Here is a 110,865-nt window from a genome sequence, read left to right as displayed (position 1 = left end):
CTTCATCGAGAACCTCCCCGACGGCTACGAGACCGAAGTCGGCGAGCGCGGTGTGAAACTCTCCGGTGGGCAGCGCCAGCGCATCGCCATCGCCCGGGCCATCCTCAAAGACCCCGAGATTCTCGTGCTGGACGAGGCAACCAGCGACGTGGACACGGAGACGGAGATGCTGATCCAGCGCTCGCTTGATAATCTCAGCGAGAACCGGACCACCTTCGCCATCGCCCACCGACTCTCGACGATCAAAGACGCGGATCAGATTCTCGTCCTCGAAGATGGACAGATCGTCGAGCGCGGCAATCACGAGGATCTGCTGAGCCAGGACGGACTGTACGCTCATCTCTGGGGCGTGCAGGCCGGCGAAATCGACCAGTTGCCCGAGGACTTCATCGAACGCGCCTCGCGACGGCAGGCCCGAACGCAGATCGACACTGACTGATCGTCCTCCTTATGTCGGCGGTGGCCGTACCGCTCGGCCATGCTCGTTGCTGTTTCCGATACACACCGACGTGACGACCCTAGCCTGCCCGCAGCAATCCGCTCCGCGATTACGGAGGCAGACCAACTCCTCCACACCGGTGACTTCACGTCCGAATCGGTACTGGATGCGTTCGAGAACGTCCCGACACCGCTCACCGCCGTCTCTGGAAACCGCGACACACAGGCTGTGCTGGACCGCGTCCCGAAGACGACTACGACCGAATGGGCGGGACAGCGGTTCCTGCTCGCACACGGCCACGAACACGACCAGACTTCGCTCTCACTTCTGGCCCGGCAAGAGGAGGCCGACGTGATCGTTACCGGCCACACCCACCGGCCGGTGATCGATACGATCGGCGAGTACCCGCACGTCAATCCCGGAAGCTACGCCGATCCGCGGCGCTACCGGCCTGCTTACGCGACCTTCGAGGAGACAGCCGAAGGAATCCGGGTCAGTCTTCGTGATCCGGACGGCGAGGCCTTCGAGACGGAGGTGCTGTGATAATCCGGCACTCCATTCAACTCACTGCTCATGCTTTCAGTTGGATCAACCGAGATCAAGAACACCGGTAGCCCTGTCTCCAGACAGTGGTGAAAATCACCGATACTCAGCAATTTTGATCGACCGCGTCGCAGTTGTCGACCCGCTCTCCAGACTCACCCTAGTTTCCGCTCGATGAGGGCACCCGCCAAGATACCAACGAGGATGACACCGTAGAGTATCCAGTGGACCGGGCTATCGGGTGACATCGTCGCGCTGATGATGAGCATCAGCAGGACGAACGCGACACAGCCTCCGATAGCGAAGTTCGTCAGTCGGAACCGCGTTAGTTTCAGCACTGTGATGCCGACAGCAGCAGAGACACAGAGTAGCATTACTAGCAGAGCTCCGTCACCTTGGAATCTGGCTGGGAGGACAGCCCACCACTGCAGTGACGGATTTCCAACCGGCCAGAGGGCATAGAACGTCGCCGTAACAACAACGAGGCTCAGGACGATTTCTCTTATCCTGCTATTCATGTTTCATTTCCTCTATACGAGGATACGAATAACCCCCGACCCCAACTGATTTTCCGGTGGTGTGAGAAGCACTCGCCCGACTGCGAAAAATAGGAAGAAACTTAACAGCGGGAGGGCAAACACAAACTGCGAGCGCGGGTGGTCTAGTCTGGCATGACAAGGGCCTTCCAAGCCCTTAACCCGGATTCAAATTCCGGTCCGCGCACTCCACTTCTCCAAGCTACTACGAGCGAGCGACTGCTTTCTCGACTCGCTTCTGTACCGTCCCGACCAGCGAGTCGACGCTCTCGCTTTCCGCGTAGATCCGGATGTACGGCTCCGTCCCGCTCGGTCTGACGAGCGTCCACGCGCCTGCGGACAGATCTAATCGGACACCGTGGTCGGTGTTCACCGCCGCGTCGGGGAACGCCTCCGGCAGCGTCTCTCCGAGTCGGTCCATCACCGCCGATTTGTCCTCGTCGGGACAGTCGATGCTTACCTTGCGATACGGCCGCTCGCTCACTGGCTCGCGTAACGAGGCCAATCCTTCATCAGCGACTAACCGACTGAACACCGCCGCCGAAGCGACGGCGTCGATCCAGCCGCCGAAGTCCGGGTGAACGTGTTTCCACGGCTCAGCCGCGAAGACGACATTCGTCTCTTCCGTGCCGTCCTCGCGCGTATTCGCGATCCCTTCGTGGAGCGCCCCGAGGCGGACTCGCTCGACGCGCCCGCCGACAGCCTCGACGCGTTCGTCGATCCGTCCGGAGGCGTTCGGTGTCGTGACGACGACCGGATCGCCGGCGTCGCTGGCGCTGACGTAGTACTCGGCCAGAATCGCGAGCACGGTGTCCTCGTGGACCACCTCGCCGTCCCCGTCGAGAATGACGATCCGGTCGGCGTCGCCGTCGTGGCCGATGCCCAACTCTGCCGGCCCGTCGGCGACGTATCGACGGAGGTCGGTCAGCGTCTCGGCGGTCGGCTTGCTCTCCCGTGCGGGGAACTGCCCGTCGACGTTGGCGTTCAGCGCCCGAACGTCGCCGCCGAGCCCCGTCAAGATCTGCGGCGTTGCCAATCCAGCCATCCCAGTCCCGCAGTCGACAGCGATCCGCAAGCCATCGAGCGGTGTGCCGAACTTCTCGGCGTAGGCCGCCACGTGCTCACGATACGTCCCCAGCGGCTCGATCCGCTCGCTGGTTCCCCACTCGTCGTGCGGGGCCTGTGGTGGCCCGTCCTCGACGAGGCGTTCGATCTCCTGCTCGGCCGCCCGGTCGTACTCGGTGCCGTCGGCGAACAGTTTGATGCCGTTGTCTGTCGGCGGGTTGTGGCTGGCCGTGAGCATGATCCCGTACCGGCCCTGTGAGGCGAAGGCCAGCGCCGGAGTCGGTAGCTGTCCGGCCCGTTTCACATCGAGTCCGCCGCTTGTTACCCCTGCTTCGACGGCACTCGCGAGCGCTGCCCCTGTCTCGCGGCCGTCGCGTGCGATTACCACTGGTCCGTCCGTCGGATCGAGTCGTGCTGCCACCGCGCGCCCGACCGTCAGCGCGAGCGCTGGCGTCACCTCCGTGACCGGCCCGCGAATCCCTGCTGTCCCAAATAAGTCCATATGCGAGTTACCGGGGCCTGCCATATTATGCCGTCGGGTCGTTATACGCCCCAGAACAGCAGCAGGCCAGCCGTCGTCACGACCGCCAGCAACAGTTGTAGTGGCGCGCCGACCCGGAAGAAGTCAGTGAACTTGTAGCCGCCGGGGGCGTAGACCATCAGATTCGTCTGGTAGCCGATGGGCGTGAGCATCGCCGTCGACGCGCCGAAGGTCACTGCGAGGACGAACGTGAAGGGATCGGCTCCGATCTCCGTCGCTGCTTCGACTGCGACTGGGATCATCAAGACGACACTCGCGTTGTTGCTGATGACGTTCGTGATCAGCGCGGTAAAGAGATAGAACACTCCGAGTACGACCGCTGGCGAGAGGCCGGCCGCGACGACGAGGATACTGGCCGCCAGCCACTCCGCCGCGCCGGTCCGCTCCATCGCGACGCCGAGGGGAATCAGTCCCGCCAGCAGAAAGATCACACTCCAATCGACGGAGGCGTACACTTCCTCGGGCTTGACACAGCCCGTCGCGACCATCGCGACGATTCCACCCAGCGAACTGACCAGAATCGGGAGAATCTCAAGCGCCGCCAGTCCGACGACCGCCGCGATGATTCCGAGGGCAACGGGGATGCGCTCGTACCGAAAATCCGGCAGTGTGAGTTCCTGTGCGACGATGAAATCGCGGTCGTTGGCGAGCCGTTTGACAGTAGCTTCGGAGGCCTGAACGAGCAGTGTATCTCCACCGCGGAGTTTGCGCTCGTCCATCCGCGTGTGGATCACCTCGCCGCCGCGGCGCAACGCCAGCACCGTCGCGTCGTACCGATCCCTGAAACTCAGCGATTCGAGCGTGCCGCCGAGGATCGATGCTCCCGGCGAGACGACAATCTCGACGAGTTGCTGTTCGGAACTGGGTTCCATTCCCGACTTCTCCCCTTCGAGGGTCTCGTCGGTGACTGGAGCATCCGGTGCGAGATCCAGCCCTTCGGTCTCGATGAAGGTGAGAAGGCTGTCCTGGTCTGTCCGAAGCACGAGAATATCCCCGGGTCGGATCTCCTTGCGAGCCAGCGGTTCGGTGAATACCTGTTCACCGCGGATCAACTGGACGACGTCCGCGTCGACGTCCAGATCGGTAAAACACTGGTTGACCGTGCTCCCGACGAGATGTGAGTCTTCGGCGACGACGACTTCGGTGAGATACTCCGTCATCCCGAATCCCTCGATCAGTTCGTCGCCCATCTTGATCCGCTCGGGAATGAGCAGTCGACCGACGGTCGCGAGGTAGACGACGCCAGTCACGAGAACGAGCGCGCCGAGTTGTGTGAACTCGAACATCGAGAACGGCTGGTCGATCAGCCGCGCCGACACGTCGGAGGCGAGGATGTTCGTCGAGGTGCCGATCAGCGTCAACATGCCGCCGAGCATCGCCGTATACGAGACTGGAATGAGTAGCTTCGAGGGTGAGATTCCGGTCCGCTCGGAGAGCGTATTTACCATCGGGATCATCACCGCGACGACCGGGGTGTTGTTGATGAACCCAGCTGTCCCGCCCGAGAGCCCGAGGACGGCAAGTAACTGCTTGTACTGGCTCGATCCGTACCGTTCGGCGATTTCGTTGCCGACGATGTTGATCAGCCCGGTCCGTCGGATCCCCTCGCTGATGACGAACATCGCCAACACGGTCAGCGTCGCCGAACTCGCGAAACCGCTGACGCCCGTCTCGGGATCGACGCCGGTCCACGGCTCCAGCACGATCAGGCTGACCAGCACCCCGATGGCCACGATATCGATCGGGACCGGTTCGAGGATAAACAGGACGAGCGCCGCCGCGACGATAGCGAACACGAGCAGTATGTCGACCGTGAGCGGCGGAACGGCCCCTGTCTGTGCGAGCACGACCAGTCCCATCTATTTGCCCGAACTCACAGCATGGTGAAAAACAACGTGGTTACTCAGACTCTGCTTCGGACAGCACCGACCGCGATCCGTACCGGAAGGAGCCAATCTCCTCAGCTCGATCCGTCGACTCGCGCTCGACGGCCGTCTCGCCGCCACCGACGGTGTGGACGTACTCGACGGTTCGTCCGACTCGTCGCTGGTCGTCGGCTCGATATGCGTCGATAATGTCCCGGAGATGCGCTTGGACTGTGACTCCCCGTTCGTCCGCCTCCGACCGTAACGCGGCCGTTGTCTCCTCTGGGAGGCGAAGCGTGATCTCGTTCATATGTCCCCTTTCTCCTGCAGCTACAAGAAGCTACGTCAGCCGACCGTCAGACAATCAGATCTCGATTTCGCCGAGTTCGTAGTCGTCGATGTCGACGCCTTCTTCGGTCACTTCGGCGACGTAAATTCCGTTGCCGGAGCCGGTGTCTCGCTCTGCAGCAGCCTCGATGGCGGCGGCGGCCGTCGACCGCGCTTCGTCGATGGAGAGATCCGGCTCGTAGCGGTCCTCAAGTGTCCCGTAAGCGACGGTCAGCCCGGAGCCAGTTACGGTGTAATCGTCTTTCATCACACCGCCGGCAGGGTCGATGCTGTAGACGTGACTGCCCTCGTCGTCGACGCCGCCGAGGATCGGGTTGATCGCGAGGAAGGGTCCGCCACGAGCGAAGTTACCCGCAAGCGTCGCCAGCCCCTGCATGCTGATCTGCTTGCCGCGGCGGGCCTCGTAGAGATTTGCCTCTGCCCGGAGCGTCCGGATGAACGATTGTGCGCCGCCGACCGACCCGACCAGCGTCAGCGCTGCAGTCGGGTGGATCTGTTCGACCTTCTGGACGTTCTTGTTCGAGACGAAGCGACCGCCGAGACTCGCTCGCATATCCGTCGCGACGACGACACCGCTGTCGGTGGCGATGCCAATTGTCGTCGTCCCCGTCTTGTTGACCGCCTCTTCGTCGCGGTCACCGGAGGGCAGCGAACCCAGTTCCGGCTCTGTCGGATCGATGTCGAATCGGTCGGTATGCTGTCCGATCGAAAACTGTGAGTCGCCGGTGTGTTCCATTACCTACTGCTACCGGACACGGACGTAAGAAACTATTCGTTCCGCAAAGTTAGTTGGCTGTCGTCTGTTCGTAGCGCTGTTTCAGCCCCGTGACGGCGCGGTCGATCGGCAGGCGAATCCCGAACCGTTCGGTCAGCAGCGCGACCGGCAACAGCAGGATGCCGGCCATCAGGGTGAGCTGGTACGTGACGAGCAGCGCGAATTGGTGGAGTCGTTCCATCTTCCTCACTCTCACCTCGGCGGAGACACACGTATAAACCTTCGGGCCACTAAAGACGGGATGAATCGACTGCAGTCTTGCGGTTTTCTCGATCTATCATGATCGATAATACATAATTCTGCGAACGGCCGGAGTGTTGTGTAATCGAGAGAAATGACTGCTGCGACATGGCCATAACTTATGGAGATAATTCGAGTTCGGTGCGCTGTGATACTGGCGGGAGGAAATCAAAAAAGACGAGTAGGGGCAGCGTCACAGTACGAATATGAACTACCGTGTCTGGTTGGAAGCCGCTTGGTTGGTACACGACGTGGATAATGTCGATGATGCAATCGGTGTGGCAGTGAGCGAAGCCGGGAAACGCCTCAACGAAGAGGACATGGATTACGTCGAAGTGGAGGTCGGACTGACCGACTGTCCGGCCTGTGGGGAGCCCTTCGACTCCGCCTTTATCGCCGCAGATACCTCGCTGGTGGGTCTCCAGCTCGAAATGAAGGTGTTCAACGCAGAGAGCGTCGAGCACGCAAAACGCATCGCGAAAAGCGACATCGGGGGAGCGCTTCGGGACGTCCCGCTGAAAATCGTCGCGACCGAAGAGTTCGAAGACGACCGCGACGACGCCGAGTAACGACACCGACGGTCCCGGTGCTTTTTTGTATTACTTCAAGTTATTGTGGGGTATGGACTTACCGACACCGGAGGATCTCCGGGAACGGCGGAACGAACTGGGGTTGACCCAGAGCGACCTCGCCGAGCGGGCGGACGTGTCACAGCCGTTGATCGCCCGGATCGAGGGTGGTGACGTGGATCCTCGGCTTTCGACGCTCCGTCGGATCGTCAATGCGTTGCAGGAGGCCGAGGGCGGCCTGCTGCACGCCAGAGAGCTCATGCACTCGCCGGTCGTCAGCGTCGAACCCGACGAGAGTGTCCGGGAGACGACCGAGTTGATGGACACGAAAGGCTACTCGCAACTGCCGGTCATCCGGGACGGCGCGCCGTTGGGACTGATCAGTATGTCCAGCATCCGCCAGCAGTCCGACGAGAACGTCGGTGAACTGCCCGTCGCCGACGTGATGAACGAGTCGACCACGACCGTCGAACCGGAGATGACTATCGCCGATATCGAGAGTTCCCTCGATCACAACGACGCTGTCCTCGTCAAGGAAAACAGCGAAATTGTCGGAATCATCACCGAAGCGGATATCGCACGGAAGAAATCCGAAGCCGATCCCGACGAAGCCTGATCACTCCGTCGCCGGCAGCGAGAACTCGTGTTCCTGAACGCTGTCGTCAGCGTTGCGACCGAGCGCGACGATGCGGTCCGGCGTCTCGACGATGACGGCCTCGCCGCCGTCTCTGCGCCGGTTGTTTCTGATGACGTTCTCACAGACCACGTTCCCGCGACGGATCGGGCTGTCCTGTCTGGTGTGGCCGACGACCTGTGGCGGAGCGTCGTCTGGCATGAACTCGAAATCCAGCCACGCGACCCCCGCGCCAGCCCCGCGGCCGGTTTCGCCGTCGACGCCGTACACTGCGGGATAGTCGAGGACGAGTTGTTCCTGTCGGTCACGGTCGTCGGCCCCGCCGATCCCCTCGGCGAGAAACCGTGCCCCGGCGAGTAGTTCGTCGTTGAGTCCGGCCGCCTCGTACGGTTCGATTCGACCTGCGTGTGCGTAGGTCACGTTGTACCCTTCGTAGGCAGCGACGACGTGACCGCCTTCGATTGCCCGGGTAAACTCGCGGCGCTGCTCGTCCGTCCGGGTCGTCGAGTACCACTCGCCCCAGTCGAAGAAATCCGGCGTCAACACTCCCATCTCGTGGTTGCCGAAGGTGACCCGGACGTGCCCCGGCGGTGCCTGTTCTGCCAGTCGTTCGGCCATCTCCACGACTTTCTCGCTGTGTGCTCCCCGGTCGATCAGGTCACCGTTGAGGACCAGGACGTACTCCTCGCCGCCGACCCAATCGAGCGAGCGGAGTCGTCCCGTCTCGACGATCGGATCGTAGTCGGGATGATCACGCAAGGTCAGCAGTGCACTCCGGCCCTCGCGGATGAATCCGTGAATGTCGCTCACGCTGACGATTGTCGGATCGTCTGCTGGTAACGCCGAAACGCTGTCCCGGATCGACCCCTCGACCGGCTGTAACTCCTGTCCGTCTAGCACGGGTGCCAACCTGTTCTTCTTTCGATTTGGCTTGCCCCTACATAAGTTCGGCTATCGATTTCGATACTGGTCCAGATCTGTTGTAACATGGCTCAATACTCCGGTTCGTCGCTGTTTTGCTCGTCGCTCTTTTCGCCAGTATCAGCGTTTTCGCCGGAGGAGGGCGTCGAATCGTCGCCCGGTTGCGGTTCGTCTGCCGTCGTGTCCGTGTCGGAACCTGACTCGTCGTCGGTGTCGGCGTCTGCCGTCGCGTCCGTGTCAGGGCCTGTCTCGTCGTCAATGTCGGCGTCTGCCTCGTCGGTGCTGTCGGCATTGCCTTCCGTCTCGGCGTTCTCGTCGGTCGATTCGTCGTCAGTTTCCTCCACGGGTGTCGCAGCATCCTCGTCGGCTGACTCGCCCGGTGGGACTCCCCAGTTGCTCGCGTCCTCGTCGTCCGGTTCGCTCTCCTCCGTGTCGTCCGACGCTCCCGCAGCCTCGGCTACTTTCTCCGTCGCTTCGGAATCGTCGACATCGTCGTCCGTCTCGCCGTCGGAATCATCTGAGTCGTCCGGTTCGTCCTCGCTCGCGTCGCCTTTCTTCTCGGTCTCGTCGGCCTCGCTCTCGGCCTCACCCACCTTTGTCGTCTCGTCTGATTCGGGACCCGCTACCGGTTCGGCGTCGTCATTCTGGTCGAGTTCTTCGTCTGTGCTGTCCTCTTCGTCCTCGTGTTCGCCGGACTCGTCGCGGCCGAACGCCTCGATGCGCGGGGCCTGTTCGATGCCCGCGAGGACGACGAGTACATCGAGCGAACTCGCACTATCCGAGGGGATGTCTCCGCTTCGGAGTTGTTCGATGCCGGCCCGGTCGGCCAACCACTCCCGGCCTTTCGAGATGGCGTCGCCCCGCAGCCACTCCGGTGGGCCGCGGAAGGCGACCAGCCCGTGGGTGGCCGCTCCGCGGGGACATTCGAAGGTCATCGTCCCGCGGGTCGCCCACCCGAGCGTCCGCTGGAGTGCCCGCCCGCGCTCGTACTCGTCGGTGTCGTCGCCGAGCACTCGCCGCTTCAGTCCGTCGAGTAGCGAGGAACTCGCGCCGCGCCACGCGGCAATCGGCCGGCTGGCATAGCCGACCGAGACGAGATTCCCACCCGCGAGCGTCCCGATCAGATCTCGGGTATCGACGACTTGTTCGCCGACTGCTCCCCCGCTCTCCTCTCCGAGTGTGAACAACTCCCTGAGCCGCCCGGTCAGTTCTCCGTTGATCCGGTCGCTGTGGCCCTCCAACGACCGGCTGCCCCACAGCCACGCCTCGTTGTCGAAGACGATCTGTGCCGTTGCGCTGTCTTCGAGCCCGGACAACGCCGCTGCGGTGTTCGACCGTTCCCGTTCGTCGGTTTCTGCGTCCGCAGGGAGAACCGAGACGGCATAGACGGGCTGCTCGTAGACTTTCGCCAGCCCGGCGGCAAGTGACGGCGTCACCGCCGATCCGGTGCCACCTGCCAGCCCCGCCGCCACGACGATTGCGTCCACAGTCGTCGGGATGCCGTCTTCGACCGCCCGACGGATCTCCATTCGCTCGTCCTCAATGATCTCCGCCGCCTGCTCGCGGTCGCCGTCGGTCCCCTTGCCGCCGGTCTCGAACTGTCCGATCGCGTGTCGAGCGTCGGTCGGAACCGACCCGAGCGCGTCTAGACTTGCCGTGTCGGTATCGATGGCGTGGACGGTTTCGAGCGGCGATCCGGCACCGGTTCCCAGTTCCCGGGCCAGTCGGTCGACAATTCGCCCGCCTGCACCGCCGACTCCGATGACCGCGATATCCATACCCGTCGTTCACGACCGGGACATAAAAAGCGCTACCCGTCGAGTTAGGAAAGCGACAGACCGCGGATCTCGACGCCCTCACCCTCGGAGACGTGGCCGATTACTCGTCCGTCAGTCTCCGCGGCGAGTTCCTCGGCATCGTCTTCCGGCAGTGCGGCGACGAAGCCGGTACCCATGTTGAACGTTCGGTGCATCTCCTCGTCGTCGACGTTGCCCTCAGACTGGACGAACTCGAAGATTAGCTGTGGGTCGTAGGGATCGGTGATCTCGTAGCGGTGCTCGCCAAGGCGGGTGAGGTTCGTCCACCCGCCGCCGGTGACGTGGGCCGCGCCGTGCACGCCGGCCTCTCGGAGCGGATCGAGCAGGTGGGTGTACAACGCCGTCGGTTCGAGCAGTTCCTCGCCGATGGAGCGGTCGGGATTCGGCGGGAAGGGATCGCTGTATTCGTGGTCGCGGGTGACGGCCTCCCGGGCCAGAGTGAGGCCGTTGGAATGGATCCCACTCGACGGCCAGCCAACCAGCGCGTCGCCTGGCTCGGCTTCTCCCTCGAAGATGCCGTCTTTCGGGGCCAGTCCAGCGCACGCGCCGGCGATGTCGAAGCCTTTGATCACATCGGGCAAGACGGCGGTTTCGCCGCCGACCAGCGCGACGCCGGCCTCCTCGGCACCGCGGCGAAGTCCCTCGCCGATGGCTTCGGCCATCTCGTCGTCCGGTTCTTCGACGGCCAGATAGTCGACGAACGCGACGGGTTCGACGCCCTGTGCGACCAGATCGTTGACGTTCATCGCCAGGCAGTCGATGCCGATGGTCGAGTAGTCGTCGATGGCTTCGGCGACGAGTAGTTTCGTCCCGACGCCGTCGGTCGCCAGCGCGAGATACTGCTCGCCCAGATCGACCAGTCCCGCGTAGTCGCCCTCGAACTCGCCGGCGGCGTTGACGAGTGCGGCGGTCGCGGCCTCGCTGGCGTCGAGATCGACGCCCGCCTCGGCGTACGTGAGTCCCTCTTCGGAGTCCTCGCTCATACTTCGGCGGGCGCAGCGAACGGGCAAAAGCCCGTCGTTGTCCTGTTGACTGGATACACCTGGGACCAACCGTTTTGCCGCTGGCTCCCGACCAGTCGGTATGCCCTCAGTCTCGGATACCTACATCGAGAACCGCCAGCGCGTCCAGCCGACGCACACCAACAACTACCACGCTGCCCACGGAGGAAACATCGTCAAGTGGATGGACGAAGTCGGCGCGATGTCGGCGATGCGCCACGCCGGCGAGACCTGCGTGACCGCTCGGATCAACCAACTCGACTTCGAGCGCCCCGTTCCGCAGGGCGACACCTGTATCGTCGACTCGTACGCCTACGCCGCCGGCAAGACCAGCGTCAAGGTTCGACTGCGGGCCTTTCGCGAGTCACCACGGAGTGGCGAGCGCGAGCAAACCACCGACTCTTATTTCGTCTTCGTCGCCGTCGACGAGGATAACAACCCGACAGCGGTGCCCGAACTCACGGCCGAGTCGGACCGATGTCGAGAGCTCCGCCAGTCCGCGCTCGAACGCGATCAGGAGGAGTAATCAGTCGTCGCCTGCCGCCATCGCCGGTTCGCCGTGGCTCACCTCGTCGCCGAGCAGGTTGATGAACTCCGCCAGCCACTCGGGGTGATCCGGCCAGGCCTGTCCGGTGACGAGATTGCCGTCACGAGTCACCTCGTCGACCCACGAACAACCAGCGGCTTCAACCTCCGCGCGGACCGCGGGATAGGCGGTCATCTCGTAGCCGTCGAGTACGTCTGCGGCCGCGAGGATCTGTGGGCCGTGACACAGCGACGCGACGGGTTTGTTCTCCTCGAAGAAGTGCCGGACAGCGTCGAGTACCTCGTCGTATGTGCGGAGATACTCCGGCGCTCGTCCCCCCGGTACGCACAAAGCGTCGTACTCTTCTGGCTCGATTTCGGCCATCGTCGCCGTCAACTCGAAGTTGTGTCCCCGCTCTTCGAGGTAGGTCTGATCCCCCCGGAAGTCGTGAATTGCTGTCTTGACCGATTCCCCCTCCTCTTTGTCGGGACAGACGGCGTCGACGTTGTGGCCGACCATCTGCAGCGCCTGAAACGGCACCATGATCTCGTAATCTTCGCCGAAATCCCCGACGATCATCAGAATGTCTTTGCTCATGACTTTCACCACGGGTAATGGTACTCGGTCTGCTATGTTAAAGATTACCGCGACCGGGGGTCAACTGCTCACAGCCCGAATCCAAACCCGAACAGGAAGGCGATGAGCGCGGCGGCGGAGACGCCCAGCACCACGGCGAAGACGCCGGTATCCCACTGTCTGACGGTTTTGCCGTCGAGCGGACCGAACGGGATCATATTGAACGCGGCCAGGAAGAGGTTGACCAGCACGCCCAGTCGGGCCACCTCGCCGACGAACCCGCCGACCAGCAGGAACGGGACGACAAACAGCACGGCTAACACGAGATTCGTCACCGGGCCGGCGACGGCGACGAGGCCGTTCTGTCGGGTAGTGATCCGGCCGCGGTGATAGACCGCGCCCGGTGCGGCGAAGAAAATGCCCGCGAGCGCGCCCGCGACCGCAATCGCGAGCATCCCGTAATCCGCTCGGAAGGCCGCGACCTGCCCGAACTGGACCGCGACGACCTTGTGTGCGAGTTCGTGCAGCAGAAAGCCCACGCCGACAGTGAGCATGCTCAGCAGGAAGGTGCGGCCGAACGCGCCTGCGCCGTTGAGCATCCGCTGCAGTGTCGCGGGTTCGAGAAACAGCGCGAACGCCAATCCGAGTGCCAGCCACGCAGCAGCTAGATCGCGCAGTTCCTCGCGGTAGAACGTGATGCCGTTGAGTCGGATCATGTGAGGAGGTTCCAGATCAGTTCGGCACTGTTTCGCGCCCCCTCGACCATCTGCTGGCCGAGGCCCGTCACGCCGCCGATGTCCGCCGCGAACTGGGGCAACAGGACGGTGGCGAACAGCACCGAGGCGATGAAACTGCCGATGTTGGTCATCGCGACGACGAGGATCAGCCGGAATGTCGGGACATCCCGCATCTTTCCGAGCAGTTCCCACAGCGACAGCGTCGGATCAGCCAGCAGGTCGTTGAGCCGACCGATGTCGGCCGGGTTGATGTTCGTGTAGCGCAGTTCGACGTAGCCGGCGAACCACCCCGGCGCGAGCAGGGGATTGACGCTGGTCAGCCACGCCACCGCTCCGCCGGCACCCGCGCTCGTCCAGTGCGCGCCCGCCAGTTTCGCCAGCCCTGCAGCGATGATCCCGTTGATCAGGAACCACGCGACGAAGATGTTGATCAGCAGGTCGCCCTGCACGCCCGCCATCGCCAGCAAGATGAAAAAGAACAGAAAGCCCAGTGTGAACGCGTAGCCGACGGCCTTGTACAGCACGCTGCGCCAGCGACTGGACGAGGCCTCACCGACGAGCGTGTCGGGATCCGGCAGCGTCTCGGGGTTGGCGAGGTAGTTTTCGATCCCCGCGCGGTGGCCCGCGCCGACGACCGCGACGACGTGATAGCCCTGCTGGCGTAGCGCGACCAGTCGATGGGCGATGTAGGCGTCGCGTTCGTCGATCAACGCCTGCGCGCCGCCCGGCGAGAATCGGCGGAACTCCTCGATCATCGCCGTCACGACATCTGCATCCGTCAGTTCCGACATGTCGAACTCCTCGGGGTCGACATCACCCGTCGAGCGGGCCAGCAGCGCGCCGATCGGTAGGCCGATTGCCAGCGAGACGCCGACGATGACGAGCATCGTATCGAGCGTTCCGCCGAGCGAGCCGACGATACTCCCGATGATCGGAATTCCGAGACCGTCGCCGAGGCCGGCGGGGACGATGTATGGCCCGCCGACGGCGCTGGCGATGAGTCCGCCCATCAGGCCGAAAAAGAACCCGATGGACCAGCCGGCGGTCCACGGTCCCATCGTCTCGACTAACAGCGCCGCGACGATGGCTACCTTCTCGCGTATCCCCATCCCGGACCAGAGTCGCTGGACGGTCATCTGGATGTCCCGGTCGACCAGCGCGACGGCACTCCCTCGCTTCTCGGCGGCCTCGACGGCAGCCATCATATCCGCGCCGGGTTCGATGTCGAACTCGTCACCGAGTCGAGCCTGGACGTACGAGAGCAGCCAGTAGGCCAGAAACTGGTACATCGTCCGCCCGGAGATGAGGTCTTTGCCGTCGATGTCGTCGGGCTCTTCGCCTTTGAGCCGCTCGTACCGGGTCTTGTCGAGTTCGACCGCCACCACGTCGGGCTCTTCGCGCTCGATGGTCTCCTCGACTTCCCTGACGCTGTCTTCGGAGACGTGTGCGGTACCGACGACGGTCACGGAGCCCTCGCTGGCAGTCCCAGTGCCGGTAGTGGCGTCTGGATCGATGACACCGTCGTCGCTCATTGGACTGGCTTATCGGCCCCCGGCATACAAGCGTTTCGAGGTGTCTCTCCGCGGGCCGATAGAACCATGGGCGTGTCCGTCGAAGCCATCGGTATGCCAACGCTCCAGGAATCGAAAGTCGAGGCGCGCCATCTCGTTCTTCCTGAAGATGCGAGTCCGATCGAAACGGCCCACGGAAGCAACGTCCTCAAATGGATGGAACGCGCCGGAACCATGAGCGCGATGCACTTCTGTGGCGGCGATGTCGTCACCGCTGGCTTCGACAGCGGTCGGTTTCACAACCCCATCCCGCAGGGTGGCATCGCGCTCGTCGACGCCTACGTCTACGAGGTCGGGGACACGAGTATGACCAAACGCGTCCGCTGTTTCCACGAGTCTCACGAGACTGGCGAGCGCTCGCTGACCTCCGACGCGAAGATGGTCAGCGTCGCCGTCGACGAGGACGGCGATCCGGTCTCTGCACCCGATCTGACGGTCGAAACCGATGCAGGACAGCGGTTGTGCGACGAGGCGCGCAACGCCGAACGGTGAGGCCGGGTCCGTCTCCATCTCGAAAACACTGTTGAGGGTTTTTATACTGCGGCCCGTTTGCATACAACTGTGAGTACGCTGGTTGTCTGTCTCTACCGTGGTCCGGCCCTCTCGGCATCGACGCCGCCGTTCGTCGGCCGCGAGGCTGTCGAACGGCTCGTCACCTCGGCGGGCATCGAGGACCCCGAAGACAGTCGGGTCAACTGTCTGCTCGAAGGGCTGCGCGTCGCCCGCGATATCGAGGAGTCGACGGTCGCTGTAGTGACGACAGCGAGCGACAGCGTGGGTGGTGACCGCGAAATCGCGGGACAGATCGACCAGCTCGTCAGGGAGTACGATCCGGATTCGGCGGTGGTCGTCGTCGACAGCGCAGAGGACGAACGACTGGTCCCGCTGGTCGAGAGCCGCGTCCCCGTCGACGCCGTCGACCGCGTGGTCGTCCGGCAGGCCCGGGATATCGAGTCGACGTACTACCTACTCAAGCAGTTCCTCGGCGACGAACAGCTCCGCAAGACAGTGCTCGTCCCCGTCGGCGTCGCCCTGCTGGTCTTCCCGGCACTGCTTGCCGTCTTTCAGAGTCCGACGCTCTCGCTGGGCTCGATTGCGGCCGTCCTCGGCGTCTTTCTGTTGTACAAGGGGCTCCGGATCGATACGCTGCTGTCGAACCTTTCCGAGCGGGTCCGCGCGTCGCTGTACTCGGGGCAGGTCTCGCTGGTAACCTACGTCGTCGCGGGGGGGCTGGCGCTTGCCGGCGCGTTCGTCGGCGTCCTCGGGGCGAGCGAACTCGGGACCGCAACCGGCGAGTTGATCCTCGCGACGCAGTTCGTTCACGACGCCATCCCGTGGGTGACTGGCGCGGCGTTGATCGCCAGTGCTGGCCGTCTGCTCGACGAGCTCATCCGCAACGACGAACTCGGGACGGCCTACGTCAATCTCCCCTTCGTCGCCGTCGCCGTCGGGCTCGCGGTTCGGGGCTTCTCGGCGTATTTCCTCCGACTCACGGATGTCTCCGAGCCGGTGACGATTCCGGAAATCGCCATCGGCACGACCGAAGTCGATCCCTTCACGCTCGCGCCCGGGACGCATCTCGCGGTCTTTATCCTCGCCAGCATCGTCGTCAGCCTGATCGGCGTGCGCGTCGCGGCCTATCTCTCCAGTGCGGAGTACACCAACCAGTTCAGCGAAGGTGCCTAATCCGTCGCCCCGTCGGGCAACCGCTCGTCGGCCGACTCCAGCGGCTGGGCGACGACCCCCTCTTTCTGACTCTCGACGCGGGCGTGGCCTGCACAGACAGCCCGGTTCTCCGCCCACGGAATGTGTAACTGGAAGGCGGCCTCACTCTCGCAGCCGTCTTCGGAACACTCCATGGTGAATGTTCACAACCTGTCCGTATAAGTCTCGCCTCAAAATAGGACGACTGCACCCATCACGACCAGCAGCATGACTGTCACGAGTAGTTCGACTATCGTCGAGCCGATCGTGGCGAGGACGACTGCGGTGGCGGCCGTCGCGCTCGCCTTGGCGTCGCGCTGGCGGCGGTATTCGAGGACGAACACCGTGATGGCCGCGGCCAGGAGCATCCCGACCGGTCCGGTGACGAAAAAGACGACGAATCCGACGAGGCCCGCCGCCGTCGCCGACAGCGTCGAGGCCCCGCCGAACCGCGCCGCGATGACTTCCTTGAAGAAGCCGCCGACGATGACGAGGAGAGCGAGCACGGTGATAACAACGATCAACGCCGTCGACGGCTCGGCAAAGCCCGTGTTCCACCAGTAGAGGTAGACCCCAGCAAGCGACAACAGCACGCCGGGGACGTTCGGGATGATACTACCGACGATGCCGACGACCAGCAGGCCGAAGGCGAGGAGGGTGAGTGCAAACATCGTTAGCGGGTTTCGGTGGGCTCGCCGTACTGTTCGACCAGCCGGCCGACGAGCCGTCCTAGTGTTCGCTTACACGTTGCCTCCGATTGAAAACCTATCGCTTCGGTGACTCGATTCCACGGTTGGCCCTGCAGACCCTTGCGGACGAGCAGCTCTAGTTCCTCGTCGTCGAACGACGCTTCCTCGGGGTCGACGAGATGGCTGAAGATGAGTCGTTGCGGGCCGCGCGGTGCCGTCTCGTAGATTGCCGTCCCCGTTCCCATGCCGGCGGCGTGTCGCCACTCCGCCTCGCTGAGATCCACCGTCGGGGAGCCCGCTGTGGTCTGGCAGGCTGCCCGAACCACCGCCGGGTCGGCCGTCGAGAGTGACTCCCGGATGGCCGCCGGCGCGCGCCGACAGAACCACTCGGTGTGGCGGTCGAACAGCGCCTCGCCGGCCGGCGTGAGCGGGTCGAGCATGACAATCGAGTGCTCGCCGCTGCGGGCGTTGCGCGTCGTCGAGAGATGCACAGTCCCGAAGCCGTTCGCAGCCCAAAAGTCGGCCAGCCCGGGCGTGACACCGTAGGAGACGCCAAGATAGTCTAGTTCTTCTTCGCGAGCAGCCCCGCGGACGTAGTCGAGCAGCGCCGAGCCGAGCCCCCGCGAGCGGACGGCCTCGTGTGTCGCGATCCGCATCACTCGCCAGCCGACTGGCGCGCCGGCCTCTGGATCCCGCAACTGGCTGGTCAGTACGTCCGGGATCAGATTTCCACGGATTCGCTCGCCGTCGTGGACTCGACGGCACAATTCGTCGTCGAACCCGCCCTCCCGCGCACAGAGGGCGACAGCCGCGACGTGGTCGTCCTCGAACAGGCAGTGGACGGCGACGTTCGGCGCATCGAGTAGCCGCGCTAGGTCGTTCGGGTCCGTCCGGTAGTGAGCGTCGACGAGCAGGCCGAACACCTCCCGGAGTAACTGCTCGTCTTCGCGAAGTTGGTCACCAGACAGCCGTCGATAGGTCGTCGATTCCGGCGTCGCCGACTCGACGAGTTGGTCGGCGGCCGCCGTCGCGTCCAGCGCGAGCGCGCGAAACGACCAGACTTCGATCGGATCCGCCGGTGCGTACCTGATCGGTTCGGCCAGTGAGCACTCCGTCACCTCGAAGTCGCTGTCGGCGAGTCGATCACGAAAGCGGATCGAGAACCCACGGCCCGCTCCCTCGTACCCGTGGATCGTCGTCGTGAATGCGACTGCCGGCGCGTCGAGGGTTGATTCGAGCAAGCGAACGGGGATGGCCGCGGCCTCGTCGACGATGACGACGTCCGGCGAGGCCGGCAACTCGGCGGCTGCCACGGGTTGTTCGTATCGAACCTGTCCGGCCTCGGATTTGAGGTGGGTTCGGTCGCTCTCGGCTGCCTTCAGATCATTGCGCGCGTCCAGCAGTTCCCGCGCCCGGTCGAACAGCGCCCCGGCGCTGTCTGCGGTAGGGGCCGTCACGAGTACGTCTTCGCCTGCGTGTGCGAGCGCGCCCGAAGCGAGGCCGGCCGCGCTGGATTTCCCCCGCCCGCGGTTCGACTCGACGACGACCGCCTGTTCGGGCTCGCGGAGAGATTCCAGCGCCGCCAGCGCGTCCATCTGATCTGCCGTGCGGCAGGCTGCGAACGCAGCGCGCGGGAATCCGGTATTCTCGGGCGGGGTCGGCCCCCGATTCGAGAGCCGCGGCGGTGGTTCGAAGCTCCCGTCGGATTCGACCGCTCCGGTCGCTGCATCGACGATGGTGATTCCGCGGTGGGCGCGCAGTGTCTCGACGAATCGCCTCCGGAAGTTCGTTCCGACGGCCTCGGCCTCGAAGGGGGGGACGGCCAGCGACCGGTCGAAGGCGTCCCGGCGGTCGGACCACGCCGCAAGTGGCGGCACGAGTAAGACGAACAGTCCGCCGCCGGAGACGGTTCCGACCAGTTTCCCCAGCGTGTTGGGTTCGCACCGCTCGTGACAGTCGGCGACGACCGCTTCGCGAGAGGTGCCGAGCAACCGTCCGGCTTCGTGGCGGGACAGCGACTCGCAGTGAAACTCCTCACTCGGGCCGACGTAGGTCGTCTCCCCGGGCCCGATATCGGTTGCGTCGAGTGCCGCCCGCGCCTGCTCGCGACAGATTTCTGGCTCGCCGGCGATGACCAGCATCCGGCGCTGGTTGTGTCGGCGGGCCTGCGCTCGCAGTCGGGCGGCAGTGTCCATACCGGTGCTGTGGCGGGGACGCAATTGAGCGTGTTGGTCAGCCTGTCTCGGCCCGCCGCAATCTGCCAGTTAAATTAAGACCCTCCATCTATATGGAGACGGTATGACAGAGCTGATCACGTTCGGGGAGACGCCGTTGCGATTGTCGCCGTCGGGGGACCAGCGACTGGAACGCGCCCGCGAAGCCAGCATCCACGCCGACGGGACGGCGAGCAACGTCGCTGTCACGGCCGACGAACTCGGGGCGGAGTCGCTGTGGCTGTCGAAACTCCCGGATTCACCGCTCGGGCGGCGAGTCCGCTCGCAACTCGAAGAACAAGGCGTCGAGACGGAAGTCGCCTGGAGCGAGGACGGGGCCCACCGACAGGGGTTGCTCTTCCGCGAGGCGGGGGTCACGCCGCGGGAGAGCAAACAGTGGCACGACCGCGGGAATACGGCGGCCGCGACGGCCACCCCTGCTGACTTTCCGATGGAACGCGTTCAGAACGCCGAGATCATCTTTGCGGGCCTCGGTACCGCAGTGCTCTCCCAGCAGGCCGCGCAGACGACCGGGGCGTTGCTGCGCGCAGCGGGCGGCGGCGGTGCAATGACGGCCGTCGATCTGGATTACAGTCAGGGACTTGCGCCGCCGGACACCTACAGCGGCGTCCTCGAAACGATCGCCGAGGAAATCGACGTGCTGTTCGCCGACGAAGCATCCGCCCGGGAGGCGCTGGACCGCAGCGGCGGGCCGCGGGAACTCGCGAACACGATTGCCGCCGAGCACGACCTCGAGATCATCGTGATCCGGCGGTCGGACCGTGGTGCGGTCACCCTTCGGGACTCTCCGGGGACGAATATCATCCACGAGCGAGAAACCATCGAGACTGATACCGTCGATCCGACCGGTGAGACCGGCGCGTTCATCGGTGCCTTTCTGCAACAACTCATCGAGGGGTCGGATACAGCCCGGTCGCTGACCTACGCTGTCGCGGCCGCCACGCTCAGCCGGACCATTCCGGGTCCGTTCCTGACGACCTCCCCCAGCGAACTCGATTCAGTGGCCGACGCTGTCGTTGATAAATCGCAGTAACTTTGCCTGATTCTCTCACAATTGCTGGCCGGTAGGCATATAAGAAGTGTTGCCGATGTTGTACATATGTTACGCACGAGTGTGTTGGTCTCCACGCTCACGCTCGTCGTGGTCCTCCTCGCCGCCGGTGCTGGCGGCGTCGCCGCCCAGGAGACAGGCCCCGACGCGGAGACCGCCGAGACAGCAGCCGTCACACAGGAGCAACAGCAGTTCGTCGAAGCAGAGGTTATCGTCGAGGACCGTTCGGGTAATCGCCTCTCGGATATCGAAGTCGTCGCGGAGTGGGGTGAGGGCGAAACGTCCTCGGACACCACGACCTCGGGCGGTCGCGTCCTGCTCGACGTTCCGGCGGATTCAGAGGTTGAATTCAGGGTCAACGATTCCGACGATGAGTTCGTCAGAAACCACCAGCCTGTCTCTGTCGGACCAAATGACATCGAAGAACCGATCACGATCCAGATGGCTCCTCGCGGAGGGGTTACGTTCTCCGTCGTCGACACGAACAGCGAGCCTGTTCAGGACGTTCGACTGCAACTGATTCACGAGGGCAGTTCTCGGACCGTCGACATCGTCTCTACCGATGCGGACGGGTCGGCGACAGTCTCCGGGATCGAACAGCGGACCTACGACGTGAACGTCTTCCGGCCGGGCTACAACCGTACCCAACAGACTCTCGAACTGACCGGCCAACAGCAGTCCGAAGAGATCGAAATCGAGAGCCACCGTGTTAACGTCGATTTCACGGTTCTCGATGACCACTTCGAGAACCCACGACCGCTCGAAGGCGCGACCCTCGATATCGAGGGAGTCGGGACACCGATTCCGACCGACGAGAGCGGTGAGACGCAGGCTCGGATCCCGGTCAACGACGAGTACGATATCACGGTCCTACTCGACGGCTATCAAGAACGAACAACGACGCTGACGGTTCAGCAAGAGCCGACCGAACTCGAACTGTCGACGCAGCGCACGCCCGAGATCAGCATCAATCAGTTACAAAACGCCATTGTGATCGGTCAGCCGACGCAAGTGACGATCACGAACGCCTACGCGGAACCGGTCGAAGACGCAATGGTCTCGTTGAACGGTGAGACGGTCGGCGAGACCGACGCCAAGGGACAGATTGTATTCAACATCACGCAAGCCGGCGACAACACGATCGAGGCGTCCTACGAGGGTCTGGAGGCATCGACAACGTTGCGCGGCGTCGATCCCGATGCCGACAGCGAGGACGATGCCCCTGAGGAAAACGAAACCGACGATTCGGACGACTCGTCGGCTGAGACAGACGACAGCAACGACGACGCGATCGGCCCTGGCTTCGGAATTGTCGCAGCACTCGGTGCTGTGATCGGCCTCGCGCTGATCGCTGCTCGCCGCCGGTCCTGATCGGCTCTCTCGGTGTGCCTTCGGGACGCTTAACCCTCCAGCCCACCTGTGCTGGCGTATGACTATCCTTCCGTCTGTTCACGAGGGCCACCAGGCGACCTTCGAGGAGCGCGGTGGCCGACGCGTCGTCTCCGAGTACGGTCGCCCGGAGCGGGCACACCGGGCCGTTCGCAAGGTTGTCGGGGTAATCGAACACGCCTACGATGTGCTCGTCGTCACCGGCGAGGACCGCGTCGACTACGTCGACAATGCCGTCTCGAATCGCGTCCCGGCCGAGGAGGAACATGGCGTCTACGCGCTCCTTCTGAACCCGCAGGGCCGAATCCGAACCGAGCTGTACGTTTACAACGCCGGCGAGCGCCTGCTCGTCGTCCTACCCCCGGGCAAAGGCCCGGAGATTGCCGAAGAATGGGCGGAGAAGACCTTCATTCAGGACGTGGAAATCGACGACGCGAGCGACGAATTCGCGGTCTTCGGTGTCCACGGCGCGAAAGCCACGGAGAAAATCGCGAGTGTCTGTAACGTCCAGACGCCCGACGAGCAGTTGACGTTCGTCCGTGGGTCGATGGGCGACGCCGGCGTGACTGTCGTCCGCACGGATGGGCTTACCGGCGAGGAGGGCTACGAGGTGATCTGTCGGGCCGACGACGCCCGGGACGTGTTCGACAGCCTCGAAAACCGCGGACTGAACGCAGCACCGTTTGGCCACCAGACGTGGGACTCGCTCACGCTCGAAGCCGGCACGCCGCTTTTCGAGTCCGAACTCGTCGACGAGGTGCCGAACAACCTCGGCCTGCGCAACGCCGTCGACTTCGAGAAGGGCTGTTTCGTCGGCCAAGAGGTCGTCTCTCGCGTCGAGAACCGCGGTGAAGCCACGAAGCAGTTAGTCGGCCTGACGACCAGCGCGGTCCCCGAGGCCGGCGCGACGGTCTTCGCCGGCGACGAGACTGCCGGCGAAGTGACCCGGGCCTGTGAGAGTCCGATGCTCGACACGCCTGTTGCGCTGGCGCTGTTGGATCGCGACGTGGCGACCGACATCGAGGACGCAGAACTGACCGTTCGCGTCGACGGCGAAGAACTCGCTGCGGAAGGCCAACGGCTGCCATTCGTCGAGGGATCAGATCAGTCGGCCCGGTTGCCGTCGTACTGAGTCTCGCTCGTCGTATCGTCAGTGCATCACTGGCTTCTCACTCGATAACGTCGACATCGAGCAGTTGCTGAACGACTGGGTCTGCAAAATCGCCCTTGTCGTAGGTGACGAAGGTGGCGTCGAGTTCTCGTGCGTGCGATGCGATCAGGAGATCACGCATATCGAGTTCGATACCCTGCTGTCGGAGTTTTTGTTCGACAGTCGCCGCACGGAGGCCCGCACTCTCGGAAAATGGTTCGATACTGTCTACGGCCTTTCCGAGCCAAGTCCGAACCTGTTCACTGTTCGTCTGTCGCTTTTCCGGTCGAAAAAACTCGAATACGGCGAGCGAGGACGTGACAAAGTCAGCCTCGGCATTCCGCTGAAGATACGGGACGACTTCCTCTTGTTTCGCTGGATTGCCCCACTTCGCCAGTACGTTCGTATCTAACAGTTTCATTCGTCGGTTCCCGACTCCATCTGTAACGATTCCGTGACATCCGCTGTGGACTCTTCGACTGCCGTAGCGAACTCTTCATCCAACCCGCCAGCGAGTTCAGCGATTTGCTCTTCGGTATCCGGAGAGTCTGTGAGTCGTAACACGACATCACTGAAACTCTCCCCCTCGCGTTTTGCCTCTTTGAGTCGGTGATATGCTTCGTCTTTGAGCGAGATCGTCGTCGTCCCCATGCATAGACGTACGTGCACGTATCGCAAAAACATTACGTGGCTTCCGCTGTTCGCAGGTACCTCGTTCAGACGGTGCTCAGTTCGTGCAGACGGGACAGCAACAACAGGCGAAATCAGTTACTTTCGACGTCCTGCCACTTGTCAGCGAACATCCGCGGCGCTTTGTTCGTATTGTACGGGTCGAACGTCTGCGGTGCGTTGCGTGTGGTCAGGGTTGTTCGATTGGTGTCGATCTCTGCTGCGGTCGGGGTCGGTTTCGTGCTCATGATTTGGGTGTGGTGTGTCGGCGAAATAGTCAACGGGCGGAACAATTGTCTACTGGTGGGCAAGGCAATGTACACGTACCCCGAGCGCGATCATGGTAATTCTATATCTATCCCCATCCTTAATAAATGTTCATGATGTAATCGGGTCAATGAGAACAAACCACACGGACGGTCAGCCGACTATAAGTTCGATATCGTACTCGGTCAGGTTCTCGTAGCCGTCCTCGGTGACGACGAGCAGATCCTCGATGCGCACGCCGCCCACGTCGGGATCGTACAGTCCCGGTTCGATGGTGATGACGTGTCCAGGCTTGAGCGTCTCGCCGCTCTCGGCGACGCTTGGCATCTCGTGAACGTCCAGACCGACTCCGTGGCCCGTGCTGTGGATGAATCCGGTCTCGGTCGTCGGATCGCTGCGCAGCGTCGGCAGGCCGGCGTCCTCGTAGACATCGCAGGCCGCGCCGTGGATCTCGTCGGTCTCGACGCCCGGCGCGACGGCCTCGATTGCGGCTTCGCGCGCGCGGTCGGTCAGATCGAACCACTCTTGCAGGCGCTCGCTCGGTTCGCCGTGACAGAAGGTTCGGGTCATATCGGCGTGATACCGGCTCGTCTTGTTCCGCGGGAAGATGTCGATGATGATCGGTTCGTCCGCAAGCAGCGGCCCACTCCCCCTGTCGTGGGGGTCGGCGGCGTCGGCCCCACAGGCGACGATTGTCTCGTCCAGCGCACAGCCGTGCCGCAGGAGCGTTACCTCGATTTCCTCGGTGACGCGCTCGCTGGTCAGCACCTCACCGTCGACGACTAACTCGCCGTCGGCGTTGGCTTCGGCCGAACTGATCAGTTCTTCGGCGCGGGCCATCGCGGCCTCGTTGGCGCGCTGGGCCTCGCGGACGTGCTCGATTTCCTCCTCGGTCTTCGTCGCCCGGACTTCCGTTACTGCCCCCGAATCGTCCGCAGTCACCTCGATACCCTGCTCGCGGAGGCCGTCGGCCGTCTGGAGGGGAAACCGTGGCGGGGTCGCGACCGACGCCGCGCCGTGCTTTTCGAGGAACTCCGCTAGCACGCGGCTTCTGGCCTCCTGCGGGCCGTACTCTTGTGCCTTCTCGGCGTAGCCGAAATCCGCGCCGCGCTCGATTGTCGCCGCGCGGGCCTCCTTCTTCGCGCGGCCGTACTCCAGACTCCGGGTAAAGAGCAGTCGCACCTCGCCGTCGTATAGCGTCACGAACGGATCGGGCGCGTCGAACCCCGAGAGATAGTACTGGTCTGCGTCTTCTGAGTCGGCGTCGATGAGATAGCCGTCGACGCCCGCTTCGTCGAGATACTCGTCTAACTGCGTGAGATCCGGGTCCATACCCGAGCAAAGCGCGGCGAGCACTTCAATTTCCCCGCTTCCCGAACCATTTCCGGCCGCTTATCTCACCCGCCGCCGTAGCAGGCCCAACGCATGGCCGACGCTCCGAGTTCCGGACCGAATATCGCCGTCGCTGTCGTCGACGCGGAGACGCCGGGCAACGTTGGCTCGATTGCCCGCTCGATGAAAAATTTCGGCCTCTCCGACCTCCTGCTGGTCGATCCGCCGGATCTCGACCCCGACGGAGAGGCCTACGGCTTCGCTGGACAGGCCCGGGAGGACATCCTCCCGAACGCGACCGAACTCAGTTTCGAGCAACTGACCGAGCAGTACCACACCGTCGCCTGTACCGCGACGACGAACGAAGATCCGGCCAATCACGTCCGCTATCCCGCGATCACGGCAGCCGACCTCCCGGACCATCTCGACGGGATCGACGGTGACGTGGCAATCGTCTTCGGCCGGGAGCGGGTCGGCCTGAGCAATGAGGAACTCGCCGCGCTGGACGTGATCTGTTCGATTCCCGCCGACGAGTCCTATCCCGTCCTGAATCTCGCACAGGCGGCGACGATCATCTTCTACGAACTCCGGCAGGTGGCAGTCGAGCAGAACCAGCATCCCGACGAACTCCACCGACTCGCCGAGAAGTCTGAGGTTGAACGGGTTCAGGACTACTTCGGCGAGTACATCGAGGCAATCGGTCACCCGGAAGAGAAACGAGCGAAGACGGGACGCCTGTTTCGGCGTGTGCTCGGACGGGCCCAACTCACGCCGCGGGAAGCCCGCACGCTGCAGGGCGTGTTTCGCGACGGTGCGCAGCGAATCCAGCGGGCTGCGGGGTCGAACGAACAGACCGACGGCTCAGACGGCGAGTAGCCGTTACTGCTCGACGGGCGTGAACCACTCGCTGTACTCCTCGGGCGCTTCCTCGACGACCTCGAAGAACTTCGTCTGAATCTCGTCGGTCACCGGGCCCTTGCTCCCGGAGCCGATCTGCTTGTCGTCGACGGATTTGATCGGCGTGACTTCGGCGGCCGTCCCGGTGAAGAACAGTTCGTCGGCGGTGTACAGTTCGCCCCGGGAGATGGTCGCGTCGTCGTGGACCGTATAGCCCAGATCCTCCGCGATCTGAATCGCCGACCGGCGGGTGATGCCGTCGAGGATACTCTCTGCGAGGCCGGTCGTGTAAATCTCGCCGTCGCGGACGAGGAAGATGTTCTCGCCCGGCCCTTCGGCGACGTTGCCCTCCTTGTTGAGGACGATTGCCTCGACGTAGTCGTTGCGCTTGGCCTCCAGCGAGGCGAGCACGCTGTTGACGTACGCGCCGGTTGTCTTGGAGTTGGTCGGGATCTGGCTGGAAGAGTGTTTTCGCCAGGAAGAGACGGCCACGTCGACGCCCTCTTCGAGTGCTTCCTCACCGAGATACGCGCCCCACGGCCAGGCGGCGATGGCGACGTTCTCGGGACAGTCGGAGGGATTCAGTCCGAGCATCTCGTAGCCGTAGAAGGCGATAGGCCGGATGTAACAGGAGTCCAGGTCCTGCCGCCTGATTAGCTCCATCGTCGCTTCAGTCAGTTCTTCACGCGTGAAGGGAATCTCCAGTTCGTAGGGTTTGGCGGACTCGTACAGGCGGTCGAGGTGTTCCTCCCAGCGGAAAATCGCCGGGCCGTTTTCGGTGTCGTAGCAGCGCACGCCCTCGAAGACGCCCGTCCCGTAGTGCAGACCGTGTGAGAGGACGTGGATATTCGCCTCGTCCCACGGCACGAACTCACCGTCCATCCAGATGGTGTCGACATCCATCTCGTCGAAGCTCATATCCGCATACTCTGTCCCCATCGTTAAGTAGCTTCACGATTCGCAGGAGACGAACGACTCGGAAAAGGAATTGTCAGGGCGAGTTCGTCCGTTCGACCAGCGCCGACCCCTCGATGTACGGAATTCCGTGGGAGTCGGCGTAGGCGGCGGCGTCGGCAGGCGTCATCGCCTCGTTCGTGTGGTCGTCGAGCATCTCACAGACCACCACCGCGGGCGCGATCCCGGCGAGTTCGGCCAGTTCCAGGCCGAGTTCGGTGTGACCCTGCCGGTCCGCGAGCAGGTTCGGCGCGCCCCGCAGGATGTGGACGTGGCCCGGCGAGCGGAACTCACTCGCAAAGTCGACCTGTCCGGGCGTCTCGGCCGCTCGACCCAATTCGCGGATCGTCAGCGAGCGATCCTCGTCGGTGATGCCCGTGCGGGTGTCGCGGTGGTTCACGGGCAGTGAAAAGGACGAGCGGTCGTCGTAGTCTAAGTCGTGATCGGCCGCGCTGTCGTGGTCAATCTCCGTCTGGAGGAAGGGAAGATCGAACTCCGCTGCGACGGCGTTACTCAGCGCGACGCAGATCAGCCCGCCGGCATCGTTGCGCAGGCGCGCGACTGCTTCGGGTGTGACTGCGCTCGCTGGATAGATAAGATCGGTTTCGCCTTCGCGGTCGGCGGCGTCGTGAATGCAGACTGGGTCGCCGCGCTGGAAAGCCTCGATGGCGGCTTCGACGCCGTTCGTGACCGCCGTGGCGTCACTGCTGTGCGACAGAGACCGTCACCTCCGTTCCATCCGAGAGGCTGAGTGTCTCGCGCAGTTCGTCGGGTGCGATGATCTCCAGGTGGTCGTCGTCGTGGTGGGTTCGCTCCGGCGAGATGACGTGGGCCTGCTCGTATTCGGTGCCGTCGACGGAAATCGTCGCCGGATAGCAGTAGGCGGGGCCGTAGGTCCGCTCGTCGGACTCCCAGCCGTCGATGGTGATCGGCTCGAAGGCATCGAGTCGAGCGCGCGAGCGGATGCTGTCGCCGGTGAGATCGACGTTCAGCGTACCCGCAAACGGCTCGTAGCCCAGTTTCTCCCGGAACTGCTCCATATATCCCGAGAGCGTGATGTAATGTCGGCCTTCGCCCATGCCGCTGGTGACGGTCCCGCGCAGATCGACCGTCTGTTCGCCCTCGAAAATCTGCTGATAGCTGGCGTACTCGGCCTGCAGGCGCTGCTCGCCCGCGGCCGTGATCTCGATCCACTGCCCGTCACCGACGATTTCGCGGGTGACGTACTCACCGTCTTCCAACTGCTGGAGACGCCGCGATGCCGTCTGGTTCGAGGCATCCAGCCTATCGGCCAGCGCAGAACAGGAGAGTTTCTCCTCGCCGTCCAGCGCACCGGCCAGCGCCAACTCCTTCAGCGTCGTGACCTCGTCGCTGCCGAGCGCCTGCTGTGTCTCTGCCATATTCTATGCTGAGAAGTCTCGACCCTTAAGTATAACGCATCCGTTACACGTCTCAAAACTGAGAAAGAGTTTGTTCCGCCGCTGAATATCAACAGACAGGTGCGTATGCCGTTTAATACCGTCGCAATTCAGGTGTCAGAGTCGGGGCCAGTGTTCGTCGTGTCGCCGGTCCCTGGGGGTCCAGAATCGCCGACCCTGTCCGTTCGCTCCGTGCTCAGGTCAGTGTCGGCGGAGCCACTGCCGGTAGCAGGGGCCTCCGTGGCTTCGTCGATGCTGTCGACGGATGCCTCGTCGGCGGCCCGTTCCGCGGGTGATTCGCCGCCGACGTCGAGGATTTCCCTGATCGATCGTTCACCGCGGTTGTCGTCCTGTTCGCCAAACCCGGCACTCAACAGTCGGGTGAGGGCGTGCTCGACCGAATCGTCGATTTCCTCGTAGCGATCTTTTTCGACTTCGATGACGAACCCTGTGGTGATGTTGGGGGCTGTCGGCAAAAAGAGGATCTCCCGTCCATCCGTGGTGGTTTTTCCGGTCTTGAACGCGGTCATTCGCAGTCCGTCCCAGACTTCGAGTCGAACAGGGGCCTGCAGATCGCTGGTTCCCGAGAGAGCGGTTTCGACGGCCATCTTCGAGGCGTTGTAGATGACACGAAGTCCCGGCAACTGATTCATCACGTCGTCCAGTGCTCGTTCGAGGACGGACCCCACCGCTGTCCGCATCAGATAGCCCACCGAGAACACGAGCAAGACGAAAATGACGATCGAGAGCAGTGCTCGCGTCGGTTCACTGTCGACGGGGATGGGGACCTGTGTGAGGCGGTTGTAGATCCAAGCAAGGACGACGACCGTGACCAGCAGAGGGACGAGGATGATAAGTCCGCTCGCAAAATCGCGCTTCCACGAGGCCATTACCATCTTATCAACGCGGCTGGGTAATGAGTTCTTGCTTTTTGCTTCCCGAAACGTGACTTCTAAACACGCCCCCTGTGTGCACTCGGATATGAACGTGTATGTCGCGGTTGTGACGGCCGTCTGGCTGATGCTGCCCGCGTACATTCCGAACAACGCGGCAGTGCTCGCCGGCGGCGGTCGACCGATCGACGGCGGCCGAACGCTCGGCGGCCGCCGGATGCTCGGTGATGGCAAAACCTGGCGCGGCACTGCTGTCGGAACGGCCGCTGGTGCGCTGCTCGCCGTCGTCCTCAACCAACTCAACGGCTCTGCTGGTGATCTACTCGGCGTCGACCTCCCGACGTTTCCGCTGCTCGTGCTCGTTGCGCTGCCGCTGGGGGCGATGCTCGGCGACATCGGGGCCTCCTTTCTGAAACGTCGGACCGGTCGCGAGCGTGGCGCTCCCTTCCCCGGCGTCGATCAACTCGATTTCGTCGTCGGCGCACTCCTGCTCGCCCTGCTCGCCGCTCCGAACTGGTTTCTCGACGCTTTCACCAGCCCCGTGTTGCTCGTGATCCTCGTGCTGACACCGCTTTTGCACGTGCTCACCAACGGCATCGCCTACGTCATCGGCGTCAAAGACGAGCCGTGGTAACGGTTTTCTCTTCTGAGCTCTCAGCCACCACTGATGCTCTCGGCCACTGAGTGTGAACGCGAGATTCGCCAGTTGCACGACTTCTTCGTCGGCTACTACACGGGCACACGCGAGGACTTCGAGCGCGTTGGGAAGGCACTCGGGTCCGGATTCGAGTTAGTCCACCCGAGCGGGGAGATTTCCAGTCGAGACGACGTGCTTGCTGGTATCGAGGACAACGCCGACAGCCACGACTCGGGAGACTTCGACATCGAAATCAGAAACGTCGAACCGGTCGAGACTCGTGAGAATCGGGCGCTCGTCCGCTACGAGGAGTGGCAAATCACTCCCGAGGGAACCACCGGTCGACTCAGTACGGCGTATTTCGCTCCCGCGGGGGCAGCCAGTGTAGCCTCGGCGGAGTGGCGGTATCTGCAGGAGACGTGGCTCGACGGGCCGGACAGTTAGGGGGCGCTCGCGTCGGTCAGTCGCGTGTACTCGTCGTCGCTGAGGCTGATCGCCGAGGCAGCGATGTTCTCTTCGAGATGCTCGATGCTGGAGGTGCCCGGAATCGGCAGCGTCACGTCTGAGTGTTCGAGTAGCCACGCCAGCGCGATCTGATACCGGGTTGCGTCGTGGTTCGCCGCGATGGCTTCGAGATCGTCTTCGAGGCCGCCGAGGTCGCCGGCCGCCAGCGGGAACCACGGCATGAAGCCGATATCGTATTCTTCGCAGGCTTCGAGGACGACTTCGTCCTCGCGGTTGCCGACGTTGTACTGGTTCTGGACGGTCGCGATTTCGACGTGGTCGCGGGCAGTCTCCAGTTGTTCGACGGTGACGTTCGAGAGGCCGACGTGATCGACCAGTCCAGCGTCTTTGCACTCGGCGAAGGCTTCGACGCTGTCCTCGAATGGGGTGTCGGGGTCGGGCCGGTGGAACTGGTAGAGATCGATCGAATCCACTCCGAGGCGGTCACGGCTGACCAGTACCTGATTGCGGATGTAATCGGGGTCGCCGTGGGGAAGCCACTCGCCGCCACGCTCGCGGAGCAAACCTGCCTTGGTCGCAACGACGATATCGTCCATATCCAGCGCCTCGCCGATGAGTCGCTCGCTGACACCGGGGCCGTACGAATCCGCCGTGTCGATGAAATCGACGCCCAGATCCACAGCGTGTTGCAGAAGTTCGTGAGCAGCGTTCTCGTCCTCGGGCGGACCGATGATCTCCTCGCCGGTGATCCGCATCGCCCCGTAGCCGAGTCGGTGAACTGTCAGGTCGCCGTTCAGATCGAATGTATCGCTCTCGTTAGAGACCATGGATGTACCGTGGGCGGAGCGGGCAAAAATCCACCGCGTCGGAGTGTCATCTGTGCCTGACTGAGATATTTATATCTTCTGTCGGTTGCACGAGAACTGAGGCTCGAACTAACAAACAACACCGCTGACGCAGTATCTACGGCCGTAATGGTCGACGATTCAGTCAATCGACGACATGTTTTAGCAGCGACAGGTGCAGCGATATCCGTTGGACTCGCGGGTTGTTCCGGCGGCGGCGACGGCGACGACAACGGCACTGCTGATCTGGATGTCCCCGACGAGGTCCAGCAGTGGCTCGACGACGAAGGCGCGAACAACGCCGACTCGGTCGAAGACCTCACGGGCGAATCCGCAGTGACGATCGTCAACGGCGAGGGCGGTAACTTCCGGTTTGCCCCCGCAGTCGCCCGCATCAGCACCGGAACGACGGTCACCTGGGAGTGGGACTCGGCCGGCCACTCCTGTACGAGCGAACAGACCCCCGGCGAGAGTTTCGACACCGGCGTCCAGGGTGAAGGCCACACCTTCGAGCAGACCTTCGATACCGCCGGCAACGTTCTCTACTACTGTAATCCACACCGCGCCAACGGCCACGTCGCCGCGCTGATCGTCGAAGAATAGTCCGTTCGACTGCGGTTTGTTCTCGCCGTCAGTTACTCCATCGTCGATTCCAGCGGGATTGCCACGAGCATCAGCAGGACAGTTACGGCAAACAGCCCCGTTGCGAGACCGTAGCTCGTGGCTGCAGGCTGGAGTGCGGCTGCCGTTCCGCCGAACGCCCCCACTACCGCGCCGATCACCGGGAGGACACAGCCGATGCAGGTGAACAGTCCCAGCGTGCCGGCGAGCGCGCCGCGGGAGCCTGCTGCCACCGCACAACCGACCGCGTACGACAGTGCCGCGTAGCCGATGATCTCGAAGGGGAGGATTGTCCCGCCGATCGGACCGACGCTGTACATTACGATCGGACCCCAGCCGGGGGTCGCCCACGTCGTCATGACGGTGGCGCTTTCCTCACTGAGCCCGATCGGCGTGCCGATCGCTGCTAACACGAGGCCGTATCCGAGTGCGACTGCGACCCCAAGCGACGATCCGGTGAGGCGTGGGCCGCGGCGAAGGAGCGAACCGACGAGATAGATGCTGAGCGTGATCCAGACGACGGGATAGAGCGTATCGTTGAGCGACTGAACGACGGTGTCGGTCGCAGCGAGATAGGCGATGATCAGTGCGACGTTCACTACCAATCCTGCCAGCGCCAGCGCCACTTCCGGACTCGTCATCAGCGAGACCGCACGCATCGTTCCCTGGCGTCTGGCAGTGTTCGACATGTGTCAGGCGTTACTCGTCGTTGCCGTCTCTTTTTTTGGCAGTGCGATCAGCGCACCGAGCACCGCGACGATGATGCCGGCTGCGACCGCGTAGTACATCTCGATGGTGAGATCGACGCCGAACATGCCCAACAGCGTCCGGAACTCGATCGCTGCCACGATCGTAAAGGCGAGGATCATGGCGATTCCCGTGGGTCCCGGCCGTTTCATCCAATCACCTCTCCCACCGTCACTACGGCCGTGCTGAACCAGTCGTACAGCAGCGTCCCGTACGTCCCGAAGAAGCCGCCGCCGTCGATGATCGCCGCCAGCGGAAGAACGTACGTCAGGACGACCAGCGCGATGGCGATGCCGGCCCAGAGCCGCAGATTCGAGAGCACCTTCGGGGCGTGTTCTGGCCCGGACAGCGCAGGCGGGATCACGTCGGGTTCGGTCCGTTTCTCGCGGGTGCCGACAATCGAGCCGATCCGGGTCCCGGAGAGGACCAGGTGAGCGAAGAACAACACCAGCGACAGCGACAGCAAGACACCGCCGAGTGCGATCTGGAGGCGGAGTTCACCGATCGCACCCCAGGCCGTCTCGTAGGTGACCTGCTCGTAGGTCGGGTCGGCGGTTCGGCGCGGCACGCCGGCGAGTCCGGCGCGGTGCATCGCGTTGCCCATCAGGACCATTCCGAGGAACCACATGAGCACCTGGGCCATGCCGAGTCGCCGGCTGAAGATCTCTCGGCCGGTGATGATCGGCAGGAACCAGTAGGTCGCGGCCATGAAACTCAGCGCGACTGCCGTCCCGACAGTCATGTGGAAGTGACCGACGACCCACAGCGTGTTGTGGATGAGGTAGTTGATGTTCATCCCGGCGTTGATCATCCCGGAGAACCCGGCGGCGGCGAACATCAACCCTGCAAGCGCCATGCCGGTAAAGGCAGGTTTGTTCCACGGCAGTGCGGTCAGCCAGCCGAAGTAGCCCTCACCGCCGCGCTGGCGAGCGCCGTGTTCGAGGCTCGCCACGACCGTGAAGGCAGTCAGCAGGCTCGGCAACAGCAGGAACATCGTGTTCGTCATCGCGAGGAATTTGAATCCCTCGGCAATTCCGGGGTCGACGTACTGGTGGTGAATCCCCGTCGGCACCGAGAGGATGAGGAATAGGACGAAGACGATCCGAGCGAGTGTGTCACTGAACAGCCGTCCGCCGGCGAGTTTCGGCATGATCACGTACCACATCATGTACACCGGCATCAGCCAGAAGTAGACGACGGGGTGGCCGAAGAACCAGAACAGCGTCCGGGTCAGTAGCGAGTTCACCCCGCCGACCACTCCGAGCGACCACGGAATAATGAAGAAGATCAGAGAGATTGCGACTCCGGCACTGGCGAGATACCACATCAGCATCGTCGTCAGCACCATAAAGGTTCGTAGCGGCGTCCGCTCGTCGGGATTCTCGCTCTTCCAGGCCCACCACGAACGGAACCAGTCCACGCCGGCAATCCACGAGCCGACGACGAAGAAGACGAGTCCGAAGTAGTACAGTGGGTGTGCTTCCAGCGGCGCGTAGAACGTGTAGAGGACGGTTGCTTCGAGGTTTCCGATATCGACCGTCTCGAAGCCGCCGATAATCGCGACAGCGCCCATCGCTGCACCCAGCACCATCAGGCCGTACCAGAATCTGGTGAACCAGGTGCTCTCGGAGCTCCGTTCAAGGCTGTCTGTGACCGCCCAGTGGAAAAAGCCGACGAGGAAGAAGATGGTGAACAGAAGTGCCATTGCGACCCCGTGGAGGGTCAACACGTTGTAGTAGTCGGCGTTGGAGATGAGTTGGTCGTAGTAGCCGGTCCGGTGGAGTGTCTGGATAATTCCCATCAATCCACCGATTGCCAGCGCGACAAAGGCACTCGTCAATGCTCCTCGAACGATCAGTGCGTCGTCAGGATACTTGTCAGCGTAGACTGCCATTATTGATCACCCTCCCATTGTTCTTCGGGAACGACCTCGATCTGTCCAGCCATGTTCTCGTGGCCCGCGCCACAGAACTCGTGACAGACGATGCCGAACGTCTCGGGTTCGTCGTACTCGCCGAACTCGACGGTCATCTCTCCCATCTGCCCTGGGATGGCCATCGTGTTCACGTTCGTGCCGACGATGTTGAACCCGTGAGTCACGTCCGAGGAAGTGATGTAGAATGTAACCTCACTGTTCTCGGGGACGCGGATCGGTTGTCCGGTGCCCGGAAGGAACGCGAACTGAAGGGCCTGCACGGCAACCGCGTACTCGCCATCGTCAACTTTCGTCGCGTTGGCGTTCTGGTACTTCTGGAACTTTTCGTTTTCGGCTATATTGTCTGGTTCGACGTTGCCACCGTCGTCTGAGACCATCTCGACGCCAGCACCGACTGCGCCGTAGGTGATCGTGCCGATGAAGGCAACGATCAACAAAAGCGACAGCCCGAACCAGAACTTCTCGTATTTGTGTATCTCCATGCGTTTACACCACCGTTGGACCGCGGCCGAGGAATTCGACGAAGTACATAAATCCCCAGAGGCCGCTGATGATCAGGAAATAGATCAGTATGAGCGCGAGCGTTCCGATCGGATCGAACTCGTCGTGTCCGATCTCGCGCTCGATCGGCTCTCCTTGCGCGTCGGTCGGTTGTTCGGTTGCCATACCCAGCGGTATTTCCTGCTTATTCAATAAGAGTGGGGGGCCTTCCACCATCCTGGGAATTGGGGGGGATTATTTATTTGCGGGCGGCTCTATCAGTGTTGTATGAACCTCTCGCCACGACACGTCGCAGTTCTTGCATTGCTTGCGTACGTCCCGGTCGGCATCTACATTCTCGCTGCAGGGGAGATGACCCTCCCGACCATCGCCATCGCCGTCGTGAATCTTATTCTGATCGGCGGCTCGCTGCTGCTCATGTTCGAGTCCGAATCTGGACCCGAACACGCGGCCGCCCACTAACTGCATGACCTCCTGCACGCTCTGTGACCTCCCTGCTGACCCTCCGGTTACCGACGATGCCGTCGACGGAAGCTTCTGCTGTCGAGGCTGTCTGGAGATCTACCGCTCGCTCGGCGATGTCGATCCCGACTCCATCGGCGAGTCTACGAACCATGATGGTGAGTCCGACTATCCCGACGACGCCGAAACGACCTATCTCGCCGTCGACGGGATGCACTGCTCGACCTGTGAGCTGTTTCTCGAAGATCTAGCCCGCAGAGAAGACGGCGTACACGACGCAAATGGCAGCTACGCCGCCGAGACGGTAAAAGTCGTGTACGACCCGGAGACGCTCACCGAGGGCGACATCGCCGAGACAATCTCGGGACTGGGATACAGGGCACGCGCCCGCGGAGAAGGAACACAGGAAGACACAGACCTCGCGAGCAGACTGCTCGTCGGGGGCATCTTCTCGATGATGGCGATGGTCTGGTACGCACTCTTTTTGTACCCGACCTACTTCGGGTTCGATCCGATCGTCGAACTCGGCACCTTCGACGGTGCATACGTCTACGGCCAACTCGCCGTCGTCACGGGAATTGTCCTGCTGTACACCGGTCGGCCGATGCTGCGGGGGGCCTACGTCAGCCTCAGAACCGGCCGGCCGAACGTCGACCTGCTCGTCTCTGTCGCTGCCGCCGCCGCCTACGCCTACAGCACCGGACGGCTGCTGACCGGCGGCGCCGACCTCTACTACGACGTAACTCTCGTCGTCGTGATGGCGGTCACCATCGGCAACTACTACGAGACTCGAATCAAGCGACGGACGGCCGGCTTGCTCGCCGATCTGACTGAACTCCGCGTGACGGAGGCAACCCGAGAAAACGGCGAGACGGTTCCGGTCGAAGACGTGGCTGCCGGTGACCGACTGCTGGTCAAACCCGGTGAGCGCGTCCCCGTCGACGGGACCGTCGTCGAAGGAACTGCGGCAATCGACGAGGCACTCGTGACCGGCGAGTCGATTCCGGAGACCAAAGGACCCGGCGACTCCGTCCGTGGCGGGACGGTCGTCACCGACGAGCCGCTGGTTATCGAGGCCGGTGCGGACGCGGAGAGCACGCTCGACCGGATCGTCGGAATGCTCTGGGAGGTGCAGGCGACCCGTCCGGGTGCCCAGCGCATCGCCGACCGCATCGCGACGGTGTTCGTCCCGCTGGTGTTAGCTATCGCCGCCGTCGTCACTGCTGGTTCGCTCGTCCTCGGAGCCACACTCCAGCAGGCGCTGCTGGTTGGCCTCACTGTGGTCATCGTCTCCTGTCCGTGTGCGCTGGGACTGGCGACGCCGCTGGCTATCGCGACGGGCCTGCAAGCTGCGGCCGACCGCGGAATCGTCGTCGCCACCGCGGCACTGTTCGAGGAGGCTCCCGATATCGAGACGGTCGTTTTCGACAAGACGGGAACGCTCACCACCGGCGAGATGACTGTCACCGCGGTCGAACCGGCGGCGGACGTCGACGAAGAGACGCTTCTTGCACGCGCGGCCGGTGTCGAGCAGTACTCGACCCATCCTATCGCCGAGGCGATTACGGACGCCGTGGACCGGCCCGCAGACTCGACTGCCGAGACGTTCGCCGATCACACTCGCGGCGTCTCCGGGACCACCGAAGACAGCGAGACACTGGTCGGCCACCCAGAGCTGTTCACACAGCGTGGCTGGTCTGTACCCGACGGGATCGACCAGCAGACGACGGAGATCCGCGAGCGCGGCGACGTGCCGGTTCTCGTCGGCTGGGACGGACGGGTCTGTGGCGTCGTCGCCGTCGGCGATCAACTCCGACCCGAGACGCCGGCCGTGCTGGATCAGATCGGGACCGACCGTCGTGTCGTCGTTCTCACGGGTGACGACCGGCCGGGGGCGAGTCGGCTGGAATCCCATCCGGCGGTCGATACGGTGTTCGCTGGTGTCCCGCCGGATGGCAAAACCGAGACGATCAGACGACTCGCCGCCGAGGGCCGGGTCGCCATGGTTGGTGACGGAAGCAACGACGCGCCGGCACTGGCGGCCGCAGATGTCGGAATCGCACTGAGTAGCGGCACGCAACTGGCCACGGACGCCGCCGATGCCGTCATTCTCGACGACGAGCTAGAGAACGTCCCGACGGTGTTCGAGACGGCGAGCCTGACGAACCGCCGGATCAAGGGCAACATCGCGTGGGCCTTTCTCTACAACGGCGTGGCGATCCCACTTGCGATCTCTGGCTTCCTGAATCCGCTGTTTGCCGCCGTTGCGATGGCAACGAGCAGCCTGTTCGTCGTCGCGAACTCTGCCCGCGGTCACGATACTGGGGACACCGCCGAGGAGTCGTCGACGACAGCAGCCGACAACCGGCCCGAGTCGCCGGTGGAGCGACCGAGCACGGCCTGAGACTCATATTCAACTGGCGGGACGCGTGTCGCCTACGAGGTGACGATCATCCTCGTCGCAAGCAGTCCGTTGAGCAGCGCATTCGTGAGTCCTCGCACCGTGATTCTCTCATAACGGCTGATCTTGCACCCAACCACTTGCAGTAGGCCCTCCTCAAGGGACGAACAGTCTCTGTCGTGAACGAGTCGGATGTGTCGTTCACCGAGTCTCACGTAGCGACTGGTCTCTGCTTCGGCCGTCGTTGCTTCTCTCCGAACGGTTCACACACAAGGCGAACGCTTTTTGCCTGTCTCGGCAGAAGTACGCGTAATTGATGACACGCGAATCTGCCGAGGAGTCAGCCAGTAACCGAGGCGCCGAGTCGGAGGTAGCCGCCACAGACGGTGGTGTCGAGGACGTTGCACTGGATCCGTGGGGTTCGGCCGCCGTGTCGGACTACCGTAAACTCTTCGAGCAGTTCGGTATCGAGGAGTTCGAGGAGATTCTCGGCGACGTGCCTGGCCCACATTACCTGATGCGCCGCAGCGTCATCTTCGGCCACCGCGACTACCGCCGCGTTCTCGACGCGATGGCCAACGACGACCCTTTCGCGGTGCTGTCTGGGTTCATGCCGACCGGTGACCCCCACATCGGCCACAAACTCGTCTTCGATGAGATCATCTGGCATCAACAACAGGGTGGTGAGGCCTACGGGCTGATTGCGGATCTGGAAGCCCACAGCGCCCGCGGGCTTACGTGGGACGAAATCGACGAGCACGCCCGCAACTACATCCTCTCGCTGCTCGCACTCGGCTTCGACCCCGAGGAGGGCACGCTCTACCGGCAGTCCACGAACCGCGAGGTGCAGGATCTGGCTTTCGAGTTGGGTATCGAGGCGAACTTCTCCGAACTCGAAGCAATCTACGACTTCGACGGCGAGACCGACGTGAGCCACATGCAGTCGGTCGTCACTCAGATGGCCGACATCCTCTATCCGCAACTGGACGAGCCGAAACCGACGGTCATCCCCGTTGGCCCGGATCAGGACCCTCACGTCCGACTCGCCCGGGATCTCGCCGCCCGCGTCCGATATTTCGGCGTCACCGAAGCCTACGCGAGTTTCGAGGTCACGGCGGACGAACGCGAACTGCTCGCCGACGCCTACGAGACGCTCACCGAGCGCCACCCCGACGACACGATCCGGTGTTCCGACGCCGCAACCTATCTGGAAAACGAGCGCGAACCCGGCGCGACCGACGTGACTGCGACGACGCTCGATAGCCTCATCACCATGTGCAACGAGGCCGGCAAGGAACCGCTCCGGCCTCGCGTTCGCTTCGTCGACCGCAACGCGACCGAAGACGCCTTCGAGGGGCTGATCGAAGCCATCGACGGCGAGAAACGGGTCTATGACGAGCACATCGACGCCTTCGACCTCGACCGCGAGGCTGCGGAGGAACTCTCCCGCGAGGTGGAACTCGAGTACGACGGCTACGGCTTCCTCCCGCCGTCGTCGATCTATCACCGCTTTATGACCGGGCTGACCGGCGGGAAGATGTCCTCGTCGATTCCGGCCAGCCACATCAGCCTACTCGACGACCCCGAAGACGGCTACGACAAGGTCAAAGCCGCGACGACCGGCGGTCGTGAGACTGCAGAAAAACAGCGCGAACTCGGTGGGAAACCCGACGAGTGTCCGGTCTACGAACTCTATACCTATCTGCTCGCAGGCGACGACGACGAGTTCGCGATGAAAGTCTACGAGGAGTGTGCTGGCGGCGAACGGCTCTGTGGTGGCTGCAAGGAACAGGCCGCCGAACTCATCGAGGACTTTCTCGAAGACCACCAAGAGAAACGCGAGGAGTGGGCGGAGAAACTCGACGAACTCGATATCGAGTTCGACTCCGGTCGGTGACGGTCGGCAACCTTTGAGCGCACAGCGTTTTTTGACACTCGGACCGAATAGTGAGTATGGCCAGAAAGCTCGCCCTGTACGTCGCCGCCTTTCTCGGCGCTCTCTTCGCGGTCCAACTCGTCGTCTCTGCCGTCTTCGCTGCGCTCGCGATCGTCTGGTCGACCATCGTAATGACGCTCACCGTCGCGTTGCTACTTACCGCTGGCTACGGAACCTACAAACTCTACGGGCTGGTCAGTTCCGACGAGCGAGCACCAACCCAGTCACGAGACCGGATGCGGCGCGTGCGCGAACGGGACCCAGTCGAACGACTCCGCGACCAGTACGCGAGCGGTGAAATCTCCGAGCGAGAACTGGAGCGGGGCCTCGAACGGGAACTCAGCAACCGCGAGATGGACAGTATCGACCGCGAACTCCAGCGCGAACGCAGATAGCAACTGGTATTCTTCTCCTGAGTTGCCGACTCGAATTTTTAGTGGATGATTGTCCAATATTATTCCGATCTGGGTTCCTTTTCTTGTGCATTCTGAACAGTAATCTGTGAGTGTTGCGGACAAGAGAGCAAGATTTACACGAATGGACAACAGCTTACACGTGTAGATAGAGAACGACATATGATCGAAGTCCCCAGCTGTCGACGTGGTCGGTTCTCGCACCGTCTTCGACTGTATTCGACCAGTTCCCGAGTTCGGCGCGGAGGTGACCGGACGTGACCGAGTGGGTCCCGACGACGTGCATGCGGTGTGCCGTCGGCTGTGGCCACCTGCATCAGTCTCCGGATCTCGGGGTCGGCATCGACATCGCCCGCGGAGACGTGAACCACCCAGTCAACCGCGGGTTGGCCTGTTCGCGCGGGATCGAGGAGAGCCAGGATCCCGACGGCGAGTGGCTTACCAAGCCGATGGTCCGCCGTGACGGCAACCTCGTCCGCACGACGTGGGACGTGGCGCTCAATGCCGCGCTGGAAGCGCTCCGTGATGCTCACGAATCCGATCCGAACGCCATCGGCATCCTCGGCAGCGGTCAACAGACCAACGAGGCCGCCTATTTGTTGGGCAAACTCGCCCGCGGCGGGTTCGGCACGCGATACTACGACGCGAACACGACGCTGTGCATGGCAAGCGCCGTCACTGCGTATTATCAGGCCTTCGGCAGCGACGCGCCGCCGTGTACCTACGACGATATCTCCGACGCTGACCGGCACATCGTCTGGGGTGCCAACCCCGCCGTCGCTCATCCCGTGATGTTCCGCTGGATCAAGCAGGCCGCCGGTGAGGATGGCGTCGAACTGACCACCGTCGATCCGGTTCGGTCCGAAACCGCAGAAAACTCCGATCAGCACGTCTCGCTCGCGCCGGGGAAGGATCTCGCACTGATTCGCGCCGTCCTGGCCCGCCTCCTCGAAACCGACCGGATCGACGAGGCGTTCGTCGAACAGGCAACTGACGGCTTCGACGAACTCGTCGACTCGTTGCCCGACGCGGAGGCCGCCCGCCAAGCGGCCGACGTGTCGGAAGGAGATCTCGAACTGCTCGCGAGTGCGCTGGACGAAGACGCGCTCATCTACTGGGGGATGGGTATCAACCAGCACGTTCAGGGGACCGAAACCGCCCGCGGGCTGATCGATCTCTGTCTCGCCACCGGCAACCTCGAACCGGGCAGCGGCCCCTTCTCGCTGACCGGCCAGGCCAACTCGATGGGCACGCGAGTCTGCTCCTCGAAGGGCACCTGGCCCGGGCACCGCCCCTTCGAGGATCCCGACGAACGCCAGTTCATGGCCGAACAGTGGGGCGTTCCGACTGATCGTCTCCCCGACGACACCGGTCCGGGTCCAGTCGGCCTGCTCGAAACGGTCGAAGACGATATTGACGTGATCTGGACAGTCGCGACCAACCCCGTCGCGGGGATGCCCGACGCCGAGCAGGCGACCGACCGACTCGACGACGCCTTCGTCATCGCCCAGGACGCCTTCCACACAGAGACGACCGAACTGGCCGACGTGGTTCTGCCCGCGGCGACGTGGGGCGAGTCCGAAGGGACGGCGATCAACATGGAACGGACAGTCTCCCGGGTCCGTGCGGCGACGGAGGCCCCCAGCGGCGTCCGGTCGGATCTGGCTCTCATCGCCACCATCGGCAACCGACTGTTCCCCGAGTTGATCGACACCGCCCGACCCGACCCAGCGGCCGTCTTCGAGGAGTTTGCGGCGCTCACCGAGGGGACGCCTGCGGACTGTTCGGGGATCTCCTACGAACGACTCGAAGAGAATCTCGCTGTCCGGTGGCCCGCACCGGACGAGGAGTCGGCCGGCGGCTACCGGTACTACGAGCCTGCGGATCCGAGCGCTGCGGGCAGTACGGACAGCGCTGTCACTGACGGCGGCACGGCGACCCCCTCGTGGTCGTTCCCCACTGCGACTGGCAACGCTCAGTTCTCGACCGCCGGGCAGGGAGCGCTTCCCGAACCCACCGACGACGCCTACCCGCTCACGCTGACGACCGCCCGCGAAGCGGACGGGTACAACACCGGAATTCGGTCCCGAACCGTCGACGATCCGGATCCCGTCGTCGCCCGGATTCATCCCGAAACGATCGCCACACACGAGGAGTCCGTCACCGATGGACGAACTCGGATCGCCTCCCGACGGGGCGGTGCGACGGTCGAACTCGACCCCGACGAAGGGGTCCCCGAGGGGATGGTCTGGCTGCCGATCCACCACCCGGCGACCAACCGACTGACACTCCCTGACCGTGATCCCCAGTCCGACGAACCGCATTTCAAACAGTGTGCGGTCCGGTTCGAGGAACCCGACACGTCGAGTTGAGTTCCCCACAGTCGGTGACTGATCGCTGACGAACCTCCAATTCCTTCCACTTGTCTTCGAATTCCCAGTCCGAAATCCCGAGAGAGCAGAATTTCAGACTCTCTCGACGACGATATCGCGCGCATCCTTCGCCGACCGCAACTCACCTTCCTGTGGCTCGGTGGAACTTTGTCCACCATTTTCTGAATGAATGTTTTGAAATGGGCGATGGAATTTGACGCTAGATCTCCTTAAGGACTCTATATTTGACCGAAGATTACCTGCATCTGGGTATTCCAGTGCCTAAGATTGGATATTTGTTAACGAGAACAGTTTTATGGGTGTATCAAAACTATTCAGGTGAAAAATGCAGACGAGCGTATTCCAGAATGGGATAATTATGATCGATCGTAAAGCAGAGGTAACGATCTACGAACGCGGCCTGTACGGATACGACTGCGAGACGGTGGTGAGTCAGTCATGATCTCTGGGAAGTGGAAGAACCTTATACTCGCAACGGTGATGTTTAACCTCGGGTTTACGATTTGGTTTTCGTTCGCTCCCTACACTGACGGAATCGCTCAGGAGTTCGGGCTCTCGGTCGCCGAACTCGGCATCGTCGCCAGCGCGGCGATCATTGCGGTTCCGCTGGGCCGGATCGTGATCGGTCCGTTGACCGACAAGTACGGTGCTCCCACCACTGTCTTCTGGACGATGGTGGTCGTCGGACTGGCCGCAATCGCCTCGGCGTTCACTCAGACCTACGAGGTCTTTATCACCGCACGGATCATCGCGTCACTCGCCGGGATCACCTTCGTCATCGGTATTGCGCACGTCTCCGAGTGGTTCGAGGAGGAGAATCTCGGACTGGCCGAGGGAATCTACGCAGGTGTCGGCAACGCCGGAGCGGGCCTCGGTTCGCTGCTCCTATTGCCGGCGCTGTTCGGGTCGGGCTACAGCGGCCCGCTGTTCGAGACGAACTGGCGTGCTGCGTTCTTCTACACTGGCGTTGCAGCGCTGGTCGTGGCCGTCGTCTACTATCTCGTCGGTGACGCCGCCAAGAGCCAGCAGAAACGGCAGGCCACGAAGGAGGGAGTTACGTTCAGACAGTGGCTCTGGGTCGCCACCCGATACGGTGCGGTCGTTCTCGCAGTCGCCTACGTCATGACCTTCGGCCTCGAACTGGCGATGAACGGCTGGCTGTCGACGTACTACCGCGAGGCCTTCGGCGAAGGACGACTCCAGATCGCTGCGGCATTCGCCGCGACTTTCTCGATCGCTGCGGGTCTCCTTCGACCGATCGGCGGCTACATGAGCGACGTGTTCCAGCGCAAAGAGTGGGACATCATCTCTCGGTTCGAGGGCGAACACCGCAACCAGTGGACGTTCGTGACGCTGGTCTACGTCGTCCTCGCGATGTTCGTAATGACGCTTGCCGGCCTGACCGGCAATATCGTGCTCGCCGTCGTCGCGGCCTTCGGCGTCGGACTCGGCTGTGCCTTCGCGGAGGGGGCAATCTTCGCACAGGTCCCGTCGATGTTCCCGGACGACTCCGGCAGTGTCGCCGGAATCGTCGGCGGAATCGGCTCTTCGGGCGGCGTATTCTACCCGCTCATTTTCTCCTCGGCGCTGCTGCCAAACCTCCATCTCGGCTACGCCGTCGCCGCGGTGACGATGATTCCGATTCTGGTGCTGGCCGCATGGATCTTCCAGCCGCACATCGCCGAGGTGGCGACGGAGAACGGTTGGGTCGTCGCCGACGAAGAACCCGCCTCGACGCCCTCCGTGCCGGCCGACGACTGAGCCTCACAGTACCGTCTCTTTTCGAGCGAAACCGCGGCGCACTTATTGCCCGATACCACACCTGCGTCTGTGCGACGCAGAGTCGGAACGAGTCTGTATGCTGGCCTCCTCTTCACCGTCCTCGGGACGATTGCGTGGGCCAGCGGCCAGCCGTTCATCTTCCCCAGTCTCGGTCCCTCCGCGTTCATTCTCGCCTTCGAGCGCCAGAGCGAGCGGACCCTTACCTACCGCATCGTCGGGAGCCACCTCATCGGCGGGGTCGCCGGCTTTCTCGCGTGGAGCCTGCTCGCTGCCGGCATCTCGCTCACGGCGACACCGCCGGCGTACTCCGTCGAGGGACTCCGCCTCGCGGCGAGCGCGACCATCTCGATCATGGTGACTAGCTGGGCGATGATCGCCACCGACACGATTCACGCCCCGGCCTGCGCGACGACGCTGATCGTTTCGCTCGGACTGCTCTCGACGCCCGCACAGGTGGGTATCATTCTCGCCAGCGTCGTTATCCTCGTCGAATTTCACGCCGCCGTCCTGGCCGCCTTCGCGTGGTTGGTCGGCGACTCTCATCCTCTGCTCGACTCGTCCAGCGCGTGAACTGAACGGACACCCCTCGTTCTCGCGCGCGCTGCCCCGCGGACTCTCTGCTCCGCTCAGCGACAATACCATCACTCAGAAGACAAAAAATTTGACAAGCCCTCAATTCTCCCGCGGAAAATTCGAGATGGAATCCCCTAATATTCATTGCACATGTCCTTATATCGGACAGTCGTTCATCGAGGGTCCTTCGTTCTTGATTATTTAAACGGTCAGTGTTTTATGCTTTCGATACCCGATACTAAGATGTGAATTACAGTCCGAAGCGCAAGCGGATCGCGGAAAAATTGGACATCTAGTACGCAGGTGAGTATTCATGCCACACAACAAAGAGGAGATCAAAGACGAGCTGTACGGCGATGCGGTCAGGGAGAAACTCGAGGAGTTCGCCGAGCGCGGCTGGGACTCCATCCCGGAGGAGGAGCGCGAGGAGTGGTTCTCTCGGTTCAAGTTCTGGGGTGTCTTCCATCAACGGTCCGGCCAAGAGTCGTATTTCATGATGCGGCTGACCAACTGTGGGGGCGTGCTTGAGCCGGATCAGTTGCGCGCCATCGGCGAAGTCGCCCGTGAGTACGCGACTGGGCCGGCGGACAACCCCGAGTGGGGCAACGGTTGGATCGATCTGACGACACGGCAGTCGATCCAGTTGCACTGGCTCAATCTCGAAGATATCCCCGAGATCTGGGAGAAACTCGAATCCGTCGGCGTGAGTTCTCGTTCGGCGGGCGGGGACACGATGCGCAACATCTCGGGCTGTCCGGTCGCCGGTAAGGCCGAGGAGTTCATCGAGTCCCGGCCGATTCTCGACGAGATTCAGGAGACGATCCGTGACGACGACGACCTCGCGAACATGCCCCGCAAGTTCAACATCTCGGTGTCGGGTTGCAAGCAGGGCTGTGCGCAGGACTCGATCAACGATATCGGGCTGGAGCCAGCCTACAAAGACGACGGTGGCAGGATCCGCAAAGGATTCAACGTCCGTGTCGGCGGCGGTCTCGGCGGCCGTGAACCACGTCGCGCTCGCCCGCTGGATCTGTTCATCCCGCCGAAGAAGGCCGTCGAGACGGTCCGGGAGTTCGTCGAATACTACCACGAACACGGCAACCGCCAGAACCGCTCGAAAAACCGCGCTCGATTCTTCGTCGACGAACACGGCACCGACAAGATTCGTGTGGACCTGGATGATCGCCTCGACTTCGAGTTCGAGTCGGCAGGCAGGCACTTCCGCGAGGAGTACACCTACAACGCTGGCAAGCCCGCCGACGAAGGCCCGCACGACCACGTCGGCGTCTACGAACAGCGCGATGGCCTCAACTACGTCGGCCTGAGCGTCCCGGTCGGCCGACTCACCGCCAAGGAAGCGATTGCCCTCGCGAATCTCGCCGGGGAGTACGGCTCCGGCGAGGTCCGGCTGACCCGCCGGCAGAATCCGATCATCATGGACGTTCCCGACAAAGACATTGCGCCGCTCCTTTCCGAGCCGCTGCTTGAAGAGCATACCCCCGAACCGAGCCCGTTCGTCCGCGGTGCACAGGCCTGTACGGGCACGGAGTTCTGTTCGATTGCGCTGACCGAAACCAAAGTGCGGATGGCTCGGACGCTGCGCTGGCTGCGAGCGAACACGGATCTGCCCGACGACATCGATCGGATCAAGATCCACTACTCGGGCTGTACGGCAGACTGCGGACAGGCGATGACCGCCGATATCGGCCTCCAGGGGATGCGCGCCCGCAAGGACGGCGAGATGGTCGAGGCACTCGACATCGGCGTCGGCGGCGGCATCGGTACCGAGCCGAGTTTCATCGAGTGGGTCCACCAGCGCGTCCCGGCCGACGAAGCACCAGCATTGATCAAACAGATCGCCGAGGCGTTCGCGGCCCATCGTGACGAGGGCCAACCGTTCCGCGAGTGGGTCGAGGAGTTCGGCGTCGAGGCGCTCACCGACATGACGGAGCCAAAAGAGAGCGACTACGAAGACGCCTGTCTGACCGACGCCAAACAGGCGTGGTATCCTTTCGCCGAGGATGACAGTCCCGCCCCCACCAAACCTGACGGCACGCCGATTTCGGCGGATGACTGACCATGAGCCACCGAGTGCTGGACGTAACGGCGTACACCACATTCGATTATCTGCAGGGCGGCGCCTCGGGAATCGACTGGGCAGAAGACGGTGTCGTCGTCCTCGACGTGGAACCCGACGAGGAGGAGGGAGTCGTTCGGCTGTCGACCGAACTCGACCCGACCGACGTGGACCGACTCGACCAGCACGCCGACCACGTCGAACTGTTCCCCGACCAGGCCCGGACGCTCGCCTCGACGCTTCGGGAGGTCGCCGACCGCGTGGAGGAGGAGATCGAAAATGAGTGAGACCGAGGCATTCCCGGGGACCGTCTATCTGGTCGGTGCCGGACCGGGTGACCCCGAACTGCTGACGGTTCGGGCCCGCCGATTGCTCGACAGCGCCGACGTGGTGGCTCACGACTCGCTCGTCCACGAGGAACTGCTCGATTCGATTCCAGCGACGATCCGCCTGGTCGATGTCGGTAAACGGCCTGGCCCCGACGGCCAGCGCACGACCCAGGAGGAGATCCACGAACTACTGGTCAAGACGGCCAGCGAACCCGCGAGCGTCGTCCGTCTGAAATGCGGGGATCCGACCGTCTTCGCCCGGGGCGGCGAGGAAGCCGAGGCACTGGCCGAGGCCGGCGTCGACTGCGAAATCGTCCCCGGTGTTACGAGCGCCATCGCCGCGCCGGGGGTCGCAGGCATTCCGGTCACTCACCGCGAGCACGCCTCTGCGCTGACGGTCGTCACCGGCCACGAGGACCCCACCAAACCGGAGAGCGCGCTGGACTGGGCGGCGCTGGCTGATACGGTCGCCGCCGGCGGAACGCTCTCGATTCTCATGGGGGTCGGCAGACTGCCGGACAACATGGCGGCACTGGAGTCGGCGGGCCTCGATCCCGAGACTTCCGTTGCGATGATCGAACGCGCAACCTACGAGGATCAAACAGTGGTCACCGGGACGGTTGCGACCATCACCGACCGGGCCGAGCGGGCGGATCTTTCACCACCGGCGGTGACGCTGGTCGGCGATGTCGTCGATGTCCGGGAGGCAATCGACGCCTGCATGCAGTCACTCGATCGGCAACTGATCACGACCGACCAGTACTCACAGATCGAAGGCGACTGAGACTGGTGGCTGTAAGCCGCTGACGAAATTCGATCTCCTGTGGCGTCGAATATCGTTACGAATCTACAGCCACCAGTATGACCGACGCAACTTTCACTTTCGGTGCCGATGGATCATCAGACGGCGTGTGGTGTCCGACCCGACTTCGCTGGGAGGGGGACCCACCGTCCGGGGCTGACAGATGACATCCGAGGACGCTCCCGGGATGTACGATCCGGGACTGGCCTATACGACCGTCGCCCAGACGAATCTCAGCCGTCTCGATCCCACTGGAGAGTTGCTCATCGGCGGTTATCCGGTCGAGACGCTGGCGGCGAACGCGACCTACGAGGAAGCGGTCTTTCTTCTGCTCGAAGGCCGCTTGCCGACCGCCGAGGAACTGGCTCAGTTCCGGTCGGATCTTGGGGAGTACCGCTCACTCCCAGAGCCAGTTCGGGACACTCTCCGGGCCGGGGCCGACAGCGACGTTGAACCGATGGCTGCCCTGCGAGGGGGACTGGCCGCAGCAGACCTCGGAGTCGACGCAACCGAACCACGGGAGACGGCCAAACGCGTCGTCGCCGTCGTCCCGACGATCGTCGCGACGTACTGGCGATACCGCCAGGACGAGCAGCCAATCGAGCCCGATCCAGAGCTCGACCACGTCGCGAACTACCTGTGGATGCTCTCCGGCGAGAACCCGACCACCTCGCAGACTGACGCGCTCGAAACGCTCTGTGTGACACTGCTCGAACACGGGCTGGACGCGTCGTCGTTCGCGGCACGAACCACCGTCTCGACGGATTCTGACATCGTTTCGGCGGCGACGGCGGCCGTCGGCGCGCTGAAAGGCGACCGCCACGCGGGGCGATTTGCCGAGGCCTTCGAGTTACTGACTGCGGCACGGACAGCCGAGCAGCCCGAACCCCTGCTCCGTGATCGCGCCGCCAGCGGCGCCGTTCCGGGATTCGGCCACCCTGTCTACCGAACCCGGGACCCCCGTGTCGCGGTGCTTTCGGCGGCGCTCGAACGGTACGATCCCGAAGACGCAAGCGAGGTGCACCGAACCATCCGCGAACTCGAATCGGCCGCTGGCGAGGTGTTCGAATCCGGCGCACGAGGCCGCGAAGAGGGCGATTCGGCTGGAGAGAGCCAGCGTCCCGAGATCACCGTCGAGTTTCCCGCGACAGCCATTCTCGATAGCGTCGGCATCCCACCCACATTGTTCGCGGCGACGTTCGCAGTCGCTCGCTCCGGTGGCTGGGTTGCTCACGCGCTGGAAGGGCGACAGTCCGGCCCACTGCTCCGGCCGTCTGCGCGGTACGTCGGCGACCGGAAATCGACGTGGACGCCGGTCGAAAACCGCCACACTGCTGGGGACCAACTCCTCTCCCGGCCCCTTCGGTCGCCCTCGCTCGAACCCATCACGGAGACACTGGACGTACTCTCAGAACCCAGTCGGCTCGAAATCCTGCTGGCACTGTACGACGGCGACGAGACGATGGCCTACTCGGCGCTGCTCGACGCCACGACGATCAGCGACAAGGGCCGGTTCAACTACCACCTCCGCACCCTGCGGGAGTATTTCGTCTCCCAGTCGGAGGCCGGCTACCGGCTGACCGAGGTGGGCGAACAACTCGTCGATGCCGTCGTCACCAACGACCGCCTGTTCACCGAGTAGAGCTGTCGACGAATCTAGAGAAGGCTCCTTCTCCGGCTGCTTACACGACTCACGCCCGTATTCTGTGTATGGTCCAGCACGGACTCGAAGGGATCGCAGTTGCAGAGACGACGTTGAGTGACATTGACGGCGAGAACGGACAGCTACGCATCGCTGGCTTTCCCGTCGAGAAACTTGCCCCACAGGCGAGCTACGAGGAAGCGCTGTTCCTCCTCTTTCACGACCGACTGCCGGATCGGACGGAACTCCGAACTATCCGCGCCGAGTTGGCACAGCGCCGGGAGATTACGCCGGCGGTCGAGACCCTCCTGCAGGAGGCTGCCAGCGAGGGTCGACCTGCGATGGACGCCCTCAGAATGGGCGTTGCGGCGGCGGACCTTGGGGACGAATCGGACAGTCCAACCGAGACGGCAAAACGCGTCATCGCCGTCATGCCGACTATCGTGGCGACGTACTGGCGATACCGACAGGGCAAAGCGCCGATCGAACCAGATCCGGAACTCGGCCACGCGGCGAACTACCTGTGGATGCTGACGGGAGAGCAACCGGACGAAGCAGCCGTCGAGGGATTCGAAACATACCTCGTGACGGTCATCGACCACGGGCTGAACGCCTCGACGTTTACTGCCCGGACGGTCGTCTCGACGGAGTCAGATCTCGTCTCGGCGGCGACGGCAGCCGTCGGTACGCTCAAGGGACCGCTGCACGGCGGCGCGCCGGGCCCGGTCTTGGAGATGCTCCGGGAGATCCACGCGAATGGTGATCCCGAAAATCACGTCGCGGAGACGCTCGATGCCGGCGACCGCCTGATGGGCTTCGGCCACCGCGTCTACGACGTTCGGGACCCGCGCGCAGCGGTGTTGTCGACCGCCGCCGAACAGTTCTACGAGACTGCGGCCGACGACGCGTTCTTCCAGACCGCGCTCGATTTCGAGAAGACCGCGACCGAACTGCTCGCAGCATATAAGCCCGACCAGACGCTCGCGACGAACGTCGAGTTCTACACGGCGGTCCTGCTCCACGGCGTCGGGATTCCCGCCGACCTATTCACCCCGACCTTCGCAATCGCGCGGGCCGGCGGCTGGATGGCCCACGCGCTCGAACAACTCGACAACAATCGCCTCGTTCGCCCTGTCTCGGAGTACGTGGGCGAGCGGAACCGCGAGTGGACGCCGCTCGACGAGCGCTGATTACTCTCGCGCGCGACCGGCGAACAGCAGCGCAGCGAGCAGCGCGATACCCACGCCGAATCCGGGGCCGCTGTCGTCAGCGCTCGACTCGTCGACTGGTTCGGCTGTTTTTGCAGTGATCGTCATCGCCGTTCGGTCGTCTGGTGTCCTGAGCACGAATTCGCTCGTCCTTGGTGCATCGATCATCAGTGTGATTGTCAGTTCGGTCTGCTCGCCGCTGGCAAGCGATATCGGTTCATTGAACAGTTCGCTTCCCTCGAAGATCCCTGTGACACTCTCGGTCGCATTCGCTCCGCCGGTGTTCTGAATGGTCACGATCACCTCGAAGCGGTTACCGACCGTAACATTCGATGGTGCGTCGACCGCTGCGATCGTCAGTTTCGGTTTGGCGCGAACGAGGAACTCTCCGCGCTGCTCGCCATCGATTACGATCTGTCTCGCTCCGGGACTCCGCGTGTTCCAAGAGAGATTCACCCGCTGTTGCTCGCCGCCGTCGAGATCGTACGGCCCGGGTGTGAGTTCCCGCTCACCGACGAGAATCTCTGGATCGTACGTAATTCGACCTGCGCCGGGATTCTCGATCACTAACTGCATTCGAGCAATTTCTCCACCGACAACCGGATCGCTGACTTTCACCTCGATGCGCGGCGCTATCGTCCCTTCTCCGACTGCTCGGTCTCGGGGGATCTGCAACACTGGATACCCGACGGTTGTCTCCCAGTCGCGAGCGAAATCGAATCCGTCCATCGCCCGAACGGCGTCGTTGCCAGTGAGATTTGCAGTTGGGTAGCCGTCCGCGACGATCTGTCCCTCACCTGTCGCTTCGGATTGACCGGTCGCCTGCCGGTCCCAGTACAGCGTTATCGTGTCGGTTCCCACTGCGCGACCGACGATTCCACCTGCAGTATCGTTCGCACTCGTCTCACCGACCGCGTACGACCGCTTGATGACCATTCCGGAACTGTTTCCAATCAGCCCGCCTGCAACGACTTCGCCGTCGACCGTTGCGGTTGTCCGGGTGAGATCGATCGTCCCGTTCTCTCCCTCGCCGACGAGCCCTCCTCCAACCTTCCCGGACACTGATCCGGTGCTGGCGGCGACAACGAGGCTTCCACGCTCCTGTGTCCCGGCAATCCCACCGGCTGTTACACCCTCGACCGTTACATTTCGCGCGACAGCCTGTTCGATCCGACCGCCGCTGTGGATAGCTGTGATCCCACCGCCGTTGCTCGCGTCGATGGTGACGTTCTGTACTTCGACGCCGGAAATCGTGCCGCCAGCGTTCTCTCCGACGAGCCCGCCGGCATCCCTGTCCCAGACGAACCCGTCTCGGACGGTAATCCCTGATAGCGTTCCCTGATTCGTCCCAACGAGCGTTCCGACGGGTTGATGTAACGGATAGTTTCGCCCGTCGTACGTCGAAATAACTGTATTACGCAGTCGCACGTCCGTAATCGTTCCTCGATTCACACCGAATACGCCCATGTGGTTCGGATCTTGGCGATCGATTGTGAGCCCTCGAATCGTGTGGTTTCGGCCATCGAACGTACCAGTGAACACCTCCGAGTCCGTGTAGCGCTCCGCCTCTTTGAGCGTCTCCGCTCCGATTGGGATCCACCCCCTCCGTCTCTCGCTTTGCTGCTCCCATCGGGCAGTCTCGTTTGCATTGATATCGCTTCCGAGCGCGTAATGGCCGTCGAGATCGGCATTCATCGCCTGCAACTGCTCGATTGTCGTGATAACGTAGGGGTTCGATTCGGTTCCCGCTCCTGGGACAGTCACGTTGCCGAGGCTCGTTCTCTCTCCGCCCCCGATCACTGCTGACGGCACCGGATACTGGTCGGTGAGCCACCACTGGTCGGGGACGGCGAGTTCGGTATTCGCCCGTACCGCGTCGCCGAACAACTGCGCCGTCGACAACCCTGTCGCGGAAACAGAGCCGTTCCCTGCGGCCGCCTGCGCACCAACTGTTCGGTCCCAGTAGGTCGACTCGGCTGTGATTCCGTTACTGGCGTTCCCGACGATTCCACCCGCAGTCGGGGCATTTATCTCGCTCACAGCAAGCGAACCCTCGATCCGGGTGTCTGTCGCCGTCCCTACTAATCCGCCAGCCGGTTCGTCACTGCTGATCGTCACCGAGGATTTCGCCACTCGGATCGTCGTCCCGTTCGATTCACCGACAATGCCGCCGGCGAGATCTCCGCTGACTGTTCCGTTGACAGCCACGGCTTCGATCGTTCCTCCGAGAATTCGGCCGGCGATTCCGCCGGCTGGACGCCCATACACTGTCGTCCCTGTGACGCTGCTGTTGGCAATTCTGCCGCCACGGTTTACCCCAACGAGCCCACCAACGACAACGAATCCAGCCCCGGTCCTTCCATCCACGCTCGCGTCGGCAACCGTGGTATTCGTGATCGTCCCCGTGTTCGTCATGGCGATCACTCCGACCGGCCGAGTCGGTAACATCGTTCCTCCATCGTACTCGGCTTCGACGCTCTCGATACGGAGATCTCTAATCGTCCCGTTGTTTGTGCCTAACAGCCACCCTTCGACGCCCCGAATCGTGTGCCCTCGGCCGTCGAGTACGCCAGTGAACGGCCGTTCGTAGCCTCCGATATACATATCCGCCGGCTCCGTGCCATCTTCTGTGCCGATATCACCTGTCAGCACGTAGTGAGCGTCGAGATCGTTCTCGACCGCTCGCAGTTCCTCGACCGTCGTCACCACGTACGGGTCTTCGGTCGTGCCGTTCCCGGCCAACTCGACTGACTTGCCGCTGTCCTCGCGTTCGTCGGCCACAGCCGTTCCCGAGACAGCGACGGTGACCAGACAGCACAACAAACAGAGCATCCCCACGCAACGAAACAACTGCCGGGTCGATTCTACACGCGCGGACTCGTCCATTATATTCCTGACTAACAACACCCTCATAAATATTTTGTGAGAGATACAGAAATAAAAGTCAAGAATCCGGCGTTTGCTACGCTGGCGCTCTGTACCGTCCGGCGACGACGAGACTCACCAGCGCGACGACCGCGGCACCGACACCGAATCCGGGACCGCTGTCGTCCGAACTGTCGGTGCTGTCCTGCGATCCTCCGTCTGATTCGACCGAAACTTGCAGCGTTTGCTGATCCGCAGGCGTCTCGACACGAAGTTCGGTCGTTCCCTCGTCGTCGATGCTGTGGATCAGTTCGACCGTCGTTTCACCGGGCGCAAGCCTCACCTCCCGCTGATCGAGCGTCTCGTCGCCGACTTCGAGTGTCACTGGTGCGGTCATCTCGACGCCCCCGGTGTTCGTGAGCGCCACCTCGATAGTGAACTTCTCTCCTGCGGTGACCGGCTCCGGAAACTTGACGCTCGATACGTCGGCGCTCGGGGATTCCCGAATCTCCGTGCTCGCGGTCCGACTCTCGTCTCGAACCGTGACTGTGTGGGTAATTTCGCCGGTTTCGTTTCTGACGAGATCGAATCCGGCGGTCGTTCCGTCGGGACCGACTGATATCTCTCGTGACCTTGTCTGGTTCCCTGCCTCGTAGCCGACGGTCGTATTGATCGCCACGCCAGCGGCGTTTTCGAGGACTGCGCTGATGGTGCACTGTTCGCCCGCTGCGACGCGGTCCGGCGCGTCGATTTCGACGAGCGAGGGGGTCGGTTCCGCGACGACAGCGAGCGTCTCGTACTGGGTTCTATCGACGCCGATCGACATGGTTCCCGTCTGGGTTAGGTTTACCGTCGTCGCGAGCGAGCGCTGCTCGCCGGGCGACAGTACGACTGTCTCCGCATCGAGCGAGCGATTGCCGGCCACCACCTCGGGCCGGTAGACGGTCTGGTCCGACTGGAGATTTTCGACCGTCAGCGTGAACTGGGTCGCGTTTCCGCTGACGACGACTCTGTCGGCGAGTTCCGCGGAGCGAACTCGGACCGTCTCTCGGAACTCGGCGTCACCGTCGGTTCGGAGGGCAGGATAGCCGTCGGTCAGAATCCACGTCTCTTCGAAATCCAGTTCGGGCATCTTCGACTCGACATCGGGGCCGATCATCTCGGCGGTCGACAGCCCGATGGCTGTTCCGTTTCCGCCCCCGGTTGCGTGGGTCTGTCCGGTTCGGTTTCGGTCGAAGTAGACCGTTCCCATCGTGTCCCGATCGTTGCCGAATACGGCCGCGACAGCGCCCATCAGCCCGCTCTCAGAACTCACCGGGCCCGCCGAAATCCCACCGACGACTGTGACTCCGTCCGCCTCGGCGAGTAGCCCACCCGCTGCGGTCTCGCCGCGAACTGTCGCCGTCGTTCCGACTGCTTCAAGGGCGACGTTTCCTGCTGATCCCACGACACCGCCGGCAGACTCACCCGAGACTGTCCCCGTCACGAACCCGCGTGTGATTCGGCCCTCGGGCATCTCGCCAACGAGGCCGCCGGCTTCTCGGCTCGCAGTAATCGTACTGGTTCCGACCCGTGCGTCTTCGATTGTACCGTAGTTCTGCCCGGCGATACCACCACCTGTGCCTTCGGCCTCGACTGTCGTCCCCCTGACTGTCACGTCCGAGAGAGTCCCGTTGGTATTGTTACCCGCGATTCCGCCGACTTCTTCTCGGTTGATAATGTACCCATCCGTAACTGTCACCCCGGATATCGTGCCGTAGTTCACGCCGACGACCAGTCCGGCCGGTGAATGCCAGACATGATTCCTTCCGTCTCTCGTCTCGAAGGTCGGCTCCAGCAGTTCGAGGTCGCGGATCGTTCCGCTGTTGGTTCCGATGAATCCGATCCGTGATGGGTCGGGTCGATCGATCGTGAGTCCCCGAATAGAGTGATTCTGCCCGTCGAGAACGCCGGTAAACCGATGGATTGGGTCCCAGCCGGTTCCGTAGTCGGTGAGAGTGTCCCACTCGGCCGTCTCGCTGGCATCGATGTCATTCTCGAGCACGTAGTGTGCGTCCGGCTGCTCACCGAGTGCCAGGAGGTGTCTCGTCGTCCGAATGACGTACGGATCTTCTGCTGTCCCGTTCCCAGCCAGTGGTGCCGGCTCGGGATACCCTTCGGTCGTCCGCCAGTCGGTGATGAAATCTAACTCGCTCAGTTCCTCGACGGCTGACAGCCCTGTCATTTGCTCCGTCGTACTGCTGAGTGCAGACACTCTTCGGTTACCGCTCGCGTACCGCTGTCCGGTTGCTTCTCGATCCCAGTAGGTCGCTTCCAGACTCGTCCGATCGGCCTCGATCTCGACGCTCCCGATGATGCCGCCGGTCTGTCCCGTACCGGTGACCCTCCCAGCAACGACTGTCTCGGCTACGGTCGTATCGCTGGCGACGCCGATCAACCCGCCCGCCGTGACGCCGTCGACGCGCGCCGTCGTCTTCGCCAGTTCGATCCGGGTGTCCGTTGCATTCCCGATCATTCCCCCTGCCGTGTCTCCCTCGACCGTCGCGTCGACAGTCACGTTTGTGAGACTCGCGTCGGTCGTCTGCCCGGCGATCCCACCGGCGGTCTCTCCGTCAATCGTCCCCGAGACTGTCACGTCTCTGATGCTGGTGTCGTTGGCGTACCCCACGATGCCACCGACAGTTGTGCCGTGAATCGTACCAGTTACGGTAACTCCTTCGATGGTTCCGTTCCGGCTGTGTGCCGCGATCCCTCCAGCGTCGCCGTCGTAGTTAACCGTCGCATTCACGACCGCACTGTCGGCAATCGTTCCATTCTGGTTCGAGATTGCGATCCCACCTCCCTTACCCCAGACGGTCGCGTTGACCAGTTTGCTCCCGACGATCCGTCCGCGGTTCGTCCCGACAATACCGCCCGCGCGATCGTCCCCAAACTCCCCTCCTACGACGGTCACGTTCGACACGATGCCGTTGTTCTCTACGACCACACCCACAGCAGGAGGGTCGTATGGGAGCGGTAACTGAACCTCAGTTATTAACTCGCGGTTGACACGGAGGTCACGGATCGTCCCGTTGTTCGTATGTATGAGATACGCCAACTGAGAGTCATCCGGTGTCTCGATCGTGTGGTTTTGGCCGTCGAAGGTTCCGGTGAACGTCTTCTCTCTGGATGGGTGCCCGATTACACAGAACTCCTCTGTATCCGCTGCACAACCTACCTCTGTGATATTTATATCCCTCTCGAGCACGTACTGCGCGTCCATATCATCCTCTATCGCACTAAACTCCTCGACGGTCGTGATCTCGTAGGGATTCTCTTCCGTTCCGTTCCCGGCCAACTCGACTGACTTGTCATCGGTCTCCTGGGCGAGAGCAGGCCCCGACCCGACCACTGCGACCGCACAGAGGAGTGCAACAGTAACGAACCCGGTTCGTAACAACTGTCGTCGAAGCGCTGGCTCTCCGGGCGGCGTCATTATCTTCTCAACTAACAACACTTGGTTAAATCTTTTGTGCTAGTTGGTTAAATGAAGGCTGACCGCACACAGGCTACGGCGTCAGTCGCGTCACACCGAGCCAGTCGACATCGTCGCCGACCAGCGCAAACCGCATCTCTTTGCGGACGCCGTGGGCGAGTCGCACGTCCAGCGCGAGATCACGCGGCTCGAAGCTGTGTTCGGCCGGGAGCACGCGAACCAGATACTCGGAGTGGCCGAGGTCGTCGACCGACTCGACGTTCGCGTAGGTCCGGAAATCGGCTCCGAACTTGAAGCCAGTCTTCGGAACGACGCCCGATTCGCGGAGCAGTTCGTAGACGCGAAGTCGGCGGTCGAACCGTTCGCCTTCGACGGCCTGTCCACGGTTGACGATGGCTCGTCGACTCCCCTCGGGAAGACTCAACAGCTCTTCCCCGGCGAGATAGGCGGCCTCGACCAGTGACAACTGCACGGCGCTGCCGTCGCCGTCGAGTGGCTGGCCGTAGAACGCGTGTTGGTGCAGCGGTCGGGGTGGATCCGAGACGAGCACGCGATCCGCGAGTAACTCGCCGTTCACCTCCGGGAGATCGTGGTCTGTCGACCCCTCGACTGCCGGCTCGGTCACCTCGAAGTAACTCACCTCACTCTCCTCGTCAACGACGGCGAGAACGCCGGTTCCCGATCCCGTTGCCAGTTGCTGCACCGCAGGTGCTCGCACGTCGGCTCGCTCGCTGAGTGTCCAGACGCGGTAGGCGACGTCGTCGTCCCACGGACCTTTGCCCCGCGGATAGACGAGGAAATCCTCCGCACGCTCGTCGTCGGTCGTCGAGAGATAAAATCCCCGGTCGCGCAGATCCTTGTAGACGAAAAAGTCGACCTCCGAGACGGCATCGAGCGCCAGAAACTCCTCGAAGCCGAGTCGGGAGTCGTCCCGCGTGTCTCGCACGCTGTCGAGATCGCCCCGGTAGAGTAGGTGGGCGGTCTCCACCGCGGCGAGTTCGAGCGTTCCCCCGCTGGGCCGCCCGTAGCCCCGCGAGTCGTAAAACTGCTCGCGAGCAGCGTTGTCACCGCGGGCGCGGCTGCCGTCGAACGTGATATCCATACCTATCGGTTCGGGGCCGGCGACAAAGCGTCTGTGATCTCCGGGACTGCCAGCTAACCGCACGCGGGCACTTGTGGAGGGACGGCTGACCGCGATACGGCAAAGGGTCTTATTCGACCGCACCTACACTCTACACAGATGCGTGAGTTCGTGTTCGACCTCGTATACGAACGCACAACAGCCCCGCTCGAACGGTTGTGTCCCGACGCCGAAGACCCCTCCTCCAGAGGTATCGGCGGGTGTATCGAACTCGACGAGTTCTGGCGACTCGAACGATTCGAGGGGATGCGATGCGCTCCTGCCGACACGCCGGAGGAGGCGCTGCTCGCGAGTGAACAGATCACACCCGCCTCGTGTACGGGATCGATACACAGCGAGATTCTGAACGAAACTGAACGCGAAAGCGAACTGTACTATCATTTCAAGGACTTCGACGGGTGTGAATCGGTCAGTTCCCTGGCCGCGGAGTATCTCGGCACGGATGTCCTGTTCGAGATCGAACGGAGCGGACAGCGCGAGACCTGGTCGGTGCTCCTGGAATCGGAGGACGGGGTCGGGTTGTTCTACGACTCGCTTCAGGTCACACTGGTCGACGGCATCCGGTTCGAGTTCGGGCATATCGGGCAGGCCTCGAAGCGACGAACCGAGCTATTCGCTCCGCAGAACCTCCCGTCGGAACAACGCGAAGCGCTCGTCGCGGCGGTGAAACGAGGGTACTACGAACGGCCCCGTCAGATAACTCTCGAAGAACTCTCCGACGAACTCGATTGCCCACGTTCGACGCTCTCGTATCGGCTGCGGAGTGCCGAATCGAAACTCGCCAAATCGTTTGCGACCAACGAACAGCCTGTCGAGTTCGAGAGCTTCCCCCAGACGCCGAGCCGGGGTGATGGGACGTGACTCTCGATGGCCCGCTGGTCCAGCCGGAACAACTTGAACAACACCTCGATACGATTCAGTCCGATGATCCACAGTATCGATTGCTCGAAGTGAGCATTCGAGAGGAAGCGTACAGTTCGGGACACATCCCGGGCGCAATCGACATCGACTGGCGGGCGGACCTGCAGGACACCGAGACATTCGATATTCTCTCTCCGGAAGCGATGTCGTCTCTGCTCGGCGACTGCGGGATCACGCCGCAGACGACGGTCGTTCTCTACGGCGACTTTTTCAACTGGTTTGCTGCACACACGTTCTGGTTGCTACGCTATTTCGGCCACGACAACATCTGTCTCCTCGACGGCGGTCGGAAATACTGGATGCAAAATGACTACCCTACCACGACCGAGCGGCCGACTGTCTCCGACCGGGAGTATCCGGTCCCCGCCAGAAACGAAGCCATCCGCGCACGCCGCGACGAAGTCGAGAACGCTGTCGATGCCGGTACCTGTCTGCTCGACGTCCGCGCGCCGTCGGAGTACCGTGGCGACATTCTGGCACCGCCTGGCTGGAACGAAGGTGTCCAACGGGGTGGGCACATCCCCGGTGCGATAAACAAACCCTGTCGAGAGATCATCCAGAGTGACCATCGGTTCAGGTCCCGCGAGGAGTTGGCAACGATCTTTTCGGGAATGCCCGACACGGAGCCGATCATCGTCTACTGTCGCGTGGGTGAGCGATCAGCACTCGTCTGGTTCGTTCTCGTCGAACTCCTCGGGTACGACAATGTCTCGTACTACTATGGCTCGTTCGTCGAATGGGCCAACAGCGTCGGCTTTCCCGTCGAAAGTGCGTCGAGTGCAGACCTCCGGTGAGTCGCTCTTTGACGACCATCGGACGGGCCTTGCCACTCCCGACCAGCCCGGATACATCTGCCCGCTTTCGGGGAGTCGTTCAATCCGCCGATAACTGCTGATTCGGCTGCTCGGACCCACCAGAAATCTCGCTTTGGCGGGACACTGACAGCGATAGCACCGACTCGCCGCCGATATCGATCCTAACCGTCTCGGCGACGAGAGCGTACTCGTGTGTGTACTGGGGATACGAAGAAAGCCGCACCCGCTTCTCTAGAACCCCTACCTCGACGAGTCGTTGGACGACCCGATAGACCGTCGAGAGCGGAATCTCACACCGCTCGGACAGCTCATCTGCTGACAGCGTCTCCTGGTCTGTCTCGCGCATTATCTTCCGACACCGCTCGTTTTTCAGCGCAGCTAACACCTCCTCGATCTGGTTGTCCTCGTCGATCACACACCCTGTCTCGTCTTTTGCCTGGGATTGCTGGGTTTGCTCCGTCATGCCTTGGAATCGCTACACGTCGCCCTTTCGCAGTGGAGTCAATAAGGATTCAGTTGGCGTGCGCCAAATCACCTCGCTGATATCTCCGCCGTCCCGACTGCTCTGACCACTGATTCGGTCCCGGTAATATACCGTGGTTCTGGCGAGTGAATTTTTGCCGTGGCCGCCCGACATCTACTCATGAAGAAATCTCTCGACGAACACGCCGAGCGGTTTTCCGAATCTGCCGCCGACTACGACGAGAATCAGGACTCACCGGAGTATCGTGCTGCGGCGGATCTGGTCGTCAGCCACGCAGATCCAGACGCCAGCGATACCGTACTCGATCTTGGAACGGGAACCGGCGCGATTGCCTTCGGTCTCGCTGCCGACGCCGGCCGAGTGATCGGCCGAGATATCAGCGACGGCATGCTCGACCGGGCCCGACAGAAAGCCGACGACCGCGGCGTCGAAACCATCGAGTTCGGCCACGGTCGGTTCCGCGAACCGAACGTCGAGGGAACTGACGTGGATACCGTCACCTCGAACTTCGCGATGCATCATCTGAGCGACGAGGAGAAACGCGAGGCGGTCGAAGTCATCGCAGCACTGGAGCCACGCCGGATCGTTCTCGGTGACGTGATGTTCTTCGACGGGCCGAATCCCGACGAACCGTTTTACAGCCCCGAAGTCGACGACCGGCGACGGTCGGCGTCCTCGCCGACGCGTTCACCGACGAGGGGTACGCCCTGATCGCAGTTGAGATGGTCGCCGATCAGGTTGGCGTGCTCGTTGCAGAGCCAGACGAGTAACCAATCAGTCGATCAAAACGCTGTCGGTGAGCCAACAGTCCACGAGCGATTCCTCCGGACCATCGTACTGCGAGAGTCCGAACAGATAGGTCACGGTCCGGCCGGACGGCCCGGTCAGGGTCACGCGCTGCTGGGCCCTGTCACCGTCCCGTTCGAGTGGGCCAGTTGTGGCCTCCGTGTGATCGATCATCGGCGCGTACTGCGGCCCGTTTACCATCTTGATAAACCGATCTAACGGCCCGGTTGCACGGCGATTCGCCGGGGATGCGAAGTTGTACGCGGTCTTGATTCCTGCGTCGACGACTGGGTCGTCGTTGCTCGCCAGCGCCGATAGCTGGATGTCGATCACCTCTGCTGGGCCGTACTCCGGGTCGGGTTGAGGGAGTTTGGTGATCGGATATAACTCGTCTGCCATGACCTCCCTACGGCCTGGAAACACTAAACCGTCTCTCGAAAAGAGGGAAACGGCCACAGCACGAACGGAACATATGGAGCAACCAGAACCCGCCGAAGATTGGCCGGAGCACCCCCTCTCGGAAGCCGACGCTGCTGACCTCCTCGAAGAAGTCGACGAAGCAATTGGCGTGTGGGTCATGGATCACGACGAGGGAGTCCGGTCGGTGTCACTGCCCGCTGATGCCCCTGCTGATGCCGTCATCGATATTATCATCGAAACGACCGACGGGTTCGAAATGTACAGCTACACCGGCGGCCGCTGGATGGACTACGGCACGCAGGCCAAAGACGACGAGGAGGCACCGTCGATGGCAGGGACGCTAGCCAGCTATCGTCTGCTCACTGGTGAGACCGATCTCGATCTCTCGTAAGTGTCGTGTTTCCGAGCGAGAACCGCTGCTCCCGACCTTTTGTCTCACCATCACGTACTGGCCGTTGCATGACTCCACCGACGACACCTGACTCCACCGCCTCGGATTCACCCGTCGGCATCCTCGGATCGGTCGCGGACGGGCAGACCTACCGGAATCTCCTCTATTTGCTGTTGGCGTTCCCGCTCGGCCTCGCCTATTTCATCCTGACCGTCATCGGATTGTCGCTGGGACTGGGTCTGTCGGTGTTACTCGTCGGACTCGCCATTCTCTTCGGTACTGTCATCGCGCTGCGCTCTATTGCCGCGTTCGAGCGCACCCTCGCGAATTCGTTGCTCGGAACCGACATCGCTGCCCCGAACGACGTCGACACCCACGGGGCTGGCCTCCTCGACACCGCGATAGCCTACGTCCGTGCCTCCTCGACCTGGCGCAGTCTCGGATTCGTCCTGCTGAAATTCTGGCTCGGGGTCGCCTCGTTCGTGTTGCTGGTCACGTTTCTCGGGACGGCAATCGAACTCGCCTTGTTACCGATCTACCCGGGGGGTGCGCTCGACGTTCAGGTCTTCGGCTGGCACGCTGCGGACACCTTCCAAACGAGCACGCAACGACTGCTCGCAGTCCCGCTCGGGATCGCTCTCCTCGTCGTTGCCCTCCCAATTCTGAACGTCTTCGCCCGAGTGAACGCTTCGGCCGCCGAATCGCTTCTCGGACCGAACGAACCGACAGCCAAGCAGGCGCTGGACGCTCGACGCGAGTAACACCGTCTGACCGAAACTGCCCGGAAAACAGGCTTTCGTCTACATCGTTGTTCGTGGGGCGTTCCGCCCCGTTTACAACGTAGAAGATCTTCGCTACGCTCGATCCTCGCTGTTCGCGGTTCCCTGACGGTCACCGCTCGCATTTCCGAGATTCTCGCGGTGCTCGAATCTCGCTTCTTACATCATGCCGCCCATGCCGCCGCCCATACCGCCCATACCGCCCATACCGCCGCCCATGCCACCGCCGGGCGCGTCATCGCCGTCGCCCTCGGTGGACAGATCGCCGGCGGAGATGATGTCGTCGATCTTGAGCACGAGGTTCGCGGCCTCGCTAGCTGAGGAGACTGCCTGCTTCTTCGCGCCGGCGGTCTCGACGACACCAGACTCGAAGGTGTCCTCGATTTCGCCGCTGAAGACGTTCAGGCCGGCGCGCTCCTCACCGTTCTGGTGGGCTGCACGCAGGTCGACCAGCGTGTCGATGCCGTCCAGTCCGGCGTTCTTCGCGAGCACGCGCGGGATGATTTCGAGCGAGTCGGCGAAGGCTTCGATAGCGAGCTGTTCGCGACCGCTGACGCCGTCTGCGTACTCGTCCAGACGGCGGGCGAGTTCGACCTCGGGCGCGCCGCCACCGGGCAGAGCCTGTCCGGTTCCGGTTGCGCTGCCGACCATATCGAGGGCGTCCTGAACGCCGCGTTCGATCTCGTCGACGACGTGTTCGGTCGAGCCGCGGAGCAGCAGGGTGACGCCGTGGACCTCGTCGCCGGTGCCCTCGACGTAGAACAGCTCTTCGTCCTCGTCCCAACTCATACTGCCGGTGCCGAGGTACTCTTCGGTCGCGGTGTCGAGATCGGAGACGATGTCAGCACCGAGGACCTCGCGGAGGAACTCCATGTCCGAGCGTTTGACTCGGCGCAGTGCGAGGATGCCCTCCTTGGCGAGGTAGTGCTGAACCATGTCGTCGATGCCCTTCTGGCAGAAGACCACGTCGGCACCGAGGTCGACGATCTGGTCGACCATCTGGCGGAGCTGTTTCTCCTCCTGGTCGAGGAAGTCCTGGATCTGGTTCGGGTCGGTGACGCTGACCTGCGTGTCGGCCTCGGCCTCGTCGAGTTCCAGCGCCTCGTCGATGATTAGGGCGCTCGCGTCGTCGAGGTTGGTCGGCATGTCCTCGTGGACGGGGTCTTTGTCGATGACCGCGCCGTTGAGCAGTTCGGAGTCGCCCGCGGAGCGGCCGGTCTGGGTCTCGATTTTCAGGAAGGCGAGGTCGACGATGGTCGAGCCGTCGTCGGCGTCGACAGTGACTGCCTGCGCGGCGTCGGTGACCAGCTGTGCGAGGTGCTCTTTGTGCTGTTCTGCGCCCTTGCCGGTCATCGATGTCTCGGCGATCTGGCGCAGGACCTCGGTGTCGTCGCTCTCGATCTCGACGGCGATGTCGTCGAGTTCTTCACGGGCCTTCTCCGCGGCCATGTTGAAGCCTTTGATGATGGCTGTCGGGTGAATATCCTGCTCGAGGAGGTCCTCGGCGTTTTTCAGCAACTCGCCCGCGATCGAGACTGCAGTCGTCGTTCCGTCGCCGGCCTCACTCTCCTGGGTCTCGGCGACTTCGACGATCATCTCCGCCGTCGGGTTGTCGATGTCCATCTCTTCGAGAATCGTTACGCCGTCGTTCGTGACGACAATATCCCCCAGCGACGTGACGAGCATCTTGTCCATCCCCTTCGGTCCGAGTGTCGAACGTACGGATTCGGCGACCGCGCGTGCGGCCGAAATGTTGTGTTCTTGTGCGCTTTCATCCTTCATCCGCTGTGCGTCGTCACCCAGAACGATCATGGGCTGGCCCTGCATCTGCTGCTGACTCATATCAAGAGAAAGTTTGCATACGGTTCTATATAAATGTGTGTGTTCGAGTCGATCAGCAACCTCGCCCAGGTCACGAGGCCCGGCGAAAGTCTCCAGGAACAGCCGACTAAGGACGAAATTTATGAGATATGCTACCACAGGTCTTGCAGTCGCTCGTTTCGTTTTTATACTGAAAAGTTGTCAAAAGACAAGAAAACAAGATCTATGCGGATGAGGAGCAACCGGTGACATATGACCGACGCTCCAGAACTCGCATTCGACGAGCAGTCGCTGCTGCCGGTGGTCGCCCAAGATGTCGACTCCGGTGAGGTGGTGATGCTCGCATACGCCTCCGAGGAAGCGGTCGAGCGGACCCGCGAGACGGGATTCGCACACTACTACTCGCGCAGCAGTGAGGAACTCTGGAAGAAGGGCGGAACCAGCGGCCATACCCAGGAGATCGAGGAGATTCGCGTCGACTGCGACGGCGACGCGCTGTTGTATCTGATCGAGCAGGAAGGCGGGGCCTGTCACACCGGTTATCACTCCTGTTTCCACAGATCGATCGACGGAGAAGTCCGGGGCGAGAAAATCTTTGACCCAGACGATGTCTACGAGTGACTCTCGGCACGAGCTGATTGCCGAGCTCGAACGCTGTGAGGAAGAACTCGACCGCCGACAGCGCCGCGTCGAGGAGTACGGCGAAGACGAACTTGCCGACCTCACCGAGGCCTACGACTCGTTCTACGAGGTACTCGACATCTACCAGGATCAGGTGACCGGCGACGACGGTGACATCCAGACCATCGTCGAGTTCCAGAGCGAGATCGACCGGGTAATGACCGCGATTCCCGACGACGTGCTCCACGCCGACATCTTCGAGGAGTGCGACGAGTATCTCCAGCAGAAGTGGTTCAGCGACTCCGACTTCGAGCACGTCTACGACCAACTCGACCCCGTCGCGGATCTGGCCGAGTGGCTCGGCGACCGCGACGAGGCACTCGACGCCTACCGCAAGGCCCGCCGAGATGTCAGGGCCCGCATCCGCGAGTGCGAGGCGGAAATCGACGACCTCGAACGACTGGCCGAACTGGCTGAGGCGGACCTCGATGCACCCATCGAACGGCTCGAAGAGCCGATCCAGGAGTACAACGACGCTGTGAAAGCAGCCTTCCGGGAGTTCAAACGGTCGGCCTCGGCCCGCGAAGTCGTCCGGTTCCTCGACGAGATGGAAGCGTACCCGCTCGTCGAGTTCGAGTCCCCACCTCGAGATGTCGCCGAGTACATCGAGGACAACCCCACGGGCGAGGAGCCGATTGCGACGATTCTCGAATACGCAGATTACTCCCGCTCGAAACTCGACCACTACGTCGACGACCCGAACAAACTCAAACACGCAATCGAGGGCCATCGGGCGTACCTGGAGGCACTCGATGGAGACCCGCTCACGATCGAGTGGCCGCCGCTGTCGGCTGAGGAACTCCGGTATCGCTGTCGGGAGTTGACCGCCGCCGTCAACCGCATCGACCCCGCTGTCGTCGAACAGCTCCGCGAGGTCGAGTCTCTCCCCCGCGAGACCGACTACGAACGCCTGCGAAACAGCGCCGTCGTCCGCCAGGAACTCAGCGCCGAGGAACGCGAACGGCTGCAGTCAGAGGCTATCGAAGACGAACTCGCCGAACTGCGCGCAGAGCGCGACCGACTGGAGGAGGCCTTAGAGAACTATCCCGAGCGGTAATCAGTCGCCAAACTCGAACAGCCAGCCGGTCAACGACGCCACACACGTCACGGCCAGCGGGAAGTGCATACTCATCAATACGAGCACCTCGTCAGTCGCCGGGCCGTCTGGCGAGAGGATGAGCCCGATATTCGGGAGAAAGGAGAGCAGCAGCGCGACGACCGCGACGCGAACGAAGAGCCTGTTTGGCTCCGACGAACGTCGCGCAACGAGCGCGTAGACGACGGTTGCCCCGTGACGCCGATAGTCGTCGACCAGAATTCGATGTCCTCCGTCGAGCCCGTCAGATCGAAGGTGAACACGGACTGGACGATTGCGAAGTTGACGAGCAGTCCGAGAACGAGTGCGACGACACCGCGTTTTGTGATCGTCACCGCGTCGAGTCCGAGCCGTCGGCAGCTGCCATATCTGACCCTTAGCCGGCTGCCAATTCAATCTATGCCACGCGGCGCGCGTCCTCGGTTACAGCGTGTCCGAGGAGTCTAGCGGTTCGTCGAGTCGCTCTTCGGCCATCTCTTCGAGCGCGTAGCGCTGGACTTTCGCCGTGGCGCTGCGCGGCAGTTCGTCGACGAAGAAGACTCGTCGAGGATGCGCGTACGTCGCGACGTGGTCGAGCGTGAACTCCCGGAGTTCGTCTTCGGTCACGTCTGCGCCTTCCTCGAGAACGACGAAGGCGACTGGCGCTTCGCCCTTGACCTCGTGGGGCGCAGCAGCGACACCCGCCTCGGCCACGTCGGGGTGTTCGTACAGCGCGTCCTCGACTTCTGCGGGATAGATGTTCTCTCCGCCGGCGATGATCATGTCGTCGGCCCGGTCGACGATCCAGATGTAGCCGTCTTCGTCGATGCGGGCAACGTCTTCGGTGTAGAACCAGCCGTCGTCGTCTGTGACGGCCGCAGTCTTCTCCGGTTTGTTGTAGTACCCCTCGAAGACGTGCGGGCCGCGAATCGCCAGTTCGCCGGTGGTCGCCTCCTCGTCCTCGAAGTCGATATCATCCTCGGGAACCGGAATCACGTCGTCAGTGTGGAGAATCGTCTCGCGGGTGTCCGGATCGACGATCTTGAGTTCGACGCCGGGCAGCGCTGGGCCGACACAGCCGGCTTCTTTGCTCACACCGGACACGGGTTCGACCGAGCCTGCGGGTGAGGTCTCGGTCATCCCCCAGCCCTCGACCATCGGCACGTCCCACTCGCGCATGATCGTCTGGCGCGTATCCTCCGGCAGCGGCGCGGCTGCACAGACGACGTATTCCAGCGAGGACATATCGTATTCGTCGGGGTTCTCCCGATAGACGCGGAACATCTGCGTGTAGAGTGCGGGCACGCCGGCGAACGTCGTCGCGTTGTGCTGATCGATTGCCGACAACAGCGCCTCGGGCTCGGGCTGTGGCTGGAGATTCAACTCCGCACCCGCCATGACGAACGTACTCATCAGCGCGTTCAGCGCGTAGATGTGGAACATCGGCAAGACGAGTACCAGCGTGTCGTCGGGGTCGATTCCCAGTCCGCTCTTGTCGTAACTCTCCTGTGTCGACAGCAGATTCCGGTGTGAGAGCATGACGCCCTTGGGCTTGCCGGTCGTCCCGCTCGTGTACGGCTGGGCCGCGATGTCGCCGAAATCCCGGTCGACGACTTCGAACTCGCTGTCGGCATCCTCCATTACGTGCGAGTAGTTGACGATTCCCTTCTCCTCGTCGCTCATGCCGGGAATGATGAGCGTCTCGACACCGGCGGCTTCGGCGAGTTGCTGGACTTCTTCGGCGACGTACGGCGAGCCGACGAGTACGTCGATACCCGCATCCTGGACGACGTAGCCCAGCGTTTCGGGATCCATCCGCAGGTTCAGCGGCGTCGCGACAGCACCGGCTTTGATCGTCGCGAAATAGGAAATCGGGAACCGCGGCGTGTTCGGGATGAACAGCCCAACTCTGTCCCCCGGTTCGACCCCCTGATCGATGAGCACGTTCGCGAACTTGTTCGACTCTTCTTCGAGTTCCGCGAAACTCGTCTCCTGGCCCATGAACGTGAACGCCGTCTTGTCTGTATATCGGTCTGCAGCCATTCGCGGGAGCACCCCCATGTGCTCGACCCGCTCTCCCTCGTAGTATTCCATGGTCTGAACACACATACCGCGCAACATGGTATAAAACTTCATGCCAACGCTCCCACTCATCGCCTGCCTGCTGTCGGTCCGGCGCGACAGTCCGGCCGACAACGGCGGTGATCACACGACGACGAGAAACGACACCAGCAGAAACACCGTCGCCATCGCCGCGAATCCACCGACGATGTACTCGTAGGTATCGTACTGGTGGCGGTTCAGCGACGGGGGTGCCGACCGCAACTGATCGACGCCGACCCCAACGACGACGACACCGATGAGGCCGACACAGAGTGCCCCCACGCCGGCGAGATTCAGTCGCAGGGAGTTGACGAAGATGAACGCCAACACGCCGTGAAAGAGCGTCACGACCCCACAGTAGATCACCGCGTACGCCGTGAATTTTGCGGGAGGTACACCGAGACTGTCCAATCCGAGCTGTCGGGCTGTTCCCATGTTGTGTGTAGACAGATCTCTACTTTATGTGTGAGGGTCAGCGCGAAAGGCGTTAGTGTCCACCGTCCTACCTCCTGATATGGCGAAAGAACCGTGCGATGGTTGTGGGCGGCCGGTCAACATCGGCGGCGGCATTGCCAACATCTGGACGCTCGAGACCAAACCCACCGAGGGGATGACAGTCGAACTCGCCGACGGGACCGAACATTTCCTCTGTTACGAGTGTATGGAAGCGCTCCCTGACGAGCGAGAAGTGACTGCAGACGATATCGACGCGCTCGACCGCTAGGCACGTTCGAGCGTGATTCTGAAGTCGGCTCCGCCGTATTCGCTGTCCTGCACTGTAATCTCACCGCCGTAGGATTCGACCAGCGTTCTGGCGAGGCCGAGGCCAAAGCCTGTCCCTTCGCTTTCCGGGCCTTTCTGTCCCATCTCGAAGATTTCATCACGGATCTCCTCGGCGACGCCCTTGCCATCGTCGGCCATCCCGACGACGACTGTTTCGGGTGTGGGTTCGCCGGCATAGAGTCGAACTGTGACTGGTTCGTCGTTGTGGACGGCGGCGTTCGAGAGGATATTGGTGAACACTGAGTCGATCAGATCACCCACGTAGGCCTCGACCTCGAAGGCCTCGGGATCGTACTCGACGGTCAACTCCTCGAATTTCGTATCGACATTTTCGACGACCTCGGTGAGAATCGGTTCGAGATTCCTGGCTTCTGGCCGGCCCTTCTCTTCTTTGAGCATCTTGACCGTATCGCCGACGTTGTCGATCAATTCCGCAGCACTGCGGGCCGTCCGGTGGATCTTCTCGGCGTACTCGCCGGCCTGGTCGTCGTCGTCGACCATCGAACTGACCGCGTCCGAAAAGCCGGTGATCACCTGCAGATCGTTACCGAGGTCGTGTCGCAGCAGTCGGTCGTAGACCTCGACCATCTCCTTTCGTTTCGCCAGATCGTTGCGCGCCCGTTCGAGGCGTTCGCGCGACCGGATGTTGACGATTGCCGTCGCGACGTGTTCGGCAAGATAGTCGACCGGCCGGACGTGATACTCCTCGATCCGGTCGAGTGAACCCCAGTGCAAGAGCAGTATTGCGCCGGAATCACCCATCTCGTCGGAGTAGACTGTCGGTGCTGCAATCGTCACCCCGCCGAACTCGCCTTCCGCGTACTCTGCGGGGTCGACGACGGTCACGTCCTCGTCGTAGCCGACTTCCGTGCCGTCTTCGGCACAGATGGTCACGGTCCCGGTTTCGTAGGCTGTCCGGGCGAGTGAGCCGGGGTCGTCACCGATCGCCAGTTCGGAGCGCATGCTCCCCAGCACGCGGAGGTCGTCGTCGCGGCGAATCTCTACGACGGTCGGTGACGGATGCCCATCGATGAAATGCGGGGCCGCCTCCAGCGTCATGTTTGCGACTTCTTCGACCGACTCGAGATGGTAGATCTCCCGGCTATATTTGACGATTCGGCCGGCCGTCTTGACTGTCCGCTCGCGGGCCGTCCGGTCGTCAGATTGTTGATCTGGTGGCATTCTCCCTTAGGTCCCCACTTCTGATTGGAACTCGCAGTGGACGCAAAAAATGGTTTCGCCGCGTTACAGCATTTGATTATTCCAGCCGATACCGAAGCAGTGCGGCGATTCCGCCGAGATTCGAGAGCTGTTGGCCGGGGTCGAAATCGCTCGAAAAGACGGTCACTTCCCCACCTTTCTGCTCGGTCGTCTCGATGACGTGGTCGACGTCGATAGCCCAGTCACCCTCGCCGGCGCGCTGCTCGCGCAGGTCGCTATCCAACACGAGCAACTGCTCGATTGCGCCATACTCTGCGGCCTTCTCGACTTCTTCGGGGCCGTAGGCGACCTTCGAACCCTCGGCGATCCGATCCATCAGTTTATCGATGTAATCTGACTCCTCGGCGATCCGGGTCTCCTTCTGCACGTCCTCGACCGCTCCACGCTTGAGCACCTCGTGGACGCCCCGATCACCGACGGCCGACGTGTCGACGGTCGTGATCCGGTCGGTCAGGTCCTGACTGTTCTCCTCGATGTACTCCAGCGCATCCTGTTTGGTGAAGCCAGGTCCGGCGAGGATGATCGCCTCCACGTCCTGCCGTTTGAGAATGTCCGTCAGCTCCTGAAAGAGCTCCGAGCGGGGTTGCGCGTACTCGCCTTTGCCGGTCGGGGCGGTGATCGACGCTCGCTCTTCGGTACCGTACTGGGCGACCGTGTGGACGTAGGCCTGTCCTTCCTCGACGGTGGCGATGGCGATGTCGGGGTTGTCCGTCGCCTCCACCGCTTCTTCGATCCGGTCGCGCTGGTCCGGTTTGAAGCGTTTGGTAACGTCGAGTTCGGTGTGTTCCTCGACGTTCAGCGTGTGGTGGTGGCCGAGTTGATCCTCTCGTGAGCAGTCGACGATCTCGCCCCCGACTCGCAAGCGGTTGGCGAAGCGGGCGAACTCGACATCCTCGACGGTGATCGCGGCCCAGATGTGTTCACGCTCGCCGCCGGTATCGCGAAGCTGTTCGTCGTTTCGCTGGATCCGGCGGGTGGTATCGCCCGAGACTGTATCGCCGGGCTCGATGACGTGTGAGAGATGCCAGAGATCGTCGAGACTTTCGGGAACGAGTGTCAGCCGTTCCCGGCCGCCCTCGACCTGCTCCGAATCGGCAATGCGCATACCTGTGGTTCGGTCGGCGGGCGATAAGTGGCTGGTGATTGTCCCTGCCGAGCCGTGTCGCTGAAGCCCACTCGCCTCCTTCTCCCGCCCGATGGACCAGCAGACACTCGATCATCTCCGCGCCGATCCGGCGCTCGAACCGTACGTCCGGGAGTTCGGCCCGCTCGAACTCGACCCCGCCGAAGACACCTTCGAGCGGCTGATCGTCTCCCTGCTCCGCCAGCAGGTGTCGATGGATGCCGCCGCGGCGATCCAAGAACGCCTCTTCGACGCCGTCGAGGTAACTCCTGCCGGGATTCTTGCCGCGGGGGCGGCCACCCTTCAGGATGCCGGCCTCTCCGAAGCGAAAACCGAGTACGTCCGGGCGGTCGCTGAGGCCTACCAGCGGGAGGGGTACGACCGACAGTATTTCGCGGCACTGGGCGACGAGGCGGTGGTCGACGAACTCACGGCGATCCACGGCGTCGGTCCGTGGACGGCAAAGATGTTCCTGATAGGGTGCTGATGTAATCAATAATTTTCAAAACTTATTCCGCCTGTGTGATAGCCACAGTCTTGACAAAAATCACATACCCAGAGCGCCCAAGATTCCTCCTACACCAACAATCAACGCACCAACGATGTTCATGCTGAGGCCACCGATATCCGTCGTTATTGGCTGACCGACGAGCAGGATAACGATAACAACACCTGCCACTGCTAATGGCATCGGATCGAATCCACCGCTACTACCCTCGTTAGTTCCACTACTACCACCACTCACGTCGCCGAATCGTAGGTCATCATCATCAGACATTGTTACCAATTACTCGGTTTTCCCGCCGCATACCACTCAAGTATTTCTGTTGCTTCGTATCGTGCGACAAGTTGAATAAGGTCACCTCCGTCGAGACACTTCACGTCTAACCGTTCGGCCAATTCCTCGGCGTTACTGGTGAATGAACTTGTCGTGACGACTGTTACGCCTTCCACGTCCTGCCACTGTTGCCGAAGTGCTGAATACTGCTGAACGTCTCGACTGGTGATCTTGTTCCCCTCAGCATATCGCTTGCACTGAACCGCTGTCTTTGGACCACCGTCAGGTGGTTGGCCGATGACATCAAGGCCTTTGTCTGGTCCCTTGTCCATTACCTCGGTCTGCCACCCTTGACACTCTTGCCAAACGTCAGCAATAAACTGCTCAAACTGCCTCGGAGTGAGGCTCCGCATCTCCGACAGTAACTCAGAAGATGCCAAACCCATTGTCTTCGTTCCAGTCTGGCCGATATTCGTTGAGTGTCTCTTTGACGTACGACTCTGAGCAATCGCAATTCGCTGAGATCTGCTTTGGATTGCTCACTCCCATGTCATATTGGTTGATGATGCAGTCTTGGAGTTTTGTGGTATCGTCATCATGACCACCGAACATGATTTTTGCAAACAAGGCAGATGATATAAAACTAACTTTCAACTGAATTGTTAACTAATGAAACATCAAATCATACGGCAAAACGGGGGGGTATCACGATTAGGCACAGGGGGACCCCCCATGCGAAGCAGGGAGGGGTTCTAATTCGACAGACGGGACGCAAATAAATCAGGTACTACAGGCAGTGGGAAGTTCTTCGGAGCCTACGGCTCGGGAGGACACGGACTGCCGACGATGTACTCTTCAACGGGTGGGATGGACCACTGTGCTGTATATAATCAACAATCATTAAGAATTGGGTCATGGTTTCGCGTGCACATAACGCGCGTAGAATTGATGGAGTTCCACGTTAATAATGTAGTTCTACCGTAACAATGTTGCTCCGGACCGCGCACGTGTCGCGCAACGTTACGAACGTGGCGACTCCGTCACACTGATCGCTCTACTCAACGAGCAGGGCACAGTAACGAAGATACTATCACAATTCGTGTACTATATGACAGACTGAGATGAACGTACTTTCTCCGTATCTTGTGACTGTCGCTCTAAGGTCACTCAGGTAAACGTGAGGGGCATCATATGAGTCTTCAGTGGCTTCCGAGGGGATTCCATCGTATTGAGTACGGAACCTCTTAGAATGGTATGCCACGGCCATTGTCGTGGTGAGAATATACAGACTGCCTTCGGGTGGTTCAGTCGAATTGCTGAGTAACGATAGATCGAACAACCGCACTCTTGCTATTCAGATCAGTAGCGGGGCTATTGGCTATCTCCTCGACATGGTCGGCGACATCCTCGGGGAGTCGTGTAGGGACTGGGGTAGTGGACATACGGTAACTGTACGATTTTCCTAGATAAATATCTTCGGTTACTCAGTCTGACAAAGAGCCTACGACGGTGTCCTACGCAGTCAAACCCCACCTTGAGAGCAGTGAAACAGGGTTGCAGATCAGACTTACTAACTGAACAGTTCCACAACTCTTTCTTCTGTCTCCTCGGAGTAGAACTCCTCCGTGGTCTTCGCTTTGGAATGACCGAGTTGTGCCTTGATATCATCCAGAGTACGTCCTTCCTCGTTTCGGTAATACATAGCACATGAGTGTCGGAAGATATGGGGCGTGACTCGCTTGTAACTCCGACCGTCGACCGACTCACGGTTTGACTCTTGAATACCCATGTTTTCGGCTGCTTCGTTGATGATGTCGTTAACTCGGCTTTGCGTGAGTTCGCCTTTCCGACCGATGAACAGAGCGTCAGTGTCGAAAGAACACTTGTATCGGAGTCGTCCCTTGCGGCACCAGTCGTACAACAGTGGATTCAATTCTTTGCTCTTGTAGCCAACCACATCGACACTATCTGACTTACTCCGATACACCTGTATCTTTGGCACATCGGGGAACACATCGGAATTCGGGCCGTCGAGAGAACCGTCATCACCAATAGTGACGTTCAGTACTTCGGAAACACGGCACCCAGTCCAGAACATCAATTTTACAAGAAGTTCGTTTCGATCCCGTGGTTCTGGAACGTGGTCCTCGGCAAGCTCGTACACTTCGGCTTTGGTCAGGTGGTCCTTCGGACCGCTATCATGCTTTTTTCTCTCGTCAGTCGACTGACCTGCTTTGGCTTTGTCCTTGACGACTCCTCTGCTGATCCGTCCAACTGGGTTTTCTTCGATTTCGTTCGACTCGTACAGGTGATTAAACGTCGCCGAGACGCTACTCCATTTACTGTTCGTGATTGTATTCGGAGCATATCCTTCATCAACGAGGTGATTCACGTATCGTAGAACGTCGCGCCCACTGACATTTTTGCACTCAGTAACGTCTCGATTCTCTCGAACCCACTGCTCGAAGTTTTCGAGTTCCCGCCTACGCTTTCTGATCGTGTTCTCAGATACGTCACCACTACCACTGTGTTGTCCTGTCTCCAAGTCCAGTAAATACTCCTCAAACTCTGGAAACATCTATTGTCCCCCCGTCAAGCGGTAGTAGTCACCAGGACCGTGCGACGGCGTCTCGATGTACGACAAGTTCTCCTCAAGGTACTCGAAGGCTTGAATAACCTCACCACGGCTCGCCTCTGGGCAGTGTCTCTGTCTGAATTTATTCCAGTCACGGGCCGTTTCCTTCTCTCCCTCCTCGAACCAGTCACGATGAACTTCCTCGATCTCCCCAGCCAAGTCGTTGGCCAGATCAATGACGCCTTCGGGATACTGTCTCTCAATCGCTTGCTCTTGGACTATTTCAAAGTCGTCACTGAGGTCCTCCATTTGCCGTTGTAGTGTCTGCTGCAACTCGTTCAGTTCGTCCATACGGCTCTCAATCTCCTCGGGAACGTCCTGACCCCCGTCCCTCATCATCTTCTCGTTGACTGCTTGACGGAGCAATTCGCTCCAACTCTCACACTCCGATTCTTCGAGGTAATCACTCCAACGTGCCTTAGTCGATTCATCAACGTTGGTGCCGACGTGTGGCATACTTCACTGTTCATAGGCCAGATTAAAAATAGTTTTGTATGTTAGATGTAGATGTTCCTGATGTTCGGCCTCGGCCGACCCGACGTGTTTCCCGTCGAGGATCTGGGGATCCGTCGTGGGATCGAACTCGTCTGTGATCGGGAGATAACTCGCGGTGAGATGCGCCAGCGTGCCGAGCAGTGGGCACCGTACCGCTCGTACGCGTCGCTGTATCTCTGGCGAGCGTACGAGGAATGACCAAACCTTGATACCCGGCGGCGAAAAAGGACAGATATCCGTGCCGTCGGCAGGACTGGGAGCATGAGCAGGTACGAGACTTTCATCGAGGACGGGACGATCTACGTCGGCAACCCAGACGGATCGCTCGAAGTCGGCGACCTCGACACCGCAATCGACGTCGTCGGTGGCCCCTCCTGGACGATCACCTATTCTGAAGACCTCAAAGAACGACATCCCGAAATCGACACCTCCGACGAGGGGCTGACCGTCGACGTGGCCGATATGATCAACGCGATGACCCACTCCGAGCAGTTCGTCGAGACGCTGTCGGCCCAACCCGCCGAGGCCAGCGACGACGACATCTCCCCGCGACTCGGTCTGTTCGTCGGCAAACTGCTGGAAAACCTCGACAGCGGCGTCGCCTGACCGTTCTCCGGGTCGTCGAACCCGTCTCTGTCCGCAGGCCGTACGCATCTGGCAACTGAATGGGAAAAGAGCTAAATCGAAATCTATTGAATATCCGGTATGAATGAGGCTGACCGTCGGACAGTTCTCCGCGCTGGCGGGGCGGTTCTCGCTGGCTCCGCAATCGCTGGCTGTCTCGACGATACCGATTCCGGAGACAACGAGGAAAACGACGGCGAGCAAAACGAGACTGAGGACGGATCCCAGAACCAGACGGACGGCACCGAACCCGAGGAACCGACGGAAGAATCGCTACGTATTCAGAACGTTACGTTCCTGGCGGGCCAGCCCCGCGGCTACCGGGACTTCGAGACCGTCCAGAACGCAACGTACGGCGTGACGGACCGGATCCGCGTCTATTTCGAGCCGACCGGTTTCGGGACCGAACCGGCCAGTGATGGAGATGTCAGCGTCGATCTCATCACGTCGATTTCGATCACCGATTCCGCGGGCACAGAGGTCTACAGCAACGACGACGTTCTCCGCCAGACATTCTCGGAGGAGGACGAAGACGAGTACTTCGCATTCTGGGATGTGAGTCTCCCGCCGGAATCCGATGCCGGGGAGTACACGGTGACACTCACAGTCGAGGATCAGATCCGCGGCCAGACTGCCGAGACGACTGCTACGTTCACCGCCGAACCGGTTGACGAACTCGCCATCGAGAACGTGACGTTTCTGGACGGACAGCCTCGAGGGTACCGTGATTTCGACACTGTGCCAGGACAGACTTACGCGGTCACCGACCCGATCCACATCTACTTCGAGCCGACTGGATTCGGCACAGAGGAGGCCGACAGCGGGGACCTTGGCCTCGACATGATCACGTCCCTCGTGATCACTGACAGCCGTGGGACAGAGGTGTACAACAACAGCGACATTCTCCGGCAATCGCTCACCGAAGATCAGGTCGACGAGTACTTCGCGTTCTGGGGAGCGACCCTCCCGCCGGGAACTGAACCCGGCGAATACAACGCGAGGATCACGCTCGAAGACCAGATTAGTGGCCAGACCACCGAAACGACTGCTACATTCACGCTCGAAGAAGCCGAGTACTCCAGCTACGCCCAGCAGTTCCTCGACACGATCCGGTCGGAACTGGAGATCACCGTCACCGGGTTCGCGGAACGAGACGTTGTCAACCTCCGATACACCAGTTCCTTCGAGATTTCGACCGAGAACGCCAGAAATCAGATCGGCTACATCGCGGGCGTCTACGCCGGTGTGATCGATCAGGGCTGGTCCACCGAACGCCTCATCGGCACCGTCACCGACGCGAACGACGACCGGTATCGGTTCGAGGCCGACAGTGAGTCCGCTCAGGCGTTCATGAACGACCAGATCACGGCCGACGAGTTCGCGGCTGAGGTCCTGAACTCGCTCGAAGAACTGTAAACGCACAGTCACGGCAAAACAGTATAGTGCTCTGGCCCGTTTCAGTCGAACATGAGCGGGGAGGACGATTCAGTCTCTGTATCGCTCCCGGACACACTCGCCGACCGACTCGATACGCTGATCGAGGAGGATGTCTTCGCGTCCCGCGACGACGCGTTACGCTACGGCGCTCGACTGGTCGTCCGCGAGGAAACAGCGCGCGAGGATGCGGTGGTCGAACCCAGCGATCCGGATCCACCCGCAGACGACAGCCCACCCGGTCGAGCGGGCGGCGGCGGACGGAGCGCTCAGGAGTAAGCCACCCGTCCATTCTTGTCTCTGGAGTCAAACCAGCGGTATGGACACTGCTGTCGTCTGGTTCCGGGACGATCTGCGCATCACAGACAACCCGGTGCTCGCTGACGCGGTCGACCGCGCGGATACGGTGCTCCCGGCCTACGTCGTCGACCCGCGCCGCCGCGGCGACTCCGAGTACGGACCCGCGAAACTCGGCGGACACCGCGCCCGCTTTCGCCGCGAGAGTCTACTGGATCTCCGAGACTCCCTTCGCGAACGCGGCGGCGAGTTGGTGGTCGAGGAGGGCCGGGCCGAATCGGTTCTCCCCACTCTCGCCGCCGAGTACGACGCCGACGCTGTCTTCGCACAGACCAAACCCGCGACCGAAGAACTCGAACGCGAACACGCGGTTCGCGAGAGTCTGCCCGCGGATGTCGAACTTGAGCGGCGCTGGACACACACGCTCTATCACATCAACGACCTCCCGACTCCCTACGACCAGATCAACGATACGTTCACGCCCTGGCGCAAGGAGGTCGAACAGGGAACGGAGGTCCGGAGCCCACTCTCTGCTCCCGAGAAGATCCCCGCACCGGAATCCGTCGAGTCCGGTCCGATTCCGACCGTCGGCGAACTCGCGGGATCCGAGACGGCCGACACGCTCGACGGACCCGACGACCGGGCGGTCCTGCCGTTCGAGGGCGGCGAGACGGCGGGCAAAGAGCGACTTGAATCGTACTTCTGGGAAGGTGATCATCTTCGGGAGTACAAAGAGACCAGAAACGGCATGCTCGGGGCCGATTACTCCTCGAAGTTCTCGCCGTATCTCGCGGCTGGCTGTCTCTCGCCGCGGTGGATTCACCGCGAAGTCGAACGATACGAGGAGCAGCGAGTCTCGAACGAGGACACTTACTGGCTGCTCTTCGAGTTGGCCTGGCGGGACTTCTTCCAGTTCCAGTTCGTCAAACACGGTCGCGACTTTTTCCTGCCTGGCGGCATCCGCGGCGTCGACAAGGACTGGCAGCACGACCGCGAGCAGTTCCAGCGATGGGCCGACGGCGAGACCGGTCTGCCCTTCGTCGATGCGAACATGCGCGAACTCAACCGGACTGGCTACATGTCGAATCGGGGCCGCCAGAACGTCGCCTCGTTTCTCGTCGATGCTCTGAAAATCGACTGGCGGTGGGGCGCGGCCTACTTCGAGGAACAACTGATCGATTACGACGTGGCCTCGAACTGGGGCAACTGGGCGTATCAGGGCGGCGTCGGCAACGACTCGCGGGACAACCACTTTAACGTGCTCTCACAGGCAGAGCGCTACGACGGCAACGCGGAGTACGTCCGGACATGGCTGCCCGAACTGGCCGAGTTGCCGCCGGAGTACGCCCACCGACCGTGGCGCATGGGCGAGACCGAACAGGCCGACCACGGCGTCGAACTCGGCATCGAGTACCCGCGGCCGATGATCGACTTCGAGGATCGGTACGCGGAACTCGGTCGCCAGTGAGGCTCAGATTTCGTCGAGAACCGGGACTGGTCTGTCGAGTTCGTTCGCCGCGTAGGCACCGAGAAAGCCGCCGGCGATAGACGCGCCGATGGTGTACAACCCGACGCTGAGGAATATCAGGACGACGATGCCGCTGAACAGCGGCGGCGCGCCACCGAGGGCGATGACGCCCAAGATCAGGTACATGATGAGGAAAAACGGCGCGAACATCACCACGCCCGCAACGCCGCCGACAAATGCACCGTCGGCCTCAGTTCCGCCGCGCAGATAGCCAGCGACGAGCCCCCCGAGCACCGTCGAAAACGGAATAAAGGAGAAGACGAGACTCGTGAGCACGCCTGCGAGGACGCTCAGGAAGATCCCGGCTTTTCGTCGTGGCTGTCCGGCCGGCGCTCGACTCCTGCTGTTCGTGGCCATACTGATATCTGATCGGCGATGGGTAAAAAGTCCGGAGATGGTCACATCCGGCTGAAACGGCGTGTTGTCTCTCCACAAAGTATACACGACTCGTTGCTGAACACGCTCGTATCACTTCACTATTTGATTCCACTCAGCATGTGTCCACCTGATAACGAGACGCGTCCCTCCCGCGACGACGGCCCGAGACAACTCCGCACGGCCGTCGGTCCGCTCTGGCAGCGCATCCGCGCCCGGTTCACGGTCGACACCAGGGCCATCGCTGCCTATCGAATCGCGCTCGCCTCGCTGCTCCTCCTCGATCTCTTTCGGCGCTCCCGGTATCTCGAACGGTTCTATACGGATCAGGGCGTGTACCCGCGTGCCGCCTACGAGGTGACCTACGCCCAGTACAACGGCTACTCGTTGCACGCGCTGTCCGGCGATCTCTGGTTTCAACAACTACTCTTTGTCGTCGCTGCTATCGTCGCTGTCGTCTTCCTGCTCGGATACAGGAGCCGACTCACCGGGGCCGTTTCGTTTCTCCTGTTGCTCTCGCTGCACGCCCGAAATCCGGCCGTGCTCAACGGCGGCGACGGACTGTTTCGGATTCTGCTCTTTCTGTCGCTTCTCGCACCGCTGGGTGAACGCTGGTCGGTCGACGCACTCAGGCGCGGGGAGGCCCGCGAACAGGTCTGTACGTTCGGCACGGCTGCGGTTTTGCTCCAGCCGGTCGTCGTCTTCACTGCAAACGCCATCCTGAAACACGACGGCGAGCACTGGTACGCCGGCGATGCGCTCGAAGTTGCCCTGCTCAACGACTCGATGCGATTTCATCTCGGCAACGTCATCGTCGAATACCCGGCGCTCATGACGGCGCTCAACTACATGTGGGTGGCCCTGCTCGCCGGGTCGGCGCTGTTCTTGCTCGGAACGGTCGGGCGGAGTCGAGCACTCGCTGCGCTCGGCTATCTCGGCGTTTTCTTCGGCATGTCGACAGCGATGGCTGTCGGCCTCTTTCCGTTCATCTTGATGAGTTCCATCCTCCCCTTTCTCACCACGCCATTCTGGGACACGCTCGGGCGTCTCGTCCCTGCTCGCTGGCGCGACCGAATTCCCGACCGCGACCGGTTCGGGCCGCTGGCAACGCCGCCGATCGAACGCCGACTCCTCGATAGGCTCGACCCGAAGAATCGACTCGTCGTGACCGAATTCGCTCGCTCGCTGCTGACCGCGGTTGGCTTTCTGACCGTGGTCTGGATGCTGTTGTTCGCCGCGAGTGACGTGACCGATCGCGACGTTCCCGACGCGATCGATTCTGCGCATCTCGACCAACAGGAGTGGGGGCTCTACGCGCCGGATCCCTCCGAAGGGTACGACTGGTACGTGACCGAAGCCGAACTCGCCGACGGGCAGTCAATCGACGTTTCTGATGGCGGCGCTGTCGAGTTCGACCGGCCGCCGGACGCGACGGCCGCGTACGAGAGCTACTACCACCGGAAGTTCATGAACCTCGTCGAACAGTCAGCCGACGACGAGGCCAGCCCCGTGGTCGCTCGCTCGTACGGGGAGTGGGCCTGCCGGCAGGCGGCGGCCGGGAACGACGAGCCAGTCAAGCGGGTGATCGTCCACCGCCTCTATCAGTGGAGTCCACTCGACGGCTCTTACGACGAGCCAAACCGATGGACGATCATCGAACACGACTGCTAGCCTCCTGAGACTACAGTTCTCGGACTGTCGCCAGCACGTCACCGAGGGCAGGAGCGTCGAAGACCTCTCGCCCGGTGTACTCGTTCGTCCCGGCACAGTAGAGATCCCGAGCGGTCTGGATAACCTCGTCGTCGAGCGGTTCGGGCTGGCGTTCACAGAGGGATTTCCAGTCGGCGACGCCCTCCTCGTCGGCCCGTGATTTCGCGGTGCTGACGGCCTCGACCCACTCTGGTTGGGTGCGCTTGTGGTACTGCCGGATCACTTCCTTCGAGATCTGCTGGCCCTCACGGGAGAAGCGGTTCTCGTCGAAGGTACCCACCACGTCGGCGACGCGGATCTCTCCCTCGTAGTAGAGACACTCGATCTTGCCGTCCTGATGGTCGAGACCGGCGTCGGCGGCCTGTTCTGTAACGATCCGATTCACTTCCTGTGCGACCGATTCGAGATCGTCGACCGCCGCCAGCCCGGCGATATCGGCGGCTTCCTCCCGGTCGAGATATCGGTCCTGTTTCTCGTACTTCGTCGAGAACTCGACGATTGGCTCGGGGAGATCGACTGGCTCGTCGGGCCATTCTTCCATCGAGAGGCCGTGATCTGTGGGGTCCGAACGCTTGCGCAGCGAGGAACCGACGGGGACGCGATTACGGAAGACGATTTCGAGTGGAATCAGATAGTGGTCGTCGACGGCGTCGTAGTAGGCGTCGTAATCATAGCTTCCGCCCTCGAAGGGCAGGTCGGGAACCATCGTCAGATCGATGGCCATCTCCGTCGGCGCGTCGTCGCGGTCGAGTGCGGTCTCCAACGCAACCACATCACCGTCGGAGACGACGCCGCGGTAGTGCGTCGGGATTTCCTCAGATTCGAGCAACTCGAAGTTGAACGCGCCCATCGCACAGAGTGACGCCCCCTTATCGGGAATCTGGTCGGGCATCTTCCCCCAGTCGAACACGGAGTAATCGTCGGTGAATTCGAAGACTCCCCGGCCGAGTTCCGCGCGAGTAGCCTCGTCCTCGATCCGGAAGTTCTTGACACTCGTCATTGGGCGTCCGTACTCGGGCGGTGGTTAAGATAGTTGTAGTTTCGGGCTCCGTCTCAACTGCGGAGCCGGACCGACACCGGCCGCTTTTATAGAGTGGCCGGACAAGAGCCAGACAGATGATCGAACTGGCGGTCGCGATTGCGGTGGTCGTCGTCACCACGGCAGCCATCTGGATCGGCAGCGGCTGGCTCGAAGACGCGAGTGCCCGCCTCGCGACCTACTACCAGCTTCCACCGGTCGTTCAGGGCGGCATAATCGCTGCCGCTGGATCGAGCTTTCCCGAACTGGCGAGTGTCGTCTTCGCCGCCCTCGCGGGTTCCTTCGGGCTTGGTGTCGGCGCAATCGTCGGTTCGGCGATTTTCAACGTCCTCGTGATCCCTGCACTCGCCGTGCTGGTCCCGGGCCGAGATATGAATTCGACGCGGACGCTCGTGCACAAGGAGACACTGTTCTATCTGCTCGCGGTCGTCGTCCTCTTTTTGACCTTCGCGCTCGCGCTGATCTACAACCCGATCGACGGCACGCTCTCGGGACAACTGACTCGCCCGCTGGCTGCCGCACCCCTTCTCGTCTACGTACTGTATCTCTTCTTGCAGTGGCAGGACACCGTCGATTACACCGAGACACCGCCGACCAGCGGAATCGAGCCACGCAAGGAGTGGGGCTGGCTTTTAGCCGGGTTGCTCGTCATCCTCGTTTCCGTCGAACGGCTCGTCGATTCCGTCATCTATCTCGGCGAAGTTGCGGACACGCCGGATTTCCTCTGGGGGGTAACCATCGTCGCGGCGGCGACCAGCCTCCCCGACACGCTGGTCAGCATCCAGGCCGCCGACAGCGAGGACCACGTCGCCAGCATCGCCAACGTCGTCGGCTCGAATATCTTCGATCTGCTCGTCGTCATCCCCTTCGGTATCCTCCTGCTCGGGGCCGCACCGATCGATTTCGGCATCGCCGCACCGATGATGGGCTGTCTGATCGCGGCGACGGTTCTGCTCTTCGTGACTCTGCGGACCGGACTTCTGCTCACGAGTCGAGAGGCGTATCTTCTGCTCGGGGCGTACGCGCTCTTTGTCGTCTGGGTTTTCGCCGAAGCGGTCGCGCTGGTTAGCTTGCTCCCGAACTGATCGGCGGCCTCGACAATCACGACGTGGCCGACACACTGGTATCCTGGTGTGAGTTTGCCGCTGTCGGCATCGTCATCGCCACCGTCGTTCCGCGAGGCGTGTTCTCGGTAATCGAGAGCGTCCCACCGATCTGTGTCACTCCCCAATGGACTGCCCACAGCCCCAGGCCGCTGCCGTGTTCCAGTTGGTCCTCACCCCCGGAGTCGAGAACGGCCCGCTCGTGTTCCGGGACGCCCGGTCCGTTGTCAGAGACGGCGATCACCGCAGAACCGTCTCGGGACTGCTCGACCGAGACAACGACGAACGGTTCCGAAGTGTCGTTGTGTTTCGCCGCGTTTTCGACGAGTTCGGTGAGGACGGTTTCGAGGACTCGCTCGCTGGCGGCCACCGTCGCGTCTGCAGGCACCGCCGTTGTTAGCTCGACACCCGGATACGCCGAGCCGATATCGTCGATAACGCGCTGAACGATGGGCTCGACATCGACCGCTCGCTGGCTTCCGGTCGCAGCCATCATACTTTCAATATCGCGGGCACTCTCGGCGACGCCGACCAGATCCCGCGTCGTCTCGATGATCGCTTGTGCGGAGTCTTCGCCACCGTCACCCTCGCTGATGAGCTGTGCCCGACCGATGATACTCGTCGCGTCGTTCCGAAGGTTGTGTCGCAGGACTCGATTGAGGACTTCGAGACGCTGCTCGCGGTTCTGTCGTCGTGTCACGTCCCGGAGGACGTACACCGTCCCGCGGGTCGTTCCGCCGTTTCTCACCGGCGAACGGGTGACGGCGAACTGCCGGGTCCCGTCTGTCGTCTCGATTTCGACCGGCGACTCCGTATCCAGTTCCGATTCCTGGCGTCCGACGACCGCCGGCAGGGGCTGACCGACCGACTCGGCTGCGGTCATCCCGAATATCTCGCGAGCTACCGCGTTCAGCCGAAGAACTCGACCCTCGGCGTCGGTGATGATCACGGCATCAGCCATCGAATCGAGCGCTCGTTCGGGACCGATGTTGCCGGCGGCCGGCGAGGACTCGAACAGTCGAAGTGGTCCGATGACGAGTCCGGCGACGGCAACGCTCACGAGGTAGCCGCCGGCGAGCACGCTGATCGCCGCCCCGTCGCCGTATGCGGCTCCCAGTTCGGGAACGACGAAGTTCCCGAGCCACGGCCAGCCGCCGACGAAGGCGAGCGCGGCCGCCAGCCGCGTGTCGAGGTGTTCGTATCTGAGGACGTTCACGGCGACGATTCCGACGGCAACGAGGACCAGCGCAGCCGTGTAGTACCGCCCGACACGGTCGAACGTTACCGCGGCGTCGAAGACGAGCGGCGGGAGCCCGGCGAGCAGTTCCAGCGGCGCCGCCGCTCCCGGTGTCTTTGCCGGCGTTCCGAGAATGAGCAGCAGACTGCCGACCGCTCCGGCACCGAGTGGGACGAGGACGCCAGCGGTTCTCGCTCTGGAACTGAACAGTGCAATACCGTAGTACCGACAGCTCACCGCCAGCAGCGCGACCGGGATGGTGAGGTTCGTGCCCAGCCAGATCAGCTTGTTCGCCGTTCCCGAGCCCGCGGTCACACCCAGACAGAGTGCCGTGGCGCTGAGCAGACCGAGCAGTGCCAGGAAGGGCTGCCCGACCGGACCGGTGGCCGTGCGGGCGGTCCGAACGGCCGCTCCGAGTAGTCCCACACTTGCGGCGATCAGTAGGAGCCGACTCACTGTGATGGTGGTTTCCGTCTCGACGATTCCCGCGGTGAGTGCTGTGGTTCCGATCATTGCTGGCAATTGGCTGTGAGTCCTCTCGCTGAGTCCGTCTGTATCTGTCTCTCTCTGTTCGACATACCAAGAGCTGCTCGCCGAGGTCCAAAGTGAATTTTTCAAACTGCGTGTGAACTCCGTCTAGAATTCAGCGTTGTCACCCGAATCTGGCCAGATTTATGTGATCCGGCATTTATCCCCTACAAGATGGAGAAGGCGCTGTGGTATCTAATCACCGGAACACGGGGTGGGGAGAACCGTGCTCGTATCATCCGCCTTCTTCAACAGAGACCCCACAACGCCAACCAGTTGGCCGGGAAGTTCGATATCGGGTACAACACCGTCCGACATCATCTCGACATGCTCGAAGAACACGATGTCGTCGAGCCAGGGGGCAACGACTACGGCGAACTCTACTTCTTGACCGACCAGTTCGAACACCACGAAGACGAATTCGAGACCATCATGGAGCATCTGGAATGAACACGCTCGCTATCGCTGCTGCGCTGTCTGCCCTCACCGTTCTCGTCCTGCTGGTGCTCAGCGGCATCTGGCTCCAGAGCTACCGAACGTTCGGAACACCACTCGCCCTCGGTTTGCTCGCCTTCTGTCTGGTCTTGCTCGCCGAGAATCTCGTTGCGCTGTATTTCTACTTTTTTACTATGGAGATGCTGTTCGTCGACGATCCGACCATCGGGACCCTCGTCGTCGTGATGCGAGCGCTCCAGCTAGTTGCCGTTTCCGTGTTCACCTACGTGAGCCTGGACTGACCATCACGAGCGCTCGCCGCTTGCTCGCTCGCGGACCGACCGGAAGATGCTCCCGGAGGGAAACAGCGTCACAACCGTCAGAAAGGACAAGGCGAGAAACTGCATCGCACGCAGTCCAACGACCGCGTACATCGCCCTCGTCCCGCCTGCGTAGACCATTTCCGTCGAGAGATAGGCACCGATTGCGACGAGATTTTCCATCGCCAACACACCGGCAAACAGTAACAGCCCGAGCAGGAGATTCGTCCGGAAGGTCCGGTAGTTCCGCAGCCAGACGGCCCCGAGGACGGCCAACAAGAAGAGATTGACCACGGCCAACCCGACCGCCGAACTCATCCAGAACGCCATCTGTTGTGCGCTCGACTTTGAGCTACTGCGGCCTAACTGTGTCGCTCATCGGTCGATTCCGTCGGAGGAGTGGTGGCTTTATTCACTGTCGGATCCAACAGACCGGTATGAACATACTTCTCGTCGGCGGCAGCGGCTTCATCGGCACACACCTCAGCGAGCAATTGCTCGCTCGCGATCACGACGTGACGGTGCTCTCCCGCAGTCCCGACAGCGGAACGCTTCCCGACGGCGTCGAGACAGCGATGGGTGACGTGACGGCGTACGACTCCATCGAATCGGCCTTCGAGGGGCAGGATGTGGTCTACAACCTCGTTGCGCTCTCGCCGCTGTTCGAGCCAAAGGGCGGCAACGAGATGCACGATCGACTCCACCGCGGCGGCACCGAAAACTGCGTACGCGGCGCCGAGAAACACGACATCGAGCAGTTCGTCCAACTGAGCGCGCTCGGGGCCGACCCCGACGGGCCGACCCACTACATCCGAGCCAAGGGCCGCGCCGAGGAGCACGTCCAAGACTCCGAATTGGACTGGACGATTTTCCGGCCTTCGGTGGTCTTCGGCGACGGCGGGGAGTTTCTCTCCTTCACTCGGAAACTCACGCCGCCCGTCCTCGCACCGCTGCCCGGTGGCGGCAAGACGCGTTTCCAGCCCATCTACATCGCGGATCTGGTCGAGATGCTCGCCGATAGCATCGAAGACGAGCGCCACGTCGGCGAAACGTACGAAATCGGCGGGCCAGAAGTGCTCGAACTCGCCGAGGTCGCCAAACTCACGCGACAGGCTCGCGGGCAGTCAGTCAAGATACTCCCGATTCCGATGGCCCTCGCTGGCATCGGCCTGAGCGTCGCGGGCGCGATTCCAGGCGTCCCGATGGGCCGCGATCAGTTCCGATCGTTACAGTTCGACAACACGACTACTACAAATGATATTTCTGCCTTTGATATCGAACGGTCGGAGCTAACGACGCTACCGTCGTATCTCGGCGTTGACAGGCGCTGATTCTCCGCTGTTCCGCCGCTGTCGTGGACATAACCGGCGTTCGTATCGGTTGGCCACAAGGTTGATATGCGTCAGCGAGCGGTTCGCAGTATCGATAGTTCGGGGAAAACACTTATGTGTGCGATGGTATAGTTTCGCCTAAAGCCAGACATGAAATTAGCGATGATCGGTTTCGGACAGGCGGGTGGGAAAATTGTCGATAAATTCCTCGAATACGACGAGCGGACGGGCAGCGGCATCGTTCGCTCGGCCATCGCGGTCAACACCGCGAAGGCGGATCTGATGGGGCTGGAGAACGTCCCTGAAAAAAACCGTGTCCTGATCGGTCAGGCCCGCGTGAAAGGCCACGGCGTGGGTGCGGACAACGAACTCGGTGCAGAGATCGCCGAGGAGGATATCGACGAGGTACAGGGCGCGATTGACAACATCCCCGTTCACGAGATTGATGCCTTCCTCATCGTCGCCGGTCTCGGCGGCGGAACCGGTTCCGGTGGCTCGCCGGTGCTGGCGAAACATCTCAAGCGAATCTACACGGAGCCGGTCTACGGACTGGGGATCCTGCCGGGCAGCGACGAAGGGGGGATCTACACGCTCAACGCCGCCCGATCCTTCCAGACGTTCGTCCGCGAGGTCGACAACCTCCTCGTGTTCGACAACGACTCCTGGCGGAAGACCGGTGAGTCAGTCGAAGGCGGTTACGAGGAGATCAACGACGAAATCGTTCGCCGCTTCGGTGTCCTGTTCGGGGCCGGCGAGGTCGGCAGCGGCGACAACGTCGCCGAGAGTGTCGTCGACTCCTCAGAGATCATCAACACCCTCTCCGGTGGTGGTGTCTCGACGGTCGGCTACGACGCCGAAGCTGTCGAAACCGACAGCTCCGGTGGATTGCTCTCCCGGTTCAAAGGCGACGACGACAATATCGAATCGGCAAACACGACCAACCGAATCACGTCGCTCGTCCGTAAAGCCGCCCTCGGCCGACTCACGCTGCCCTGTGAGATCGAGGGCGCAGAGCGTGCCCTGCTGGTGGTTTCTGGCCCACCGAAACACCTCAACCGGAAGGGAATCGAGCGCGGTCGGAAGTGGCTCGAAGACCAGACCGGCAGTATGGAGGTCCGCGGCGGTGACTACCCGATCAACGAGCCAAACGTCGCTGCGGCCGTGCTCCTCTCGGGTGTTCACAACGTCCCCCGGATCAAGGAACTCCAACAGATTGCCATCGAAGCACAGGAGAATATCGACGAAATCCAGGAAGAGAGCGAAGAGAATTTAGAGACCCTTGTCGAAGATGATGAAGATGAACTGGACCCACTCTTCTAAGGTCATCGTTCTAGCGGTATTGCTCGCCGTCTCCCTCGGAGCGGCCGGGACAGCAACAGCCTTCGAATTCGACGACAGCGGTGTCAACGACGAGATGGAAGTCGGCCAGCAGCAGACCGCCACCGTCGTGATGGAAGAGCCCTTCGCCGAACGGAACCCGGGCTGGACGCTCTCTGTCGACTCTGAGTTCGAGGACGCTGGCGTGACCATCACTGCGACGACGCCCACAGAGACGATTCAGCAGTCCGGTGAAGGAGAGGCAAACCTCACGCTGGACAACGAGGCTATCGATCAGGTCGAAATCGAAGTGACCGGGACCGTTCCGGAAATCGACCAGTACAGCTACGAGAACCCCGACCAAGAGAAGTTTACGGCTGTTCGTGTCTCCGACGCGGACAGCGGTGTCATCGAGACGTGGAACGTCAAGCGATACACTCCTGAGAGCCAAGAGGCTCGAAACCGGATCGACGAGGCCTCGGAGTACGCCAACGAGGACGATAATAACTTCCAGTCGGCGGTTGAACTGTACAACAGTGGCAGTTTCGAGCAGGCAACCACCGAAGCCGATTCGATCATCGAAAGCCAGGAAAGTAGCGAGCAGACCCAGACGATGCTGTTCGTCGGAGTCGGTGTCGTCGTGTTGCTGCTCCTGGTCGGCGGTGGCTACTACGTCTACAGCCAGCGCTCGCAGAACACGAACAAACTCCAGTAGGCGATGGACGTTTTCGTCCCGTTCGACCCGCGCGATCCGAACACCCGCCTTTCCTCCGTTCTTTCAGCCGATCAGCGGCGAGCCTTCGCAGACGCGATGCTCACCGATGTTCTCGACGCAATCGACGCAGCGGGCCACGAACCAAGAATCCTGAGTACCGCCGACCTCGACCGATCCCGGTCGGTTGTCGTCGACAACCGCCCGCTCACCGAAGCGGTCAACGGCGTCCTCGACTCGATGACACTGCCCGTTGCCGTCGTAATGGCCGACCTCCCGCTAGTCACGCCCGAAACGATCGACCGCCTGCTCGGGGCCGATGGGGAAGTCGTGCTCGCGCCCGGACTCGGCGGCGGAACGAACGCCTTCTGTTCACGCCATCCCGAATTTCGGGTCGACTACCACGACGGCTCCTACCGGAAACACCGCCGACAGGCAGAAGCGTCCGACCTGATCGTCAACACGGTCGATTCGTTCCGACTCGCGGTGGATATCGACGAACGAGCGGATCTCGCGGAGGTCCTGCTTCACGGGACCGGGACGGCCGCGGACTGGCTCGACGACGAGGGATTCGAGCTCGTCACGAGCGGCGGGCGGTGTACTGTACGGTGATCTGGCCGGCGCAGACGGCCGTCTGACGCGGCAAGAAACTTTTTGACCCGAGGATACGTAGTGGCTAACGCACGGGCCGACCCGTGCATGGGTACGTGTCTCGCGCCGCGCACCCGCAACCGTGCCAGGCTCCACCGCTCTTGGCGCAGTTGGCCAGCCCTACTCCCATGGCTGGCCCGTTTTCGTGACTCATTTCACTATCTGGTCCCCACACCGTACTGTGAGCGTCGACGCTATCGACATCCCCGCCGGAGCCATCGACGAACTGGTAGCCGTCCGACCGGCGGACGTCGATCCTGCCGATCATCTCTCCTTCGCCCGGAACGTCTTCGTCCCGCTGACGACCGCCTGCCGGTACACCTGTACCTACTGTACGTACTTCGACCCGCCCGGCGAGGCGTCGTTGCTCTCCCCCGAGGAGATCCGTGATATCGTCCGCGAGGGCGCGGATGCGGGCTGTACGGAAGCACTGTTCACCTTCGGCGACGACCCCGACGACCGCTACACGCAGATTTACGAGCAACTCGCCGAGTACGGCCACGAGACGATCCACAGCTATCTCGCCGAGGCCTGTGAAATCGCGCTCGACGAGGGATTGCTCCCCCACGCCAACCCCGGCGACCAAACTCGCGAGGAGATGGCCGCAGTCGCGGATCTGAACGCGAGCATGGGTGTCATGCTCGAAACGACTGCCGACGTGGCTGCCCACAGTGGCCCGCGAGTCAAGACGCCCGACCAGCGCATCCAGACCATAGAGACCGCGGGTGAACTCGGCGTCCCCTTCACGACTGGTATCCTCGTCGGCATCGGCGAAGACTGGCAGGACCGCGCGGAGAGCCTGCTTGTCATTCGTGATCTGCACGAACGCTACGGCCACATTCAGGAGGTAATCGTCCAGCCAGTCGTCGAGAACGAGCGCTGGCACGGCGGCGAACCCGACCTGGAGACGCTTCGGCGGACGGTGGCGATGGCCCGCGAGGCCCTCCCCGAGGAAATCTCCCTGCAGGTGCCACCGAATCTCGCGCCTGCCGGCGAAGTCACCGACTGTGGCATCGACGACCTCGGCGGCGTGTCGCCGGTCACCGACGACCACATCAATCCCGACTACGCGTGGCCGGCACTCGATCATCTGGAGACCATCGCCGAGGAGGCCGGCGTCCCGCTACACGAGCGGTTGCCGGTCTACGAGCGATATCTGCCGGACGACCTTCGCAGTGACTTCTTCGACGACACACCGGCCGAACCGCCGCTCGACGGCGGCGACTGGATCTCCCGGCGGATCCGCGAGGAACTCACCGCAGAGAGTGAGTCTAGCCAGCGGTATCGGGCCGTGATCGCCGGGGAGACGTACTGACACTGGTTGCGTACTCATGTGCGGTTTTTTCCTGTTCTCTCCGTAACGTATGGTATGTACCGGGATTATCTCACGCGACGAGGGTTGTTGGTGGGGATGGCCGCGACAGCAGTGACCGCACTCGCAGGCTGTACCAGCGACAGTGAGGACGAACAGCGAACAGTCGCTGTCGGATCGGACGAGACCGTCTTCGATCCAGCCGAACTCACCATCGAGGCTGGGACAACCGTCACTTTCGTCTGGGAGAGTTCGGGACACACTATCCGCGTGGACAGCCAGCCTGACGGGAGCGACTGGGCGGGCGTCGCCGAGACGAAAGAAGAGGGATACGAACACGAACACACCTTCGAAGTCACCGGCACCTACGAGTACGTCTGTGAACCGCACGAAGACCGAGAGATGACCGGGACAATCACGGTCGAAGGCTCAGACGACGATGGCGGAGGCGGCGTGTACTGATCGTCAGGGGAGGCCGCCCTCCAACCGTTCGACATCCTCTGCGTCGTGACCGACGAACATCTCTGCGTCGTGTTTTCGTTCGAGGTCTTTGAGGAATCGGAGACTCTCTAGCCAGTGCTGTCTGCTCCAGAGCAATCCGGCACCGAGGGGTTGTTCGTCGTGGTAGTTCGCTCGGGCGTAGGCCTGATCACCCGTGAGGATGACTGTTCCGTGGCCGTCGAGGTCGATTTTCGTTCCCATCAGTCCGGGTGTGTGCCCGGGCAGGTGCAGAAACTCCACGTCCTCGAAATAGGTCGACCGGTCGCGGGTAACGACCTCCCAGTTGAGATCGTGATCGAAGTCCTCGGCGACGTAGGCGAGACTTCCCTCTTCGGTCTTCGCGCTGAGATAGGCGTATTTCAGCTCTTTCTCGTGGACGAACACCGGCACGTCCGTCTCCGCGAACTGGTGGAGACTGCCGGCGTGGTCCAGATGCAGGTGTGTCTGGAAGACGTAATCGATGTCGTCGATCGCGTAGCCTACGTCGTCGAGTGCGGTTTCCAGATCACGCTCGTCGGCGTCGCGGTGCTCGAAGGTGGCGTACAACTCCGCGGGCCAGTGACCCTCGCCCGCCTCGGGATGAGAGCCGGTGTCCCAGAGAATCGTTCCCTCGGGGTGATCGATGACGAGATTGTAGACTGGTCCTTCGACCATCATCGTGTCCGGGTTCTCCTCGTCCGCTGATCCCATATTGAATCCCTCGATGAGATGATTCACGTCGGTCCGAATCGTCCCGCGGTCGACAAGTGAGATGGTTGCCTCGACCATGTGCGGCCTTCGCAAGGAGCTGTCATATACTTTGGTCCACCAGCACGGTCGTTCGGCCACCCGGTTTTTTTGCTGCCCCCATGAATAGTACCACCAGAGACTGTGATATGAATCCACAACACACGACGGTATCCCGACAGGCGAGACACGGAGTACGGAGGGGACAGTATGCGCGGTGACCGACTCGACGCGTACCACTTCTACGAGAATTCCTACGAGGGTTACGACGATCTTCGGGACTCTTTCGAGTGGGAGGTTCCCGAGCAATTCAACATGGCGTGGTACGTCTGCGACCGGTGGGCCGACGACAAGAGCCGTGTTGCCGTCTTCGGCGAACACGAATCCGGCGAGCGCGAGACCTACACCTTCTGGCAACTCCAGAACGCGACGAACCGCCTCGCCAACTACCTCCGGGATCACGGCGTCGAAGAGGGTGACCGGGTGGGGATCAACTCGCCACAGCGCGTCGAAACCGTCATCGCACACATCGCCTGCTGGAAACTCGGAGCGGTTTCGGTTCCACTGTCGACGCTCTTTGGCCCCGATGCCATCGAGTATCGACTCGACGACTCCAACGCCGTCGCCGGTATCGTCGACGAATCCAACGTCGACGACTTCCGGGAAGGTCGTGAGAATCTCTCACTGAACGCCACGCTCACCGTGGGCGATGTCGAACCCCGCGGAGACGAGCAGAATTTCTGGGACACAATCGAGGAGTACTCCCGGGAGTTCGATCTGGTCGAGACCGACAGCGAGGACGACGCGATTATCATCTATACCTCGGGGACAACGGGTGATCCGAAGGGGGTCCGGCACGCCCACCGCCTCCTGCTCGGCCATCTCCCGCTCTTTCTCACCACTTTCGGCAACATGGAGATGCAGGAGTCGGACGTGTTCTGGACACCGGCGGAGTGGGCGTGGGTCGCGTCGCTGTTCGACGTGCTCTTCCCCGGTCTGTACTACGGCAAACCCGTCGTTGCCTACAACGGCGGGCAGTTCGACCCCGACACCGCCTTCCGCATCATCGAAGAGTACGGCGTCTCGAACTTCTTCGGGCCGCCGACCGCGCTGCGGATGATGATGCAGACCGACCCCGACTACCGCGTCGACACCCTGCGAACCATCGCCGGCGGCGGCGAGTCACTCGGTCAGGACATCGTCAACTGGGCCGAGGAGACATTCGGCGGCGCGGCGGTCCACGAAGGCTACGGCCAGACCGAAGCCAACATGCTCATCGGCGACTGTACTGCTCTCCTGGAGTTCCGCGAGGGGACGATGGGGCGGGCCGGTCCGGGCCACGAAGTCACCATCGTCGATCCCGACACTGCCGAACCGACCGTCGATCCCGGCGATGTCGGAGAGATTGCGGTCCGGTACGAAGACAACCCGGTCTGTTTCAAGGAGTACTGGAACAAACCGGAGAAGACTGCGGGCAAGGTCAAAAACGGCTGGCTGCTCACCGAGGATCTGGGCTGGATGGACGAGGACGGCTACGTTGCCTTCGAGAGCAGGAAAGACGACGTGATCATCAGCGCCGGCTACCGGATCGGGCCGGTCGAAATCGAGGAATCGATGGCCGATCACGAGGCCGTCGCCGACGTTGCCGTGATCGGCGTTCCCGACGACGAACGCGGCGAGGTGCCGAAGGCGTACGTCGTCGCGCAACCGGACGCCGAGTCGGGTGAGGATCTGCGCGACTCGCTGCGCCAGCACGTCCGGGATCGCCTTGCGCAGTACGAGTATCCACGCGAGATCGAATTTGTCGAGGAACTTCCGAAAACGTCGACTGGGAAAGTTCGTCGGGCCTCACTACGCGAACAGGAGGGGCTGCAGTAAGTACTTCCGTCACTACTTCTTCGTCAGGGCGTCGACAGTATCGTTGATCTCGGATACCATTGCAGCCTGTTCTTCGGTACTGGCACCGATCTCTTCGACCTCGTCGGAGACAGTGTCGGCCTTGTCGACAGCTTCGTCGATCATACTCGCAATCTCCTCGGCGCTCGCAGCCTGGTCGTCGGTCGCCTCCGCGACCTGTGTAACTCCCTCCGAAACGTCGGCAACGGCTTCCGCAATCTCCTCGAACCGAGCCATCGTCTCCTCGACCTGCGTAACTCCGTCATCGACCTGCTCGGTGGCCGCCTGGAGATTCGAAACTGTCTGTTCGGTTTCCCCGCGGATCTCCGAAACCATCTGTTCGATCTCGCTGGCGTGGTCCTGTGATTCCTCGGCGAGACTTTTGACCTCGTCGGCGACGACTGCGAACCCTTCGCCGGCCTCGCCCGCACGGGCGGCCTCGATGGAGGCGTTCAGTGCGAGCATATTCGTCTGCTCAGCGATGTCGTTGATCACGTCGACGACCTCGTCGATTTCTTCCATCCGTTCCTGCAGGGTGTGGACATCACCAGCAACGTCGTGGGTCGCTTCACCAACGTCTTCCATGACCCCCATCGCGTCCTGGGCCGACTCGTTTCCGCGCGTGGCGAGTTCGTCTGCCCGCGAACTCGTCTTCTCGACGTGCTCTGCCGTCGACGCCACCTCTTCGACCGTGGCGCTCAAATTACTGACCTCCGAGGAGATGTGCTCGATGTCGGTCGCCTGTTCGCTGGTCAGGTCGGTAATCTCCTGGGCAGCCATCGACACGTCGTCTGCGGCCCTGTCGAGTTCCGCGATATCCACCTGTACCTCCTCGATCAACGACTCGATCTGTGCCCCCATCTCTTCGATACTGTCGACGATGCGCAAAAACTCCGGCCCCAACAGAGTGTCTGTCGTATCGAACCCGACAGTTGCGTCGAAATTCCCCGTTTCGTAAGCTTCCATCGTCTCGATCAGCGCATCGAAGAGTTCCTCCAGTTCTCGCTGGTGGCGCGCGGACTCGGTGATATCCTGGACGATTTCGATGACCCCAGTTAGCTCCCCATTCTCGAACACCGGGGCTGCGACGAACCAGATGTCCTGGCCGCGAAGCGTGCTCTTGTCTTCGTAGACGGTCCCCTCGTCCGTACTGAGCAACGCGTACTCTTCGTCGGCCACGGTGACGCCATCGAACGCCCGGTGGGTCCCGTGAGGCTCTTCGGCGACCTTCTCAGCTAACGTCTGTCGAGTCTGGTCTTCGTACAGTTGGTCGCCGATGTTCTGTTCGCCGATGATCTCCTCGGCGTTGACGCCGAGCAACGTCGCGATCTGATCGTCCCAGGCGATCACCGTGCCGTCCGGATCGAGCGCGAACGACGGTAGGTTGAACGTCCCGAGAACAGTTTGCAGGCCAAATCCCTCCCGAACGGGTGACTCCATGGCTTCGTTCATATCACCCGGTACCGAGGGTGTATAAGAAAACAGGGGGCATCATTTTCAGTGCAGTAGAAGTCCCGACTGTGTCTGGTCGACCGTCGTGAGTGTGTAGTCGGGTGCAGTTGGCTTCGGTGCCGGTCGATCAGCGACCACTTCGGTCGACCAGCGGCGTTCCGTCGGCCCGCGGGCCGAGTTGCGGGCCAAAGGGCGGGTCGTCGGGATCGATCCGGCGGCGCTGTCGGTAATCCGTCGAGCGCTCGACCGGAACCCGGCCGATTGCGCTGATCATCTCGACGTACTCCTCGAACGACCGCCGTTCGCCGAAGGAACCGCCAGCACGCTTCGTAATCTCCTCCGAGAGAATCGTCCCCATGAAATCGTCCGCGCCACAGGAGAGCATCTTCAACCCCTGCTCGTCGCCGTATTTCACCCACGATGACTGGATGTGCTCGACGTTGTCGAGGTAGAGCCGTGAGACGGCGATCATCAACTCGTCTTCGTCGGTGGTCGCGCCACCGTCGACCATCCCGCGCTCGTGCAGGGGAGTGTTCGCGTGGATAAACGAGAGGGGAACGAACTCGGTGATCACACCGGTCCGATCCTGCAACTCCCGGATCCTCTCCAGGTGTTCGACGCGGTGGGCCTCGTTCTCGACGTGACCGTACATGATCGTCGCGGTCGTATCCAATCCGACTTCGGCGGCGGCCTCGATGGCCTCGATCCACTCCGCGCTGTCGATTTTGCCCGGACAGATCACGTCCCGAACCTCGTCGACCAGAATCTCGGCGGCCGTGCCGGGCACGCTGTCGAGTCCAGCGTCCTGCAACCGCTCGTAGACCTCCTCGTACCCCCAGTCGGCCCCGCGCTGTGCGTGATAGGCCTCCTCGGGAGTCATCGAGTGGAGGTGGACATCGTCGACACTCATCGCCTCGATCTGTTCGCAGTAGGTTCCGGGATCCGTTTCGTATCGGTGGGGGGATTTGTAGTTCAGATCGCCGCGCTCGCTCCTTTCGAGGAGTTCGCGGTGCTCCTCGTCGAGTGCGAAGGCGGGATGGAGTCCGCTCACCGAGGTCACCTCGTAGATCCCAGTGTCGAGCGCTTCCTCGACGATTTCGCGGGACTGTTCGGGCGTTTTGGTGAAGCCGCCGTGTTCCGCGTCGTTTTCGGCGAGGAACTGGTCGGAGCGGTCCTTGAAATTACAGAACAGACAGCCGGTGTTACAGGCCGTCGTGACGTTGTTGTTGAGGTTGGCGACGAAGGTGACCTCCTCGCCGACGACCTCGGCCCGCCGTCGGTCCGCCGCTTCGAGGACGAGTTCTTTCCGGCGGGGGTCGATCCCCGGCGTGTCGGTCCCCGTCGTCATGAGTTCGATCCCGTCGTCGACTGATAACCGCTTCCCGTCCCGTGCCTTCGCCAGTGCGTTCTCGAAGGACTGGTCGGTTTCGGGCCGGTGATCGAACTCGAAGCGATCACGCGGCACGTTGCTCGGGCGGGAAGCGTCTGCCATTGTCTCTACTGCCACTCTGTAGCGATAAAAGGGGACTGGTCCGGGTCGGTCTTGCCGCGCTCAGTGACGCCTATGTCTCGGCCTCTTCGAGCGCGAGATCCGGACTGGTCCAGATGACGAACTGGTCGTCGTCCTCGCGGTCGATGACGCCGTTGATGTACTCTTCTTCGACTGGCGGATCGTTGACTTCGCTTTCGACGATCGGCGAGACCTGCCGCACGTCGTCGACGACCCAGCCGATGTGGCCCTGATCCTCGAAGGCCTCCGAATCGAAGACGACGATCAACTGGTCGGCCTCGGTGTTCTCCTTGCCGAGGGTGACCTTCGGGTTGAGGATGGTCGTGATCTGGCCGCGCAGATCGACGACGCCCTGCACGAACTCGGGGGTGTTCGGGACCCGCGTGATCGTCTCCTCTTTGACGATTTCCTCGATGTACTCGATATCGAGACAGTAGTGTTCGTCGTCCAGGCGGAACTCGAGGACACGCGTCTCTTCTTCTGTCTCTTCGGTCTCCTCGCCATCTGCTGTCGGCGCTGTCGTGACCTCCTCGTCGTCGCTTACATCGCCGGTCGTCTCTACGTCCTCGCTCGGTTCCTCGTCGTCGAGTGCGTCTTCGAGTGTCTCGGTATCCGGAAGCGGTGCGCTCACGCCGTCATCGTCGCTCGATTCGCTTGTCGGCTCTTCGTCGGCCGTCTCCTCAGCGTCCGCATCGTCGGTCTGGTCTGTGGTGGTCATCTCGGTATCACCGTCGTTCGCATCGGACTCGTTCTCGCCGGAAACTGCCTCAGAAACCAGTTCTGCGACCTCTGCTTCCTCCGGTGTTCCGGCGCTCTCCTCGTCTTCTTCTTGTTCGTCGTCGGCAGTCTCGTCGTCCGCTTCGACGCTCTCGTCTTCTTGTTCCCCGTCGTCGGCTTCCTGCTCTTTTTCGGCTTCTTCGGCCGCCGATTCGACGAGGTCCTCCATCGTCTGCTTCTCTGGCTGGTCGTCGTCGGTCTCGTCGTTGGGTTCGTCGGCTTCTGTCTCGTCGCTGCTGGTCTCGTCGTCGCTGTCTGACTCGGCAGACTCCTCGTTGGCTGTCTTTTCGTCGTCGGGTTCTACCGGCTCACCCTCGGCTGTCTCCTCGCTGTCTTCGTCACGGCTCCCCTCTCGCATCTCTCGGATACGCTTTGCGCGATCCATTCGGTCCTTATCAGTCATGCTGTCACCTCGGTATAGCCGAACTCCTCGTCGAACTCCGCCGCGATGTCCAGAAACACTTTCTCCATATCGACAGACTGCTCGTAAGCGAATATCGACTGTCCCGCCGAGAAGGCCCGCTGCAGCGCAACGCGCTTTCGCACCTCCCAGACGGGATGGCCGGCGAAGACCTCGTTGAGCCAGTCGACCATCATCAGGTCCTCGTTGGTCTGCTCGACCCGATTCGCGACGACACCGACAGTATTGACCGTGATTCCGGCAAGATCTTCGAGTGCCGCGATCTGATCGATCAACAACTCGATGGCCCGCTCTGAAGTCGCCTCGGTCAGCGCCGGGACGACGACGTTCTGTGTTGCGAAGATGCTCGTCTCGGTCAACCGACCGTAGAACGGCGGCGAGTCGACGATGATGTAATCGTACTCTTTGTCGAGTTCGTCGAAGGCCTCGTCCAGCGCCTCCAGGGCGTGGTCGGTGTCGATTCCGTCCGGGCTTACGTTAATCGCCAACGAGGACAGCGCCTCGATACCGGCCTGATCGTCCGCGTCGAGTTGTGCGATCAGGTGGGCGATAGTCAACTCCTGTTCGGCGTGCAGGAGATCCAGATTCGAGGGCAGCACGTCCATCTCCTCGTGTTCGACGATCAGATCGTTGATCACGTGGCGGCGCTCGTGATCGGTCAGCACGTCGAACAGCGAGGGTGGCTCGCGGTCGTAGGCCTCGACCAGCCCCAGTCCCTCGGTTGCGTTGCCCTGCGGATCGACATCGACGAAGAGCACGTCCCGGCCGCGCTCGTTGAGCGCACCGGCGATGTTGATCGCAATCGTCGTCTTGCCAGTTCCACCTTTGGCGTTAGTCACACAGACCCGGGCCGGGCCAGTATCCTCGTCGTTCATCTGCTCGTACTCGGTGGGATGTGATGGGCGCTAATAAAAATACGTCTCCCATTATCACGAAGAACAACACGACGGGGAACGGATATCGGCACGGAGCGGCCGTCAGACGCCTGTCTAACGGGACGCCAACATTTAAGAGAGAGTAGGGGAAATTTACGAGGTATATGAGCATGAATCCGAGCGATTACGACCTCGACGAACTCCGGAAGATGGCCTCGGAGCGTGACGGCAAATCGACCAGTGATAACGGGAACGGCGACGACCTCGGACTGGGGTCGATGCGCGGCGAAAGCAGTTCTGCGAGCAGCCCTGATTCGTTCCGGGCCGGTCTCTACCGGGAACTGCTCCCGCTGGAAGCCGGCGGCGACGCCGAGAAGCCGTATCTCGAAGCGCTCCCGGAGGACAACAACGGCGAACGACTCATTTTCGAGTGGCTGGAGTTTCTCCTGCTTCACGCCGGCCATCAGGGCACCCGCGAGGCAATCTCCTACTACGAGTCTGTCGGCTGGATCACCGAGGAGTGTGAATCACAGCTGAAAGATTACATGCTCGGCCTCGACGAACAGGCGACGAGTGACCCGACTGACCTCGACGTGGACGACCACCTGCTCAGTCTGGTCTACATCGCCAAACTCGCCTCGATGAACTAACTCGGAATCGCTCGGACTCCAGTGGCACACTTTGTTCTCCCGGCGTCTGTCGTCTTTACTGTCTTTCTGGCTCTGTTGGCGATTCCTTCGGCGGCAAGTAGAATACGAGTGTGTTCCCTCGTGGGTCGTGTCGTTCGAGTCTGATCTCACCGCCGAGAGATTCGACACACCACTTCACGACGAATAGCCCGACGCCAGTGCCGTGGGAGGTACTCGTGACCGCATCGCGGTTGAACAGGCTATCGAACTCGGCGTCGGGAATCGGTGGGTTCGTATCTTCGATTCGAATCTCGACACGGCCGGTATTCGGCGATGGGCCGATGGTCACGGTCACCTCCGGGCAGTCGTTTTCGCTGTGCACAACGGCATTTTCTAGTGCCTCCGAGAGCGCGTACCTGAATGCTGTATCGATTTCGATCCACATCCGCGCCCGCTCTGTCAGTGTGATCTCCGCCGAGGGATACTCCGCTTCGAGGTCGTCGATCACTGCACGGACGGCACTGGTCGCATCCCGGCGAACCTGCCGCGCGTCGGTCTGATTGACCGCGTGCTGGATCTGTTTCACCGACTCTGTGATCTCACCGAGTTCCATCGCAGTGGATTTCATCGTCTCGGCAACGTCGGCCACCCGCTCACATTCGGCATCGTGCTCGATGACTTCACTGTAGCCGACCAGCGCGTTCGCCTCGTTGCGCAGGTTGTGCCGCAACACCCGCCAGAAGAGTTCCTCTCTGTGGCTGCTGTTGTAGTGTTCGGTGATGTCTCGAAACTCCGCACGGACACAGCGCTGGCTGTCGAGTGTCTGCGCCGAGCAGTGAATCTGTACCCAGATCAACTCGCCGTCTGCCCGTTTGATCCGCCATCTGAACCGCTGTGGGTCACCAGCGGCACTTGCCTGCAATCGGTCGATAAAGTCCGCTGGCGTGAACGGATAGGTGTTCGCAGAATATCTCTCGACGGACAGTTCCCGGAGTTTCGCGGTGCTGTAGCCGAACAACGACTCCGACCGCTCGTTTGCATCCAGAACACCGCCAGTCTCCGGATCGTACAGCATAATGCCAGTGTGCAGCGTCTCGTACTCCGGCGGCAGCGTAATCTCGGTCTGCGTAGACATCTACCGAGTGGTTCCGAAGATGTCCACAAAACCGTTGCTAGGAGTGCTATGTACGACTGGTGAGCCGTTCGTTCGAGTAGTGTCTACAGGTCGCTCCCATCCTGCTCACTCCAGAATATCCGACTCGATCCCCTCGCGTTCGAGGATCTCTTCGACGTATTCGGCCTGTAGGGACTGTCCCTCGGGGAGATCCATCTCCTCGCGCTGTCGGTCGAAGGCAATTTCGCCCCGGTGCATGACGGTCACTCGATCGAGCGAGCCCTCGAACTCGGTGATCCGGTGGGTCGAGACGAAGACCGTATTCCCCTGTTCGACGTACCAGTCCAGAAATTCGAGTAGGCGAGCGGTCGACACGTCGTCGAGCGCGCCCAGCGGTTCGTCCAGCAGCATAATATCTGGCTCCTTGATGAAAGCGAGGGCGAGATCCAGTTTGCGGCCGAAGCCGCCGGAGAGATCACCCGCTGTCCGGTCCAGTGCGCGCGTCAGCCGCAACTCCTCGACGACGGTCCGGTTCCACTCCCAGTCGTCGGCACCGACGATGCCGGCGAACACCGAGATGTTCTCCCGGACGGTGAGACTCGGATAGAAATTCGGCGACTGGAACCCACAGCCGATCACGATATCGGGAATTCGGATCTCTCCCGCTGTCGGCTGTGTCAGCCCCAATATGAGCCGCATCAACGTCGACTTGCCCGATCCGTTCGGTCCCAGCAAGCAGTGATACTGTCCACCGCCGATCCGCAGCGAGAGGTCGTCCACGGCCACGACCGAGTCGTACTCCCGTGTGACGCCGTCGAGTTCGATCTGGCCGCTCATTAGCTCGACCTCCGGTAGTAGATAATCGATCCTTCGAGCGCCACCACAGCGACGACCAGACAGCCCACAAGCAGTGCCAGCCAGTCGGCAAAGGTCGCCAGACTACTGCCCTTGAGCATCATACTGCGGGTGATGATCCCGGCGTAGTAGGTCGGCAACAACTGTGCGACGGTCGTCCGGATCGGCGAGAAGAAACCGAGCGGAAATGCCAGCGCCGACAGCGCAACGACTCCGAGCATCGCCGTGACGTTGACGAACAGTCCCACGCCCGAGAACCGCGAGAGGATCATGATCGTCGAACTGACCGTCGATACCAGCAGGAAGGTCAAAAGGAGCGTCAGCACGGCCCCCGGCGTCAGCGTCGCAACGGCGTAGCCGTAGTACAGTGCTGCGGCGTGAAAGACGACAATCGGAACCGTAACGAGAGCCGTAAAGAAGAGCAGTTTCGCGGCTACGACCGATTCGAGCGAGGCTTCGACCCGCAAGCGGTCGAGCACTGCCGATTCGTTTTTCAGGTTGTACGGGACGTAGGAAAACGCGAAAAAGATCACAAGTGTCAGCAGGAAGGTGGGATACAGATACTCCGGGAGCGTCTTTTCCTCGCCGACGACCTCGCGTTCTGCGCTGACCTCGGCGTCGAAGATGCGGTCCATCTCGGATTCGAGGACGTTGCCGATGATCTCGGAGGGTGAGAGAAACGGCACGATAGCGCCGTCGACGATCAACCGAAACTCGGCTTCGGCACTCGCATCGTCCAGATTTGTCGGTACCTCGACGACTGCGTAGACGGATTCGCGTTCGAGCATTGCCCTGCCCTCCTCGATATCGTCGACTCGGGTCGGTTCGGTAAAGGTTGCAATCGTCCCCTCGACGACTTCCATGTTCGACTCGTCGACTGAGTCGTCGGCAGGGGCCACAGCCACGGGCACGTCCCGGGGCAACACGTCCTGAAAGATGACGCTGGTGCCCGCGAAAAATCCCGGCAACAGCAGCAACAGAAAGACGAGCACGAGGGCGTTGCGCAGACTCCAGTGGGCTTCTTTCTCCAGCAGTGATCTCAGCGACATTCAGCGGTCACTCCGTCGACCCGGCGTCGGGATTCTATCGGACTGTTCGCCCGACAACGTAACCATTGTCAGGTATACTCACCACCAGCACAATGAAAGTTGTCATGCGACTCACGGATCCGCCGCCTGCGTCGGTCTCCGACGGCCGCAGAGAGAAACGCTTTTGCGTGAATCTCCAAAGGTACACGTATGGACTGGCCTCACGACCCCGACGGCGAGGAAGGGAGCGAAGGACGCCGCAAATACGGCCACGCTGTCCTCGCGAAGAAAGTCGACGAAGGCGAGGACTTCCCTTTCACTGCCGGGGAGTACGTCGAACAGTACGGTGACCACCCGGTCCGGGTGGACTACGAACGTGTCGTCAGCGTCGAGAAAATCTTCGAGAACATCGACGACGACGAGCAGTTCGAGGACTTCCCCGAATTCCACAAGGCCGTCGGCGCAGCGATGCGTGACGCCGACTACTGGCCGTACCGACTCGAACACGCCTGACTGTCCCCGTTTTCTCACCCGCCGATGACGCTTGGTGTGTGCTCGCATAACATACTTGTATCGGCCTCGTGTAGCCTCAATAATGAGCACTCTCAACAGACACGACCCCAGCGATATTCCGGAGCGAGTCAGAACGGACTTGTTCGCGTCTGAACGGCGGTGTCGGCTGCTTCGTGCACTGGCCGCGGCGGGCGGTGAGAAGTCTGTGCGTGATCTGGCGATCCAGATCCGGGCCGAAGAGACTGGTCAGGCCGCCGACCAGGTCGATTCCGATACCGTCGAGTCGACTCGGTACGAGATTTACGACCGCCATCTCCCGAAACTCGCAGCGACAGGTGTCGTCGAGTACGACTCTACACTGGACAAACTCCGCTTACTCGACTCTGAAATCCGCGAGGAGGCCGAGCGCGAACTCGATGAGTAGACTCTTGGCCGTTCGGGTGACGGATCGGCTTTCTGCAACCGGAATGTTACGAGGACTGCGGTAAAAAGGCTACTGGAGACAGCTTTTTCCCCGGGTATGGTAAATGTCCACATATGGACTCGGAGTTAACTGTGCGTGAGATCATGGATCGGGAGTACGTCGGGGTCACGGAGTCGGATGAATTAGTCGAGACGGTCGAACTGCTCTTGGAGGAAGACAAGGAGACGGCAGTCGTTCTTCACGGCAGTGAGCACGTCGGTGTGGTGACCGAGCGGAATATCCTCTCGACGCTGGTTGACGGACCGGACCCGTCCGAAGCGACCGTCGGTGACGTGATGTCTGAACACGTTCCTACTGTCTCGCCGGAGACGACAGTCTCGGCGGCGGCGGACCAGCTTTCGACCCAATCCGCCCGCAGACTCGTCGTCACAAACGGATCGGAACCGGAGGGGGTCCTCACGCAGAACGATCTGCTCGTCGGTCGAAACTACCCGACGGAACAGGACACCACCTCGACGGCCTCCGGCGAGGTACTCGCCGAGGAGACGATCGGCGGCGCGGGGACGGCGACCACGCCGCCGGCCGAGGAGGGATTCGAGGATCAGGGGATCTGTGAAGTCTGTGGGACGCTGACGCGCGATCTCACTTCGTTCAACGGCCAGTTGCTCTGTGCGGACTGCCGCGAGATGTGATGGCGGAGATTCAGGTCGCCGACACAGACGACGCCGACGCTGTCGTCGAGATGTGGCTCGCGCTGGCGGATGGACAACGAAAGTACGGCTCACATATCCCGGCCGAACCGAATCGCACACAGATCCGCGAGTCCGTGCTCCGGCATATTACTGGTGACCAGCTTCTTCTCGCGCGTGCTGACCAGCTCTGTGGGTTCGTCATGTTCACCGTCGAACAGGGCAGTTTCGAGCAGGATGTCACCCGCGGAATCGTCGAAAATCTATTTGTCCGACCGAGTTTTCGCGGTGATGGAACCGGGTCCGAACTCCTCTCGCGGGCGGAACAACGTCTCAGTGACCGTGGTGTCGATACGGTTGCGCTGCACGTGATGGCCGACAACGACCGTGCCCGCCAGTTCTATCGGGCACGTGAGTACACTCCCCAGCGACTCGAACTGGAGAAGTCCATCGAGTAGCCGCGACTCGAAAACGATACTCACTCAAAGGATGACCTACAAGGTGAGGATGCGCCAGGGGAGCTTGGGCGGTTCAAGCACCCGACTTGTAATCGGGAGTTCGAGGGTTCAAATCCCTCCCCTGGCTTTCTACTGCGAACAAACGTGAGCAGTGAAAGCCATCTCGGAGGGATTTGAACTAGACCGGACGAGCGAAGCGAGTCCGGGCGTAGTTCGCAATCGCTCCCCTGGCTCGCGAACGTACCGGACCTTGCGGCGGGGTCTCGACACGTGTTGCTATCGGCGTCTCGTCACACCCCGAATTGCGAAGGCGACCGACCGAATCCGGCATTCGCTCGTGACTATACGAGTGTATCCATCGGTAGTTGGCAAGAATCGTTATTGCCGGTTGTGATCATCTCTCACCTATGCCGGGGGCCGTCGTCGGACTGTTCGCGATTGCCCTGGGGCTCACCATCGCGCCGAGTGGGTTGTACTTTCTGCGGATCTGCTACGGAATTGTCGGTCTCGTCGGGTTCTACCTCGGAGTACAGGCCGCGGCGACCGCACCGGCAATCGACGTGTTACGAGGAGTCCCGCTTGCTCGGGAATTCGTCTACGGACTGTCTGCCGCGGCGTTCAGCATCGCACTCCTGGTCCTGTTACTCGGTATTGCCGCCGTGGTGCTACCAATCGCCTACGGTCTCGATCTCGGCACCCGGTTGTTCACCAACCCGATCTTGATCTACGCGACCACCCTGATCGTCGGGCTGACAGGGCTCGTAGCATTTTATCTCGGCGTCTGGGTCGCGAGTGCCATCGTCGGCGGCGTGCTGGTCGCCGTCGGCGTTCAGTTCATTTTCTCGGTCGCGGACGGATCGGCCGCACCGTATGAGAGGATTGCGGAGCTGCTGCGCTCGGCTGATTTCCCGACGATCGTTCCCGATATCGTCGCCGGAATCGGCGCTGTCGGTCGGTCCGGGCTGCTTTTCGGCATCGCCGTGGCCGTCGCCGGGTTCGGCATCGTCGGTCACCTGCTCTTCATCGATGTCGAACGACTCACCGCATGACCGCTACGCCCCGCTTATATCCAGACTCAACCCGTCACGCGCGAAGCGAACGTCCCCATCGTAAGCGTCGGCAATCGCGTCGAGCATCTCCTCCTGTCGGCCTTCCGTGTGCGGGTAGAGATGGGTCAGATAGACGCGACCGATCTCCGCGTCGGCGTCGGCCAGTGCGGTGCCGAGACTTGTTGGCGTCGGGTGGTTCGACACGTCGACCTCGTCGGGGAACGAACAGTCGTGGACCAGCACCGCCGCGCCGTCGGCGAACTCGATCAACTCCTCGAAGGCCTCGCTGTCGCCGCTGAACACGAAGGGTGGACTCCCTGGACCGCGCTCGAACCGGTAAGCCAGACAGTGCATCGAGTGGCGGGTCTCCATCGCATCGACCTCGAAGCCGGCGATATCGAACGGTCCATCTGCGGGATCGAGTTCGTGGATCTCCAGATCGAGCCGATCTTGCATGTACTCGTGGGTGTCGAGCAGCCCCTCGATCAACTCCTCGGTGCCGGCGGGGCCGTAGATCGTCAGCGACTCCTCGCCAGCCAACCAGCGTGCTTTCATCAGGACCGGGATGTCGGAGACGTGATCCAGATGGTGGTGGGTCAAAAGTAGCGTGTCGACACCCTCGTAGCCGACATCGGTCCTCGCTAACCCGTGTAACACGCCGCTGCCGCAGTCGACCAGCAACGGTTTCTCACCCTCTACCAACAGCCCGGTCTGGAACCGCTCGCCTGTCGGCATCGCGCTCCCGGTTCCGAGAAATCTCACCTGCATACGCCACAGTTCGACTGGCTCGGTGAAAACAGTCGGTGGTTACGCGGTTCACGACTACCCTGTCCGCTCCGATCAGCAACGGAATGAACTAACCGACTTCTTGGTCACTGTCCTCCGCTATCCGGGCCACAATCCGTCGTCTGAGGAGCGCCCCCGCCCCCACGAGGACGAGCAGTAGTCCGCTGACGAGAACGAGATACAACCCTGGTTCGACTGTGTATCGTTCGACTGGTCGGAACCGCTTCAACCTGTCTCCGGATAACAGGAGCAGTACGACGCCACTGCCGAGTAGTACAACATCAGGCAGCCAGCCACGGTATCGCGCTCCCGCAACGACCCCGATGACAGCGACGCCGAGTGCGACAACAACTACGTCGAGGCCCTGAAACCCCGCTTCTGCGGCCGGCAGATATTCGGATGTATAGTAGGCTTGTCCGTTCCTGTACCCATCTGGATGCTTCTTGACCCACGGGAGATACGCCCCGACGATGGCCAGCACCGCCGCGACCACCGTCGCAGCAACGTACGCTGGTCCCGGGCGGGCGTTCATCTCTATTCCTCGGCTTCGAACATTCCCGTCGTCATGTATCGCTCGCCGGAGTCCCAGTATACCGTCAGGACGAGTGGATCTTCCGTCTGCCCGCGGAGTCGGCGGGCGACACGTTTGGCCGCGACGTTGGATCCGCCGGAGGACTGGCCGACGAAGATGCCTTCGGACTGGGCGAGTCGGCGACACTCCCGCTCGGCGGTCTCGATATCGACAGTCTCGACCCCATCGAGGAGGTCCTGATCGAGGTTGTCGCTGATGAATCCGGGACCCATCCCCTGGAAGTCGTCGTCACCCGCCTCCTCGCCGGAGAGGACGGCATTTTCCTCCGGTTCGACGGCGACGACTTCCATCTCGGGGAACTCCTCGCGCAGGCGGCGGCCGATGCCCGTGATCGTTCCGCCGGTGCCGACGCCGGCGACCAGCGCGTCCGGTTCGCGCCCGTCCAGTTGGTCGAGGATTTCAGGGCCGGTCGTCCGGTAGTGAGCTTCTGGATTCGCGCCGTTCTCGAACTGGTACATCTGGACGTAGCCGTCTCGCTCTGTGAGTTCGTCGGCCCGGTCGCGCGCGTCGCTGATCGACCCTTCGACGAGTTCGAGGTCCGCGCCGTAGGCGCGCATGATCTGGCGGCGCTCTTTCGACTGTGAGGCGGGCATCACGAGGACGACATCGTAGCCTTTGGCCGCGCCGACCATCGCCAGCCCGATGCCGGTGTTGCCGCTGGTCGGCTCGACGACGGTATCGCTATCTTCGAGTTTGCCGTCTCGTTCGGCGGCCTCGACCATCGACATCGCGGGGCGGTCCTTCGCCGATCCGCCCGGGTTGAACGACTCGATCTTTGCGGCGACTGTGGTTCCATCGGGGCTGTTGACCTCGACGAGTGGGCTCCCGATGGTGTCCAAGATGCTCTCGTCCATATCCGGGGGTACACGCTCGCCCCTTGTAACTCCCGCCGGCACCGGCAGGTGGTGCCCGGATCTCGCTCGCCGGCGCATATTATAAGTTACCGGCTATCAAATGGCTCACAATGCCTCTGGAGACTCTCGAACCGAATCCTGCGTGGGTCGCCGATGCGTATGTGGAGACGATCGACGTACTCGAAGCGCACAGAAACGAGATCACCTACAAGATCTGGTGCGGTGACTGGTGCAAAGACTGCCGCGCAGCGCTTCCGGACTTCGGGGCGGCCCTCGAAGAAGCGAGCATTCCAAGCGAGCGGATCGTCGAACACCCTCTCGACGAGGACAAACAGGGCGAAGGCGTCGAGGAGTACGATATCGACCGCATCCCGACCGTCGTCGCCGAGCGAAACGGCGAGGAGATTGCCCGATTCGTCGAAGACGAGGGGATGCCGATCGCCGTCTATCTCGCCGAGCAGTTCCGCGAACAGTTGGGCGAATCGAGCGCCTAGAGCATCCGCTGGCCCCACCGCAACGCCCGCGGGAGTTCGTTCCGCGGCGGCGAGCAGGTCCGAGACCGGCAGGCATACACCGTCGGGTCGTCGTTTTTCTGCCCGCGATCCGCCCAGATCGGCGGTGCTTCATCCAGTCCGAGCGTCTCTAGCCACGGCTGTAGTCCCTCCTCGTCGGCCGGCCGCCACGCGAAGATCCCGCCCGGCAGATACCACTCTTGCAGTTCCTCGCGGTACTCCGCGGGAATCTCGTCTGCGACCAGCGCCAACTCCAGCGGCCCCTCGATGACCGTATCTGCCGCAAGCGTCAGCGAGGCGTGCTGCAGCGGGTTCGACTCGATTCGACTCCCCTGCCGGTCGACGACCGTCTCGGCAATCTCCCCGAAGGAGTCGTCGGTCTGGAAGTGCGAGAGTTGTTCGAGCAATTCCGCGGCGACGCCCATACTCGACGGCGTGGACTGATCGGTCGGCTCCTGCGGCCGGGCGATTAGCGACTCCCCATCCCGCGGCGTGAAGTACAGCGTCTCCTCTTCCTCGTCCCAGAAGTCCCGCTCGATGGCGCGAGCGAGATCCAGCGCGAAGGCGAGATGTTCGACCTCGCCGGTCGCCTGATAGAGGTCGAATGCACCGCGGCCGAGGAAGGCGTAATCTTCGAGGTAGCCGTCGATTTTCACGACGCCGTCCTTGTATCGCCGGGAGAGCCGCTGTTCGTCGGCGTCCCACAGCTCGGATTTCAGAAAGTCGAGTGCGTCCGCTGCTGGCTCGGCGTACTCCTCGTCGAGGACGACTGCGGCCTCTGCAAAGGCAGAGAGGGTGAGGCCGTTCCAACTCGCCAGAATCTTCTCGTCTCGGGGCGGTCGCGGGCGCTTCTCCCGCGCCTCGAAGACCTGCTCGCGCGCTCGGTCGAGTGCCTCCTCGATGTCTTCGGCCTCCGTGTCGTGGCGAGCGGCAAGCGTTTCCGGTGCTGCCGCCTTGGTGAGCACCGTCTTCCCCTCGAAGTTTCCGGCCTCGGTGATGCCGTAGTGTTCACAGAACAGGTCGGCGTCGTCCTCGTCGTCGACGACGTCGTGGATCTCCTCGGGTGTCCAGACGTAGAACGCGCCTTCCTCGCGTTCGCCCGATTCGCCCTCGCTCTGGGCGTCGAGCGTGCTGAAGAAGGCTCCGTCCTCGTGGGTCATCTCGCGCTGGAGGAACTCCAGTGTCTCCTCGACGACCTCCGCGTATCGCTCGTTTTCGGTGATCTGGTAGCCTGCGAGGTAGGCGCGCGGCAGTTCGGCGTTGTCGTAGAGCATCTTCTCGAAGTGCGGCACTGTCCAGTCGCGGTCGGTCGCGTATCGGTGGAAGCCGCCGCCGACG

The 110,865-nt window shown here is 61.9% G+C and carries 115 protein-coding genes, 2 tRNA genes and 2 pseudogenes (2 of these 119 cut by a window edge); 60 read left to right on the top strand and 59 right to left on the bottom strand.

The window, feature by feature from the left end:
• Both V8P86_RS11750 and V8P86_RS11745 read left to right on the top strand, forming a co-directional pair.
• A protein-coding gene (locus V8P86_RS11750) for an ABC transporter ATP-binding protein (RefSeq protein WP_336327460.1) crosses the window boundary here: on the top strand, positions 1–439 show its 3' end. It extends 1,493 nt beyond the left edge of the window; the window shows 439 of its 1,932 coding nt (coding positions 1,494–1,932); its start codon lies beyond the left edge, outside the window; the stop codon is at positions 437–439.
• A 39-nt stretch (positions 440–478) separates the two neighbouring features.
• Complete coding sequence (locus V8P86_RS11745) at positions 479–982, top strand: metallophosphoesterase (protein WP_336327459.1); 504 nt, start codon at positions 479–481, stop codon at positions 980–982.
• A gap of 155 nt (positions 983–1,137) precedes the next feature.
• Here the strand turns inward: V8P86_RS11745 and V8P86_RS11740 are convergent, their stop codons facing one another.
• A complete protein-coding gene (locus V8P86_RS11740; RefSeq protein WP_336327458.1) occupies positions 1,138–1,356 on the bottom strand; it encodes a hypothetical protein in 219 nt (72 codons plus the stop codon).
• A gap of 276 nt (positions 1,357–1,632) precedes the next feature.
• Between V8P86_RS11740 and V8P86_RS11735 the strand changes: the two genes are divergently transcribed.
• Positions 1,633–1,705 (top strand) — tRNA-Gly (locus V8P86_RS11735).
• A gap of 18 nt (positions 1,706–1,723) precedes the next feature.
• Here V8P86_RS11735 and V8P86_RS11730 read toward each other — a convergent pair.
• From V8P86_RS11730 to V8P86_RS11710, 5 genes are read right to left on the bottom strand one after another with little or no spacing between them, the layout of a single operon-like run.
• Entirely contained in the window at positions 1,724–3,085 is a 1,362-nt protein-coding gene (locus V8P86_RS11730) for a phosphohexomutase domain-containing protein (protein ID WP_336327457.1), read from the bottom strand.
• A 41-nt stretch (positions 3,086–3,126) separates the two neighbouring features.
• Positions 3,127–4,983: an SLC13 family permease gene (locus V8P86_RS11725; protein ID WP_336327456.1), complete on the bottom strand. Its 1,857-nt coding sequence runs from the start codon at positions 4,981–4,983 to the stop codon at positions 3,127–3,129.
• A 40-nt stretch (positions 4,984–5,023) separates the two neighbouring features.
• Positions 5,024–5,299, bottom strand: coding sequence for a ribbon-helix-helix protein, CopG family (locus tag V8P86_RS11720; RefSeq protein WP_336327455.1), 276 nt, complete (start codon positions 5,297–5,299; stop codon positions 5,024–5,026).
• A 54-nt stretch (positions 5,300–5,353) separates the two neighbouring features.
• Positions 5,354–6,073 (bottom strand): archaeal proteasome endopeptidase complex subunit beta, encoded by a 720-nt coding sequence (gene psmB, locus V8P86_RS11715; protein ID WP_336327454.1) that lies wholly within the window; start codon positions 6,071–6,073, stop codon positions 5,354–5,356.
• Between the two features lie 49 nt (positions 6,074–6,122).
• Entirely contained in the window at positions 6,123–6,293 is a 171-nt protein-coding gene (locus tag V8P86_RS11710; protein ID WP_336327453.1) for a hypothetical protein, read from the bottom strand.
• Positions 6,294–6,558: 265 nt separating this feature from the next.
• Between V8P86_RS11710 and V8P86_RS11705 the strand changes: the two genes are divergently transcribed.
• Together V8P86_RS11705 and V8P86_RS11700 are read left to right on the top strand one after the other, a co-directional pair.
• Complete coding sequence (locus V8P86_RS11705; RefSeq protein ID WP_336327452.1) at positions 6,559–6,921, top strand: DUF555 domain-containing protein; 363 nt, start codon at positions 6,559–6,561, stop codon at positions 6,919–6,921.
• A gap of 52 nt (positions 6,922–6,973) precedes the next feature.
• Positions 6,974–7,537, top strand: a complete 564-nt coding sequence (locus V8P86_RS11700) for a CBS domain-containing protein (protein WP_336327451.1) — start codon at positions 6,974–6,976, stop codon at positions 7,535–7,537.
• Here the strand turns inward: V8P86_RS11700 and V8P86_RS11695 are convergent, their stop codons facing one another.
• From V8P86_RS11695 to purM, 3 genes are all read right to left on the bottom strand, one after another.
• Positions 7,538–8,455 carry a metallophosphoesterase family protein gene (locus tag V8P86_RS11695; protein WP_336327450.1) on the bottom strand — a complete coding sequence of 306 codons (918 nt, stop codon included), beginning with the start codon at positions 8,453–8,455 and terminating at the stop codon, positions 7,538–7,540.
• A gap of 92 nt (positions 8,456–8,547) precedes the next feature.
• Entirely contained in the window at positions 8,548–10,254 is a 1,707-nt protein-coding gene (locus V8P86_RS11690; protein ID WP_336327449.1) for a hypothetical protein, read from the bottom strand.
• A 44-nt stretch (positions 10,255–10,298) separates the two neighbouring features.
• Positions 10,299–11,276, bottom strand: a complete 978-nt coding sequence (purM, locus tag V8P86_RS11685; RefSeq protein WP_336327448.1) for a phosphoribosylformylglycinamidine cyclo-ligase — start codon at positions 11,274–11,276, stop codon at positions 10,299–10,301.
• A gap of 100 nt (positions 11,277–11,376) precedes the next feature.
• Between purM and V8P86_RS11680 the strand changes: the two genes are divergently transcribed.
• A complete protein-coding gene (locus V8P86_RS11680; protein ID WP_336327447.1) occupies positions 11,377–11,820 on the top strand; it encodes an acyl-CoA thioesterase in 444 nt (147 codons plus the stop codon).
• Here V8P86_RS11680 and V8P86_RS11675 read toward each other — a convergent pair whose 3' ends face one another.
• The 3 genes from V8P86_RS11675 to V8P86_RS11665 form a co-directional block, all read right to left on the bottom strand.
• Complete coding sequence (locus V8P86_RS11675) at positions 11,821–12,417, bottom strand: DJ-1/PfpI family protein (protein ID WP_336327446.1); 597 nt, start codon at positions 12,415–12,417, stop codon at positions 11,821–11,823.
• Between the two features lie 68 nt (positions 12,418–12,485).
• Positions 12,486–13,112 (bottom strand): zinc metalloprotease, encoded by a 627-nt coding sequence (locus V8P86_RS11670; RefSeq protein ID WP_336327445.1) that lies wholly within the window; start codon positions 13,110–13,112, stop codon positions 12,486–12,488.
• Positions 13,109–14,665, bottom strand: a complete 1,557-nt coding sequence (locus tag V8P86_RS11665; protein ID WP_336327444.1) for a TraB/GumN family protein — start codon at positions 14,663–14,665, stop codon at positions 13,109–13,111. Before V8P86_RS11665 ends, V8P86_RS11670 begins: the two co-directional genes overlap by 4 nt.
• Positions 14,666–14,758: 93 nt before the next feature.
• On the opposite strand from V8P86_RS11665, the gene V8P86_RS11660 reads away from it, so the two are divergent.
• Together V8P86_RS11660 and V8P86_RS11655 are read left to right on the top strand one after the other, a co-directional pair.
• The gene (locus tag V8P86_RS11660; RefSeq protein ID WP_336327443.1) at positions 14,759–15,196 is read left to right on the top strand and encodes an acyl-CoA thioesterase; all 438 of its coding nucleotides are present in this window, start codon (positions 14,759–14,761) and stop codon (positions 15,194–15,196) included.
• A 69-nt stretch (positions 15,197–15,265) separates the two neighbouring features.
• Positions 15,266–16,390, top strand: a complete 1,125-nt coding sequence (locus V8P86_RS11655) for a DUF373 family protein (protein WP_336327442.1) — start codon at positions 15,266–15,268, stop codon at positions 16,388–16,390.
• On the opposite strand, the gene V8P86_RS11650 is transcribed toward V8P86_RS11655, so the two are convergent.
• Genes V8P86_RS11650 through tmcA form a run of 3 tightly spaced genes read right to left on the bottom strand, consistent with a single transcriptional unit; the run spans position 16,387 to position 19,292 of the window.
• Complete coding sequence (locus tag V8P86_RS11650) at positions 16,387–16,563, bottom strand: DUF8014 family protein (protein WP_336327441.1); 177 nt, start codon at positions 16,561–16,563, stop codon at positions 16,387–16,389. The two genes, V8P86_RS11655 and V8P86_RS11650, sit on opposite strands and share 4 nt — an antisense overlap.
• A gap of 36 nt (positions 16,564–16,599) precedes the next feature.
• The gene (locus V8P86_RS11645) at positions 16,600–17,079 is read right to left on the bottom strand and encodes a DUF456 domain-containing protein (protein WP_336327440.1); all 480 of its coding nucleotides are present in this window, start codon (positions 17,077–17,079) and stop codon (positions 16,600–16,602) included.
• Between the two features lie 2 nt (positions 17,080–17,081).
• Positions 17,082–19,292 (bottom strand): tRNA(Met) cytidine acetyltransferase TmcA, encoded by a 2,211-nt coding sequence (gene tmcA / locus V8P86_RS11640; RefSeq protein WP_336327439.1) that lies wholly within the window; start codon positions 19,290–19,292, stop codon positions 17,082–17,084.
• A gap of 103 nt (positions 19,293–19,395) precedes the next feature.
• Here tmcA and V8P86_RS11635 point away from each other — a divergent pair, with 103 nt between their 5' ends.
• The 3 genes from V8P86_RS11635 to ygfZ all read left to right on the top strand — a co-directional run bounded on the left by V8P86_RS11635 (position 19,396) and on the right by ygfZ (position 22,903).
• A complete protein-coding gene (locus V8P86_RS11635; protein WP_336327438.1) occupies positions 19,396–20,364 on the top strand; it encodes a PfkB family carbohydrate kinase in 969 nt (322 codons plus the stop codon).
• Between the two features lie 66 nt (positions 20,365–20,430).
• Positions 20,431–21,753, top strand: a complete 1,323-nt coding sequence (locus V8P86_RS11630) for a hypothetical protein (protein WP_336327437.1) — start codon at positions 20,431–20,433, stop codon at positions 21,751–21,753.
• 58 nt (positions 21,754–21,811) lie between these two features.
• Positions 21,812–22,903: a CAF17-like 4Fe-4S cluster assembly/insertion protein YgfZ gene (gene ygfZ, locus V8P86_RS11625; RefSeq protein ID WP_336327436.1), complete on the top strand. Its 1,092-nt coding sequence runs from the start codon at positions 21,812–21,814 to the stop codon at positions 22,901–22,903.
• A gap of 37 nt (positions 22,904–22,940) precedes the next feature.
• Here ygfZ and V8P86_RS11620 read toward each other — a convergent pair whose 3' ends face one another.
• The 4 genes from V8P86_RS11620 to V8P86_RS11605 all read right to left on the bottom strand — a co-directional run bounded on the left by V8P86_RS11620 (position 22,941) and on the right by V8P86_RS11605 (position 25,189).
• Positions 22,941–23,342 carry a type II toxin-antitoxin system VapC family toxin gene (locus tag V8P86_RS11620; RefSeq protein ID WP_336327435.1) on the bottom strand — a complete coding sequence of 134 codons (402 nt, stop codon included), beginning with the start codon at positions 23,340–23,342 and terminating at the stop codon, positions 22,941–22,943.
• Entirely contained in the window at positions 23,339–23,572 is a 234-nt protein-coding gene (locus V8P86_RS11615) for an antitoxin VapB family protein (protein WP_336327434.1), read from the bottom strand. Before V8P86_RS11615 ends, V8P86_RS11620 begins: the two co-directional genes overlap by 4 nt.
• Before the next feature lie 113 nt (positions 23,573–23,685).
• On the bottom strand, positions 23,686–23,838 hold the full coding sequence (locus V8P86_RS11610) for a hypothetical protein (RefSeq protein ID WP_336327433.1): 153 nt from the start codon (positions 23,836–23,838) through the stop codon (positions 23,686–23,688).
• A gap of 172 nt (positions 23,839–24,010) precedes the next feature.
• Positions 24,011–25,189 carry a M24 family metallopeptidase gene (locus tag V8P86_RS11605; protein ID WP_336327432.1) on the bottom strand — a complete coding sequence of 393 codons (1,179 nt, stop codon included), beginning with the start codon at positions 25,187–25,189 and terminating at the stop codon, positions 24,011–24,013.
• Positions 25,190–25,282: 93 nt separating this feature from the next.
• Here V8P86_RS11605 and V8P86_RS11600 point away from each other — a divergent pair, with 93 nt between their 5' ends.
• Entirely contained in the window at positions 25,283–26,065 is a 783-nt protein-coding gene (locus V8P86_RS11600) for an RNA methyltransferase (RefSeq protein WP_336327431.1), read from the top strand.
• A 3-nt stretch (positions 26,066–26,068) separates the two neighbouring features.
• Here V8P86_RS11600 and V8P86_RS11595 read toward each other — a convergent pair whose 3' ends face one another.
• From V8P86_RS11595 to V8P86_RS11580, 4 genes are all read right to left on the bottom strand, one after another.
• Entirely contained in the window at positions 26,069–27,004 is a 936-nt protein-coding gene (locus tag V8P86_RS11595) for a branched-chain amino acid transaminase (RefSeq protein ID WP_336327430.1), read from the bottom strand.
• 73 nt (positions 27,005–27,077) lie between these two features.
• Complete coding sequence (gene ribB, locus V8P86_RS11590) at positions 27,078–27,758, bottom strand: 3,4-dihydroxy-2-butanone-4-phosphate synthase (protein WP_336327578.1); 681 nt, start codon at positions 27,756–27,758, stop codon at positions 27,078–27,080.
• Complete coding sequence (locus V8P86_RS11585) at positions 27,742–28,440, bottom strand: DUF120 domain-containing protein (protein ID WP_336327429.1); 699 nt, start codon at positions 28,438–28,440, stop codon at positions 27,742–27,744. Before V8P86_RS11585 ends, ribB begins: the two co-directional genes overlap by 17 nt.
• 128 nt (positions 28,441–28,568) lie before the next feature.
• Complete coding sequence (locus tag V8P86_RS11580) at positions 28,569–29,348, bottom strand: DUF502 domain-containing protein (RefSeq protein ID WP_442909390.1); 780 nt, start codon at positions 29,346–29,348, stop codon at positions 28,569–28,571.
• 91 nt (positions 29,349–29,439) lie between these two features.
• Between V8P86_RS11580 and V8P86_RS11575 the strand changes: the two genes are divergently transcribed.
• Entirely contained in the window at positions 29,440–29,985 is a 546-nt protein-coding gene (locus V8P86_RS11575; protein WP_336327428.1) for a CDP-2,3-bis-(O-geranylgeranyl)-sn-glycerol synthase, read from the top strand.
• 33 nt (positions 29,986–30,018) lie between these two features.
• Positions 30,019–30,432 carry a DUF4440 domain-containing protein gene (locus V8P86_RS11570; protein ID WP_336327427.1) on the top strand — a complete coding sequence of 138 codons (414 nt, stop codon included), beginning with the start codon at positions 30,019–30,021 and terminating at the stop codon, positions 30,430–30,432.
• Here V8P86_RS11570 and V8P86_RS11565 read toward each other — a convergent pair.
• A complete protein-coding gene (locus V8P86_RS11565; protein ID WP_336327426.1) occupies positions 30,429–31,280 on the bottom strand; it encodes an aldo/keto reductase in 852 nt (283 codons plus the stop codon). The two genes, V8P86_RS11570 and V8P86_RS11565, sit on opposite strands and share 4 nt — an antisense overlap.
• 147 nt (positions 31,281–31,427) lie before the next feature.
• Between V8P86_RS11565 and V8P86_RS11560 the strand changes: the two genes are divergently transcribed.
• Positions 31,428–31,901, top strand: coding sequence for a plastocyanin/azurin family copper-binding protein (locus V8P86_RS11560; protein WP_336327425.1), 474 nt, complete (start codon positions 31,428–31,430; stop codon positions 31,899–31,901).
• Between the two features lie 32 nt (positions 31,902–31,933).
• Here V8P86_RS11560 and V8P86_RS11555 read toward each other — a convergent pair whose 3' ends face one another.
• The 5 genes from V8P86_RS11555 to V8P86_RS11535 are packed head-to-tail and all read right to left on the bottom strand — an operon-like array spanning position 31,934 to position 35,268.
• Positions 31,934–32,608, bottom strand: coding sequence for a DUF7546 family protein (locus V8P86_RS11555; protein ID WP_336327424.1), 675 nt, complete (start codon positions 32,606–32,608; stop codon positions 31,934–31,936).
• Between the two features lie 3 nt (positions 32,609–32,611).
• Positions 32,612–32,818, bottom strand: coding sequence for a hypothetical protein (locus V8P86_RS11550; protein ID WP_336327423.1), 207 nt, complete (start codon positions 32,816–32,818; stop codon positions 32,612–32,614).
• On the bottom strand, positions 32,815–34,560 hold the full coding sequence (locus V8P86_RS11545; RefSeq protein ID WP_336327422.1) for a b(o/a)3-type cytochrome-c oxidase subunit 1: 1,746 nt from the start codon (positions 34,558–34,560) through the stop codon (positions 32,815–32,817). The genes V8P86_RS11550 and V8P86_RS11545 overlap by 4 nt, the downstream gene beginning before the upstream one ends.
• A complete protein-coding gene (locus tag V8P86_RS11540) occupies positions 34,560–35,084 on the bottom strand; it encodes a cupredoxin domain-containing protein (RefSeq protein WP_336327421.1) in 525 nt (174 codons plus the stop codon). The genes V8P86_RS11545 and V8P86_RS11540 overlap by 1 nt, the downstream gene beginning before the upstream one ends.
• A gap of 4 nt (positions 35,085–35,088) precedes the next feature.
• Entirely contained in the window at positions 35,089–35,268 is a 180-nt protein-coding gene (locus tag V8P86_RS11535) for a cytochrome oxidase (RefSeq protein ID WP_336327420.1), read from the bottom strand.
• A 102-nt stretch (positions 35,269–35,370) separates the two neighbouring features.
• On the opposite strand from V8P86_RS11535, the gene V8P86_RS11530 reads away from it, so the two are divergent.
• From V8P86_RS11530 to V8P86_RS11475, 12 genes are all read left to right on the top strand, one after another.
• A complete protein-coding gene (locus tag V8P86_RS11530; RefSeq protein WP_336327419.1) occupies positions 35,371–35,565 on the top strand; it encodes a DUF8131 family protein in 195 nt (64 codons plus the stop codon).
• A 4-nt stretch (positions 35,566–35,569) separates the two neighbouring features.
• Positions 35,570–37,969 (top strand): heavy metal translocating P-type ATPase, encoded by a 2,400-nt coding sequence (locus V8P86_RS11525; RefSeq protein WP_336327418.1) that lies wholly within the window; start codon positions 35,570–35,572, stop codon positions 37,967–37,969.
• A 313-nt stretch (positions 37,970–38,282) separates the two neighbouring features.
• A complete protein-coding gene (locus V8P86_RS11520; RefSeq protein WP_336327417.1) occupies positions 38,283–39,863 on the top strand; it encodes a tryptophan--tRNA ligase in 1,581 nt (526 codons plus the stop codon).
• A 56-nt stretch (positions 39,864–39,919) separates the two neighbouring features.
• On the top strand, positions 39,920–40,297 hold the full coding sequence (locus V8P86_RS11515) for an SHOCT domain-containing protein (protein ID WP_336327416.1): 378 nt from the start codon (positions 39,920–39,922) through the stop codon (positions 40,295–40,297).
• 275 nt (positions 40,298–40,572) lie between these two features.
• Positions 40,573–42,687 carry an assimilatory nitrate reductase NasA gene (gene nasA, locus V8P86_RS11510; RefSeq protein ID WP_336327415.1) on the top strand — a complete coding sequence of 705 codons (2,115 nt, stop codon included), beginning with the start codon at positions 40,573–40,575 and terminating at the stop codon, positions 42,685–42,687.
• A gap of 459 nt (positions 42,688–43,146) precedes the next feature.
• Positions 43,147–44,469: an MFS transporter gene (locus tag V8P86_RS11505; RefSeq protein WP_336327414.1), complete on the top strand. Its 1,323-nt coding sequence runs from the start codon at positions 43,147–43,149 to the stop codon at positions 44,467–44,469.
• 69 nt (positions 44,470–44,538) lie between these two features.
• Positions 44,539–45,060, top strand: coding sequence for an HPP family protein (locus V8P86_RS11500; RefSeq protein WP_336327413.1), 522 nt, complete (start codon positions 44,539–44,541; stop codon positions 45,058–45,060).
• A gap of 316 nt (positions 45,061–45,376) precedes the next feature.
• Positions 45,377–47,140: a nitrite/sulfite reductase gene (locus V8P86_RS11495; RefSeq protein ID WP_336327412.1), complete on the top strand. Its 1,764-nt coding sequence runs from the start codon at positions 45,377–45,379 to the stop codon at positions 47,138–47,140.
• A gap of 2 nt (positions 47,141–47,142) precedes the next feature.
• Positions 47,143–47,427, top strand: coding sequence for a DUF6360 family protein (locus V8P86_RS11490; RefSeq protein ID WP_336327411.1), 285 nt, complete (start codon positions 47,143–47,145; stop codon positions 47,425–47,427).
• The gene (cobA, locus tag V8P86_RS11485) at positions 47,420–48,253 is read left to right on the top strand and encodes a uroporphyrinogen-III C-methyltransferase (protein WP_336327410.1); all 834 of its coding nucleotides are present in this window, start codon (positions 47,420–47,422) and stop codon (positions 48,251–48,253) included. Before V8P86_RS11490 ends, cobA begins: the two co-directional genes overlap by 8 nt.
• Positions 48,254–48,434: 181 nt before the next feature.
• Positions 48,435–49,913 (top strand): citrate/2-methylcitrate synthase, encoded by a 1,479-nt coding sequence (locus V8P86_RS11480; RefSeq protein WP_336327409.1) that lies wholly within the window; start codon positions 48,435–48,437, stop codon positions 49,911–49,913.
• A 68-nt stretch (positions 49,914–49,981) separates the two neighbouring features.
• A complete protein-coding gene (locus V8P86_RS11475) occupies positions 49,982–51,103 on the top strand; it encodes a citrate synthase (protein WP_336327408.1) in 1,122 nt (373 codons plus the stop codon).
• On the opposite strand, the gene V8P86_RS11470 is transcribed toward V8P86_RS11475, so the two are convergent.
• The 3 genes from V8P86_RS11470 to endA form a co-directional block, all read right to left on the bottom strand.
• Positions 51,104–54,007 (bottom strand): CARDB domain-containing protein, encoded by a 2,904-nt coding sequence (locus V8P86_RS11470; RefSeq protein WP_336327407.1) that lies wholly within the window; start codon positions 54,005–54,007, stop codon positions 51,104–51,106.
• 76 nt (positions 54,008–54,083) lie between these two features.
• On the bottom strand, positions 54,084–57,461 hold the full coding sequence (locus tag V8P86_RS11465; RefSeq protein ID WP_336327406.1) for a GLUG motif-containing protein: 3,378 nt from the start codon (positions 57,459–57,461) through the stop codon (positions 54,084–54,086).
• 73 nt (positions 57,462–57,534) lie between these two features.
• Positions 57,535–58,563, bottom strand: coding sequence for a tRNA-intron lyase (endA, locus tag V8P86_RS11460; protein WP_336327405.1), 1,029 nt, complete (start codon positions 58,561–58,563; stop codon positions 57,535–57,537).
• Positions 58,564–58,701: 138 nt separating this feature from the next.
• Between endA and V8P86_RS11455 the strand changes: the two genes are divergently transcribed.
• Positions 58,702–59,463 (top strand): helix-turn-helix domain-containing protein, encoded by a 762-nt coding sequence (locus tag V8P86_RS11455; RefSeq protein WP_336327404.1) that lies wholly within the window; start codon positions 58,702–58,704, stop codon positions 59,461–59,463.
• Positions 59,460–60,317: a sulfurtransferase gene (locus V8P86_RS11450; protein ID WP_336327403.1), complete on the top strand. Its 858-nt coding sequence runs from the start codon at positions 59,460–59,462 to the stop codon at positions 60,315–60,317. The genes V8P86_RS11455 and V8P86_RS11450 overlap by 4 nt, the downstream gene beginning before the upstream one ends.
• 79 nt (positions 60,318–60,396) lie before the next feature.
• Here the strand turns inward: V8P86_RS11450 and V8P86_RS11445 are convergent, their stop codons facing one another.
• Positions 60,397–60,801: a helix-turn-helix domain-containing protein gene (locus V8P86_RS11445; protein ID WP_336327402.1), complete on the bottom strand. Its 405-nt coding sequence runs from the start codon at positions 60,799–60,801 to the stop codon at positions 60,397–60,399.
• 180 nt (positions 60,802–60,981) lie between these two features.
• On the opposite strand from V8P86_RS11445, the pseudogene V8P86_RS11440 reads away from it, so the two are divergent.
• A pseudogene (locus V8P86_RS11440) lies at positions 60,982–61,592 on the top strand (class I SAM-dependent methyltransferase).
• Positions 61,593–61,596: 4 nt separating this feature from the next.
• Here V8P86_RS11440 and V8P86_RS11435 read toward each other — a convergent pair.
• A complete protein-coding gene (locus tag V8P86_RS11435) occupies positions 61,597–62,007 on the bottom strand; it encodes a DUF4864 domain-containing protein (RefSeq protein WP_336327401.1) in 411 nt (136 codons plus the stop codon).
• 73 nt (positions 62,008–62,080) lie between these two features.
• On the opposite strand from V8P86_RS11435, the gene V8P86_RS11430 reads away from it, so the two are divergent.
• The gene (locus V8P86_RS11430) at positions 62,081–62,419 is read left to right on the top strand and encodes a hypothetical protein (RefSeq protein WP_336327400.1); all 339 of its coding nucleotides are present in this window, start codon (positions 62,081–62,083) and stop codon (positions 62,417–62,419) included.
• Positions 62,420–62,487: 68 nt separating this feature from the next.
• The gene (locus V8P86_RS11425; RefSeq protein ID WP_336327399.1) at positions 62,488–63,180 is read left to right on the top strand and encodes a sensor domain-containing protein; all 693 of its coding nucleotides are present in this window, start codon (positions 62,488–62,490) and stop codon (positions 63,178–63,180) included.
• Positions 63,181–63,357: 177 nt separating this feature from the next.
• Here the strand turns inward: V8P86_RS11425 and thsB are convergent, their stop codons facing one another.
• On the bottom strand, positions 63,358–65,040 hold the full coding sequence (thsB, locus tag V8P86_RS11420; protein ID WP_442909388.1) for a thermosome subunit beta: 1,683 nt from the start codon (positions 65,038–65,040) through the stop codon (positions 63,358–63,360).
• A gap of 231 nt (positions 65,041–65,271) precedes the next feature.
• Between thsB and hisI the strand changes: the two genes are divergently transcribed.
• Positions 65,272–65,640, top strand: a complete 369-nt coding sequence (gene hisI, locus V8P86_RS11415) for a phosphoribosyl-AMP cyclohydrolase (protein ID WP_336327398.1) — start codon at positions 65,272–65,274, stop codon at positions 65,638–65,640.
• Positions 65,627–66,757: a DUF7118 family protein gene (locus tag V8P86_RS11410; protein WP_336327397.1), complete on the top strand. Its 1,131-nt coding sequence runs from the start codon at positions 65,627–65,629 to the stop codon at positions 66,755–66,757. Before hisI ends, V8P86_RS11410 begins: the two co-directional genes overlap by 14 nt.
• A gap of 462 nt (positions 66,758–67,219) precedes the next feature.
• Here V8P86_RS11410 and V8P86_RS11405 read toward each other — a convergent pair whose 3' ends face one another.
• Both V8P86_RS11405 and V8P86_RS11400 read right to left on the bottom strand, forming a co-directional pair.
• Entirely contained in the window at positions 67,220–68,869 is a 1,650-nt protein-coding gene (locus V8P86_RS11405; protein WP_336327396.1) for a class I adenylate-forming enzyme family protein, read from the bottom strand.
• A 111-nt stretch (positions 68,870–68,980) separates the two neighbouring features.
• Positions 68,981–69,313 carry a hypothetical protein gene (locus tag V8P86_RS11400; protein ID WP_336327395.1) on the bottom strand — a complete coding sequence of 111 codons (333 nt, stop codon included), beginning with the start codon at positions 69,311–69,313 and terminating at the stop codon, positions 68,981–68,983.
• A 79-nt stretch (positions 69,314–69,392) separates the two neighbouring features.
• Between V8P86_RS11400 and V8P86_RS11395 the strand changes: the two genes are divergently transcribed.
• The gene (locus V8P86_RS11395) at positions 69,393–69,602 is read left to right on the top strand and encodes a DUF7561 family protein (RefSeq protein WP_336327394.1); all 210 of its coding nucleotides are present in this window, start codon (positions 69,393–69,395) and stop codon (positions 69,600–69,602) included.
• Here the strand turns inward: V8P86_RS11395 and V8P86_RS11390 are convergent.
• Both V8P86_RS11390 and V8P86_RS11385 read right to left on the bottom strand, forming a co-directional pair.
• Positions 69,599–70,843 carry an ATP-binding protein gene (locus V8P86_RS11390; RefSeq protein ID WP_336327393.1) on the bottom strand — a complete coding sequence of 415 codons (1,245 nt, stop codon included), beginning with the start codon at positions 70,841–70,843 and terminating at the stop codon, positions 69,599–69,601. The genes V8P86_RS11395 and V8P86_RS11390 overlap by 4 nt on opposite strands.
• Positions 70,844–70,919: 76 nt before the next feature.
• Positions 70,920–71,987: an mRNA surveillance protein pelota gene (locus V8P86_RS11385; RefSeq protein ID WP_336327392.1), complete on the bottom strand. Its 1,068-nt coding sequence runs from the start codon at positions 71,985–71,987 to the stop codon at positions 70,920–70,922.
• Positions 71,988–72,078: 91 nt separating this feature from the next.
• Here V8P86_RS11385 and V8P86_RS11380 point away from each other — a divergent pair, with 91 nt between their 5' ends.
• Positions 72,079–72,492 carry a DNA-3-methyladenine glycosylase family protein gene (locus V8P86_RS11380; RefSeq protein ID WP_336327391.1) on the top strand — a complete coding sequence of 138 codons (414 nt, stop codon included), beginning with the start codon at positions 72,079–72,081 and terminating at the stop codon, positions 72,490–72,492.
• Between the two features lie 60 nt (positions 72,493–72,552).
• Here V8P86_RS11380 and V8P86_RS11375 read toward each other — a convergent pair whose 3' ends face one another.
• From V8P86_RS11375 to V8P86_RS11360, 4 genes are all read right to left on the bottom strand, one after another.
• Positions 72,553–72,783: a hypothetical protein gene (locus V8P86_RS11375; protein WP_336327390.1), complete on the bottom strand. Its 231-nt coding sequence runs from the start codon at positions 72,781–72,783 to the stop codon at positions 72,553–72,555.
• 2 nt (positions 72,784–72,785) lie between these two features.
• Positions 72,786–73,196, bottom strand: a complete 411-nt coding sequence (locus tag V8P86_RS11370) for a restriction endonuclease (RefSeq protein WP_336327389.1) — start codon at positions 73,194–73,196, stop codon at positions 72,786–72,788.
• A gap of 1,157 nt (positions 73,197–74,353) precedes the next feature.
• Positions 74,354–75,361 carry a tyrosine-type recombinase/integrase gene (locus V8P86_RS11365; protein ID WP_336327388.1) on the bottom strand — a complete coding sequence of 336 codons (1,008 nt, stop codon included), beginning with the start codon at positions 75,359–75,361 and terminating at the stop codon, positions 74,354–74,356.
• Positions 75,362–75,874 (bottom strand): hypothetical protein, encoded by a 513-nt coding sequence (locus tag V8P86_RS11360; protein ID WP_336327387.1) that lies wholly within the window; start codon positions 75,872–75,874, stop codon positions 75,362–75,364.
• A gap of 51 nt (positions 75,875–75,925) precedes the next feature.
• Here V8P86_RS11360 and V8P86_RS11355 point away from each other — a divergent pair.
• From V8P86_RS11355 to V8P86_RS11335, 5 genes and pseudogenes are all read left to right on the top strand, one after another.
• Positions 75,926–76,111: pseudogene (locus V8P86_RS11355) on the top strand (DNA-3-methyladenine glycosylase family protein); the annotation flags it as partial.
• A gap of 63 nt (positions 76,112–76,174) precedes the next feature.
• Positions 76,175–76,519 carry a hypothetical protein gene (locus V8P86_RS11350; RefSeq protein WP_336327386.1) on the top strand — a complete coding sequence of 115 codons (345 nt, stop codon included), beginning with the start codon at positions 76,175–76,177 and terminating at the stop codon, positions 76,517–76,519.
• A 99-nt stretch (positions 76,520–76,618) separates the two neighbouring features.
• Positions 76,619–77,953: a DUF8159 domain-containing protein gene (locus V8P86_RS11345; RefSeq protein WP_336327385.1), complete on the top strand. Its 1,335-nt coding sequence runs from the start codon at positions 76,619–76,621 to the stop codon at positions 77,951–77,953.
• Positions 77,954–78,004: 51 nt separating this feature from the next.
• Complete coding sequence (locus tag V8P86_RS11340; RefSeq protein ID WP_336327384.1) at positions 78,005–78,250, top strand: ribbon-helix-helix domain-containing protein; 246 nt, start codon at positions 78,005–78,007, stop codon at positions 78,248–78,250.
• 40 nt (positions 78,251–78,290) lie between these two features.
• Positions 78,291–79,736, top strand: a complete 1,446-nt coding sequence (locus tag V8P86_RS11335; RefSeq protein WP_336327383.1) for a DASH family cryptochrome — start codon at positions 78,291–78,293, stop codon at positions 79,734–79,736.
• A gap of 3 nt (positions 79,737–79,739) precedes the next feature.
• On the opposite strand, the gene V8P86_RS11330 is transcribed toward V8P86_RS11335, so the two are convergent.
• Positions 79,740–80,153 carry a DUF5518 domain-containing protein gene (locus V8P86_RS11330; RefSeq protein ID WP_336327382.1) on the bottom strand — a complete coding sequence of 138 codons (414 nt, stop codon included), beginning with the start codon at positions 80,151–80,153 and terminating at the stop codon, positions 79,740–79,742.
• A 138-nt stretch (positions 80,154–80,291) separates the two neighbouring features.
• On the opposite strand from V8P86_RS11330, the gene V8P86_RS11325 reads away from it, so the two are divergent.
• Positions 80,292–81,842: an HTTM domain-containing protein gene (locus V8P86_RS11325; RefSeq protein WP_336327381.1), complete on the top strand. Its 1,551-nt coding sequence runs from the start codon at positions 80,292–80,294 to the stop codon at positions 81,840–81,842.
• A gap of 10 nt (positions 81,843–81,852) precedes the next feature.
• On the opposite strand, the gene V8P86_RS11320 is transcribed toward V8P86_RS11325, so the two are convergent.
• Positions 81,853–82,881, bottom strand: coding sequence for a phosphoribosylaminoimidazolesuccinocarboxamide synthase (locus V8P86_RS11320; protein ID WP_336327380.1), 1,029 nt, complete (start codon positions 82,879–82,881; stop codon positions 81,853–81,855).
• A gap of 116 nt (positions 82,882–82,997) precedes the next feature.
• Here V8P86_RS11320 and V8P86_RS11315 point away from each other — a divergent pair, with 116 nt between their 5' ends.
• Positions 82,998–84,005 (top strand): sodium:calcium antiporter, encoded by a 1,008-nt coding sequence (locus tag V8P86_RS11315; RefSeq protein WP_336327379.1) that lies wholly within the window; start codon positions 82,998–83,000, stop codon positions 84,003–84,005.
• A gap of 16 nt (positions 84,006–84,021) precedes the next feature.
• On the opposite strand, the gene V8P86_RS11310 is transcribed toward V8P86_RS11315, so the two are convergent.
• Positions 84,022–85,773, bottom strand: a complete 1,752-nt coding sequence (locus V8P86_RS11310; protein ID WP_336327378.1) for an ATP-binding protein — start codon at positions 85,771–85,773, stop codon at positions 84,022–84,024.
• Between the two features lie 189 nt (positions 85,774–85,962).
• Here V8P86_RS11310 and V8P86_RS11305 point away from each other — a divergent pair, with 189 nt between their 5' ends.
• Positions 85,963–86,238: an ArsR/SmtB family transcription factor gene (locus V8P86_RS11305; protein WP_336327377.1), complete on the top strand. Its 276-nt coding sequence runs from the start codon at positions 85,963–85,965 to the stop codon at positions 86,236–86,238.
• Positions 86,235–86,525 (top strand): DUF8036 family membrane protein, encoded by a 291-nt coding sequence (locus tag V8P86_RS11300; protein ID WP_336327376.1) that lies wholly within the window; start codon positions 86,235–86,237, stop codon positions 86,523–86,525. The genes V8P86_RS11305 and V8P86_RS11300 overlap by 4 nt, the downstream gene beginning before the upstream one ends.
• A gap of 3 nt (positions 86,526–86,528) precedes the next feature.
• On the opposite strand, the gene V8P86_RS11295 is transcribed toward V8P86_RS11300, so the two are convergent.
• Complete coding sequence (locus V8P86_RS11295; protein WP_336327375.1) at positions 86,529–86,873, bottom strand: DUF8036 family membrane protein; 345 nt, start codon at positions 86,871–86,873, stop codon at positions 86,529–86,531.
• A 107-nt stretch (positions 86,874–86,980) separates the two neighbouring features.
• Between V8P86_RS11295 and V8P86_RS11290 the strand changes: the two genes are divergently transcribed.
• The 6 genes from V8P86_RS11290 to V8P86_RS11265 all read left to right on the top strand — a co-directional run bounded on the left by V8P86_RS11290 (position 86,981) and on the right by V8P86_RS11265 (position 92,328).
• Positions 86,981–87,874 carry a complex I NDUFA9 subunit family protein gene (locus tag V8P86_RS11290; protein WP_336327374.1) on the top strand — a complete coding sequence of 298 codons (894 nt, stop codon included), beginning with the start codon at positions 86,981–86,983 and terminating at the stop codon, positions 87,872–87,874.
• Between the two features lie 150 nt (positions 87,875–88,024).
• Positions 88,025–89,194, top strand: coding sequence for a tubulin/FtsZ family protein (locus V8P86_RS11285; protein ID WP_336327373.1), 1,170 nt, complete (start codon positions 88,025–88,027; stop codon positions 89,192–89,194).
• A complete protein-coding gene (locus V8P86_RS11280) occupies positions 89,172–89,906 on the top strand; it encodes a hypothetical protein (protein ID WP_336327372.1) in 735 nt (244 codons plus the stop codon). Before V8P86_RS11285 ends, V8P86_RS11280 begins: the two co-directional genes overlap by 23 nt.
• A 3-nt stretch (positions 89,907–89,909) precedes the next feature.
• Positions 89,910–90,515, top strand: coding sequence for a 2-phospho-L-lactate guanylyltransferase (gene cofC, locus V8P86_RS11275; protein WP_336327371.1), 606 nt, complete (start codon positions 89,910–89,912; stop codon positions 90,513–90,515).
• Between the two features lie 220 nt (positions 90,516–90,735).
• A complete protein-coding gene (gene cofG / locus V8P86_RS11270; RefSeq protein WP_336327370.1) occupies positions 90,736–91,869 on the top strand; it encodes a 7,8-didemethyl-8-hydroxy-5-deazariboflavin synthase subunit CofG in 1,134 nt (377 codons plus the stop codon).
• Between the two features lie 54 nt (positions 91,870–91,923).
• Positions 91,924–92,328 (top strand): plastocyanin/azurin family copper-binding protein, encoded by a 405-nt coding sequence (locus V8P86_RS11265; RefSeq protein WP_336327369.1) that lies wholly within the window; start codon positions 91,924–91,926, stop codon positions 92,326–92,328.
• Between the two features lie 3 nt (positions 92,329–92,331).
• Here the strand turns inward: V8P86_RS11265 and V8P86_RS11260 are convergent, their stop codons facing one another.
• Positions 92,332–93,135: an N-acyl homoserine lactonase family protein gene (locus V8P86_RS11260; RefSeq protein WP_336327368.1), complete on the bottom strand. Its 804-nt coding sequence runs from the start codon at positions 93,133–93,135 to the stop codon at positions 92,332–92,334.
• 168 nt (positions 93,136–93,303) lie between these two features.
• Between V8P86_RS11260 and V8P86_RS11255 the strand changes: the two genes are divergently transcribed.
• Positions 93,304–94,971 carry an acetate--CoA ligase gene (locus tag V8P86_RS11255; RefSeq protein WP_336327367.1) on the top strand — a complete coding sequence of 556 codons (1,668 nt, stop codon included), beginning with the start codon at positions 93,304–93,306 and terminating at the stop codon, positions 94,969–94,971.
• Positions 94,972–94,983: 12 nt separating this feature from the next.
• Here V8P86_RS11255 and V8P86_RS11250 read toward each other — a convergent pair whose 3' ends face one another.
• The 4 genes from V8P86_RS11250 to V8P86_RS11235 form a co-directional block, all read right to left on the bottom strand.
• Entirely contained in the window at positions 94,984–96,441 is a 1,458-nt protein-coding gene (locus tag V8P86_RS11250) for a methyl-accepting chemotaxis protein (RefSeq protein WP_336327366.1), read from the bottom strand.
• A gap of 127 nt (positions 96,442–96,568) precedes the next feature.
• A complete protein-coding gene (cofH, locus tag V8P86_RS11245; RefSeq protein WP_336327365.1) occupies positions 96,569–97,933 on the bottom strand; it encodes a 7,8-didemethyl-8-hydroxy-5-deazariboflavin synthase subunit CofH in 1,365 nt (454 codons plus the stop codon).
• Between the two features lie 70 nt (positions 97,934–98,003).
• A complete protein-coding gene (locus V8P86_RS11240; protein ID WP_336327364.1) occupies positions 98,004–99,131 on the bottom strand; it encodes a chemotaxis protein CheW in 1,128 nt (375 codons plus the stop codon).
• A complete protein-coding gene (locus V8P86_RS11235; RefSeq protein ID WP_336327363.1) occupies positions 99,128–100,024 on the bottom strand; it encodes a ParA family protein in 897 nt (298 codons plus the stop codon). Before V8P86_RS11235 ends, V8P86_RS11240 begins: the two co-directional genes overlap by 4 nt.
• 164 nt (positions 100,025–100,188) lie before the next feature.
• On the opposite strand from V8P86_RS11235, the gene V8P86_RS11230 reads away from it, so the two are divergent.
• The gene (locus V8P86_RS11230) at positions 100,189–100,674 is read left to right on the top strand and encodes a FlaD/FlaE family flagellar protein (protein WP_336327362.1); all 486 of its coding nucleotides are present in this window, start codon (positions 100,189–100,191) and stop codon (positions 100,672–100,674) included.
• Positions 100,675–100,729: 55 nt separating this feature from the next.
• On the opposite strand, the gene V8P86_RS11225 is transcribed toward V8P86_RS11230, so the two are convergent.
• From V8P86_RS11225 to V8P86_RS11215, 3 genes are all read right to left on the bottom strand, one after another.
• Positions 100,730–101,788, bottom strand: coding sequence for a sensor histidine kinase (locus V8P86_RS11225; protein ID WP_336327361.1), 1,059 nt, complete (start codon positions 101,786–101,788; stop codon positions 100,730–100,732).
• Between the two features lie 105 nt (positions 101,789–101,893).
• The gene (locus V8P86_RS11220; protein WP_336327360.1) at positions 101,894–102,604 is read right to left on the bottom strand and encodes an ABC transporter ATP-binding protein; all 711 of its coding nucleotides are present in this window, start codon (positions 102,602–102,604) and stop codon (positions 101,894–101,896) included.
• Positions 102,604–103,671 (bottom strand): ABC transporter permease, encoded by a 1,068-nt coding sequence (locus tag V8P86_RS11215; protein ID WP_336327359.1) that lies wholly within the window; start codon positions 103,669–103,671, stop codon positions 102,604–102,606. The genes V8P86_RS11220 and V8P86_RS11215 overlap by 1 nt, the downstream gene beginning before the upstream one ends.
• A 189-nt stretch (positions 103,672–103,860) precedes the next feature.
• On the opposite strand from V8P86_RS11215, the gene V8P86_RS11210 reads away from it, so the two are divergent.
• From V8P86_RS11210 to V8P86_RS11185, 6 genes are all read left to right on the top strand, one after another.
• On the top strand, positions 103,861–104,163 hold the full coding sequence (locus tag V8P86_RS11210) for a DUF5785 family protein (protein ID WP_336327358.1): 303 nt from the start codon (positions 103,861–103,863) through the stop codon (positions 104,161–104,163).
• Between the two features lie 82 nt (positions 104,164–104,245).
• Entirely contained in the window at positions 104,246–104,587 is a 342-nt protein-coding gene (locus V8P86_RS11205; protein ID WP_336327357.1) for a DUF7344 domain-containing protein, read from the top strand.
• Between the two features lie 113 nt (positions 104,588–104,700).
• Complete coding sequence (locus tag V8P86_RS11200; RefSeq protein ID WP_336327356.1) at positions 104,701–105,279, top strand: CBS domain-containing protein; 579 nt, start codon at positions 104,701–104,703, stop codon at positions 105,277–105,279.
• Positions 105,279–105,734: a GNAT family N-acetyltransferase gene (locus tag V8P86_RS11195; RefSeq protein WP_336327355.1), complete on the top strand. Its 456-nt coding sequence runs from the start codon at positions 105,279–105,281 to the stop codon at positions 105,732–105,734. The genes V8P86_RS11200 and V8P86_RS11195 overlap by 1 nt, the downstream gene beginning before the upstream one ends.
• A gap of 53 nt (positions 105,735–105,787) precedes the next feature.
• Positions 105,788–105,861 (top strand) — tRNA-Thr (locus V8P86_RS11190).
• A gap of 280 nt (positions 105,862–106,141) precedes the next feature.
• Positions 106,142–106,783, top strand: coding sequence for a hypothetical protein (locus V8P86_RS11185; protein ID WP_336327354.1), 642 nt, complete (start codon positions 106,142–106,144; stop codon positions 106,781–106,783).
• 3 nt (positions 106,784–106,786) lie between these two features.
• On the opposite strand, the gene V8P86_RS11180 is transcribed toward V8P86_RS11185, so the two are convergent.
• The 3 genes from V8P86_RS11180 to V8P86_RS11170 form a co-directional block, all read right to left on the bottom strand.
• A complete protein-coding gene (locus tag V8P86_RS11180) occupies positions 106,787–107,551 on the bottom strand; it encodes an MBL fold metallo-hydrolase (RefSeq protein WP_336327353.1) in 765 nt (254 codons plus the stop codon).
• A gap of 88 nt (positions 107,552–107,639) precedes the next feature.
• A complete protein-coding gene (locus tag V8P86_RS11175) occupies positions 107,640–108,101 on the bottom strand; it encodes a hypothetical protein (protein WP_336327352.1) in 462 nt (153 codons plus the stop codon).
• Between the two features lie 2 nt (positions 108,102–108,103).
• A complete protein-coding gene (locus V8P86_RS11170) occupies positions 108,104–109,015 on the bottom strand; it encodes a PLP-dependent cysteine synthase family protein (protein ID WP_336327351.1) in 912 nt (303 codons plus the stop codon).
• Between the two features lie 110 nt (positions 109,016–109,125).
• Here V8P86_RS11170 and V8P86_RS11165 point away from each other — a divergent pair, with 110 nt between their 5' ends.
• Positions 109,126–109,509: a thioredoxin domain-containing protein gene (locus V8P86_RS11165; RefSeq protein WP_336327350.1), complete on the top strand. Its 384-nt coding sequence runs from the start codon at positions 109,126–109,128 to the stop codon at positions 109,507–109,509.
• Here the strand turns inward: V8P86_RS11165 and V8P86_RS11160 are convergent.
• On the bottom strand, positions 109,506–110,865 hold the 3' portion of the coding sequence (locus V8P86_RS11160; RefSeq protein ID WP_336327349.1) for a thioredoxin domain-containing protein. It continues 758 nt past the right edge of the window; only the last 1,360 of its 2,118 coding nucleotides appear in the window; its start codon lies off the right edge, out of view; it ends in the stop codon at positions 109,506–109,508. The two genes, V8P86_RS11165 and V8P86_RS11160, sit on opposite strands and share 4 nt — an antisense overlap.

This window comes from Halovenus anhuiensis, from assembly GCF_037080055.1.
Classification (GTDB): domain Archaea; phylum Halobacteriota; class Halobacteria; order Halobacteriales; family Haloarculaceae; genus Halovenus.
The sequence above is the reverse complement of the archived record's forward strand: the minus strand, read 5'-3'. Positions and strand labels throughout refer to the sequence as shown.

Bases quoted from the DNA above. Each gene is read 5' to 3' on its own strand.
- V8P86_RS11690 (WP_336327449.1), bottom strand. From the start codon at position 10,254: ATGGATATCGCGGTCATCGGAGTCGGCGGTGCAGGCGGGCGAATTGTC.
- V8P86_RS11395 (WP_336327394.1), top strand. From the start codon at position 69,393: ATGGCGAAAGAACCGTGCGATGGTTGTGGGCGGCCGGTCAACATCGGC.
- cobA (WP_336327410.1), top strand. From the start codon at position 47,420: ATGAGTGAGACCGAGGCATTCCCGGGGACCGTCTATCTGGTCGGTGCC.
- V8P86_RS11335 (WP_336327383.1), top strand. From the start codon at position 78,291: ATGGACACTGCTGTCGTCTGGTTCCGGGACGATCTGCGCATCACAGAC.
- endA (WP_336327405.1), bottom strand. From the start codon at position 58,563: ATGGATATCACGTTCGACGGCAGCCGCGCCCGCGGTGACAACGCTGCT.
- V8P86_RS11580 (WP_442909390.1), bottom strand. From the start codon at position 29,348: ATGGCCTCGTGGAAGCGCGATTTTGCGAGCGGACTTATCATCCTCGTC.
- V8P86_RS11675 (WP_336327446.1), bottom strand. From the start codon at position 12,417: ATGAGCAAAGACATTCTGATGATCGTCGGGGATTTCGGCGAAGATTAC.
- V8P86_RS11385 (WP_336327392.1), bottom strand. From the start codon at position 71,987: ATGCGCATTGCCGATTCGGAGCAGGTCGAGGGCGGCCGGGAACGGCTG.
- V8P86_RS11370 (WP_336327389.1), bottom strand. From the start codon at position 73,196: ATGCGGAGCCTCACTCCGAGGCAGTTTGAGCAGTTTATTGCTGACGTT.
- ygfZ (WP_336327436.1), top strand. From the start codon at position 21,812: ATGACTATCCTTCCGTCTGTTCACGAGGGCCACCAGGCGACCTTCGAG.
- V8P86_RS11490 (WP_336327411.1), top strand. From the start codon at position 47,143: ATGAGCCACCGAGTGCTGGACGTAACGGCGTACACCACATTCGATTAT.
- V8P86_RS11745 (WP_336327459.1), top strand. From the start codon at position 479: ATGCTCGTTGCTGTTTCCGATACACACCGACGTGACGACCCTAGCCTG.
- V8P86_RS11475 (WP_336327408.1), top strand. From the start codon at position 49,982: ATGGTCCAGCACGGACTCGAAGGGATCGCAGTTGCAGAGACGACGTTG.
- V8P86_RS11740 (WP_336327458.1), bottom strand. From the start codon at position 1,356: ATGCTACTCTGTGTCTCTGCTGCTGTCGGCATCACAGTGCTGAAACTA.
- V8P86_RS11170 (WP_336327351.1), bottom strand. From the start codon at position 109,015: ATGGACGAGAGCATCTTGGACACCATCGGGAGCCCACTCGTCGAGGTC.
- V8P86_RS11595 (WP_336327430.1), bottom strand. From the start codon at position 27,004: ATGAGCTTCGACGAGATGGATGTCGACACCATCTGGATGGACGGTGAG.
- V8P86_RS11520 (WP_336327417.1), top strand. From the start codon at position 38,283: ATGACACGCGAATCTGCCGAGGAGTCAGCCAGTAACCGAGGCGCCGAG.
- V8P86_RS11600 (WP_336327431.1), top strand. From the start codon at position 25,283: ATGGCCGACGCTCCGAGTTCCGGACCGAATATCGCCGTCGCTGTCGTC.
- V8P86_RS11430 (WP_336327400.1), top strand. From the start codon at position 62,081: ATGGAGCAACCAGAACCCGCCGAAGATTGGCCGGAGCACCCCCTCTCG.
- tmcA (WP_336327439.1), bottom strand. From the start codon at position 19,292: ATGGACACTGCCGCCCGACTGCGAGCGCAGGCCCGCCGACACAACCAG.
- V8P86_RS11340 (WP_336327384.1), top strand. From the start codon at position 78,005: ATGAGCGGGGAGGACGATTCAGTCTCTGTATCGCTCCCGGACACACTC.
- purM (WP_336327448.1), bottom strand. From the start codon at position 11,276: ATGAGCGAGGACTCCGAAGAGGGACTCACGTACGCCGAGGCGGGCGTC.
- V8P86_RS11550 (WP_336327423.1), bottom strand. From the start codon at position 32,818: ATGAAACGGCCGGGACCCACGGGAATCGCCATGATCCTCGCCTTTACG.
- V8P86_RS11330 (WP_336327382.1), bottom strand. From the start codon at position 80,153: ATGGCCACGAACAGCAGGAGTCGAGCGCCGGCCGGACAGCCACGACGA.
- V8P86_RS11405 (WP_336327396.1), bottom strand. From the start codon at position 68,869: ATGGAATACTACGAGGGAGAGCGGGTCGAGCACATGGGGGTGCTCCCG.
- V8P86_RS11545 (WP_336327422.1), bottom strand. From the start codon at position 34,560: ATGGCAGTCTACGCTGACAAGTATCCTGACGACGCACTGATCGTTCGA.
- V8P86_RS11210 (WP_336327358.1), top strand. From the start codon at position 103,861: ATGGACTGGCCTCACGACCCCGACGGCGAGGAAGGGAGCGAAGGACGC.
- V8P86_RS11650 (WP_336327441.1), bottom strand. From the start codon at position 16,563: ATGGAGTGTTCCGAAGACGGCTGCGAGAGTGAGGCCGCCTTCCAGTTA.
- V8P86_RS11585 (WP_336327429.1), bottom strand. From the start codon at position 28,440: ATGGCAGAGACACAGCAGGCGCTCGGCAGCGACGAGGTCACGACGCTG.
- V8P86_RS11200 (WP_336327356.1), top strand. From the start codon at position 104,701: ATGGACTCGGAGTTAACTGTGCGTGAGATCATGGATCGGGAGTACGTC.
- V8P86_RS11725 (WP_336327456.1), bottom strand. From the start codon at position 4,983: ATGGGACTGGTCGTGCTCGCACAGACAGGGGCCGTTCCGCCGCTCACG.
- V8P86_RS11530 (WP_336327419.1), top strand. From the start codon at position 35,371: ATGAACCTCTCGCCACGACACGTCGCAGTTCTTGCATTGCTTGCGTAC.
- V8P86_RS11230 (WP_336327362.1), top strand. From the start codon at position 100,189: ATGAGCATGAATCCGAGCGATTACGACCTCGACGAACTCCGGAAGATG.
- V8P86_RS11730 (WP_336327457.1), bottom strand. From the start codon at position 3,085: ATGGACTTATTTGGGACAGCAGGGATTCGCGGGCCGGTCACGGAGGTG.
- V8P86_RS11605 (WP_336327432.1), bottom strand. From the start codon at position 25,189: ATGGACCCGGATCTCACGCAGTTAGACGAGTATCTCGACGAAGCGGGC.
- V8P86_RS11710 (WP_336327453.1), bottom strand. From the start codon at position 6,293: ATGGAACGACTCCACCAATTCGCGCTGCTCGTCACGTACCAGCTCACC.
- V8P86_RS11645 (WP_336327440.1), bottom strand. From the start codon at position 17,079: ATGTTTGCACTCACCCTCCTCGCCTTCGGCCTGCTGGTCGTCGGCATC.
- V8P86_RS11505 (WP_336327414.1), top strand. From the start codon at position 43,147: ATGATCTCTGGGAAGTGGAAGAACCTTATACTCGCAACGGTGATGTTT.
- V8P86_RS11455 (WP_336327404.1), top strand. From the start codon at position 58,702: ATGCGTGAGTTCGTGTTCGACCTCGTATACGAACGCACAACAGCCCCG.
- V8P86_RS11435 (WP_336327401.1), bottom strand. From the start codon at position 62,007: ATGGCAGACGAGTTATATCCGATCACCAAACTCCCTCAACCCGACCCG.
- V8P86_RS11540 (WP_336327421.1), bottom strand. From the start codon at position 35,084: ATGGAGATACACAAATACGAGAAGTTCTGGTTCGGGCTGTCGCTTTTG.
- V8P86_RS11400 (WP_336327395.1), bottom strand. From the start codon at position 69,313: ATGGGAACAGCCCGACAGCTCGGATTGGACAGTCTCGGTGTACCTCCC.
- V8P86_RS11700 (WP_336327451.1), top strand. From the start codon at position 6,974: ATGGACTTACCGACACCGGAGGATCTCCGGGAACGGCGGAACGAACTG.
- V8P86_RS11565 (WP_336327426.1), bottom strand. From the start codon at position 31,280: ATGGTCTCTAACGAGAGCGATACATTCGATCTGAACGGCGACCTGACA.
- V8P86_RS11180 (WP_336327353.1), bottom strand. From the start codon at position 107,551: ATGCAGGTGAGATTTCTCGGAACCGGGAGCGCGATGCCGACAGGCGAG.
- V8P86_RS11525 (WP_336327418.1), top strand. From the start codon at position 35,570: ATGACCTCCTGCACGCTCTGTGACCTCCCTGCTGACCCTCCGGTTACC.
- V8P86_RS11610 (WP_336327433.1), bottom strand. From the start codon at position 23,838: ATGAGCACGAAACCGACCCCGACCGCAGCAGAGATCGACACCAATCGA.
- V8P86_RS11360 (WP_336327387.1), bottom strand. From the start codon at position 75,874: ATGCCACACGTCGGCACCAACGTTGATGAATCGACTAAGGCACGTTGG.
- V8P86_RS11705 (WP_336327452.1), top strand. From the start codon at position 6,559: ATGAACTACCGTGTCTGGTTGGAAGCCGCTTGGTTGGTACACGACGTG.
- V8P86_RS11215 (WP_336327359.1), bottom strand. From the start codon at position 103,671: ATGTCGCTGAGATCACTGCTGGAGAAAGAAGCCCACTGGAGTCTGCGC.
- V8P86_RS11620 (WP_336327435.1), bottom strand. From the start codon at position 23,342: ATGAAACTGTTAGATACGAACGTACTGGCGAAGTGGGGCAATCCAGCG.
- V8P86_RS11680 (WP_336327447.1), top strand. From the start codon at position 11,377: ATGCCCTCAGTCTCGGATACCTACATCGAGAACCGCCAGCGCGTCCAG.
- V8P86_RS11665 (WP_336327444.1), bottom strand. From the start codon at position 14,665: ATGAGCGACGACGGTGTCATCGATCCAGACGCCACTACCGGCACTGGG.
- V8P86_RS11175 (WP_336327352.1), bottom strand. From the start codon at position 108,101: ATGAACGCCCGCCCGGGACCAGCGTACGTTGCTGCGACGGTGGTCGCG.
- V8P86_RS11425 (WP_336327399.1), top strand. From the start codon at position 62,488: ATGACTCCACCGACGACACCTGACTCCACCGCCTCGGATTCACCCGTC.
- V8P86_RS11465 (WP_336327406.1), bottom strand. From the start codon at position 57,461: ATGACGCCGCCCGGAGAGCCAGCGCTTCGACGACAGTTGTTACGAACC.
- V8P86_RS11195 (WP_336327355.1), top strand. From the start codon at position 105,279: ATGGCGGAGATTCAGGTCGCCGACACAGACGACGCCGACGCTGTCGTC.
- V8P86_RS11535 (WP_336327420.1), bottom strand. From the start codon at position 35,268: ATGGCAACCGAACAACCGACCGACGCGCAAGGAGAGCCGATCGAGCGC.
- V8P86_RS11630 (WP_336327437.1), top strand. From the start codon at position 20,431: ATGTTACGCACGAGTGTGTTGGTCTCCACGCTCACGCTCGTCGTGGTC.
- V8P86_RS11320 (WP_336327380.1), bottom strand. From the start codon at position 82,881: ATGACGAGTGTCAAGAACTTCCGGATCGAGGACGAGGCTACTCGCGCG.
- V8P86_RS11575 (WP_336327428.1), top strand. From the start codon at position 29,440: ATGAACGTGTATGTCGCGGTTGTGACGGCCGTCTGGCTGATGCTGCCC.
- V8P86_RS11350 (WP_336327386.1), top strand. From the start codon at position 76,175: ATGAGCAGGTACGAGACTTTCATCGAGGACGGGACGATCTACGTCGGC.
- V8P86_RS11280 (WP_336327372.1), top strand. From the start codon at position 89,172: ATGAACTGGACCCACTCTTCTAAGGTCATCGTTCTAGCGGTATTGCTC.
- V8P86_RS11255 (WP_336327367.1), top strand. From the start codon at position 93,304: ATGCGCGGTGACCGACTCGACGCGTACCACTTCTACGAGAATTCCTAC.
- V8P86_RS11720 (WP_336327455.1), bottom strand. From the start codon at position 5,299: ATGAACGAGATCACGCTTCGCCTCCCAGAGGAGACAACGGCCGCGTTA.
- V8P86_RS11560 (WP_336327425.1), top strand. From the start codon at position 31,428: ATGGTCGACGATTCAGTCAATCGACGACATGTTTTAGCAGCGACAGGT.
- thsB (WP_442909388.1), bottom strand. From the start codon at position 65,040: ATGAGTCAGCAGCAGATGCAGGGCCAGCCCATGATCGTTCTGGGTGAC.
- V8P86_RS11380 (WP_336327391.1), top strand. From the start codon at position 72,079: ATGGACCAGCAGACACTCGATCATCTCCGCGCCGATCCGGCGCTCGAA.
- V8P86_RS11165 (WP_336327350.1), top strand. From the start codon at position 109,126: ATGCCTCTGGAGACTCTCGAACCGAATCCTGCGTGGGTCGCCGATGCG.
- V8P86_RS11235 (WP_336327363.1), bottom strand. From the start codon at position 100,024: ATGAACGACGAGGATACTGGCCCGGCCCGGGTCTGTGTGACTAACGCC.
- V8P86_RS11240 (WP_336327364.1), bottom strand. From the start codon at position 99,131: ATGACTGATAAGGACCGAATGGATCGCGCAAAGCGTATCCGAGAGATG.
- V8P86_RS11325 (WP_336327381.1), top strand. From the start codon at position 80,292: ATGTGTCCACCTGATAACGAGACGCGTCCCTCCCGCGACGACGGCCCG.
- V8P86_RS11470 (WP_336327407.1), bottom strand. From the start codon at position 54,007: ATGGACGAGTCCGCGCGTGTAGAATCGACCCGGCAGTTGTTTCGTTGC.
- V8P86_RS11345 (WP_336327385.1), top strand. From the start codon at position 76,619: ATGAATGAGGCTGACCGTCGGACAGTTCTCCGCGCTGGCGGGGCGGTT.
- V8P86_RS11185 (WP_336327354.1), top strand. From the start codon at position 106,142: ATGCCGGGGGCCGTCGTCGGACTGTTCGCGATTGCCCTGGGGCTCACC.
- V8P86_RS11375 (WP_336327390.1), bottom strand. From the start codon at position 72,783: ATGTCTGATGATGATGACCTACGATTCGGCGACGTGAGTGGTGGTAGT.
- V8P86_RS11220 (WP_336327360.1), bottom strand. From the start codon at position 102,604: ATGAGCGGCCAGATCGAACTCGACGGCGTCACACGGGAGTACGACTCG.
- V8P86_RS11555 (WP_336327424.1), bottom strand. From the start codon at position 32,608: ATGTCGAACACTGCCAGACGCCAGGGAACGATGCGTGCGGTCTCGCTG.
- V8P86_RS11480 (WP_336327409.1), top strand. From the start codon at position 48,435: ATGACATCCGAGGACGCTCCCGGGATGTACGATCCGGGACTGGCCTAT.
- V8P86_RS11615 (WP_336327434.1), bottom strand. From the start codon at position 23,572: ATGGGGACGACGACGATCTCGCTCAAAGACGAAGCATATCACCGACTC.
- V8P86_RS11285 (WP_336327373.1), top strand. From the start codon at position 88,025: ATGAAATTAGCGATGATCGGTTTCGGACAGGCGGGTGGGAAAATTGTC.
- V8P86_RS11295 (WP_336327375.1), bottom strand. From the start codon at position 86,873: ATGGCGTTCTGGATGAGTTCGGCGGTCGGGTTGGCCGTGGTCAATCTC.
- V8P86_RS11670 (WP_336327445.1), bottom strand. From the start codon at position 13,112: ATGATCCGACTCAACGGCATCACGTTCTACCGCGAGGAACTGCGCGAT.
- V8P86_RS11305 (WP_336327377.1), top strand. From the start codon at position 85,963: ATGGAGAAGGCGCTGTGGTATCTAATCACCGGAACACGGGGTGGGGAG.
- V8P86_RS11315 (WP_336327379.1), top strand. From the start codon at position 82,998: ATGATCGAACTGGCGGTCGCGATTGCGGTGGTCGTCGTCACCACGGCA.
- V8P86_RS11495 (WP_336327412.1), top strand. From the start codon at position 45,377: ATGCCACACAACAAAGAGGAGATCAAAGACGAGCTGTACGGCGATGCG.
- V8P86_RS11660 (WP_336327443.1), top strand. From the start codon at position 14,759: ATGCCAACGCTCCAGGAATCGAAAGTCGAGGCGCGCCATCTCGTTCTT.
- cofC (WP_336327371.1), top strand. From the start codon at position 89,910: ATGGACGTTTTCGTCCCGTTCGACCCGCGCGATCCGAACACCCGCCTT.
- V8P86_RS11310 (WP_336327378.1), bottom strand. From the start codon at position 85,773: ATGATCGGAACCACAGCACTCACCGCGGGAATCGTCGAGACGGAAACC.
- V8P86_RS11570 (WP_336327427.1), top strand. From the start codon at position 30,019: ATGCTCTCGGCCACTGAGTGTGAACGCGAGATTCGCCAGTTGCACGAC.
- V8P86_RS11365 (WP_336327388.1), bottom strand. From the start codon at position 75,361: ATGTTTCCAGAGTTTGAGGAGTATTTACTGGACTTGGAGACAGGACAA.
- V8P86_RS11410 (WP_336327397.1), top strand. From the start codon at position 65,627: ATGTCTACGAGTGACTCTCGGCACGAGCTGATTGCCGAGCTCGAACGC.
- V8P86_RS11225 (WP_336327361.1), bottom strand. From the start codon at position 101,788: ATGTCTACGCAGACCGAGATTACGCTGCCGCCGGAGTACGAGACGCTG.
- cofH (WP_336327365.1), bottom strand. From the start codon at position 97,933: ATGGCAGACGCTTCCCGCCCGAGCAACGTGCCGCGTGATCGCTTCGAG.
- V8P86_RS11300 (WP_336327376.1), top strand. From the start codon at position 86,235: ATGAACACGCTCGCTATCGCTGCTGCGCTGTCTGCCCTCACCGTTCTC.
- psmB (WP_336327454.1), bottom strand. From the start codon at position 6,073: ATGGAACACACCGGCGACTCACAGTTTTCGATCGGACAGCATACCGAC.
- V8P86_RS11290 (WP_336327374.1), top strand. From the start codon at position 86,981: ATGAACATACTTCTCGTCGGCGGCAGCGGCTTCATCGGCACACACCTC.
- V8P86_RS11260 (WP_336327368.1), bottom strand. From the start codon at position 93,135: ATGGTCGAGGCAACCATCTCACTTGTCGACCGCGGGACGATTCGGACC.
- V8P86_RS11390 (WP_336327393.1), bottom strand. From the start codon at position 70,843: ATGCCACCAGATCAACAATCTGACGACCGGACGGCCCGCGAGCGGACA.
- V8P86_RS11445 (WP_336327402.1), bottom strand. From the start codon at position 60,801: ATGACGGAGCAAACCCAGCAATCCCAGGCAAAAGACGAGACAGGGTGT.
- V8P86_RS11250 (WP_336327366.1), bottom strand. From the start codon at position 96,441: ATGAACGAAGCCATGGAGTCACCCGTTCGGGAGGGATTTGGCCTGCAA.
- V8P86_RS11515 (WP_336327416.1), top strand. From the start codon at position 39,920: ATGGCCAGAAAGCTCGCCCTGTACGTCGCCGCCTTTCTCGGCGCTCTC.
- hisI (WP_336327398.1), top strand. From the start codon at position 65,272: ATGACCGACGCTCCAGAACTCGCATTCGACGAGCAGTCGCTGCTGCCG.
- V8P86_RS11265 (WP_336327369.1), top strand. From the start codon at position 91,924: ATGTACCGGGATTATCTCACGCGACGAGGGTTGTTGGTGGGGATGGCC.
- V8P86_RS11635 (WP_336327438.1), top strand. From the start codon at position 19,396: ATGACAGAGCTGATCACGTTCGGGGAGACGCCGTTGCGATTGTCGCCG.
- V8P86_RS11205 (WP_336327357.1), top strand. From the start codon at position 104,246: ATGAGCACTCTCAACAGACACGACCCCAGCGATATTCCGGAGCGAGTC.